The 115,343-nt window shown below is 70.7% G+C and carries 94 protein-coding genes, 1 pseudogene and 2 riboswitches (2 of these 97 only partly in view); of the genes and pseudogenes, 37 read left to right on the forward strand and 58 right to left on the reverse strand.

Annotated features, from left to right (window positions below; translation table 11 throughout):
* Positions 1–511, reverse strand: the 5' portion of a protein-coding gene (prmC, locus tag LRX76_RS07005; RefSeq protein WP_269450774.1) for a peptide chain release factor N(5)-glutamine methyltransferase. The gene continues 329 nt to the left of window position 1, outside the view; only the first 511 of its 840 coding nucleotides appear in the window; the start codon lies at positions 509–511; the stop codon falls past the left edge of the window.
* 203 nt (positions 512–714) lie between these two features.
* On the opposite strand from prmC, the gene ahpC reads away from it, so the two are divergent.
* The 6 genes from ahpC (at position 715) to LRX76_RS07035 (ending at position 6,703) form a co-directional block, all read left to right on the forward strand.
* Positions 715–1,275 (forward strand): alkyl hydroperoxide reductase subunit C, encoded by a 561-nt coding sequence (ahpC, locus tag LRX76_RS07010; RefSeq protein ID WP_231803484.1) that lies wholly within the window; start codon positions 715–717, stop codon positions 1,273–1,275.
* A 193-nt stretch (positions 1,276–1,468) separates the two neighbouring features.
* On the forward strand, positions 1,469–3,064 hold the full coding sequence (ahpF, locus tag LRX76_RS07015) for an alkyl hydroperoxide reductase subunit F (protein WP_231803486.1): 1,596 nt from the start codon (positions 1,469–1,471) through the stop codon (positions 3,062–3,064).
* A 245-nt stretch (positions 3,065–3,309) separates the two neighbouring features.
* Positions 3,310–4,260: a LysR substrate-binding domain-containing protein gene (locus tag LRX76_RS07020; protein ID WP_231803488.1), complete on the forward strand. Its 951-nt coding sequence runs from the start codon at positions 3,310–3,312 to the stop codon at positions 4,258–4,260.
* A gap of 143 nt (positions 4,261–4,403) precedes the next feature.
* A complete protein-coding gene (gene rnk / locus LRX76_RS07025; protein ID WP_231803490.1) occupies positions 4,404–4,850 on the forward strand; it encodes a nucleoside diphosphate kinase regulator in 447 nt (148 codons plus the stop codon).
* Positions 4,851–4,894: 44 nt separating this feature from the next.
* Positions 4,895–5,860 carry a transaldolase gene (locus LRX76_RS07030; RefSeq protein WP_231803492.1) on the forward strand — a complete coding sequence of 322 codons (966 nt, stop codon included), beginning with the start codon at positions 4,895–4,897 and terminating at the stop codon, positions 5,858–5,860.
* 264 nt (positions 5,861–6,124) lie between these two features.
* Entirely contained in the window at positions 6,125–6,703 is a 579-nt protein-coding gene (locus tag LRX76_RS07035; RefSeq protein ID WP_231803494.1) for a type 1 glutamine amidotransferase family protein, read from the forward strand.
* Positions 6,704–6,713: 10 nt separating this feature from the next.
* Here the strand turns inward: LRX76_RS07035 and LRX76_RS07040 are convergent, their stop codons facing one another.
* Entirely contained in the window at positions 6,714–7,772 is a 1,059-nt protein-coding gene (locus LRX76_RS07040; protein WP_231803496.1) for a L,D-transpeptidase, read from the reverse strand.
* A gap of 148 nt (positions 7,773–7,920) precedes the next feature.
* Here LRX76_RS07040 and LRX76_RS07045 point away from each other — a divergent pair, with 148 nt between their 5' ends.
* On the forward strand, positions 7,921–9,039 hold the full coding sequence (locus LRX76_RS07045; RefSeq protein WP_231803498.1) for an MBL fold metallo-hydrolase: 1,119 nt from the start codon (positions 7,921–7,923) through the stop codon (positions 9,037–9,039).
* 41 nt (positions 9,040–9,080) lie between these two features.
* Here LRX76_RS07045 and LRX76_RS07050 read toward each other — a convergent pair whose 3' ends face one another.
* The 3 genes from LRX76_RS07050 to LRX76_RS07060 all read right to left on the reverse strand — a co-directional run bounded on the left by LRX76_RS07050 (position 9,081) and on the right by LRX76_RS07060 (position 10,998).
* Complete coding sequence (locus tag LRX76_RS07050; RefSeq protein WP_231803500.1) at positions 9,081–9,842, reverse strand: murein L,D-transpeptidase catalytic domain family protein; 762 nt, start codon at positions 9,840–9,842, stop codon at positions 9,081–9,083.
* A 165-nt stretch (positions 9,843–10,007) separates the two neighbouring features.
* A complete protein-coding gene (gene msrA / locus LRX76_RS07055; RefSeq protein ID WP_231803502.1) occupies positions 10,008–10,721 on the reverse strand; it encodes a peptide-methionine (S)-S-oxide reductase MsrA in 714 nt (237 codons plus the stop codon).
* Positions 10,722–10,731: 10 nt separating this feature from the next.
* A complete protein-coding gene (locus LRX76_RS07060) occupies positions 10,732–10,998 on the reverse strand; it encodes a DUF2007 domain-containing protein (RefSeq protein ID WP_231803504.1) in 267 nt (88 codons plus the stop codon).
* 89 nt (positions 10,999–11,087) lie between these two features.
* Between LRX76_RS07060 and LRX76_RS07065 the strand changes: the two genes are divergently transcribed.
* From LRX76_RS07065 to rlmM, 4 genes are all read left to right on the forward strand, one after another.
* Complete coding sequence (locus LRX76_RS07065; RefSeq protein WP_231803506.1) at positions 11,088–12,860, forward strand: glutamine--tRNA ligase/YqeY domain fusion protein; 1,773 nt, start codon at positions 11,088–11,090, stop codon at positions 12,858–12,860.
* A gap of 440 nt (positions 12,861–13,300) precedes the next feature.
* Positions 13,301–14,236: a DMT family transporter gene (locus LRX76_RS07070; protein ID WP_231803508.1), complete on the forward strand. Its 936-nt coding sequence runs from the start codon at positions 13,301–13,303 to the stop codon at positions 14,234–14,236.
* A 156-nt stretch (positions 14,237–14,392) separates the two neighbouring features.
* Positions 14,393–14,953: a nucleoside deaminase gene (locus LRX76_RS07075; RefSeq protein ID WP_231803510.1), complete on the forward strand. Its 561-nt coding sequence runs from the start codon at positions 14,393–14,395 to the stop codon at positions 14,951–14,953.
* Entirely contained in the window at positions 14,925–16,010 is a 1,086-nt protein-coding gene (gene rlmM, locus LRX76_RS07080) for a 23S rRNA (cytidine(2498)-2'-O)-methyltransferase RlmM (protein WP_231803512.1), read from the forward strand. The genes LRX76_RS07075 and rlmM overlap by 29 nt, the downstream gene beginning before the upstream one ends.
* Before the next feature lie 26 nt (positions 16,011–16,036).
* Here the strand turns inward: rlmM and LRX76_RS07085 are convergent, their stop codons facing one another.
* Positions 16,037–17,026, reverse strand: a complete 990-nt coding sequence (locus LRX76_RS07085; RefSeq protein WP_231803514.1) for an NAD(P)-dependent oxidoreductase — start codon at positions 17,024–17,026, stop codon at positions 16,037–16,039.
* Positions 17,027–17,174: 148 nt separating this feature from the next.
* On the opposite strand from LRX76_RS07085, the gene LRX76_RS07090 reads away from it, so the two are divergent.
* The gene (locus LRX76_RS07090; RefSeq protein ID WP_231803516.1) at positions 17,175–17,897 is read left to right on the forward strand and encodes a hypothetical protein; all 723 of its coding nucleotides are present in this window, start codon (positions 17,175–17,177) and stop codon (positions 17,895–17,897) included.
* Positions 17,898–18,060: 163 nt separating this feature from the next.
* Positions 18,061–18,417, forward strand: coding sequence for an EF-hand domain-containing protein (locus LRX76_RS07095; RefSeq protein WP_231803921.1), 357 nt, complete (start codon positions 18,061–18,063; stop codon positions 18,415–18,417).
* 559 nt (positions 18,418–18,976) lie between these two features.
* Here LRX76_RS07095 and LRX76_RS07100 read toward each other — a convergent pair.
* Together LRX76_RS07100 and ubiH are read right to left on the reverse strand one after the other, a co-directional pair.
* Positions 18,977–20,155 carry a UbiH/UbiF family hydroxylase gene (locus LRX76_RS07100; protein ID WP_231803518.1) on the reverse strand — a complete coding sequence of 393 codons (1,179 nt, stop codon included), beginning with the start codon at positions 20,153–20,155 and terminating at the stop codon, positions 18,977–18,979.
* The gene (ubiH, locus tag LRX76_RS07105; RefSeq protein WP_231803520.1) at positions 20,152–21,381 is read right to left on the reverse strand and encodes a 2-octaprenyl-6-methoxyphenyl hydroxylase; all 1,230 of its coding nucleotides are present in this window, start codon (positions 21,379–21,381) and stop codon (positions 20,152–20,154) included. Before ubiH ends, LRX76_RS07100 begins: the two co-directional genes overlap by 4 nt.
* A gap of 258 nt (positions 21,382–21,639) precedes the next feature.
* Here ubiH and LRX76_RS07110 point away from each other — a divergent pair, with 258 nt between their 5' ends.
* From LRX76_RS07110 to LRX76_RS07150, 9 genes and pseudogenes are all read left to right on the forward strand, one after another.
* The gene (locus tag LRX76_RS07110; RefSeq protein WP_231803522.1) at positions 21,640–22,233 is read left to right on the forward strand and encodes a hypothetical protein; all 594 of its coding nucleotides are present in this window, start codon (positions 21,640–21,642) and stop codon (positions 22,231–22,233) included.
* 4 nt (positions 22,234–22,237) lie between these two features.
* Positions 22,238–22,798, forward strand: coding sequence for a cob(I)yrinic acid a,c-diamide adenosyltransferase (locus LRX76_RS07115; protein ID WP_231803524.1), 561 nt, complete (start codon positions 22,238–22,240; stop codon positions 22,796–22,798).
* 53 nt (positions 22,799–22,851) lie between these two features.
* Entirely contained in the window at positions 22,852–23,760 is a 909-nt protein-coding gene (locus LRX76_RS07120) for a histone deacetylase family protein (RefSeq protein WP_231803526.1), read from the forward strand.
* Between the two features lie 47 nt (positions 23,761–23,807).
* Entirely contained in the window at positions 23,808–26,261 is a 2,454-nt protein-coding gene (gene lptD, locus LRX76_RS07125) for an LPS-assembly protein LptD (protein WP_231803528.1), read from the forward strand.
* Positions 26,258–27,634 carry a peptidylprolyl isomerase gene (locus tag LRX76_RS07130; protein ID WP_231803530.1) on the forward strand — a complete coding sequence of 459 codons (1,377 nt, stop codon included), beginning with the start codon at positions 26,258–26,260 and terminating at the stop codon, positions 27,632–27,634. The genes lptD and LRX76_RS07130 overlap by 4 nt, the downstream gene beginning before the upstream one ends.
* Before the next feature lie 2 nt (positions 27,635–27,636).
* A complete protein-coding gene (gene pdxA / locus LRX76_RS07135) occupies positions 27,637–28,620 on the forward strand; it encodes a 4-hydroxythreonine-4-phosphate dehydrogenase PdxA (RefSeq protein WP_231803531.1) in 984 nt (327 codons plus the stop codon).
* 153 nt (positions 28,621–28,773) lie between these two features.
* The gene (gene rsmA / locus LRX76_RS07140; RefSeq protein ID WP_231803533.1) at positions 28,774–29,568 is read left to right on the forward strand and encodes a 16S rRNA (adenine(1518)-N(6)/adenine(1519)-N(6))-dimethyltransferase RsmA; all 795 of its coding nucleotides are present in this window, start codon (positions 28,774–28,776) and stop codon (positions 29,566–29,568) included.
* An 85-nt stretch (positions 29,569–29,653) separates the two neighbouring features.
* Complete coding sequence (apaG, locus tag LRX76_RS07145) at positions 29,654–30,037, forward strand: Co2+/Mg2+ efflux protein ApaG (RefSeq protein WP_231803535.1); 384 nt, start codon at positions 29,654–29,656, stop codon at positions 30,035–30,037.
* A gap of 13 nt (positions 30,038–30,050) precedes the next feature.
* Positions 30,051–30,878: pseudogene (locus tag LRX76_RS07150) on the forward strand (symmetrical bis(5'-nucleosyl)-tetraphosphatase); the annotation flags it as partial.
* A 495-nt stretch (positions 30,879–31,373) separates the two neighbouring features.
* On the opposite strand, the gene LRX76_RS07155 reads toward LRX76_RS07150, so the two are convergent.
* The 12 genes from LRX76_RS07155 to LRX76_RS07210 all read right to left on the reverse strand — a co-directional run bounded on the left by LRX76_RS07155 (position 31,374) and on the right by LRX76_RS07210 (position 42,081).
* Positions 31,374–31,886 (reverse strand): dihydrofolate reductase, encoded by a 513-nt coding sequence (locus LRX76_RS07155; RefSeq protein WP_231803923.1) that lies wholly within the window; start codon positions 31,884–31,886, stop codon positions 31,374–31,376.
* A 119-nt stretch (positions 31,887–32,005) separates the two neighbouring features.
* Positions 32,006–32,800 carry a thymidylate synthase gene (locus LRX76_RS07160; protein ID WP_231803539.1) on the reverse strand — a complete coding sequence of 265 codons (795 nt, stop codon included), beginning with the start codon at positions 32,798–32,800 and terminating at the stop codon, positions 32,006–32,008.
* 22 nt (positions 32,801–32,822) lie between these two features.
* The gene (gene lgt, locus LRX76_RS07165) at positions 32,823–33,698 is read right to left on the reverse strand and encodes a prolipoprotein diacylglyceryl transferase (RefSeq protein WP_231803541.1); all 876 of its coding nucleotides are present in this window, start codon (positions 33,696–33,698) and stop codon (positions 32,823–32,825) included.
* Positions 33,699–33,768: 70 nt separating this feature from the next.
* The gene (locus tag LRX76_RS07170; RefSeq protein ID WP_231803543.1) at positions 33,769–34,260 is read right to left on the reverse strand and encodes a TPM domain-containing protein; all 492 of its coding nucleotides are present in this window, start codon (positions 34,258–34,260) and stop codon (positions 33,769–33,771) included.
* The gene (locus tag LRX76_RS07175) at positions 34,260–35,165 is read right to left on the reverse strand and encodes a TPM domain-containing protein (RefSeq protein ID WP_231803545.1); all 906 of its coding nucleotides are present in this window, start codon (positions 35,163–35,165) and stop codon (positions 34,260–34,262) included. Before LRX76_RS07175 ends, LRX76_RS07170 begins: the two co-directional genes overlap by 1 nt.
* Positions 35,165–35,539, reverse strand: a complete 375-nt coding sequence (locus tag LRX76_RS07180) for a hypothetical protein (protein ID WP_231803547.1) — start codon at positions 35,537–35,539, stop codon at positions 35,165–35,167. Before LRX76_RS07180 ends, LRX76_RS07175 begins: the two co-directional genes overlap by 1 nt.
* A gap of 5 nt (positions 35,540–35,544) precedes the next feature.
* Positions 35,545–36,162 carry a LemA family protein gene (locus tag LRX76_RS07185; RefSeq protein ID WP_231803549.1) on the reverse strand — a complete coding sequence of 206 codons (618 nt, stop codon included), beginning with the start codon at positions 36,160–36,162 and terminating at the stop codon, positions 35,545–35,547.
* Between the two features lie 90 nt (positions 36,163–36,252).
* On the reverse strand, positions 36,253–37,002 hold the full coding sequence (locus LRX76_RS07190) for a TerC family protein (protein ID WP_231803551.1): 750 nt from the start codon (positions 37,000–37,002) through the stop codon (positions 36,253–36,255).
* A 41-nt stretch (positions 37,003–37,043) separates the two neighbouring features.
* Positions 37,044–37,424 (reverse strand): diacylglycerol kinase, encoded by a 381-nt coding sequence (locus LRX76_RS07195; RefSeq protein WP_231803553.1) that lies wholly within the window; start codon positions 37,422–37,424, stop codon positions 37,044–37,046.
* Between the two features lie 255 nt (positions 37,425–37,679).
* Positions 37,680–40,427: a TonB-dependent receptor gene (locus LRX76_RS07200; protein WP_231803555.1), complete on the reverse strand. Its 2,748-nt coding sequence runs from the start codon at positions 40,425–40,427 to the stop codon at positions 37,680–37,682.
* Positions 40,428–40,573: 146 nt separating this feature from the next.
* The gene (locus tag LRX76_RS07205; RefSeq protein WP_231803557.1) at positions 40,574–41,560 is read right to left on the reverse strand and encodes a FecR domain-containing protein; all 987 of its coding nucleotides are present in this window, start codon (positions 41,558–41,560) and stop codon (positions 40,574–40,576) included.
* Entirely contained in the window at positions 41,557–42,081 is a 525-nt protein-coding gene (locus LRX76_RS07210) for a sigma-70 family RNA polymerase sigma factor (protein ID WP_331716760.1), read from the reverse strand. Before LRX76_RS07210 ends, LRX76_RS07205 begins: the two co-directional genes overlap by 4 nt.
* Positions 42,082–42,509: 428 nt before the next feature.
* On the opposite strand from LRX76_RS07210, the gene LRX76_RS07215 reads away from it, so the two are divergent.
* Both LRX76_RS07215 and LRX76_RS07220 read left to right on the forward strand, forming a co-directional pair.
* On the forward strand, positions 42,510–45,419 hold the full coding sequence (locus tag LRX76_RS07215; protein ID WP_231803559.1) for an autotransporter domain-containing protein: 2,910 nt from the start codon (positions 42,510–42,512) through the stop codon (positions 45,417–45,419).
* A 281-nt stretch (positions 45,420–45,700) separates the two neighbouring features.
* The gene (locus tag LRX76_RS07220; protein WP_231803561.1) at positions 45,701–46,423 is read left to right on the forward strand and encodes an SGNH/GDSL hydrolase family protein; all 723 of its coding nucleotides are present in this window, start codon (positions 45,701–45,703) and stop codon (positions 46,421–46,423) included.
* 766 nt (positions 46,424–47,189) lie between these two features.
* Here LRX76_RS07220 and LRX76_RS07225 read toward each other — a convergent pair.
* From LRX76_RS07225 to LRX76_RS07250, 6 genes are all read right to left on the reverse strand, one after another.
* On the reverse strand, positions 47,190–48,431 hold the full coding sequence (locus tag LRX76_RS07225) for an ABC transporter permease (protein ID WP_231803563.1): 1,242 nt from the start codon (positions 48,429–48,431) through the stop codon (positions 47,190–47,192).
* A 73-nt stretch (positions 48,432–48,504) separates the two neighbouring features.
* Positions 48,505–49,251, reverse strand: a complete 747-nt coding sequence (locus LRX76_RS07230; protein WP_231803565.1) for an ABC transporter ATP-binding protein — start codon at positions 49,249–49,251, stop codon at positions 48,505–48,507.
* Positions 49,248–50,789: an efflux RND transporter periplasmic adaptor subunit gene (locus LRX76_RS07235; protein ID WP_231803567.1), complete on the reverse strand. Its 1,542-nt coding sequence runs from the start codon at positions 50,787–50,789 to the stop codon at positions 49,248–49,250. Before LRX76_RS07235 ends, LRX76_RS07230 begins: the two co-directional genes overlap by 4 nt.
* 581 nt (positions 50,790–51,370) lie before the next feature.
* Positions 51,371–52,639 carry a HAMP domain-containing sensor histidine kinase gene (locus LRX76_RS07240; protein ID WP_231803569.1) on the reverse strand — a complete coding sequence of 423 codons (1,269 nt, stop codon included), beginning with the start codon at positions 52,637–52,639 and terminating at the stop codon, positions 51,371–51,373.
* Positions 52,640–52,755: 116 nt separating this feature from the next.
* On the reverse strand, positions 52,756–53,469 hold the full coding sequence (locus LRX76_RS07245; RefSeq protein WP_231803571.1) for a response regulator transcription factor: 714 nt from the start codon (positions 53,467–53,469) through the stop codon (positions 52,756–52,758).
* A 132-nt stretch (positions 53,470–53,601) separates the two neighbouring features.
* On the reverse strand, positions 53,602–54,306 hold the full coding sequence (locus tag LRX76_RS07250) for an arylesterase (protein WP_231803573.1): 705 nt from the start codon (positions 54,304–54,306) through the stop codon (positions 53,602–53,604).
* A 70-nt stretch (positions 54,307–54,376) separates the two neighbouring features.
* Between LRX76_RS07250 and LRX76_RS07255 the strand changes: the two genes are divergently transcribed.
* The 3 genes from LRX76_RS07255 (at position 54,377) to LRX76_RS07265 (ending at position 57,925) form a co-directional block, all read left to right on the forward strand.
* Complete coding sequence (locus LRX76_RS07255; RefSeq protein ID WP_231803575.1) at positions 54,377–54,979, forward strand: ATP-binding cassette domain-containing protein; 603 nt, start codon at positions 54,377–54,379, stop codon at positions 54,977–54,979.
* Positions 54,976–57,459 (forward strand): FtsX-like permease family protein, encoded by a 2,484-nt coding sequence (locus LRX76_RS07260; protein WP_231803577.1) that lies wholly within the window; start codon positions 54,976–54,978, stop codon positions 57,457–57,459. The genes LRX76_RS07255 and LRX76_RS07260 overlap by 4 nt, the downstream gene beginning before the upstream one ends.
* Before the next feature lie 112 nt (positions 57,460–57,571).
* A complete protein-coding gene (locus LRX76_RS07265; RefSeq protein ID WP_231803579.1) occupies positions 57,572–57,925 on the forward strand; it encodes a DMT family protein in 354 nt (117 codons plus the stop codon).
* A gap of 363 nt (positions 57,926–58,288) precedes the next feature.
* On the opposite strand, the gene LRX76_RS07270 is transcribed toward LRX76_RS07265, so the two are convergent.
* From LRX76_RS07270 to LRX76_RS07280, 3 genes are all read right to left on the reverse strand, one after another.
* The gene (locus tag LRX76_RS07270; RefSeq protein ID WP_231803581.1) at positions 58,289–59,221 is read right to left on the reverse strand and encodes a DUF6607 family protein; all 933 of its coding nucleotides are present in this window, start codon (positions 59,219–59,221) and stop codon (positions 58,289–58,291) included.
* 297 nt (positions 59,222–59,518) lie between these two features.
* Positions 59,519–59,716: a hemin uptake protein HemP gene (locus tag LRX76_RS07275; RefSeq protein ID WP_231803583.1), complete on the reverse strand. Its 198-nt coding sequence runs from the start codon at positions 59,714–59,716 to the stop codon at positions 59,519–59,521.
* A 554-nt stretch (positions 59,717–60,270) separates the two neighbouring features.
* Positions 60,271–61,242, reverse strand: a complete 972-nt coding sequence (locus LRX76_RS07280) for an aldo/keto reductase (RefSeq protein ID WP_231803585.1) — start codon at positions 61,240–61,242, stop codon at positions 60,271–60,273.
* Positions 61,243–61,426: 184 nt separating this feature from the next.
* Between LRX76_RS07280 and LRX76_RS07285 the strand changes: the two genes are divergently transcribed.
* The 3 genes from LRX76_RS07285 to dusB all read left to right on the forward strand — a co-directional run bounded on the left by LRX76_RS07285 (position 61,427) and on the right by dusB (position 65,238).
* Positions 61,427–62,725, forward strand: coding sequence for a nucleoside transporter C-terminal domain-containing protein (locus LRX76_RS07285; protein WP_231803587.1), 1,299 nt, complete (start codon positions 61,427–61,429; stop codon positions 62,723–62,725).
* A gap of 394 nt (positions 62,726–63,119) precedes the next feature.
* On the forward strand, positions 63,120–64,082 hold the full coding sequence (locus LRX76_RS07290) for a ribokinase (RefSeq protein WP_231803589.1): 963 nt from the start codon (positions 63,120–63,122) through the stop codon (positions 64,080–64,082).
* A 157-nt stretch (positions 64,083–64,239) separates the two neighbouring features.
* Positions 64,240–65,238: a tRNA dihydrouridine synthase DusB gene (dusB, locus tag LRX76_RS07295; protein WP_231803591.1), complete on the forward strand. Its 999-nt coding sequence runs from the start codon at positions 64,240–64,242 to the stop codon at positions 65,236–65,238.
* Between the two features lie 233 nt (positions 65,239–65,471).
* On the opposite strand, the gene LRX76_RS07300 is transcribed toward dusB, so the two are convergent.
* The 16 genes from LRX76_RS07300 to LRX76_RS07375 all read right to left on the reverse strand — a co-directional run bounded on the left by LRX76_RS07300 (position 65,472) and on the right by LRX76_RS07375 (position 88,416).
* The gene (locus LRX76_RS07300; protein ID WP_231803593.1) at positions 65,472–68,258 is read right to left on the reverse strand and encodes a pitrilysin family protein; all 2,787 of its coding nucleotides are present in this window, start codon (positions 68,256–68,258) and stop codon (positions 65,472–65,474) included.
* Positions 68,259–68,343: 85 nt separating this feature from the next.
* Positions 68,344–70,965, reverse strand: coding sequence for a TonB-dependent receptor (locus LRX76_RS07305; RefSeq protein WP_231803595.1), 2,622 nt, complete (start codon positions 70,963–70,965; stop codon positions 68,344–68,346).
* Positions 70,966–71,505: 540 nt separating this feature from the next.
* Positions 71,506–72,507 (reverse strand): FecR family protein, encoded by a 1,002-nt coding sequence (locus LRX76_RS07310; protein WP_231803597.1) that lies wholly within the window; start codon positions 72,505–72,507, stop codon positions 71,506–71,508.
* 96 nt (positions 72,508–72,603) lie between these two features.
* The gene (locus LRX76_RS07315; protein ID WP_231803599.1) at positions 72,604–73,176 is read right to left on the reverse strand and encodes an RNA polymerase sigma factor; all 573 of its coding nucleotides are present in this window, start codon (positions 73,174–73,176) and stop codon (positions 72,604–72,606) included.
* Positions 73,176–73,976 (reverse strand): energy transducer TonB, encoded by an 801-nt coding sequence (locus LRX76_RS07320; protein WP_231803601.1) that lies wholly within the window; start codon positions 73,974–73,976, stop codon positions 73,176–73,178. The genes LRX76_RS07315 and LRX76_RS07320 overlap by 1 nt, the downstream gene beginning before the upstream one ends.
* Before the next feature lie 7 nt (positions 73,977–73,983).
* Entirely contained in the window at positions 73,984–74,406 is a 423-nt protein-coding gene (gene exbD, locus LRX76_RS07325) for a TonB system transport protein ExbD (RefSeq protein ID WP_231803603.1), read from the reverse strand.
* Entirely contained in the window at positions 74,396–75,130 is a 735-nt protein-coding gene (exbB, locus tag LRX76_RS07330) for a tonB-system energizer ExbB (RefSeq protein WP_331716761.1), read from the reverse strand. Before exbB ends, exbD begins: the two co-directional genes overlap by 11 nt.
* A 314-nt stretch (positions 75,131–75,444) precedes the next feature.
* The gene (locus tag LRX76_RS07335) at positions 75,445–76,530 is read right to left on the reverse strand and encodes a metal-dependent hydrolase (RefSeq protein ID WP_231803605.1); all 1,086 of its coding nucleotides are present in this window, start codon (positions 76,528–76,530) and stop codon (positions 75,445–75,447) included.
* A gap of 59 nt (positions 76,531–76,589) precedes the next feature.
* Positions 76,590–77,540, reverse strand: coding sequence for an endonuclease/exonuclease/phosphatase family protein (locus tag LRX76_RS07340; protein ID WP_231803607.1), 951 nt, complete (start codon positions 77,538–77,540; stop codon positions 76,590–76,592).
* A gap of 123 nt (positions 77,541–77,663) precedes the next feature.
* Positions 77,664–80,102, reverse strand: coding sequence for a TonB-dependent receptor (locus tag LRX76_RS07345; RefSeq protein ID WP_231803608.1), 2,439 nt, complete (start codon positions 80,100–80,102; stop codon positions 77,664–77,666).
* A 678-nt stretch (positions 80,103–80,780) separates the two neighbouring features.
* Entirely contained in the window at positions 80,781–81,911 is a 1,131-nt protein-coding gene (locus LRX76_RS07350; RefSeq protein ID WP_231803610.1) for an ABC transporter permease, read from the reverse strand.
* 13 nt (positions 81,912–81,924) lie between these two features.
* Entirely contained in the window at positions 81,925–83,100 is a 1,176-nt protein-coding gene (locus LRX76_RS07355; protein ID WP_231803612.1) for an ABC transporter permease, read from the reverse strand.
* Between the two features lie 209 nt (positions 83,101–83,309).
* A complete protein-coding gene (locus LRX76_RS07360) occupies positions 83,310–84,332 on the reverse strand; it encodes an efflux RND transporter periplasmic adaptor subunit (RefSeq protein ID WP_231803614.1) in 1,023 nt (340 codons plus the stop codon).
* Positions 84,325–85,665 carry a TolC family protein gene (locus tag LRX76_RS07365; protein WP_231803929.1) on the reverse strand — a complete coding sequence of 447 codons (1,341 nt, stop codon included), beginning with the start codon at positions 85,663–85,665 and terminating at the stop codon, positions 84,325–84,327. The genes LRX76_RS07360 and LRX76_RS07365 overlap by 8 nt, the downstream gene beginning before the upstream one ends.
* 214 nt (positions 85,666–85,879) lie before the next feature.
* Complete coding sequence (locus LRX76_RS07370; protein ID WP_231803616.1) at positions 85,880–86,680, reverse strand: UDP-2,3-diacylglucosamine diphosphatase; 801 nt, start codon at positions 86,678–86,680, stop codon at positions 85,880–85,882.
* Positions 86,677–88,416, reverse strand: coding sequence for a GNAT family N-acyltransferase (locus tag LRX76_RS07375; RefSeq protein WP_231803618.1), 1,740 nt, complete (start codon positions 88,414–88,416; stop codon positions 86,677–86,679). Before LRX76_RS07375 ends, LRX76_RS07370 begins: the two co-directional genes overlap by 4 nt.
* Positions 88,417–88,609: 193 nt before the next feature.
* Between LRX76_RS07375 and metK the strand changes: the two genes are divergently transcribed.
* The gene (gene metK, locus LRX76_RS07380) at positions 88,610–89,821 is read left to right on the forward strand and encodes a methionine adenosyltransferase (protein WP_231803620.1); all 1,212 of its coding nucleotides are present in this window, start codon (positions 88,610–88,612) and stop codon (positions 89,819–89,821) included.
* 377 nt (positions 89,822–90,198) lie between these two features.
* Here metK and LRX76_RS07385 read toward each other — a convergent pair whose 3' ends face one another.
* The 4 genes from LRX76_RS07385 to LRX76_RS07400 form a co-directional block, all read right to left on the reverse strand.
* On the reverse strand, positions 90,199–90,681 hold the full coding sequence (locus LRX76_RS07385) for a TA system VapC family ribonuclease toxin (RefSeq protein WP_231803622.1): 483 nt from the start codon (positions 90,679–90,681) through the stop codon (positions 90,199–90,201).
* A complete protein-coding gene (locus LRX76_RS07390) occupies positions 90,678–90,908 on the reverse strand; it encodes a hypothetical protein (RefSeq protein ID WP_231803624.1) in 231 nt (76 codons plus the stop codon). Before LRX76_RS07390 ends, LRX76_RS07385 begins: the two co-directional genes overlap by 4 nt.
* 247 nt (positions 90,909–91,155) lie before the next feature.
* Positions 91,156–92,379: a histidine-type phosphatase gene (locus LRX76_RS07395; RefSeq protein ID WP_231803626.1), complete on the reverse strand. Its 1,224-nt coding sequence runs from the start codon at positions 92,377–92,379 to the stop codon at positions 91,156–91,158.
* A 139-nt stretch (positions 92,380–92,518) separates the two neighbouring features.
* Entirely contained in the window at positions 92,519–95,290 is a 2,772-nt protein-coding gene (locus tag LRX76_RS07400; protein WP_231803628.1) for a TonB-dependent receptor, read from the reverse strand.
* Positions 95,291–95,836: 546 nt separating this feature from the next.
* On the opposite strand from LRX76_RS07400, the gene LRX76_RS07405 reads away from it, so the two are divergent.
* The 3 genes from LRX76_RS07405 (at position 95,837) to LRX76_RS07415 (ending at position 98,246) form a co-directional block, all read left to right on the forward strand.
* Positions 95,837–96,736 carry a 2-dehydropantoate 2-reductase gene (locus LRX76_RS07405; protein WP_231803630.1) on the forward strand — a complete coding sequence of 300 codons (900 nt, stop codon included), beginning with the start codon at positions 95,837–95,839 and terminating at the stop codon, positions 96,734–96,736.
* Between the two features lie 54 nt (positions 96,737–96,790).
* A complete protein-coding gene (locus LRX76_RS07410; RefSeq protein WP_231803632.1) occupies positions 96,791–97,300 on the forward strand; it encodes an acyl-CoA thioesterase in 510 nt (169 codons plus the stop codon).
* Positions 97,301–97,412: 112 nt separating this feature from the next.
* Complete coding sequence (locus tag LRX76_RS07415) at positions 97,413–98,246, forward strand: aldo/keto reductase (RefSeq protein WP_231803634.1); 834 nt, start codon at positions 97,413–97,415, stop codon at positions 98,244–98,246.
* An 873-nt stretch (positions 98,247–99,119) separates the two neighbouring features.
* Here LRX76_RS07415 and LRX76_RS07420 read toward each other — a convergent pair.
* The 5 genes from LRX76_RS07420 to LRX76_RS07440 form a co-directional block, all read right to left on the reverse strand.
* Positions 99,120–101,066 carry an alpha/beta fold hydrolase gene (locus LRX76_RS07420; protein ID WP_231803636.1) on the reverse strand — a complete coding sequence of 649 codons (1,947 nt, stop codon included), beginning with the start codon at positions 101,064–101,066 and terminating at the stop codon, positions 99,120–99,122.
* Positions 101,063–102,007: a DUF4105 domain-containing protein gene (locus LRX76_RS07425; RefSeq protein WP_231803931.1), complete on the reverse strand. Its 945-nt coding sequence runs from the start codon at positions 102,005–102,007 to the stop codon at positions 101,063–101,065. Before LRX76_RS07425 ends, LRX76_RS07420 begins: the two co-directional genes overlap by 4 nt.
* Positions 102,008–102,099: 92 nt before the next feature.
* A complete protein-coding gene (locus tag LRX76_RS07430; RefSeq protein ID WP_231803638.1) occupies positions 102,100–102,699 on the reverse strand; it encodes a TetR/AcrR family transcriptional regulator in 600 nt (199 codons plus the stop codon).
* 55 nt (positions 102,700–102,754) lie between these two features.
* Positions 102,755–105,469, reverse strand: a complete 2,715-nt coding sequence (ppc, locus tag LRX76_RS07435) for a phosphoenolpyruvate carboxylase (RefSeq protein ID WP_231803640.1) — start codon at positions 105,467–105,469, stop codon at positions 102,755–102,757.
* Positions 105,470–105,923: 454 nt separating this feature from the next.
* Positions 105,924–108,407 carry a prolyl oligopeptidase family serine peptidase gene (locus LRX76_RS07440; RefSeq protein WP_231803642.1) on the reverse strand — a complete coding sequence of 828 codons (2,484 nt, stop codon included), beginning with the start codon at positions 108,405–108,407 and terminating at the stop codon, positions 105,924–105,926.
* Between the two features lie 242 nt (positions 108,408–108,649).
* Positions 108,650–108,759: riboswitch (S-adenosyl-L-homocysteine riboswitch) on the forward strand.
* Positions 108,760–108,794: 35 nt separating this feature from the next.
* Here LRX76_RS07440 and ahcY point away from each other — a divergent pair.
* On the forward strand, positions 108,795–110,240 hold the full coding sequence (gene ahcY, locus LRX76_RS07445) for an adenosylhomocysteinase (RefSeq protein ID WP_231803644.1): 1,446 nt from the start codon (positions 108,795–108,797) through the stop codon (positions 110,238–110,240).
* Between the two features lie 259 nt (positions 110,241–110,499).
* On the opposite strand, the gene LRX76_RS07450 is transcribed toward ahcY, so the two are convergent.
* A complete protein-coding gene (locus LRX76_RS07450; protein ID WP_231803646.1) occupies positions 110,500–111,159 on the reverse strand; it encodes an epoxyqueuosine reductase QueH in 660 nt (219 codons plus the stop codon).
* Between the two features lie 27 nt (positions 111,160–111,186).
* Positions 111,187–112,362 (reverse strand): 5-methyltetrahydropteroyltriglutamate--homocysteine S-methyltransferase, encoded by a 1,176-nt coding sequence (locus LRX76_RS07455; RefSeq protein ID WP_231803648.1) that lies wholly within the window; start codon positions 112,360–112,362, stop codon positions 111,187–111,189.
* A 106-nt stretch (positions 112,363–112,468) separates the two neighbouring features.
* Positions 112,469–112,657: riboswitch (cobalamin riboswitch) on the reverse strand.
* A gap of 278 nt (positions 112,658–112,935) precedes the next feature.
* Between LRX76_RS07455 and LRX76_RS07460 the strand changes: the two genes are divergently transcribed.
* A complete protein-coding gene (locus LRX76_RS07460) occupies positions 112,936–113,613 on the forward strand; it encodes a DJ-1/PfpI family protein (RefSeq protein ID WP_231803650.1) in 678 nt (225 codons plus the stop codon).
* A 91-nt stretch (positions 113,614–113,704) separates the two neighbouring features.
* The gene (gene grxB, locus LRX76_RS07465; RefSeq protein ID WP_231803652.1) at positions 113,705–114,343 is read left to right on the forward strand and encodes a glutaredoxin 2; all 639 of its coding nucleotides are present in this window, start codon (positions 113,705–113,707) and stop codon (positions 114,341–114,343) included.
* Between the two features lie 210 nt (positions 114,344–114,553).
* On the opposite strand, the gene LRX76_RS07470 is transcribed toward grxB, so the two are convergent.
* Together LRX76_RS07470 and LRX76_RS07475 are read right to left on the reverse strand one after the other, a co-directional pair.
* Positions 114,554–115,033, reverse strand: coding sequence for a hypothetical protein (locus LRX76_RS07470; RefSeq protein ID WP_231803654.1), 480 nt, complete (start codon positions 115,031–115,033; stop codon positions 114,554–114,556).
* Positions 115,034–115,057: 24 nt separating this feature from the next.
* Positions 115,058–115,343, reverse strand: the 3' end of a protein-coding gene (locus LRX76_RS07475) for a hypothetical protein (protein WP_231803656.1). It continues 437 nt past the right edge of the window; the window shows 286 of its 723 coding nt (coding positions 438–723); the start codon falls outside the window, past its right edge; its stop codon occupies positions 115,058–115,060.

Genomic DNA, 115,343 nt, shown 5'->3' on the forward strand with positions numbered 1-115,343 from the left:
GCCAGCTGCCGTGGCGGAAGGCGACATTGCCGATCCGGTTCGAGGCGGCGTTGGCGCGCGCGAGCTCCAGCGCGGCGGCGCTGGAGTCGGTGGCCACCACCTCGGCCTGCGGCCGCTCGCTGGCGATGGCCAGGGCGATGGCGCCGCTGCCGGTGCCCAGGTCGGCCACGCGGCGGCCCGGCGCGGCGTCCAGCCGGGCCAGCGCCAGTTCCACCAGCAGTTCGGTCTCCGGGCGCGGGATCAGCGTCGCCGGCCCGACCTCCAGGTCCAGCGTCCAGAAGCCGCGGCGCCCGGTCAGGTAGGCCACCGGCTCGCCGGCCTGGCGGCGCTGCACCAGTTCGGCGAAGCGCGCGGCCACCGCGGCGTCCACCGGGTCGCGGCCGTGGGCGAACAGCCAGGCGCGGTCGCGGCCCAGGGCATGCAGCAGCAGCGGCTCGGCGTCGATGCGGCCGATACGCGCGGCCGCTTCGCGCAACAGTTGCTCGGGCAGCAGGAGGCAGGGCGTGGACAGGGACTTCACCGTTGCGCAACGTGGGCCGCGCATTATCCGGTGCGGACGGGCTGCCGCGCCGCACCAAAGAGCGCGGCTTGGATATCGATAGGCAAAGACTATCTATTCAATTCCATCAATCGATTTGAGATATCTATCGATGCCGTCTAGCATGGCCCCTCGTTCCATCCCCCCGCTCCCCCTTTGCCAACAGAGGAAATCCAATGTCTGTCATCAACACCGAAATCCTGCCGTTCGAAGCCGACGCCTACAAGAACGGCGAGTTCATCAAGGTTTCCGACGCCGACCTGAAGGGCAAGTGGTCCGTGGTGGCGTTCTACCCGGCCGACTTCACCTTCGTCTGCCCGACCGAGCTCGAAGACCTGGCCGAGAACTACGCCGAGTTCCAGAAGCTCGGCGTCGAGGTGTACTCGGTCTCGACCGACACCCACTTCTCGCACAAGGCCTGGCACGACAGCTCGGCCGCCATCGGCAAGATCAAGTACGCGATGATCGGCGATCCGACCCACCAGATCTCGAAGAACTTCGACGTGCTGCGCCCGGCCGGCCTGGCCGACCGCGGTACCTTCATCATCGATCCGGCCGGTGTGATCCAGTCGGTCGAGATCACCGCCGAGGGCATCGGCCGCGAGGCAGGCGACACCCTGCGCAAGGTCAAGGCCGCGCTGTACGTCGCCGCCCACCCGGGCGAGGTGTGCCCGGCCAAGTGGAAGGAAGGCGAGAAGACCCTCGCCCCGTCGCTGGATCTGGTCGGCAAGATCTAAGCCGTCCCTTCGCCCCCGCCCCGCCCTTGCGGCGGCGGCCGGGGGTGAACCGGAGCCGGCGCCGCGCGCCAGCCAGCATTCGCCCGCCCGCCTCGATTGCGCGCCGGCTGCGGTTCACCCCTGTCGACCCGGCATCCTGCCCGCAGGCAGCGACGCCACGCTCCCCCTTTGCCTCTCCCAAGGAGTCCGCACCATGTTGGATGCCAATCTTCAAACCCAGCTCAAGGCCTACCTCGAGAAGGTGACTCGCCCGATCCGGATCACCGCCTCGGTCGACGACGGCGCCAAGTCGCAGGAGATGCTGGAACTGCTGAACGAGCTGACCGCGCTGTCGGACAAGATCGGCCTGGAGACCCGCCGCGAGGACGGGGTGCGCGCGCCGTCGTTCGCCCTGAGCACGCCCGGGCAGGACATCCACCTGCGCTTTGCCGGCATCCCGATGGGCCACGAGTTCACCTCGCTGGTGCTGGCGCTGCTGCAGGTCGGCGGCCACCCGTCCAAGGCCGCGCCCGAGCTGCTGGAGCAGGTCAAGGGCCTGGACGGCGACTACGAGTTCGAGACCTACTTCTCGCTGTCGTGCCAGAACTGCCCGGACGTGGTGCAGGCGCTGAACCTGGCCGCGGTGTTGAACCCGCGCATCAGGCACACCGCCATCGACGGCGCGCTGTTCCAGGCCGAGGTCGATGAACGGCAGATCATGTCGGTGCCCACCGTCTACCTCAACGGCGAGCTGTTCGACCAGGGGCGCATGAACCTGGAGCAGATCGTCGCCCGCCTGGACACCAACTCGGCCGCGCGCGAAGCGGAGAAGATCGCCGCCAAGGCGCCGTTCGAGGTACTGGTGGTCGGCGGCGGCCCGGCCGGCTCGGCGGCGGCGGTGTACGCCGCGCGCAAGGGCATCCGCACCGGCGTGGCGGCCGAGCGCTTCGGCGGCCAGGTGCTCGACACCATGGCCATCGAGAACTTCATCTCGGTCGAGTACACAGAGGGCCCGAAGCTGGGCGCGGCGCTGGAGACCCACGTGCGCATGTACGACGTGGACATCATGAACCTGCAGCGCGCCGAGCATCTGGTGCCGGCCGGCGCCGACGGCCTGATCGAGGTGAAGCTGGCCAACGGTGCCTCGCTCAAGTCCAGGACGGTGATCCTGTCCACCGGCGCGCGCTGGCGGCAGATGAACGTGCCCGGCGAGGACCAGTACCGCAACAAGGGCGTGGCCTACTGCCCGCACTGCGACGGCCCGCTGTTCAAGGGCAAGCGCGTGGCGGTGATCGGCGGCGGCAACTCCGGCGTCGAGGCGGCCATCGATCTGGCCGGCATCGTCGCCCACGTCACCCTGTTCGAGTTCGACGGCAAGCTGCGCGCCGACGAGGTCCTGCAGCGCAAGCTCAAGAGCCTGCCCAACGTGCGCATCGTCACCAGCGCGCAGACCACCGAGGTGCTGGGCGACGGCAGCAAGGTCACCGGCCTGGTCTACAAGGACCGCGAGGGCGGCGACGTGCACCGCGTCGAGCTGGAAGGCATCTTCGTGCAGATCGGCCTGCTGCCGAACACCGAGTGGCTCAAGGGCGCGGTGGAACTGAGCCCGCGCGGCGAGATCGTCATCGACGACCGCGGCCAGACCAGCGTGCCGGGCGTGTTCGCCGCCGGCGATGCCACCACGGTGCCGTACAAGCAGATCGTGATCGCGCTGGGCGCGGGCGCCACCGCCGCGCTGAGTGCGTTCGACCACCTGATCCGCACCAGCGCCCCGGCACCGACCACCGGCGCGGTGGCCGAGGCGGCCTGAAGGCACGCGCAGACTCCCTTCTCCCGCTTGCGGGGGAAGGTGCCCGAAGGGCGGATGGGGGCTGTCTGGAGCATCGGGAAGCAACAGCAAGAGTCCCCCATCTGGCGCGCGCCACCTTCCCCCGCTTGCGGGGGAAGGGAAATCGACGGCGCCGTTTCCGCGGTGGCGTAAGCTGCCATCGACCGGGAAGCCGTCGTCCGTGCATCCGTTCCGCTAGACCGTGACCGTGACCGAGGCCGAGACCAATGAACCTGCGTGATCTCAAGTATCTGGTGGCCCTGGCCGACCACAAGCACTTCGGTCGCGCCGCAGCGGCGTGCTTCGTCAGCCAGCCCACGCTGTCCACCCAGATCAGAAAGCTGGAGGACGAACTGGGCGTGCCGCTGGTCGAGCGCGCCCCGCGCAAGGTGATGCTGACCCCGGCCGGCCGCGAGGCGGCGGCACGCGCGCGCGGCATCGTCGCCGAGGTCGAGCAGATGAAGGAGGCCGCGCGCCGCAGCCAGGACCCGGAAGCCGGCAGCGTGCGCCTGGGCATCTTCCCCACCCTGGGCCCGTACCTGCTGCCGCACGTGATCCCGCAGATCCGCCAGCGCTTCCCGCAACTGGAACTGCTGCTGGTGGAGGAGAAGAGCGACCTGCTGCTGACCCAGCTGCGCGAAGGCAGGCTCGACGCGGCGATCCTGGCGCTGCCGCTGCACGACGACCAGTTGCATACCGAGTTCCTGTTCGAGGAGCCGTTCGTGCTGGCGGTGCCGGAGGAACACCCGCTGGCCCGGCGCGGCGCGCTGGACCTGTCCGAACTGCACGACCTGCGCCTGCTGCTGCTCGAGGACGGCCACTGCCTGCGCGACCAGGCGCTGGACGTGTGCCACCTGGCCGGCACCAGCGAGAAGTCCGGCTTCCAGGCCACCAGCCTGGAGACGCTGCGGCAGATGGTCGCCGCCAACGTCGGCGTGACCCTGCTGCCGATGCTGGCTGTCAAGCCGCCGGTGGCGCCCTCGCCCAACCTGCGCCTGCTCGATTTCCGCGACCGCCCGCGCCCGAACCGCCGCATCGCCATGGCGTGGCGCCGCAGCTCGGCGATGGCCGCGTTCCTGGAGCGGCTGGCGCAGGTGTTCCGCGCGCTTCCGCCGGAACTGCTCAGCCTGGATGCCGCCGGCGAGGAAGGCCAATCGCGCAGGATCGCCGCCGCCTGATCGCGCGGGGTCGCATCCGCGCGCGATTGTCCGGACAATGGAAGCAGGGCGACGCCGTCGGCGCCGCCCTTTGCGCGTTCCCTCCGGGGCACGCTCCATGCCGGCATGCCCGATACGGGCATGCGCCATCCAGGAGGATTCCGATGACATCGCAACACCGCAGTGGCCTGCCGCCTTCGGCCGTCGCCCCGCCCCTGACCATTTCCAGCCGCGACCTCGCCCGCCTGGAAGCCCTGCTCGACTCCCCCGCGCTGAGCCGGCATCCGGCCGCGATCGCGCTGTCGGGCGAACTGGCGCGCGCCAACGTCCTGCCGCCCGAGCAGATCCCCGAAGGCGTGGTCACCATGCATTCGCGGGTGGACTGCGAGGACGAGCTCAACGGCGAACGGCACAGCCTCACCCTGGTCTATCCGCACGAGGCCGACGTCGAGCGCGGCCGCGTATCGGTGCTGGCGCCGGTCGGCAGCGCGCTGCTGGGCCTGAGCGTGGGCCAGTCGATCGACTGGCAGGCGCCGGGCGGACGCCCGCTGCGACTGCGCGTGAGCGCCATCCATTACCAGCCCGAGGCAGCGGGCGACCTGCACCGCTGAGCACGCTACCTTAGCGGCGAGGCCGAACACGAGTGACCAAGCACATGACAACCCCCGTTTCCAAGCTGGCGCAGCTGCGCGAACTGTCCGTGGTGGTGGCCGATACCGGCGACTACGAGGCCATCAAGCGCCTGCAGCCGGTCGACTGCACCACCAACCCCACGCTGGTGAAGAAGGCGCTGGACCTGCCGGTCTACGCCGGACTGATAGAGCGCGAGCTGGCCTGGGGCCGGCAGCAGGCCGGCGACTGCGGCGCGGTGGTGGACGAAGTGGCCGACCGCCTCACCGTCGGCGTGGGCGCCATGCTCGCCGGGCTGGTGCCCGGCCGCGTCTCCACCGAGGTCGACGCCGACCTGTCCCACGACACCGCCGCCACCGTGGCCAAGGCGCGCCGGTTCGTCGCCATGTACGCCGAACGCGGCGTGCCGCGCGACAAGGTGCTGATCAAGATCGCCGCCACCTGGGAAGGCATCCAGGCCGCGCGGCAGCTGCAGGCCGAGGGCATCGACTGCAACCTGACGCTGATCTTCAACCCGACCCAGGCGCTGGCCTGCGCCGAGGCCGGCGCGTTCCTGATCTCGCCGTTCGTCGGCCGCATCCTCGACTGGTACGTGGCCCGCGGGCAGACCCCGGCCAGCATCGACGAGGACCCCGGGGTGATCTTCGTGCGCGCGGTGTATGCCGGCTTCAAGCGCCGCGGCTTCGCCACCGTGGTGATGGGCGCCTCGTTCCGCTCCACCGCGCAGGTCGAGGCGCTGGCCGGCTGCGACCGCCTGACCATCTCGCCGGAACTGCTGGAAAAGCTCGACGCCGATTGCGGCCCGCTGCCGCGCAAGCTGGCGCCCGGCGAGGTGGACAAGCGGGAGGAGGCGCCGGTGGACGCGGCCCGCTTCGCCGCCGCCCTGGCCGCCGACCCGATGGCCAGCGAGAAGCTGGCCGGCGGCATCGCCACCTTCGCCCAGGACCTGCAGGCGCTGCGCGCGCTGATCGCCGAACGGCTGGCCGCGTAGCGGGGCGGTGCGCCGGCCGGGGCCGCAAGGCCCCGCGCGCGAAGGCTAGTCTCCGCCACACGTGCCCGGCTCGACCGGCAATCATGTGGCCCGGATAAGCGAAGAAGCGCAGCCGCGACGACCGCCGACCCGGCTGCGCTTCGCTTACCCGGGCTGCGCCACCGCCGATCCGTGGCGCAACGCGCCGGCAACGCCGTCTTCGCGCGGCCGCAGCATCGCCGCTGGCATGATCGCCTGCCCCTGGCAGTGGCACGGAGACGAGGCATGGCGAAGATCGCGACGGTGATGGTCGATGGCGTGGCGGACTGGGAGATCGGCGTGGTGCTGCCGGCCGCGCGCGAATGGTTCGGCGACGAGGTGGTCACCGCCAGCATCGACGGCCGCCCGCTGGACTCGATCGGCGGGCTGCGCATCGCCCCCCAGTTCGCCCTGTCCGACCTGGACCCGCTCGAGGCCGACCTGTGGATCCTGCCCGGAAGCGATCGCTGGCAGGCCGGCGAGATCCCCGGGCTGAGCGCGCTGCTGGACCAGCGCGTGCGGCAGGGCCGGGCGGTGGCCGCGATCTGCGGCGCCACGCTGGCGCTGGCCTATGCCGGCCTGCTCGACGAGCGTCCGCACACGAGCAACTCGCTGCAGTTCCTGCAGCAGCACCTGCCCGGCTACGCCGGCCAGGCGTGGTACCGGGACCTGCCGGTGGTGAGCGAAGCCGGGCTGGTGACGGCGCCGGGCACCAGCCCGGCGTCCTTCGCCTGCGCCTGCCTGCAGTGGCTGCATCCCGAGCGCGGGAGCGAGATCGAGCGGGTGCGCGCGCAGTTCGCCGCCGAGTTCGCCGGCAAGCGCTGAGCCCGGCGCCTCAGTGCGGCGCCTCCGGCGGGTCGGAGTCGATCACCTGGATCGGCTGGCCGGTGGTCTGCGGCAGCACCTGCGCGTCGGTAGCCACCATCACCGTGCCCGGCGCCAGCAGCGGCAGCACCTGCGCCTTGAACGCCTGCGGGATCACGATCTGCTCGGCCTCGTCCGCGCTGAGCACCTGCCCGGCATCGTCCTCGTGCCCGGGCACGCCGATGGCGATCCACGACGGCAGCGGCGCGTTGGCCGCGGCGGCGGCATCGGCCGGCGGCACGTAGCCGTCGGCGACGATGTAGGCACGGGTGCCGGTGCGCGGCTGCGACTCGTCGAGCTGGATGCGGGTACGGCCGATCTCGATGCCGTCGCGGTAGACGAACGCGATGCGGTCGCTGCGGCTGAGCACGATCGACAGCGGCCCGGCCTTGGGCGCGCGCTCGGGCTCCCAGCGCCACGGCCGGCCATCCTCCAGCAGCAGGTCCACGGTCTTGCCGGTGGCCGGATCGATCGGGCTGAGCGGCCCCGGATGCACCAGGTCCACCGGCGCCTTGCCGGCCTCGGACACCACCACGGTCATGCCCATGTTGGACGCCTCGAACAGCTTCTCGGCGAACGCGGTGGGCAGGTGGATGCAGCCGTGCGACTCCGGGTAGCCCGGCAGGCCGCCCGCGTGCAGCGCCACCCCGCCCCAGGTCAGGCGCTGCTGGTAGGGCATGGGCGCGTTGTTGTACTGGTTGGAGCGGTGGTCCTTGTCCTTCTGCAGGATGGTGAACACGCCGGTCGGGGTCTCGTAGCCCTTCTTGCCGCTGCTGATCGTGGACACCCCGACCAGGATGCCGTTGCGATAGACGTAGGCCCGCTGCTCGGTAAGGCTGACCACCACCGCCATCGGCCCCAGCGTCCTGCTGTCGCCGCCCCAGATCCACTGGCCCGGCTTGAGCTGTGCCGGCGGCGTGTCCACGCTGCTGGACTGGCGCGCGCCCCAGGTCGGTACCGCCAGTGCCGGGCAGGCGGTCAGGGCCAGGACGAAGGCGAGCAGCCAGCGCGCGGGAACGGGTCGGGACATGCGGAACTTCCGTCGCGGAGATGGCCGACAGTCTAGGGTGCCGGGCGCACAGATGCGTCATCGCCATGTCTTCATTGCCAGCGGCCATGACGCCGGTCCCGCCGCTGCGTCTACTTTCGCGGCTCGTCCCTGCTTGGCCGCCACGACCATGACCACAGCCCGTTTCAGTCGCCGCGTCTTCCTTGGAGGGGCCGGTGCCGGCCTGGCCTCGCTGCTGCTTCCCGCCGCCGTCCGCGGCCAGAACCCGCCGGCCGCGCTGGCGGTGCCGCAGGTGGACGCGCTGACGATCCGCGTGGTCACCGACGGCCTGTCCTACGCGCTGGCCGGCAGCGGCCGCGAAGGCGATGTCGAGGTCACCCGCCCCGGCCATTTCCTCTCCGAGGACGCGCCGCCGGACAAGGCGCTGATCGGCGAGTTCGGGCTGTCGCTGCACGCCGAGTCCACGCGCGGGACGGAGACGCGGCGCGTGCTGGTCGATTTCGGCCACACCCCCGAGGCGATCAACAACAACCTCGAACTGCTGGGGATCGACGTGTCGCGGATCGATGCCCTGGTGCTGAGCCACGGCCACTACGACCACTTCGGCGGACTGGCCGGCTTCCTCGAACGGCATCGCGCCAGCCTGAAACCGGGCACCCCGCTCTACCTGGGCGACGAGGAGGCGTTCTGCTCGCGCCGCTACGCCAGCAACGGCAAGAACTACGGCGTGATCGACCGTGCCTCGCTCGATGCCGCGCGGGTCAGGGTCGTCTCGTCCGACGCGGCGACGCTGGTCGCCGGCCATGCGCTCAACACCGGGCTGATCCCACAGGAAGGATTCGAGAAGGTGCTGTCGCCGACGAAGTTCCAGGCCGGCCTGGACGCGCACGGCAACGGCTGCCGGCCCGACCACCTGCCGGGCGCGCGCGGCGAGGCCGGGGACGTCCCCGACGATTTCCACCACGAGATCGCCACCGCCTACCACGTCCGCGGCAAGGGCCTGGTCGTGCTCACCTCGTGCGGCCATCGCGGCGTGATCAACTCGGTCAGGCGCGCCCGCGCCGTCTCCGGGGTGGACAAGGTGCATGCGGTCATCGGTGGCTTCCACCTGGCGCCCCACGGCGAGGCCTACGTCGCCGACACGCTGAACAGCCTGCTCGACCTCGGCGTGGACCACATCGTGCCGCTGCACTGCAGCGGGGAACCGTTCTACGAGCTTGCCCGGGCCACCGCCCCCGAGCGCCTGATCCGGGCCTACGTCGGCACCACGCTGGCGTTCTCGGCCTGACCTGCACTTGCCGGCACGGCGATCCCCGTGCCGGCGCAACCTCAGTGCGTGCTGGCCAGCTGGCTCGGCGCCTGCTGCAGCCGTGCCTGCGCGCAGCGCGCCAGCGCCGAGCGCGTCAGCCAGGCCTGCTCGGGATAGTAGGAAAACACGAACTGGCCGTCCTTGAGCTGGTCGATGACCGGCCGCGCCACCGCGGTGCGCAGCGCCGGGCAGCCCCAGCTGCGGCCGAGCCGGCCGATGCGGCGGCCGTTGTCGGCATTCACGTAGGCGGCGCCGTGCATGACGATGGCGCGGCTGAGCGCGGCGTCGTTGAAGCCCGGGTCCAGCCCTTCCATGCGCAGCGAATAGCCGTTGCGGCCCTGGTAGGTGTCGCGGGTGTAGAACAGGCCCAGGCTGGAGGCGTGGGTGCCCTCGTCGTTGGAGAAACGATGCGGCACGTCCTCGCCCGAGCCCTGCCCGTGCGCCACCCATTCCTCGTACAGCAGCCGGCCGGCGGCCAGGTCGAACACCCACAGCCGCGGCTTCAGCGACGAGCGGCTGTAGTCGATCACCGCCAGGCGGCGGGCGTCGGCACCGGTGCCGTGCGCCTGCGCGCATTGCATCGCCGACAGCCCCAGCGCCAGCACCTGCGGGTCGGCCGCCGGGGCCAGCCGCGCCAGGTCCTGTGCCGCCAGCGACCGCGGCGGCTGGGCCAGCGGCGGCGGCAGCACGGAGGCACCGTGGGGGCGCGCCTCCGGCGAGCGGGCGCCGGCCGGGGCGATGGCGGCCACCACGGCCAGGAGCGGGAACAGCAGGATCTTCATGGCAGGCTCTTCATGGCAGTCGGGCCGGACGGCGGGACACGGCCCCGTCCGCGTCGTCGCACCGGTTCAGGCGGGGAGCGGCGATGTGGACGAAGGGCCACGGGGCCCGTCTGCGCAGCGGCGGCGATCACGGTTCGACACGCGCCGCGCCAGGGCCATTCTGCATCAACTCCGCTGCGCCGGCACGCCGGCGCCGATCGGGCAGCTCACCCCGGTACCGCCCAGGCCGCAGTAGCCGCCGGGATTCTTGGCCAGGTACTGCTGGTGGTAGTCCTCGGCGTAGTAGAACGGCGGCGCCGGCTGGACGATCTCGGTGGTGATCTCGCCCAGGCCGGCGGCGTGCAGGCGCTGCTGGTAGGCATCGCGGCTGGCGATGGCGGCGGCGTACTGGGCCGGGTCGTGGCAATAGATCGCCGAGCGGTACTGCGTACCGCGGTCGTTGCCCTGGCGCATGCCCTGGGTGGGATCGTGGCTTTCCCAGAAGGTGCGCAGCACGGTGTCCAGCGACACCCGGGCCGGGTCGAACGCCACCCGCACCACCTCGGTGTGGCCGGTCAGGCCCGAGCAGACTTCCTCGTAGGTCGGGTTGGGGGTATGGCCGCCCTGATAGCCGACCGCGGTCACCACCACCCCCGGCAGCTGCCAGAAGCGGCGCTCGGCGCCCCAGAAGCAGCCCAGGCCGAGGTCGATGACCTCCAGGCCGGCGAAGCCCGCCGCGGGCGGCGATCCGGCATCGTCGCGCAGCGGATGGCCGTTGACGAAGTGCGCGTTGTGCAGCGGCAGCGGCTGGCTGCGGCCGGGCAGCGCGTCCTCGCGGGAGGGCATGCGCTGCTTGAACGCGCCGATGCCCAGTTTCAGTCCGGTTCCCATTCCCAGCATGGTGGAGCCCTCAGGCCGGCAGGAGGCCGGGGTCGGAGTCTTCGACCGAGATGGGGCCATCGCCCGGCCCGGCCAAGTCCAGCGCGCGCACCGCGGCCTCGGCGGCCGGCAGCGATTCATCCGCCACGCATACCCGCAGCACGCCGAACAGCGGCAGCTCGCCCATGCCGCCGAGCAGGGATTCGCCGAACACGAACGCGGGGATGCCGGCGTCCTCCAGCGCATGCTTGACCAGGTGGGCGTCGATCAGGTTCTCGGCTCGGTAGGCGACTTTCACGGGGCACGGCTCCAGCAACGGTCGTCCGCGAGCATACGACCGCCGGCCCGGCGCGATAAACTGCCGGTCCTTCTGCATTCAGTTCCGGCATGTCAACCACGCCTTCCGAGACCCCCGCCGCCGATCCGGCCCCCACCACCGCCAGCGCCGACACCCTGCCGGAGAAGCGCGACTTCATCCGCCAGATCGTCCGCGAGGACCTGGCCAGCGGCAAGCACCAGGGCATCCGCACCCGCTTCCCGCCAGAGCCCAACGGCTACCTGCACATCGGCCACGCCAAGGCGATCTGCCTGGACTTCGGCATCGCCGCCGAGTTCGGCGGGCGCTGCAACCTGCGCCTGGACGACACCAACCCGGCCAAGGAGGACCCCGAGTTCGTCGCCGCGATCCAGGACGACGTGCACTGGCTGGGCTTCGACTGGGCCGACCTGCGCCACGCCTCGGACTACTTCGGGGTGTACTACCTGGCCGCCGAGAAGCTGATCGCCGACGGCAAGGCCTTCGTCTGCGACCTGAGCGCCGAACAGGTGCGCGAGTACCGCGGCACCCTGACCGAGCCCGGCCGCGACTCGCCGTACCGCGGGCGCGGCGTCGAGGAGAACCTGGACCTGTTCCGGCGCATGCGCGCCGGCGAGTTCCCGGACGGGGCGCGCACGCTGCGGGCGAAGATCGACATGGCCAGCGGCAACATCAACCTGCGCGACCCGGCGCTGTACCGGATCAAGCACGTCGAGCACCAGAACACCGGCGACGCCTGGCCGATCTACCCGATGTACGACTTCGCCCATTCGCTGGGCGACGCCATCGAGGGCATCACCCATTCGCTGTGCACGCTGGAGTTCGAGGACCACCGCCCGCTGTACGACTGGTGCGTGGACAACGTCGACCTGGCCGCGCACCCGGAACTGCTGCAGCCGCTGCTGGACAAGGGCCTGCCGCGCGAGGCCGGCAAGCCGCGGCAGATCGAGTTCTCGCGGCTCAACATCAACTACACGGTGATGAGCAAGCGCAAGCTCACCGCGCTGGTCGAGGACGGGCTGGTCGACGGCTGGGACGACCCGCGCATGTACACGCTGCAGGGCCTGCGCCGGCGCGGCTACACCCCGGCGGCGCTGCGCCTGTTCGTGGACCGGGTGGGCATCAGCAAGCAGAACTCGGTGATCGACTTCTCGGTGCTGGAAGGCTGCCTGCGCGAGGACCTGGACGCGCACGCGCCGCGGCGGATGGCGGTGGTCGAGCCGCTCAAGCTGGTGCTCGCCAACCTGCCCGAGGGCCACGAGGAAAGCCTGACCTTCCCCAACCATCCCAAGGACGCCGCCTTCGGCGAGCGCCAGGTACCGTTCTCGCGCGAGCTGTGGATCGAGCGCGAGGACTTCGCCGAGGTCCCGCCCAAGGGCTGGAAGCGGCTGGTGCCGGGCGGCGAAGTGCGCCTGCGCGGGGCCGGCATCGCCCGCGTCGACGAGGTGGTGAAGGACGACGCCGGCCAGATCGTCGAGCTGCGCGGCTGGCTCGACCCGGAATCGCGCCCGGGCATGGAAGGCGCCAACCGCAAGGTCAAGGGCACCATCCACTGGGTCAGCGCCGCGCACGCGGTGGCGACGGAGATCCGCCTGTACGACCGCCTGTTCTCGGTGGAGAAGCCCGACGACGAGTCCGAGGGCAAGAGCTACCGCGACTACCTGAACCCGGAATCGCGCAAGGTGGTGCGCGGCTTCGTCGAGCCGGCCGCGGCGCTGGCGGTGCCGGAGCAGTCGTTCCAGTTCGAGCGCAGCGGCTATTTCGTCGCCGACCGCCGCGACCACACCCCGGAAACCCCGGTGTTCAACCGCAGCGTGACACTGCGCGATACCTGGGCAAGGTGATGTCCCGTGCGGTGCCTCCGGGGCCGAGGGTCGCGGGGCATCGCATGGCGACCGCCACTTCCGCGCAGTAGACAGCTCGACTTGCGCGGGGCCGGGACCACCGGCCTGCTGCCGGCTTTCCGTTTCGTCGCGTCGACGCCTTGCGCGCACCTGCCTGGCATCGGGTGCCCTTTCCCAGCGGATGGATTCCAAGGCGCGGGCTGGGAGGCGCAGTGGAGACAGGTGCGCTAGAAGGGACTACGGGCACCTGGCATCGATCGGGCCCGCGCAAGCCGGCGCGGGAATCTGCCCATTCCGATTGGCGATGAACAGGCCCGCCGGCGCGTGGACGGCGAAACGCTATCCTTCGGCACGACGATCTGCCTGCACGACAGCGCCGCCGAGGGCGGCGGTTCCGCCATCACCGGCAACCAGGAAGATCCGGCTCGAAAAGGACACCGATGCACGAGAGATGGCTGGCCGGGATCGGCGCCGGCATGGCCGCCGGCGCGTTGTGGGGACTGGTGTTCCTGGCACCGCAACTGCTGCGCGACTTCACCCCGCTGCAACTGTCGGCCTCGCGCTACCTGGCCTACGGGCTGGTGGCCGCGGCAGTGCTGGCACCGCGCTGGCGCCGCGCCACCGCATCGCTGGGACGTGCCGAATGGTGGGCGCTGGTACGGCTGAGCCTGCTCGGCAATCTCGTCTACTACGTGCTGGTCGGCGCGGCGGTGCACTGGGCCGGCGGGCCGGCCACCGCGCTGATCGTGGGCCTGGTGCCGGTGGTGGTGATGGCGGCCGGCTCGCGCGCGGCCGGCGCGATGCGGCTGTCGGCGCTGGCCGCGCCCTGCGCGCTGTGCCTGGCCGGCGTGGCGCTGATCGGCTGGCAGGCACTGTCGCGCGAGGGCAGCGGCGGCCAGGGCCTGGGGCTGCGCATCGCCGGCCTGCTGTGCGCGTTCGCGGCGTTGCTGTCGTGGTCGGCCTACTCGGTGGGCAATGCGCGCTGGCTGTCGCGGCGCGCTGACATCTCCGGGCGCGACTGGTCGCTGCTGACCGGCGTGGTCACCGGTGCGCTGGCGCTGCTGCTGGCGCCGGCCGCGTTCGGTGCCTCGGCGCCGCATGCGCCGGCCGACTGGGCGCGCTTCTGGGGCGTGGCGGCGCTGCTGGCGGTGTTCGCCTCGGTGATCGGCAACGCCTGCTGGAACCGGGCCAGCCGGCTGCTGCCGCTCACCCTGGCCGGGCAGATGATCGTGTTCGAGACCGTGTTCGCGCTGCTGTACGGCTTTGCCTGGGAACGTCGCTGGCCGACCTCGCTGGAGCTGGCGGCCATCGCCTGCCTGCTGGTCGGCGTGGTGTGGTGCGCCTCGGCGCACCTGCCGCGGCGGGCGAAGGCGTGAACCGCAGCCGGCGGGTCGTCGCGGCAGCCGGCGCATGGGCACGGGTGGCTTGCGCGCGATCGCCGGCTGTCGCAGCGTAGCGGGGCAATGCGCCGCAAGCGCCGCCGGCGCGGATACACTGCGCCGCCCCATGCGAACCCAGGAACCGATCCGCCGATGCTCAACGCCCAAGTCCACATCACCCTGCCCGTCTGGGTCCACGATGCCGTCGACCACGGCCGCGCCTATCCCGGCGATGCGGACAAGGTGGCACTGGCGATCGAACTGGCGCGCCTGAACGTGGAGCACGGCAGCGGCGGCCCGTTCGGCGCGGTGGTGTTCGGCCCGGACGACCGCATCATCGCCGCCGGGGTCAACCGCGTGGTGCCGCAGCACACCTCGCTGGCGCATGCCGAGAACATGGCCTACATGCTGGCCCAGCAGCGCGTGCAGGATTGCCGGCTCAACGCAGCGCGCGCGCCGGTGACGCTGGCGACCTCGGCGCAGCCATGCTGCCAGTGCTACGGCGCCACCATCTGGGCCGGCATCGACCGCCTGCTGATCGGCGCCCGCGCCGAGGACGTGATGGAGCTGACCGAGTTCGACGAAGGCCCGCTGCCGGCGGACTGGGTCGGCGAACTGAACAAGCGCGGCATCGAGGTGGTGCGCGACCTGCATCGCCAGGACGCCCGCGAGGTGCTGCGCCGCTATGGCGAGAGCGGCGGTGACCGTTATTGACGCCGGCAGCGCCGTGCTCGGCTACTGCCGCCAGGGCTTCGAGCCGGAACTGGCCGCCGAGCTCGGCGAGCGCGCCGCGGCCGCCGGCCTGCCCGGCTATGCGCGCACCCGGCGCAACGACGGCTACGTGCTGTTCCACTGCGAGGACGGCGCCGCGCTGGCGCAGCGGCTGCACTGGCGCGGGCTGATCTTCGCCCGGCAGAAGCTGCAGTTGCTGGCCGAACTGGAAGGCCTGGACCCGAAGGACCGCATCGCGCCGATGCTGGCCGCGCTGCAGGGCCGGCCGCGTTTCGGCGACCTGTGGGTGGAGCATCCGGACTCGGACGCCGGCAAGCCGCTGGCCGGGCTGGCGCGCAGCTTCGGCAACGCGCTGCGGCCGGCACTGCGCAAGGCCGGGCTGCTGAGCGACAAGCCGCAAGCGCGGCTGCCGCGCCTGCACGTGTGCTTCGTCGCCGGCGACCACGCATTGCTGGCGCAGGGCGATCCCGCCGACGGCGCGCCGTGGCCGCTGGGCATCCCGCGCCTGAAGCTGCTGGCCGACGCGCCGTCGCGCTCGGCGCTCAAGCTGGAGGAAGCGCTGCTGACGCTGCTCTCGCCGGAGGAGAAGGCGGCGCTGCTGCGGCCGGGCATGCGCGCGGCCGACCTGGGCGCCGCGCCCGGCGGCTGGACCTGGGTGCTGACCCGCGAGCACCTGCACGTCACCAGCGTGGACAACGGCCCGCTGCGCCAGCACGTGCTCGACACCGGCCTGGTCGAGCACCTGCGCGCCGACGGCTTCCACTGGCAGCCGCCGCAGCCGCTGGACTGGATGGTCTGCGACATGGTCGAGCAGCCGCGCCGGGTCGCCGCGCGCATGGCCACCTGGCTGCGCGAGGGCTGGTGCCGCAACGCCATCTTCAACCTCAAGCTGCCGATGAAGAAGCGCTGGGACGAGACCCGGCTGTGCCTGGACCTGTTCGCCGAGCAGGCGCAGCGCCCGCTGACCCTGCGCGCGCGCCAGCTCTACCACGACCGCGAGGAGATCACCGTCTTCGCCGGAAGCGCGCGCGCCGGCTGAGCCGGGCGCTCGCCCGGTCCGGCATCTCAGGCGGGGCGGCCGTCCGCCGGCTCGCCGAGCAGGTAGGCATACATGCTGGAGATGTCGCGTTCGGCATAGCCGGCCTCGGCGCCGGCCTGCCACAACGTGGCGATCTGCGCGATCACCGGCAGTTCCAGTTCGGCCGGGGCCGATTGCCGATACGCCTGCAGCGCCAGCCCGGCATCCTTGGCGCCCCACTTGAGCGCCATCTCGGTGGAGAAGTCCTGCGCCCCGATCTTGGCCAGCTTGGCCTTCACGTAGGGCGCGGCCAGCGGGCCGCCCTCCAGCGCCGCCCACACCTGGCCTGCGTCGAAGCCCAGCGCACGCGCCAGCACCGCGGTCTCGGCCACGCCCTGCATCACCGCCACCAGCCAGGCATTGACCACGAGTTTCATGCGCGTGCCGGCACCGGCACCGCCGAGCCAGACGGTGGCGCGGGAGATCGCCTCGAGCACCTGCGCCACCGCCGCGTCCGCCGCCTCTGCGCGGGCGCCGCGCACCGGCTGCGGCGCCGAACTGCCCAGCGTGTCGCTGGAGGCGAGGATGGTGACCGCGGCGTTCTCGGCCGGCCCCTTGGAGCCGGAGATCGGCGCATCGACGAAGAACACGTCCGGCCGCGCGGCCTGCAGCGCCCGCGCCAGCGCCTGGGTACCGTCGATGCCGATGGTGCCCATCTGCAGCAAGGCGCTGCCGGGGCGCAGCGCGGCGGCGACCGAGGCCGGTGCCGGCGCGTCGCCTGCCACTTCGCCGAGGATGACGCCACGGCTGACCTCGGCCGTGGTCAATACGCAGAGGACGACGTCGGCCGGTGCCGCCGCGCCCGCGGCATCGGCGTGCACCCGCGCGCCGGCGGCCTGCAGCGCACGCGCCGGCTCCGGCGAGCGGTTCCACACGTGCACCTCGAACCCGGCCTTGGCCAGGTTGCGGGCGAAGGCCGAGCCCATGATCCCCAGGCCCAGCACGGCCACCACGGGCCTGGGCGATTGCGTTGCCATGATGCGACTCCCTGTTGGTGAAGGGTGTCCGGTATACCACCGGCCACGCCCGTGCCGGACGGTGCATGCATCCCCGCCGCGCGGCGACGGCGGTCTCAGCCGGTGCAATCGCGGCAGGCGATACTGTCTGGACACGAAGGAGACCGCCATGAAGGAACTCGAACTCCACGACCCGGCCGGATTCGCCAACGAATTCCTGCGGCTGACCCTGTTGCAGGGCTTCCAGTCGCTGACCAAGCGCGACCTGGAACTGCTGATCTTCGTGCTGCTCGAACGCGACGGCGCGATCGCGCGCAGCGACTCCAACGCCGCGGTGGCGCTGATGCTGCGCGTCACCCCGGCCAAGGTAAAGGGCCTGCGCCGCGACGGCTACGCGCGCTGGCGCGCGCTGGTGCCCGAGGAGGCCGACGCGGCGCTGCAGCGGATCGTCGCCACGGTGCTGACCGAGGCCAACCTGCGCTCGGGCGCCAAGCACGTCAGCGAGCGCAGCCGCAAGGAGGGGTTCCTGGCGATCCGCATCGAGCACCCGGACGATGCGCAGCGCTTCGAGCAGGCGATCCTCGAGGTCGGCGCACTGCCCGTCTACGAGCGCAACCGCGAGGTGGTGGCGGTGCGCTTCGACACCCTGCTCAAGATCGCCGAGCGCTGGGGCTACCTGCAGCCGGAGCCGGAGAAGATCGCGCGCGAGCTGAACAAGCTGGCGCCCACCGCCGAGGAGGTCGCCGACCTGCTGAAGAAGGATCTCAAGCAGCTGCGCTGGGACGACGTGCGCCGCGCGCTCAACAGCCTCGGCGCCAAGGCCATTGCCAGCACCGCCGAGGGCGGCCTGAAGGGCCTGCTGAAGCTGGTGTTCCCGTTCATCCCGGGATGAACGGCCACTGCGCCGGGCAGGTCCCGGCGACCGCTGCCGGCCCTCGCCATCACGGCGCGGTGCCGCGCCCTACCCGGCCGGCGGCGCGTTTGCGTACGATGGCGCCGCCTTGCCAAGGAGACCTGCCGTGCGAATCCACGCCCTGATCCTGCCGATCGCGCTGATGGCGCTGCCCGCCGCCGCGCAGACCCGGCCCACGCCGACGCCCGCCACCAGCGCGCCGCTGCAGGAGGTGCCGGCCAACGTGCGCCAGCAGCCGCTGGCCAGCGCCCCGGTCACCCACCAGGCGCAGGTGCAGGTGCCGGCCGGGCAGGCCCCGGTCACCGTGCGCTCGATCCAGCCGGACAGCGTGATCGGCGACTACCGCATCGACTTCGATGCCCTCGACAGCGATGGCGACGGTTTCATCAGCCGCGCCGAGGCCCAGGCCAACCCGTCGCTGGCGGCGGAGTTCGACGCGCTCGATACGGCGCGCAGCGGTCGCCTGAGCCGCGAACAGCTGGCCGGCTGGCTGCGCTGAGGCCCCTGCAATCGTCGTCCCCGCGAAGGTGGGGACCCAGCGACTTTGGCGCGATCTGGACGAAAGGCATCAGTGTCCCCGCCTTCGCGGGGAACCCGATTCCCCATCAGTCGCATCCAACTCCTTCGAGGTTCCTGGACTTGGCAAGGAACCGTAGAAGCAAAAGCTTCCGTCCGCTAGCGCGGCCGGGTTCATTTCTTTTTGGAAAGCGCAAAAAGAAACGAACCAAAGAAAAACGCTTTCCCTGCAAGGTCAAGAGCCTACGGCTGATGGGCTATCGGGATTTTCCGACTCGCCATCCCTGGCTCGGTCGGAAAACGCCGCCCATCCATGGGCGGCGCCCTCCGGGTCTGGGGAGAGCTTGGCTGCTCACGCTTGGCTGCAACAGCAACAGCGCCGTCATGCGAACCTGGATGCTCTGCTGTTGCCCCCTCCCTTGCGAAACAGGCAGGGTTAGGGAGGGGCCGTTGCTGTCCGGATGCGATTGCTGGGGAATCAGGTCCGGGAATAGCCGTCGCTGCCCCCGGCTGCTGCGCTCACCCGGGCTATGCCGCCTGCGCTACAGGCCCGAGGCGCGCTTCCAGAACGCCGACAGCAGCGGCGGCAGCCGGCCGGCCACGCCGAGCAGCGGCCCGCGCAGCAGGGTCAGGTGCATCTCGTCGTTGGAGAACACCCGGTTGATCGCCTCGAAGCCGTAGGCGGCCACCGTGTTCTCGCTGCGGCGCGTGCGCGCCCAGCGCCGCAGCCGCTGCGGCGCGCTCCACTCCACCCGGCGCCCGGCGGCATCGCGTACCAGCGCGCGCAGCGCGGCCACGTCGCGCAGGCCCAGATTCACGCCCTGCCCGGCCAGTGGATGCACCACGTGCGCGGCATCGCCCAGCGCCAGCACGCGGCCGCTCAGGTAGTCGGCCACCAGTTGCCGCCGCAGCGGGAACGCCGCCCGCGCCGACACCGGCCGGATCGCTCCCAGGCGCGCGCCGAAGGCGGCGGTCAGTTCGCCCGCGAAGGCCTCGTCGTCCAGCGCCAGCATCCGCGCCGCCTCGTCCTCGGGCAGGGTCCAGACGATGGAGCTGCGGCCTTCGGCGAACGGCAGCAGCGCCAGCGGGCCGGTGGCCAGGAAGCGCTGCCAGGCGGTGTCCTGGTGCGGCCGTTCGGTCTGAACGAAGGCGACCAGCCCGCGCTGGCCGTAGTCGTGGCGCAGGACCGGCAGCCCGGCCAGCGTGCGCAGCGTCGATTCGGCACCGTCGGCGGCCACCGCGATGGCCGCCTCCACGCGGCTGCCATCGTCCAGGCGCAGGCGCACGCCGCGCTCGTCCTGCTCCAGCGCCTGCACCCGCGCCGGGCAGCGTAGCTGCACGCCCGCCGCCGGCAGCGCCGTCCACAGCCGTTCGGCCAGCAGGTCGTTCTCGACGATCCAGCCGAGCTGCTCGCGCCCGAGCGCATCGGCGGAGAACGCCAACTCGCCGCCGCCGGCCGCATCCCATACGCGCATGTGCCGGTAGGGCTGTGCGCGCCGCTCGCGCACGCCCGGCCACACCCCGAGCGCATCCAGCAGCGCGGCATTGTCCGGCGCGAACGCGTAGACCCGCAGGTCGGGCCGCGCGGCCGACCAGCGCGGTGGCTCGCGGCCTTCCACCAGCAGCACGTCCAGCCCGGCATCGGCCAGCGCCAGCGCGCAGGCCGCGCCGACCACGCCGCCGCCGGCCACCACCACGTCGTGCATCCCGCGCCGGCTCATGCGCCCTGGCTCCGGCAAAGACGCGGCACCTGGCCGCGGAATCCCATCGCCCCGCCCACCAGCATCGATTGCAGCGGCGCGGCCTGCGAGGCGGCCAGCAGGCCGAGGCTGCGCAGCGGCCGCAGCAGCGGCGCCGGGTTGCCGGTCAGTCGCGCCAAGCCGCCGGAGAAGCCCAGGGTCTGTTCGCGGTCGGGACCGCGCCGCGCCGCGTACTCGCGCAGCAGCGCGTCGGCGCCCGGATCGTCGCGGCCGCCGTCCTCGATCAGCTCGGCCAGCGTCAGCGCATCGCGCAGGCCAAGGTTGAAGCCCTGCGCGCCCAGCGGGTGGATGCTCTGCGCGGCGTTGCCGAGCAGCACCGCGCGCTCGCCGACCAGCGCCGCGGCCAGCACCTGCACGATCGGGTAGGCGCTGCGCTCGCCGCTGGCCAGCAGCCGTCCGGCACGCCAGCCGATGGCCCGCTGCAGGCGCTGCAGCCAGGCCGCCTCGTCCAGCGCCGCCACCGCCGCGGCATCGCCGCTGGCCACGCCGTGCACCACGCCGTAGTGGCGGTCGCCGCGCGGCAGCAGCGCGGTCGGGCCGTGGTCGCCGAAGCGCTCCCAGGCGGTACCGTCGGGCGCGCGCTCGCCGCGCAGGCGCGCCACGAACAGGGTCTGGCCGAAATCGTGCTCGTCGCTGCCGATCGCCAGCGCCGCGCGCACCGCGCTGCGGGCGCCGTCGGCCCCCACCAGCAGGCGCGCGGCGAGGACACGCTCGCCCTGCGCATCGGCGATGCGCAGCCGGCGCAGGCCGTCCTCGACGCCGTCCAGGCCGACGAAGCGCGCCGGCCGGTAGCGGACGATCCCCGGCAGCTCCGCCAGCCGCGCCTCCAGCGCCTGGCCGAAGTCGCTCGCCACCACCACCTGGCCGAACCACGCGCGGTCGTAGTCGGCCGCGTCCAGCAGCACCCGGCCGAAATCGCCGGCGCGGCTGACGTGGATGCGGCGGATCGGCCCTGCCGGCGCGCGCAGGTGCGCCATCACCCCCAGCGCGGCGAGCGCGTTGACGGTGGCGGCGGCGAAGCTGAGGTTGCGCTGGTCGAACACCGGCGGCAGCGCGCCGGCGGGGCTGGCCTCGACCAGTGCCACGCCCGTGCCGGCCCGCGCCAGGGCGATGGCCAGGCTGGCGCCGACCGGGCCGCCGCCGACGATCGCGACATCGTGTACTTGCAGGTCTTGCGGTGCGTTCATGCCGCCATGATACGGATGTCGCCGGCTTCCTCGCGCCACGCCGCGGGACCGGGGCGGGCGGTTCTCGCTGCGCGAGCGGCTGCTGGAACGGCCTGCAGGAGCGACTTCAGTCGCGATGGGGCCTTGCCGGCAAAGCCCCATCGCGACTGAAACCGCTCCTACGTCGTCCCCACGTCGCCCCCACGGGCCGCTGCCGCGCAGCCGGACGCGCACCGGCGGCTGGACTAGAATGGCCCGTCGCTTTCCCACGCCGCCCCCATGACCGCCACTGCGCAACGCGTCTTCGTCCTGTCCGTGCTGGCCCTGCTGATGATGGCCAGCCGCGCGCACCCGTTCGAGCACTTCACCCCGCCGGACGCGTCGTGGGCGGCATTCTTCATCGGCGGCTTCTACCTGCGCGGCTGGTCGCGCTGGGCGTTCCCGCTGCTGATGGCGCTGGCGGTGGCGATCGACGTGTACGCGATCCAGGCCCAGGGCCTGAGCTTCTGGCAGCACTACTGCGTCTCGCCGGCCTACTGGTGCCTGGTTCCCGCCTACCTCGTGCTGTGGCTCGGCGGCGCCTGGCTGCGGCGCGGCTACGTGCGCGCCGACCTGGGCGCGCTGGCGCGGCTGGCGGTGGCGTTGCTGGCGGCGGTCGCCGTGTGCCAGCTGATCGCCCAGGGCAGCTTCTACTGGATCAGCCGCAACGTGGCCGAGCCCACCCTGGCCGGCTGGTGGAAGAACTACAGCGACTGGCTGCTGCCGTACCTGGGCACCGCCGCGGCCTACGTCGGCATCGCCGCCGCCCTGCAGCTGGGCGCCGAGCGGATCGCGCCGCTGCTGCCGCACGGCGGGGACCGGACCGCGGGCTGAGGCCATGGGCCATCGTCTTTCCCGCATCTATACCCGCACCGGCGACGACGGCAGCACCGGCCTGGGCGATGGCAGCCGCATCGGCAAGGACGCGCCGCGGGTGGCCGCCTACGGCACCGTGGACGAGGCCAACTCGGCCATCGGCCTGCTGCTGGCGGCGCAGCTGCCGCAGGACGTGCGCGAGCTGCTGACCGCCGTCCAGCACCAGCTGTTCGACCTCGGCGGCGAGCTGTGCATTCCCGGCCATGCCGCCATCGCCGCGGCCGACATCCAGGCGCTGGAGCGCCAGCTCGACCGCTACAACGCGCCGCTGCCGCCGTTGAAGGACTTCATCCTGCCGGCCGGCGGCGAGGCCGCGGCGCGCTGCCACCTGGCCCGCACCGTCGTGCGCCGCGCCGAGCGCGAGACCGTGGCGCTGGCGCGCGTCGAGCCGGTCCGCACCGAGGCCATCGGCTACCTCAACCGGCTGTCCGACCTGCTGTTCGTGCTGGCGCGGGTACTGGCCCGGGCCGACGGCCACGGCGAGGTGCTGTGGCGGCGCGAGCGCCGCGACGCCCCGGGCTGATCTTCGACTTTCCGCTGACGGCAAAGGCGCGGCGGAGACGCTACAGTGCGCCGATGCTCGTCTTCACCCACCCCGACTGCCTCGGGCACGATCCCGGTCCGGACCATCCGGAATCGCCCGAGCGCCTGCGCGCGGTGACCGAGGCACTGCATGCCGCCTTCGACGACCTGCAATGGCGGCAAGCCCCGCTGGCCATGCTCGGCGAACTGGCGCGGGTGCACGAGCGCGAGCAGATCGACGCGGTGCTGGAGGCCAGGTTCGAGGGCCACCGCATGCTCGACGTGGACACGGTGATGTCGCCCGGCTCGGCCACCGCCGCCCTGCGCGCGGCCGGCGCCGGCGTGGCCGCGGTCGATGCGCTGATGCTGGGCGAGGACAGCACCGCCTTCTGCGCGGTGCGCCCGCCCGGCCACCACGCCACCGGCCAGGCCTCGATGGGCTTCTGCCTGTTCAACAACATCGCCGTGGCCGCCGCCTACGCCTGCGACAAGTACGGCCTGGAGCGGGTGGCGATCGTCGACTTCGACGTCCACCACGGCAACGGCACCCAGGCCATCTTCGAGCGCGAGCCGCGGGTGCAGTACTTCAGCAGCCACGAGTCCGGCCTGTACCCCTATTCCGGCGGCGTGCACGAGCGCGGCATCGGCAACATCCACAACGTCCTGCTGCCGCCGGGCAGCGGCGGCTTCCGCTTCCGCAACACCTGGGCCGACCAGATGCTGCCGGTGGTGGACGCCTTCAAGCCGCAGCTGCTGATGGTCTCGGCCGGCTTCGACGCCCACATGCGCGACCCCCAGGCCGACCTGATGCTGGACACCGAGGACTTCGGCTGGATCACCGCCGAGCTGCGCCTGATCGCCGAGCGCCATGCCGGCGGGCGGGTGCTTTCGATGCTCGAGGGCGGCTACGACCTGCAGGCGCTGCGCGAGTGCAGCGTCGCCCACGTCGACGCACTGCGCTGAACCCCGCCCGCACCCGGCTGCGCCTCTTCATTGCCCGTATGCGGCCAATGGGGCAAGCTAGCGGCCGTTTTCCGCTCAGCCTCCCTATCCGCGTGCGAAGAGTCCTCCGCCTGCTGCCGTTGCCGCTCGGCATCGCCATCTGTATGCCGGCCATGGCTGCCGACAAGCCCCTGAACTGGGGACTGTGCCCGGTGGGCGACACGCTTCCGGGCTTCGACGACGCTCCCGCCGCCGATCCCAAGGCCGCCGCCGAGCGCAACCAGCTGCCCACCGACATCGAGGGCGACCAGCTCTCCGGCACCACCGTGGTGCCGCAGTACCAGGGCAACGTCGCGCTCAAGCGCGGCGACCAGTTCCTGGGCACCGACGACCTCAGGTTCGACACCGACTCGGGCAACTACGTGGCGCAGGGCAACGTGCGCTACCAGGATTCCTCGATCCGCATCCTCGCCGACCGCGCCGAGGGCAACCAGGAAACCGACACCCACAAGATCACCAACATCCGCTACCAGCTGGTGGACCGCCGCGGCAACGGCGGCGCCGACTCGATCGACCTGCAGGGCGCGATCGGGCAGATGCACACCTCCACCTACACCACCTGCGACCCGTCGCAGCAGATCTGGAAGCTGCACGCCAACGAGATCGACGTCGACAACGACGAGGGCTTCGGCACCGCGCGCAACGCGGTGATCCGCATCGGCAAGGTGCCGGTGCTGTACGCGCCCTGGTTCAAGTTCCCGATCGACGACCGCCGCGTCACCGGCCTGCTGTACCCGCAGCTGAGCATCTCCGGGCGCAACGGCTTCGACTACACCCAGCCGATCTACCTGAACCTGGCGCCGAACTACGACGACACCCTGTACCCGCGCTACATGAGCAAGCGCGGCTTCATGCTCGGCAACGAGTTCCGCTACCTGTACGACGGCGGCCGCGGCGAACTGACCACCACCTACATGCCCAACGACAAGCTGCGCGACCGCGACCGCGGCAGCCTGGGCTACGACGGCTACCACAACATCGACTCGCACTGGCAGGCGCGCGCCAGCCTGCGCTGGGTCAGCGACACCCGCTACGTGGAGGACTTCTCCAGCCGCCTCAACGGCTTGTCCTCCTCGTCCAGCATCCAGAGCACGGTCGGCATCTACGGCACCGGCAGGAACTGGACCGCCGGGCTGATGGCCGACCGCTGGCAGCTCACCGACTACACCCTGGACAAGTCCTCGCTGGCCTACAACCGCCAGCCGCGGGCCTACTTCACCTGGGACCAGCCGTTCGGCCGCTGGTTCGAGGCCGGCGTCTACGCCGAGGCGGTGCGCTTCACCCACGACGACGCCTACCCGGTGTACCAGACCGAGGACGGCGACTGGGAACGCACCGGCGATGTGACCCGCTACTACGGCGGCTCGCGCCTGGACGTGAAGCCCTATGTCTCCATGCCGCTGTCCGGCGCGGCCTGGTTCCTGACGCCCACCCTGGCGTGGCGCTACACCGCCTACCAGCTGGACAAGGAGCTGGCCGACTCCCTCGGCGGCAACCGCACCCCCACCCGCAGCCTGCCCATCGCCAGCGTCGACGCCGGCCTGTTCTTCGACCGCGAGACCACCATCGGCGGCACGTCCTACCTGCACACGCTGGAGCCGCGGCTGTTCTACCTGTACACCCCGTACCGCGACCAGAGCGACCTGCCGCTGTTCGACACCCGCGCCTTCACCTTCAGCTGGGGCCAGCTGTTCCGCGACAGCCGCTACACCGGCGCCGACCGCCAGAACGATGCCAACCAGATGACGCTGGCGCTGACCTCGCGCCTGCTGCGCCAGGACGACGGCCGCGAGAAGCTCTCGGTCAGCCTCGGCCAGATCACCTATTTCGAAGACTCGCGGGTCAACCTCAGCAACAGCGACACCGGCAACGAGAGCGGCAACGACAACGACAACATCATCGGCCAGGGCAAGTCGGCCTGGGTCGTCGACGCCAACTACATGATCAACGACCGCTGGTCGCTGGGCACCAGCTACCAGTGGAACCCGCGCTATCGCCGGGAAGACCTGGCCAGCGTGCGCGCACGCTACCTGATGTCCAACGACGGCATCGTCAACCTGTCCTACCGCTACCGCCGCAACCCGTCCACCGGCGACGACCAGCTCGAGCAGGCCGACCTCTCGTTCCTGTACCCGATCAACCCCAGCTGGAGCGTGGTCGGCCGCTACTACTACTCGATCATGGACAGCAAGCCGCTGGAGGCCATCGCCGGCGTGCAGTGGGACAGCTGCTGCCTGGCGGTGCGCGCACTGGTGCGCCGCTACGTGCGCAACCGCCAGGGCGACCTGAACAATTCGTTCCAGCTGGAGTTCGTGCTCAAGGGCCTGGGCTCGGCCGGACAGGACACGGACCGCACTTTGCGCCGTGCTATTCTCGGCTACAACCGAGACGACCTCTATCTCGTCCCTCCGAGCAACACCTCGACCGATCCGGACGACTACGATCCGAACCTGATTCCATGACCAAAATCCTCCCCGTTCTTCTCGCCGCATTGATGGCGTTCACCGCCGTGGCCGCCGTTCCGGCCCACGCGCAGACCACCCAGCCGCTGGACCGTATCGCCGCCGTGGTGGATGAGGACGTGGTGCTGCAAAGCGAGCTCGACCGCGCCGTCCACAACGTCAAGGCCCAGTACGCCGGCCGCGAGAACCAGCTGCCGCCGGACAACGTGCTGCAACGCCAGGTGCTCGAGCGCCTGGTCCTGGTCAAGCTGCAGGTGGCGCGCGCCGAGGGCAGCGGCATCCGCGTCGGCGACGAGGAGCTCAACCGTGCCATCGCCGGCATCGCCCAGCAGAACAACACCACCGTTGACGGCCTGCGCCAGCAGCTGGCCCGCGACGGCATGTCGTTCGACGATTTCCGCAGCTCGGTGCGCGACGAGATCACCGTCCAGCGCCTGCGCCAGAGCTTCGCGCAGAGCCGCATCGTGGTCAGCGAGGGCGAGGTCGACGCCGCGCTGACGCAGCAGGCCACCTCCGGCGCCCAGTACCACCTGGCGCACATCCTGGTCGGCCTGCCCGAAGGCGCCACCGCCGAGCAGATCGCCACCGGCCAGCAGAAGGTCGAGGGCATCAAGAACCTGCTGGACAAGGGCGAGCTGGACTTCTCCGCCGCCGCGGTGCGCTACTCCGACAGCCCCAACGCGCTGGAAGGCGGCGACCTGGGCTGGCGCAGCCTGGACGAGATCCCCAACGCGTTCGCGCAGCTGATCAGCGGCATGCAGGCCGGCCAGGTGGTCGGCCCGCTGCGCGGCCCCAGCGGCTTCCAGCTGCTCAAGCTGGTCGAGGTCCGCGACGCCAGCGCCTCCGGCGAGACCCGCACGGTCACCGAGTACCACGCCCGCCACATCCTGGTGCGGATCGGCGACCAGCAGGACGATGCCGCCGCCAAGGCCAAGATCGACACCTTGCGCGCCCGCATCGCCGGCGGCGCCGACTTCCAGGAAGTGGCGCGCGAGTCCTCCGAGGACACCAACAGCCGCGGCCAGGGCGGCGACCTGGGCTGGTTCCCTGCAGACGCCTTCGGCCCGGACTTCGGCCGCCAGGTGGAAGGCATCGACGACGGCGCGGTGTCGCAGCCGTTCCGCACCGACGCCGGCTGGCACATCGTGCAGCGCGTGGGCACGCGCCAGACCGACGTCACCGACGAAAGCAAGCGCGCCCAGATCCGCGAGACCATCGGCCGCCGCAAGCTGGAAGAGGAATACAACCGCTTCCTGCAGGAACTGCGTGGCGAGGCCTATGTCAGCTTCCGCAGCGGCGACCGCGCAGATGGCGACGCCTCGGCGACCCCGGCGCCGGAGGCCGCGCCGGCGGATACCCAGCCGCAGAACTGAGCATGATCCCCTCGCTCGCGCTGGTACCGGGCGAGCCGGCGGGCATCGGGCCGGAGCTGTGCGTCCGGCTCGTCCAGCGTCCCGATCCATCGCGCCGGCTGGTCGCCTTCGGCGACCCGGCCACCCTGCAGGCCGCAGCGGCCGCGCTGTCGCTGCCACTGCGGCTGCTGCCGCCCGACCGCCCCGCCACCCGCGCAGGCGACCTGCCGGTGCATGAAGTGGCCAACGCCGCGCCGGTCGAATTCGGCCATCCCGACCCCGCCAACGCCCGCGCCGTGACCGGCGCGCTGCAGCTGGCGGCCGCAGCCTGCCGGCAGGGCCGGCTGCACGGACTGGTGACCGGGCCGGTACACAAGGCGGTGATCAACCAGGGCGGCATCGCCTATACCGGCACCACCGAACTGCTGGCGCGCGATGCCGGCTGCGAGGTGGTGATGATGCTCGCCAACGACATCGTCCGCGTCGCCCTGGTCACCACCCACCTGCCGCTGCGCGCGGTCGCCGACGCGATCACCGCGCAGGCGCTGGTGCGCTGCCTGCGCATCGTCGATGCCGCCATGCGCCGCGACTTCGGCATCGAACGGCCGCGGCTGGCGGTGCTGGGGCTGAACCCGCATGCCGGCGAGGACGGCCATCTCGGCCGCGAGGAACTGGACACGATCATCCCGGTGCTCGAGCGCCTGCGCGGCGAGGGCATGCAGCTGGTCGGGCCGCTGCCGGCCGACACCGCGTTCCTGCCGCGGAAGCTGGACGGCTTCGACGCGGTGGTGGCGATGTACCACGACCAGGGCCTGCCGGTGCTCAAGTACAGCGGCTTCGAGCAGGCGGTCAACATCACCCTGGGCCTGCCCTACCCGCGCGTGGCGGTGGACCACGGCACCGCGCTCGACCTGGCCGGGCGCGGCATCGCCGATCCGTCGAGCCTGTTCGCCGCCGCGGCACTGTGTACCCGGTTGGCGGCGGCGAGAGCCAACCCGCCTTCGTAGCAGCTCCCCGTGGGATCGCCCTGCAGGAACGCCGCAGGAGCGACTTCAGTCGCAATGGGGCTTTCCCGGGCAAGCCCCATCGCGACTGAAGTCGCTCCTACAACACGGCGCAAGCGCCAGGGGCAGCCCCCGCCGCTCCTGTAAAATGCGTCGATGAACCGCTCCTCCCCAGGCTTCTCCGCGCCGGCCAAGAAATCGCTCGGCCAGCACTTCCTTGCCGATCGCCACTACATCGACCGCATCGTGCGGGCGATCAATCCCAAGCCCGGCGACACGCTGGTGGAGATCGGTCCCGGCCAGGGCGCGATCACCCTGCCACTGCTGCGCGAGCACCCGGAACTGACCGTGATCGAGTTCGACCGCGACCTGGTCGGCCCGCTCGCCGCCGCGGCCGAACCGCTGGGCCGGCTCACCATCGTGCACCGCGACGTGCTGTCGGTGGACTTCACCGAACTGGCCGCCGGCCGCCGCATCCGCCTGGTCGGCAACCTGCCCTACAACATCTCCTCGCCGATCCTGTTCCACGCGCTGCAGCACGCCGGCGTCGTCGCCGACATGCACTTCATGCTGCAGAAGGAGGTGGTGGACCGCATGGCCGCCGCGCCCGGCAGCAAGGTCTACGGCCGCCTGAGCGTGATGCTGCAGGCCTGGTGCGAGGTCACGTCGCTGTTCGTGGTGCCGCCAGGCGCGTTCCGGCCGCCGCCGAAGGTCGACTCGGCGGTGGTGCGGCTGGTGCCGCGCGATCCGGCCGGCGTCGGCATCGACGACCCCAGGCGCTTTGCCGACGTGGTGCGCGCCGCCTTCGGCCAGCGCCGCAAGACCCTGCGCAACGCCCTGCACAATGTCTGCGATGCGCGCCAGTTCGAGCTTGCCGGGGTACGCCCGGACGCGCGCGCCGAACAGCTGGAGGTGGCCGAGTTCGTGCGCCTGGCCAATGCGCCAGGCTAGCCCGCGCGCGTCTTCGGCGGTACCGCGGCCAACGAATGCGCGCGGACATCTGTCCGCGGCCGCGCGCGCGCCCTAAACTGTCGCAATGGACGATGAGCCCCGCTACCGGATCGACGTGGAAGTCTCCCCACGCTTCCTGGAAGAACAATCCGAACCCGAGCAGGGCCGCTATGCCTTCGCCTACACCGTCGACATCCGCAACCACGGCGACGTCCCGGCGCGGCTGCTGTCGCGCCACTGGCGCATCGACCACGGCAACGGCCGCATCGAGCGGGTCGACGGCGAGGGCGTGGTCGGCGAGCAGCCGCGGCTGCGCCCGGGCGAGGCCTTCCGCTATTCCTCCGGCGTGCTGCTGGAGACCGACCATGGCAGCATGCAGGGCCACTACGACATGCAGGCCGACGACGGCACCGTATTCCCGGCGCCGGTGCCGCCGTTCGTGCTGACCCTCCCCCGGACGCTGCACTGATGGAGCGCAGGCCATGAGCGTGTGGGCCATCGGCGACCTGCAGGGCTGCTACGACATCACCCAGCGGCTGCTGGAGAAGATCAACTTCGACCCGGCGGCCGACCGGCTGTGGTTCTGCGGCGACCTGGTCAACCGCGGCGGGCAGTCGCTGGAGACGCTGCGGCTGGTGCGTTCGCTGGACGCCTGCAGCGAGGTGGTGCTGGGCAACCACGACCTGTCGCTGCTGGCCATCGGCGCGCGCTCGGAAGAGGAACAGCGCAAGGTCAACCCGGACCTGCTGCGCGTGGTGCTGGCCGAGGACCGCGACGAGCTGCTGGACTGGCTGCGCCTGCGCAAGCTGGTGCACGTGGACCGCGAGCTGGGCTGGATGATGGTGCATGCCGGGCTGGCGCCGAAGTGGACCACGCAGCTGGCCGAGAAGCATGCCCGCGAGATCGAGCACCTGCTGCACGGCAACGGCTACCGCAAGCTGATGCGCAACATGTACGGCGACAAGCCGGCATGGTCGCCGGCGCTGACCGGCTACGACCGCGCGCGCGCGATCATCAACTTCTTCACCCGCATGCGCTATTGCACCCCGCGCGGGCGCATCGGCATGGAGGACAAGGGCACGCCCGGCACCCAGGCGCAGGGCCTGTACCCGTGGTACGAGGTGCCCGGCCGGGTCGAGCGCGACCTGAAGATCGTGTTCGGCCACTGGTCATCGCTGGGGCTGACCATCACCCAGGGCGTGCATGGCATCGACACCGGCGCGGTGTGGGGCGGCAAGCTCACCGCGCTGCAGCTCGACAGCGAGGAACTGCGCGTGGTGCAGGTTCCCGGCCGCGAGGTGCAGGGCCCGCCGCAGCCGCCGCGGCCGCCCAGACGCCGCCGCTCCGGCAGGCCTCCGCAGCGCGGACCGGCAAGCCCGCCGCCCCCCGGCCCAGCCTCGAAATCGTAGGTCGGCCCCACGCGGCCGACCTGCGTGGTGGTCGGAGTTGCGGGGCGTATCGGGCCATTGCGAAGGCAGGAAGCAAAGGCCTCCGTCCGCTGCGCGGCCGGGTTCGTCCTTTTGCAAAGCGCCAGAAGAAACGGAACCGAGGAAAACCGCTTTCCCGGCAACGGCGAGAGCCTACGCCTGAAGGGTTACCGGGATTCTCCGACTCGCCATCTGTGGCCCGGTCGGAACATGCCTGATCACGGCAGGCCGCCCATCCAGGGGCGGCGCCCTCCAGGCCTGGCGAGACCTTCGCCACCCGCGACTGGCAACAAGCATGGCGCGGGCCTGGGCCCGCCCTTCAGGCCTGACGCGCTCGCGGATGCGGCCGCACGGAGCCTGGGGACGGCGCCCCACCCATTACGCGCGGCGCTGGTAATCGACGAACTCGAAGGCGAACGCGTGCCGCGCGTCGGCCGCATGCGGCTGCCGCTGCGTCACCTGCCACTGCGCAGGATCGAACGCGGGGAAATGCGCATCGGCTCCGTCCACCACGGTATCGACGTGGGTTAGGTGCAGCACGTCGGCCTGCGGCAGCGCCAGGGCATAGATCTCGCCGCCGCCGATCACGCACAGCTCCCGCGCAGCGGCCGCCGCGGCCAGCGCCCGCGCCTGCTCCAGGCTCGCCACCGCCTGCATGCCGTCGAACGGCACCCGCCCGGAACGGGTGAGCACCAGGTTGAGCCGCCCCGGCAGCGCCCGCCCCAGCGATTCGGCGGTCCGGCGCCCCATCAGCACCGGCTTGCCCAGGGTCAACGCCTTGAACCGCTTGAGGTCGTCGGGCAGGCGCCACGGCAGGTCGTTGCCACGGCCGATGGCGTTGCGGCGGTCGAGCGCGGCGATCAGGATGAGCCGGGATTCGGGATTGGGGATTGGGGATTCGCCAACGGCTTCCGTCGATGGTTCTCCGCCCTCGCCGCGCCGCTTTCCCGACCGCTTTTGGAAAGCCGCAGGCTGGCCATCCCAAATCCCCAATCCCGAATCCCCGCTCCTCACACCGCCACCGGCGCCTTGATGGCCGGGTACGGGTCGTAGCCTTCGATGGCGATGTCGTCGTATGCGAAGGCGAACAGGTCCTTCACCTCGGGGTTGAGCCGCAGCGTCGGCAGCGCGCGCGGGGTGCGCGCCAGCTGCTCGCGGGCCTGCTCGAAGTGGTTCGAGTACAGGTGCGCATCGCCCAGGGTGTGCACGAAGTCGCCCACGCCCAGCCCGGTGGCCTGCGCCACCATGTGGGTGAGCAGCGCGTAGCTGGCGATGTTGAACGGCACGCCGAGGAAGATGTCGCCGCTGCGCTGGTACAGCTGGCAGCTGAGCCTGCCGTCGACCACGTAGAACTGGAACAGCGAGTGGCACGGCATCAGCGCCATCTGCGGCAGCTCGGCCACGTTCCAGGCGCTGACCACCAGCCGGCGCGAGTCGGGATTGCGCTTGATCTCGTCGACCAGCCACTGCATCTGGTCGATCTGCCGGCCGTCCGGGCCGGTCCAGCGCCGCCATTGCTTGCCGTAGACCGGCCCGAGGTCGCCGTTGGCATCGGCCCACTCGTCCCAGATGCCGACCTTGTTGTCCTTCAGGTAGCCGATGTTGGTATCGCCGGCCAGGAACCACAGCAGCTCGTGGATGATCGAGCGCAGGTGCAGCTTCTTGGTGGTGACCAGCGGGAAGCCGTCGTTGAGGTCGAAGCGCATCTGCCAGCCGAACACGCTGCGCGTGCCGGTACCGGTGCGGTCGGACTTCTCGGCGCCGTGCTCGAGCACGTGGCGCAGCAGGTCGAGGTATTGCTTCATGGTTCGCCTCCGGCGAAGGGCTTCACCTGGCGGCCTCCACGGCAGGCTGCGGCTGCAGCACCGGCGCGCGCCGCGACAGCGCCAGCAGCGCCAGGCCGAGCACGATCAGCGGCGTGCTCAGGATCTGCCCGCGGGTGAGCCAGCCGAAGGCGACGTAGAGGCCGTTGTCGGGCACTCGCACGAATTCGACCAGGAAGCGGAACACCCCGTACAGCAGCGCGAACAGCCCGGACACCGCGTAGCGGTGGCGCGGCCTGAGCGAATAGACCCACAGCACCGCGAACAGCACCAGCCCTTCCAGCAGCGCTTCGTACAGCTGCGAGGGATGGCGGGCGAAGCGGTCGAGCAGGCCCTGCGCATACAGGGACTGCAGCTGCTCCGGCGGCAGATCGGCCAGTTCCGGCGCGTGCGGGAAGATGATGCCCCAGCCGGCATGGGTGAACTTGCCCCACAGCTCGCCGCCGATGTAGTTGCCCAGGCGGCCGAAGCCCAGCCCCAGCGGCACCAGCGGGGCGATGAAGTCCATTACGTCGAAGAAGTGCAGCCGGTGTTTGCGGGTCCACCAGGCCGCGGCGACCAGCACGCCGATCAGCCCGCCGTGGAAGCTCATGCCGCCCTCCCACACCTTGAACAGCACCAGCGGGTTCGCCACCAGCTCGCCGAAGGCATAGAACAGCATGTAGCCGATGCGCCCGCCCAGCACCACGCCGAGCATGGAATAGAACAGCAGGTCGGAGAAGCCGTCCATCGTCACCCCGGGCAGGCGGCCGGCGCCGATGCGCAGGCGCCCCAGCCACCAGGCCGAGAGGAAGGCCAGCAGGTACATCAGGCCGTACCAGTGCACCTGCACCGGACCGAGCGAGAAGGCGATGGGGTCGATCTGGTGGAGATGGATCATGTGCGAGGCGTCGGCCCGGGGGCGGGGCCGCTATTCTGACATCCCCGGCCCGCGATGACCTGAGCCGCCATCAACCGAGCAGCTGCGGACGGTTCGGCAACTCGTCCTGTTCGGGCGTATCCGGGCCCGGCGGGAAGTGCTCGGCCAGCAGTTCCGACACCGCCTCGATGCCGCCGATGGCGGCCTGCTCCGGATCGCCGGCGCGCATGCGCTCCTGCATGCGCCGGCAGACCTCGTGCCACTGCGCCGCGGTCACCTTCCCGTCCAGGCCGCGGTCGGCGACGATCTCGATGGCGTGGTCGGCGAGCAGCAGGTAGATCAGCACGCCGTTGTTGGCCCGCGTATCCCAGGTGCGCAGCACCGCGAAGGCATGCAGCGCGCGATCGCGCGGCGAGGTGCGCTGCCACAGCGCCGCCAGCGACAGCTCTTCCTCGATCGCGAACATCACCTCGCCGCCGTGGCGGCGCTCGCCCTCGACGATGGCCGCGGCGATGCGGTCCATGCGTGCCGGCGGGAACAGCTTGCGCGCCGAGGGCGCGAACACATGGCGTAACCAGCGCATCACCAGCTCCCCGAGGCGCCACCGCCTCCCGACATGCCACCGCCGCCGCCCCAGCCGCCGCCACCGCCGCCGAAGCCACCACCCCCGCCAAACCCGCCACCGCCCCAACCGCCACCACCCCAGCCACCATGGTTGGCGAAGCGGCCCGGCGACACCGAGACCAGGCCCAGCAGCAGGCCGAGCAGGCCGGCGCCGAGGCTGGCGAACAGCAGCGAGGTCATCACCAGCGCGGCGGCGCCGGCGGCGCCGGCGGTCAGCAGCGCCCGCAGCGGCCGCGGCACGCGGGCGAAAACGGTCCGCGCGAACATCGCCGCGACGAAGCCCGCGAACAGTGCAACCAACCAGCCGACCGGCGCCGGGGGGCTGTCGCCGGATCGATGCGCGCTGACCGGCTCGGGCAGGGGCTCGCCCTCGATCAGCCTGGCCAGCACGGCAGTGGCGTCGATCACGCCGCCGCCGTAGTCGCCGGCGCGGAACTTCGGCACCAGGTACTCGGAGATGATGCGGTTGGCGATGGCATCGGGAATGGCGCCCTCCAGGCCGTAGCCGGGCTGGATGCGCACGCGGCGGTCGTCCTTGGCCACCACCAGGATCACCGCATCGTCCACGCCCTTGCGGCCCAGCTTCCACCCATCGAACACCCGCTGGGTGTACTCCTCGATGGTCTCCGGTTCGGTGCTGGGCACGATCAGCACCTGCAGCTGGCTGCCCTTGCGCTGCTGCAGTTCCAGCGCCTGCTGCACCAGCTGCTGCTTCTGCGCCTGGTCCAGGGTGCCGGTGGTGTCGATCACCGGCGAATCGAGCGCCGGGATGGCGGCCAGCTGTTGCGCCCAGGCAACGCTAGCAGACGCCAGCAGACACAGACATGTCACGGCCAGCAGGAAACGCATCATCCGATGCCGCATTACCACCTCCCCGAGGCACCACCGCCTCCGCTGCGCCCGCCGCCGCCGAACCATCCCTTTGGCCGGTTGCGCGGACGGCTGTGCCGCCTCGAACGACGGGCGGATCCGCCAAGCCCTGCGGAGCCAGCCGCCAAAATCGAGATCACGAGGCGGCCGACGGGCCCGATCCAGCGCGACCAGGCCAGCACGGAGCCCACCAGCAATCCCGATAGCGCAGCCCACGGACCGACGAACACACCGCCCAAACCACCCAGGCCGCCACCGAGCAACATCCGCCATGGCCTGTACCTTGCATCCTCGACCAGCAACAGCGCGGCAAAGGCCATGAATAGGCCGATTCCCACACCGAACAGCAACTGCTGCAAGAGGGTCATGCCGGTCAATTGCCCGGCGCTGGCGCCTGCTGCGGCTGCGGGCTGCCGAAATCGACCGTCGGCGCGCGCGAGACCTCGGCCTCGTTGGCCACGCTGAAGTTCGGCTTCTCCTTGGCGCCGGTGATCTTGGCGGTGATCAACTGCGGGAACTGGCGGATGTAGGTGTTGTAGTCCTGTACCGCCTGGATGTAGCGGCCGCGCGCAACGGTGATGCGGTTCTCGGTGCCTTCCAGCTGTGCCTGCAGGTCGCGGAAGGACTGGTCGGCCTTGAGCTGGGGATAGTTCTCGCTGACCACCAGCAGCCGCTGCAGCGCACTGCCCAGCTCGCCCTGGGCCTGCTGGAACTGCTGCAGCGAGTTGGCGTCCTCGGCATTGACCTGGATCTGGCCGACCCGCGAACGCGCTTCGGTGACCTGCGTGAGCACCTGCTGCTCGTGCTGGGCGTAGCCCTTGACCGTGTTGACCAGGTTGGGGATCAGGTCGTAGCGGCGCTGGTACTGGTTGAGCACCTCAGACCAGCCGGCCTTGACCGCCTCGTCCTTCTGCTGGATGGCGTTGTAGCCACAGCCGGACAGCAACGCGACGAGGGCGGCGATGATCAGGGAACGGGACAGCAGGCGCATGGGACAGCTCCGGCGCAGGGGAAACGGGAGCGCAAGCATGCCACGACCGGTGTCAACGGGCGATGCCGATGGCCCTCGCCCACCCGATCCTCACCACTGGCCGGCGCCGGGCACGCCCTTGGCCGCGGCACGGCGGCGCATCAGCAGGTTCAGCACCTCGACCAGCACCGAGAAGCCCATCGCGGTGTAGATGTAGGCCTTGTCGACGTGGATGTCGAGACCGTCCAGCACCAGCACCACGCCGATCAGCAGGATGAAGGCCAGCGCCAGCATCTTGACCGTGGGGTTGCGGTCGATGAAGTTGCCCAGCGGATTGGCCGCCAGCAGCATCACCGCCACCGCCACCAGGATCGCGGCGACCATGACCGGGATGTGGTCGGCGATGCCGACCGCGGTGATCACCGAGTCCAGCGAGAACACGATGTCGATGACCGCGATCTGAGCGATCACCACGCCGAACACGCCCGAGGCCTTGCCGGTGGTGGGATCGGCATCATCGCCGCCGGTGATCAGCTCGCGGATCTCGCCGGCGCCCTTGATCAGCAGGAACACGCCGCCGACGATCAGCACCAGGTCGCGTACCGAGATGCCCATGCCGCCGACGTGGAACAGGTCGCGCTGCATGTGCGCCAGGTAGGCCAGCGACACCAGCAGCGCGATGCGGGTGCAGCAGGCCACGGCGATGCCGACCCGGCGCGCCAGCGGACGGCGATGCTCGGGCAGTTTGCTCACCGCGATCGAGATGAACACCAGGTTGTCCACGCCGAGCACGATCTCCAGCGCGGCCAGGGTGAACAGGGTCAGCCAGACATTGGGGTCGGCCAGGAATTCGAAGGACATCGGGTTGGATCCTTATTGCGTAAGCGAATTGGGGGCGGCGCTCAGAACAGCCGCGGGACCACGATCAGGCCCCAGCACAGGGCCGCGTTGAGCAGCAGCACGAACACGGCCGCCGAGCCCATGTCCTTGGCGCGCCCGGCCAGCTCGTTCCACTCTGCGCCGTAGCGCTCGATCAGCGCCTCGATCGCCGAGTTGAGCAGCTCCACGGCCAGCACCAGCAGCAGCGAGCCGACCAGCAGCACCTTCTCCACCGCTCCCTGGCCCAGCCACAGTCCCAGCGGCACCAGCAGCAGCGACAGGTAGCCCTCCAGGCGGAACGAGGATTCGTGATGCCAGGCGGCGCGCAGGCCCTGCCAGGACCACTGCGTGGCCATGAGCATGCGGCGCAGGCCACGGGGCCGGTGGCCGGTCTCGTCAGCCATGCCGGGTCGTTGGCACGGGCACCGGCACGGACAGGTCGGATCCGGCGGGAAGGTTCATGAGGGGGGAGTGCCGCAGATCGGGGTTATGCGGCGAATTTTGCCACAACGGGCCGATCGTCGCCGAAACGCGGGCATCCGTTGCACGGCAGGACTGCATCCCCCGACGCATGCGGCATGGCCGCTTCCCGAAGCATAGGGTCTCCCGCCACACCGCCTGCGCATGCCCGCCGCGGCGCACCGTCGCGGCGAAACCGGTCAGTGCGCGCGGCTGTCGAAGCGGTAGGTGGCGCTGAAGGTGAAGTAGCGGCCGAACGGATCGTCGCTGCCGATGCGGTAGCCGCCGTCGGTTTCCTGGTAGTCCACCGGCGCGCGGTCGGTGAGGTTGGCCACGTGCAGTGCCAGCACCCAGCGCTCGAAGCCGCGATAGGCCACGTCCAGCCCCGGCAGCAGGTATCCGGGCGTGCGGCAACGGCCTGCGGCGACCTTGTAGTCGGGACAGCTCTCGCCTGCGCGCCAGGCACGCAGGCGGCCGACGTGGCGCAGGTCCAGCGTGGTCGTCCAGTCGCCATAGCGCCACTGCGCCGAACCCAGGCCGCTGCCGCGAGGCTGCTCGAAGCCGGCGTGCTCGATCGCCGGCGCTCCCGGCCAGGCCTGCCGCCGCAGCGATTTCAGGTAGTACCCGGAGAGCCTGAACTCGAACCGTCCCCAGTCCGTGGCCGCGGAGCGCCAGTTGGCATCCAGGCTCCAGGCATCGAGTTCGGTGAGGCCGGCATTGGCCAGTCGGATATCCACCGCATAGATGCGCCCGTCGTGGTCGAGCCGCCATGCGTCGGGATACACCTGCAGGTTGGACAGCGCATCGGCGATGACGATCTCGTGCCGGCGCACGACGCGGTGGCGGTCCACTGCCAGCTGCAGGCCCGTCCCCGGGTCCCAGACGACGCCGAAGGTGTGGCTGCGCGAGGTCTCCGGCTTCAGCGCGGCGTTCTCGCTGGTCTGGACCTTGACCAGGCAGGTCTGCTCGCTGAACTGCCAGCGGCAGGCATCGGCCGCGGGAGGGTTCCAGGCGATGCCGTAGTCGTTCGTGTAGCCGGGAGGACGCCGCAGCTCGTACAGCGTCGGCGCCCGGTAGCCACCGCCATAGGTGCCGCGCAGGGTCAGATGCTCGCCCAGCAGCCATTGCAGGCCGAACTTGGGCGACAGCCGCGCCGCATAGCCGGCACTGCGGTCCAGGCGCCACGCCGCATCGGCGAGCAGGCGCCGGTGCAGCGGCAGGCTGAACTCGGCGTACAAGGACGCGGTATCGCGCGAGAGGTCGTGGCTGGAATAGCTGTCGGACAATGCCACCTGGCCTTCCCGCAGCAGGCTGCCGGGACGGCTGTACAGCGATTCGTTGCGCGCCTCCGCGCCCATCGCCAGCTGCAGGTCGCCGTGCGGCAGGGCCAGCAGCGGGCCATCGAGCCGCGCGGAGAACACGCGCTGGCGGGCCTGACCGCCGGTGGCGAGCATGGGCGAGATCTCGTTGCGAACGCCGGCCGGCAAGATGTCCTGGCCGGGGCGAAAGCGCCCCTGCGCGGTCGCCGCCACCAGCGCCGCGATGTCGACCGTGCCGGTGATGCGGTTGTCCACCTCGTTGCGGCTCCACGACATGTCCAGCGTCCAGTTCCAATCGTCCAGTGCGCCGGCCACGCCGAGCGAAAGATCGTCGCTGCGTGCATGGCTGCGGCTGCGCACCGGACCCAGCTCCAGGAAGGCGTAGTTGCCGTCGGGGAAGTGCTCGCCCGACGGTGCGTCGGGCAGCGCCAGGTATCCGTAGGTCGGGGCACTGAGCAGGCGCTGGCGCACATCGGTCAGACGCAGGCTGGCGTGCAGGTCGATGCCGCCGGCCAGCGGCCGCTGGTAGGCGGCATAGGCCGCAGTGCTCTCGGTCTGCGGCTGCAGGCTGCCGTAGCGCGCCGAATCGAGCATGCAGCGGCCATCGGGCTGCAACTGCGGTGCGCGGCAGTAGGGCCAGGCGGCGATGGCGCCATCGACGGACGCGCCCAGCGGCATGCGCAGGTCGAGCAGCCCGTCGCCGCTGCGGTCGTAGCTGCGCCAGCTGCGACGGTCGCCGGACAGGGCCTGCCGCTGCACGCGGTCGGCACTGAGCAGCACGTGCCCGGCGCCGGCCTGGAAGCCGGAAAGCACCGACAGCCGATGCTGCGCGGCGTCGCCGCGGCTGGAGATGCCGTGGCGCAGCGCCACCTCGCTGCCCTCGTAGTCGTGGCGCAGCACGATGTTGACCACGCCGGCCATGGCATCGGCGCCGTAGATCGCCGAGGCGCCGCCGCGCATGATCTCCACCCGTTCCACCAGGCTCAGCGGGATGCTGTTGAGATCGCTGAGCGCGCCCAGTTCCGAGGAAACCATGCCGTAGCTGGCGATGCGCCGGCCATCGACCAGGTAAAGCGTCGCCCGCGGGCCGAGCGAGGACAGGCTGACCGCGGCCGCCGCGCCGGTGGGCACGTAGGACATGCCGCTTTCGCTGGACACGTCGACCGGATGATGGCCGTTCATTCCCGGCTGCACGCGCAGCAGGTCGAACAGCGACGAGTAGCCGCTGGACTCGATCTGCTCGCGGCTGACGATCGTCAGCGGCGAGGAGCCCAGCAGGCCCAGCCGCGGGATGTGCGAGCCGGTGATGTACACCGCCGGCAGTTCGGTCATCGGGGGTTCGGCGGCGGCGACGGGCATGGTCCTGGACCTGGCCGGCCGTTCGGGCTCCTGCCGGCGCAGGATGTAGGTGTTGGCATTGACCTTCACCGCAGCGAGCCCGGTGCCCTGCAACAACTGCTGCAGGGCCTGGGCCGGTGCCAGCCTGGCACGCAGGGAATGGACGCGCCGGCCCGCCACCAGTTCCGGCGCATACATGATCTGCATGCCGGCCTGGCGCGCCCAACGCCTCAGCGCCGGGTCCAGCGCGCCGCCGCCGATATCGAACGGCACCGCTGCCGCTGTCGCCACCGGCGCCCCGGCTCGCGCCGGCGACGTCCAAGTCAGCGGCGCGACCGCCGCAAGGGCCGCGGCCGCCGCCAGCACCGCGCGATGACCGCAAGTGCGTTGCAGGCCGGCCTCAGCGCCGCCGCGGCGCGGCCTTGCAACACCCGCGATCATCGATCATGCAGACGGCGAAGCACGATCCTGTCCTGGCCGATGGCCGTGCCCTGCAGCGACCATCCTTGCCGCAGCGTCTCAAGCAACCCCTGCTGGTCGTCCACCGCGAACACGCCGCTGACGGTGATCCCGCGCAGCGAGGCGTCGCCCAGTTCCAGTTGCACCTTCGAATAGCGGTTCATTTCCGCCAGCAGCTGCTCCAGCGGGCGCTCCTTGAACACCAGTTGGCCGCGCGGCCAGCCCTGGGCGGCATCCACGTCCAGCGACTGCGGGACGCCGACAGCGCGCGTGTCGTAGTCCAGCCGCTGGCCCGGATGCAGCACGGTATCGCGCGCGCCGGGCTGCGGCTGCACTTCCAGCCCGCCCGCCAGCAGGCTCACCTGCACCCTGCCGTCGCGGTTGTCCACCTGGAACACGGTGCCGATGTCGCGGATGACGCCGCTGCCGGCCAGCACCCGGAACGGCCGCTCGGCATCGGCGGCGACATCGAACTGCACCCGTCCGCCAAGCACCTCGACCCGGCGCTCGTCGTTGCCCAGCGACACCCGGATCCGGCTGCCGGTGTCGAGCACCAGCCGGCTGCCGTCGTCGAGCAGCAGCGGCCGCACCTCGCCGACCGCCGCCGAGTACTGTACCGGCGCCGGACCGGCGGCACTCCACGGCGAGGTGCGCCAGGCCAGCGCCACCCCGAACACCGCCACCATCGCCGCCAGCGTCAGCGGCAGCCAGCGCTTCGGCCCGCGCACCGGCTGGCTGCGCAGCTGCCGTGCGGCGGCACGCGTCCACGGGTCGTCGGCCAGCGCCCCGGCCAGCGCATGCAGGCTTTCGGCATCCAGATAGGCTTCCACGTGCAGTGGCGATTGCGCCAGCCAGTCCTCGAAGGCCGCACGCTCCCCGGGCAGGCACTCGGGCGAGCGCAGCCGCGCCACCCACGACTGGGCCTGTGCGATGGCGGTGGCGCCAATGGATTCGGCCTGGTTCATGGCCCTTTCTCCTCCTTGAGACACGATCGCAGCGAGGCCAGCGCCTTGCCGATGTTCTTCTCCACCGCCTTGACCGTGATCCCGCAATGACGGGCGATCTGCGGATAGCTCATGTTCTCCACGCGATGCAGCAGGTAGACCTGCCGGCACCGCGGCGACAGCGACTGGATCCCCTGGCGCAGGCGCCGCAGCTGCTGCTCGGTCGCCAGCCGCTGCACCGGCCCGGGATCGGACGAGGGCAGTTCGTGGAACTCGGCATCGAGGCTGACATGCTGCCCCGCCCCGCGCGACTGGTTCCTGCGCAGCAGGTCGCTGAAGCCGTTCAGCGCGATGCGGTACAGCAGCACCCTCAGCGCCTCGGGCGGCTGCGTGCGATAGCGCAGCAGCTTGACCATGCTCTCCTGCACGATGTCCTGCGCATCCTCGGGCGAAGCCCCGCGCCGGCGCAGGAACGCCAGCAGCGGCTCGCGCTGTTCGGCAAGCAGGCGGACGAAACCGGGCTCGGCGGCGGAATCTGGCACCTCCACTTCGGGGGTGATGTCCGCGGGAATGTCTGACGGATGCTTCTGGGCCACGCGACTGCCGATCCAGCCCTTCGATACGGCTGTCAATACTAGCCCAGCGGACCGGGCCGCACCATCGCCGGCGTCGCGGGGCGTCGCCCGTCGCGGCAGCCGCCGGCTGGAGTGGAGGAGCAGGACCGTCATGCTCCTATGGAACGCATCCGGACCGCCCCACCCTACCTCCGCCAGCGATTCTTTCTTCCCCGGACAGGTAGGGGGATGCCGCTGCGTTGCGTTTGTATTCATGCCTGGGGAGTGGCGCGCGGGGACCAGGACGGTCCTGGAAGGGATTCCACCGCAGCCACCCCCAGCCCTTTCAGCCCGCGCCATGGACAGGCCGCCGTGCCTGGCCGTGGCGTCTTGCCAGTCCAGGAGTTCCATCCGGCATGTCATGCTCGTCCCGCCGCAAGGCGTCCGTTGTCCCTCCCCGCACCTCCCCTCATTCGCTCGCCGCCGGCATCGCGCTGGCGCTGTCGTCGCTGGTCTGCGCCGGCAACGCCCAGGCGCTGGACTTCCACGTCAGCGGCGACCAGATCATCGCCAGCGGCGACGTCGCCAGCGGCGACCTGGCGACCCTGGCCGACCTGTATGCCCGCGCGACCGCCGCCGGCAAGACCATCAGCACCGTGGTATTCCGCAACTCGCCCGGCGGCGTGGCGGTGGAAGGCACCGGCATGGCCCAGTTCATCCGCGCCAACGGCCTGGACACGGCCTTCCAGGGCGGCTGCTACTCGGCCTGCGCGATGGCCTTCACCGGCGGCGTGGAGCGCCACCTGACCGAGTTCGACCTGCCCTCCTACGGCCTGTACACCAAGACCGAACTGGGCTACCACGGCGCCTCGCTGGGCGGGGTGCCGGTCAGCACGCCGCAGCAGCAGCCCTACATCGACCTGATCGCCCGCCTGCTCGGCCCCGAGGGTGCCGTGGCGATGCCGCGCATCCGCCAGGCCCACGAGCAGCTGCAGGATTCGCAGGGCTTCCTGACCTACCACGACCCGGCCACCGGCGAACCCACCCGCTTCTGTCCCACCGGCGACTGGCAGCTGGGCGACTACAGCCTGTGCACGGTGTACGAGGACGTCACCATCCGCAGCGACACCATCGTCAACACCGAGGGCTACCTGGCGCTCGACGACACGCTGAACGTCACCTCGGCGGTGAGCGGCGACATCAACCCGAACTACGGGCTAAGCCGGCCGTCCATCGAGGACGCCTACGGCATCGTGCGCGTGCGCCAGGGCGGCAACTGGGCCCTGGACACGCTGTCGAGCAACTTCATGACCTGGGTCGACGGCGGCACTCTGACGCTGGTCGACGGCGGCGCGGTGCTCGGCGCCGAGCGCATCTTCGCCGACAACGGCGGCACCGTGGCCATGCGCGGCGGCCTGCTGGCCAGCCGCACCACGATCATGGAAGACGCCACGCTGGAAGGCTACGGCGCCACCGGCACCATCGCCAACGTGTTCGGCACCTTCGCGCCGAGCGACTTCCACGTGCTGCCGACGTTCTACAGCGACGCCTACGACAACGATGGCTCGCTGGGCCTGATCGAAGGCTCCACCGCGGTGTTCGACGTCACCGCGCAGACCACCACCCCGGCGGTGACGCTGTGGGAGATGCAGACCTGGACGCTCAACGACATCGGCTTCGCCTACCTGATCTTCCCGGAGACCAGCCGCGGGCAGATGCGCATCTACGACGGCAGCACGCTGGCGCTCAACGTGGCCACCGGCTTCTACCGCGGCGGCCAGGCGATCCCGCTGGTCGGCACCGCGGTGGACAGCAGCGTGATCGACGACCCCGGCCAGGGCCTGTGCACCGACTACAGCTTCGTCTACTGCTTCGGCTTCGGCGAGCTGGGCGACCCGGCCACGGTGCCGTTCATCGAAGGCAGGTTCCAGTACGTGGTCAGCGCCGCTGACGCCGGCACCCGCATCGACCTGAGCACGCTGGACGCCTCGCAGCAGGTGTTCCACCCCTTCCGGAACTCGCTGCTGTCGTTCAACGTGGTGCAGACCGACGATGCGATCACGCTGGTCGCCAACCCGGCGTTCGAGGACACCTCGATCTTCGCCGGCAGCCGCGCCGGCGCCGGCCTGGGCGAGGCCCTGCGCACCGCCTCCTACCAGGAAGGCACGCCGCTGGCGCCGCTGCTGGGCGCACTGCAGTTCGCCGATGCCGACGTGGCCCGGTCGCAGGCGGGCGCCCTGCGCGGCGACGGCCATGCCAGCCTGCGCAGCGCCGACCTGGCTCTGGCAGGCCAGTTCGGCGACGTGCTCGACCAGCACCGGCTGAGCGTGCGCGGCACCGGCGGCGACCGCGCCAATGCCGCCACCGCCCTGTCCCCGGCCAGCTTCGGCAACGGCCTCAACGCCAACGGCATCGCGGCCGCCCTGCCCGGCATCGTCCGCTACCTGGCCGACGGCCCGGCCGAGGACGCGGCCGGCAGCGCCGGCGACACCCGCTTCTGGGTGCGCGGCTTCGGCCGCACTGGCCACAGCGACCGCCAGGGCGACGTGGCGCGGATGAACTACAACGCCAGCGGCCTGATGCTGGGTGCCGACCGCCGCAGCGAGGCCGGCAACCTGCTGTTCGGCGCCGCGCTCGGCTTCGGCTCGATGTCGGCCAAGCAAGGCGGCTTCCATGCCGATGTCGATGCGATCGACGCCAGCGCGTACCTGGACTGGGACTATGGCCGCGGCTTCGTCGCCGCCAGCGCGCGCTACACCGACCTCGACCACGACACCCGCCGCCGCATCGACGGCATCGACGGGCTGGAGGCGCCCAACCGCGCCAGCTATGGCGGCGACGCCGTGTCGCTGGGCCTCGAGCACGCCCTGAGCTTCACCACCGCCGGCGGCGCCACCTGGCAGCCGCTGCTGCCGGTAGTCGACTACGTCAAGCTCTCCGGCGAGCACATCCGCGAGAAGGCCGGCGGCTCGGCGCCGCTGCAGGGCCGCCTGGACGCCTACGAGAGCCTGCGCGGCGGCGTCGGCATCCAGGTGTTCAAGAGCTACCGCACCGCCAACGGCGAGACCTGGACGCCGCATGCCAAGCTGCTGTGGCAGCACGAGTTCCGCGACCGCGAAGGCGTGTTCCGTCCGGCCTTCAGTGCCGATCCCTCGCTGGGCTTCCTGGCGGTCGGGCAGGATGCCGGCAGCAGCTTCGTCAAGTGGAACCTGGGCCTGACCAGCCATGCTTCCGAGCGGCTGTCGGTCCTGATCGACTACGTCGGCGAGCGCTCGGCACGACAGGTCCAGCACGGCATCGCCATGGGGCTGTCGTACCGGTTCTGAGGCACCCATTCCCGCAGCAAGACCTTCGGGCGGCTTCGGCCGCCCCTTTTTTTGGCTGTTCGCGATGTGCGGACACAGTTCGCCGGCGGAAGCCGCGGCCTGCTCACGTCGATGGTCGCCGCCACGATGGCCGGTGAGCCGGGCCTGCTGCGCGCCGGGGCGGCGGCGGCCCGTGCAGCGCTGCCGGACGTCGCATTCCGAGGCCGACCGGGCCGCTCCTTGGCGCCTTTTTACGCAGACGACGCACTGCCGCCTGCAATAGCGCCGCCGTTTGCGGCACCATGCGCGCTTTCATCGCAAGGAGATTCCAAGTGAACAAGTTCGTGCGTGCACTGGCACTGGCAGCCTGGCTGGCGGCCACCCCGGCGTGGGCCGCGTCCACGGCCGGCCCCCGTGTTCCCGAGCAGGTGTCCAGCGCCGGCTGGGCGCAGGACATGGACGCGTTCGCCGCGCGCGATGCCACGCATCCTCCGGCCAAGGGCGGCGTGCTGTTCGTCGGCAGCTCCTCGATCCGCTTCTGGGAATCGCTGGCCAGCGACTTCCCCGGCACCGACGTCATCAACCGCGGCTTCGGCGGCTCGCAGGTCCGCGACAGCACCTGGTACGCCGACCGCATCGTGGTGCCCTACGCCCCGCGAACCGTCGTCTTCTACGCCGGCGACAACGACCTGGAGGCCGGCCGCAGCCCGCAGCAGGTCCGCGACGACGTCGTCGCCTTCGTCCAGCGCGTGCGCCGCGACCTGCCGGAAACTCGCATCGTCTACCTGTCGATCAAGCCCAGCCCGGCGCGCGCCGGGCTGATGCCGGCGGTGGTCGAGTCCAACCGGCTGATCCGGCAGGCAATCGCTCCACTGGAGAACGTCGAGTTCGTCGACGTCTACACGCCGATGCTCGGCGCCGACGGCCAGCCGCGACCGGAACTGTTCGGCCCCGACCGGCTGCACATGACCCCGGCCGGCTACGCACTGTGGCGCGATCTGGTCGCGCCGTATCTGCAGCGGTAACTTCGATTCAACGCGGGCAACGCCGCATGTACGTCGTCGCTGCCGCTCTTGCCGCTCCACTCCCTCCCTTGCGCAAAGCGCAAGGGAGGGCTGGGTAGGGGTGCTCTTGCCGTTGCTCTTGCTTTTGACCTACCGGCTCCCTTCCGTAGCGGCGGAGCCAGTGGGTAAAACCCCGCAGGGGCGGCAGGGGCAGGATGCCCCTTCCGCGAATTCCCGCTGGCGGAGCGGACCTGGAGCGCGTAAGCGCGGAAGGCGCGTAGGCAGGGCGTGCTTTCTTTGGGCCACGTTTCTTTGCACGAGCAAAGAAAGGTGGCTCGCCCGTCAGGGCGAAAGCCTTTGACTTTGTCGTTGCCTCTACCTTTGTTGCTTGCCGCGAGAGACTAAAACAGCTATTGCGCCAGCAAGATCAAAAGTCTTTGCTCATGCAAAGAAAAGGTAACCAAAAGAAGTGCTTTTCCACAGCCGCAGGCTGGTCAAGCACGCCCTGCCTTCGCGCCCTCCGCGCTTACGCGCTCCGGGTTCGCGGATCCGGCAGGAATTTTCGGAAGGGGCATCCTGCCCCTGCCGAAAACGGCGCACATCCATGTGCGCCACCCCTGCGGGGTTTACCTGCCGGAACCGCGGCTACGGAAGGGAACTGGTAGGTCAAGAGCAAGAGCCAGAGCACCCCTCCCCAACCCTCCCCTGCGCTTTGCGCAAGGGAGGGAGCAGAGCAGCAACAGCAACAACAATGCCCCCTTTGCCTTCCGTGAAAGAGGCAGTCGGGCTACTGCTGCCGCAGCGCCTCGATCGGGTCGAGCTGGCTCGCCTTGCGTGCCGGGTAGTAGCCGAAGAACAGGCCGGTGGCCACCGAGAACCCCGCCGCCAGCGCCACCACCTTCCAGTTCAGCGCCACCGGCAGCGCGCCGAAGCGGCTCACCAGCAACGCCCCGACCACGCCGATGGCGATGCCGATGGCGCCGCCCACCAGCGAGATCAGCATCGCCTCGGCCAGGAACTGCCGGCGCACGTCCGACGGCCCCGCGCCCACCGCCATGCGCAGGCCGATCTCGCGGATGCGCTCGGTCACCGACACCAGCATGATGTTCATGATGCCGATGCCGCCGACGATCAGCGAGATCGTCGCCACCGCGCCCAGCAGCCACGACATCAGGCTGGTGGTCTCGTTGCGTGCGGCCACGATCTGGGAAATGTTGCGCACGCTGAAGTCGTCCTCGTCGCCGGGCTTGATCCGGTGGCGCTGGCGCAGCAGCGCCTCCACCTCGCCCTGCGCATAGCCCAGATCCTTGACGTCGGCCACGGTCAGGCTGATCTGCATCACCGCCCCCGGCGGCAGGCCCATCATGCCCATCAGCCTGCTGCGGCCGGTGGCCAGCGGCACCATCACCACGTCGTCCTGGTCCTGGCCGAAGCTGCCCGGCCCCTTGGGCCGGAGCGTGGCCGCCACCACGAACGGCACCCGCCCCAGGCGGATGGTCTGGCCGACGCCGCTGTCCTCGCCGAACAGCGTGCGCCGCACGGTGTCGCCGAGGATCACCTTCTTGGCGCTGCCGCTGTAGTCGGCCGCCTCGAACACCTGGCCCTCGGCGATCGTCCAGCTGTTGATGTCGAAGAAGTCCGGCTGCACGCCCTGCCAGCTGGTGGAGGCGTTGTTCTCGGCGAACACCGCCTGCACGCTGCCGCGCAGCACGCCGGCCACGTACTGCACCTCGGGGATCTCCTCGCGGATCGCCTCGACATCGCCTTCGTTGAGGGTGAAGAAGCTGGCCGCGCTCTGCCGCGCACCGCCGCCGCCCGGGCCGCGGCCGGAGCCGGGCGAGATGTCCAGCCGCTGCGAACCCAGGCCGGACATCTGCCTGTCGATCTGCGCCTGCGTGCCCTGCCCGACCGAGACCATCACGATCACCGCGGCGATGCCGATGATCACGCCCAGCGAGGTCAGCGCGCTGCGCATCCAGTTGCCGCGCAGCGAGAAGATCGCGGTGCGCAGGATGTCGGTGAGGTTCATGAGAGGCCGGGATTCGGGAATGGGGATTTGGGATTGGCAGGAGCGGGAAGAGCAGGGGCTGCCGGGACCGTGATCATGGCGCACGCACCTCCAATCCCGATTCCCCGCTCCCCGATCCCGGCTCCTCATGCAGCTGGCCGTCGCGCATGACGTAGGTGCGGTCGGCATGGGCGGCGACATCGGGATCGTGGGTGATCAGCACCACCGTGTGGCCGTCGTCGCGCAGGCGCTTGAACAGGGCCAGGATCTCCTCGCCGGTGCGGCTGTCGAGCGCGCCGGTGGGTTCGTCGGCGAGCAGGATCGGCGGCTCGTTGATCAGCGCGCGGGCGATCGCCACGCGCTGCTGCTGGCCGCCGGACAGCTCGCTCGGCCGGTGCCCGGCGCGCTCGCCCAGGCCCACCGCCTGCAGCGCCTGCAGTGCGCGCTGCTTGCGCTCGGCCACCGGCACCTGCGCGTAGCCCAGCGGCATCTCCACGTTCTCCAGCGCGCTCATCCGCGGCAGCAGGTTGAAGCCCTGGAACACGAAGCCGATCTTGTCCCGACGCAGCACAGCCAGTTCCTCGGCATCGAGCGTGGCCACGTCCACGCCGTCGCAAAGGTAGGTGCCGGCGGTGGGCTTGTCCAGGCAGCCGATCAGGTTCATCAGCGTCGACTTGCCCGAGCCCGACGGCCCCATGATGGCGACGAAGTCGCCGCGGGCGATGCGCAGGTCCACCGCCTGCAGTGCCACCACCTCGGCCTCGCTGCCGGGCGAGTAGATCTTCTCCAGCCCGTGGGTCTCGATCACCGGCACCGCGGCCGCTTGCTCGACGGCACTCATTGCGCGGCACGCTCGCCGGTGACCAGCGCGTCGCCCTCGGCGATGCCGCCGCCGGCGATCTCGGTGCTGGTGCCGTCGCTGGCGCCGATCCGCACCATCAGCGGCTGCGGCTTGCCGTCCACCAGCCGGTAGACGGTGGCGCGCTTGGCGTTGACCAGCGCGGCCAGCGCCGCGTCCCACTGGCGCTGCTGCGCCTCGTCCAGGGTGGCGCGGAAGTCGGCGAAGTCCTGGCGGAAGCGCTCGGCCATGCGCTGGCGCAGCTGCGCCTGCACGTCGGCCATGTTGTTGCCGCGGATCACCATCGCTCCGGGCGGCACCATGCCGCCGGCGGCGCCCTGCGGGGCGGCGGCGCGGCGCGTGGCCTGGCGTTCCTCCAGCGCCTTGACCGCGGCATCGAAGGCGGCCTGCTGCTGCGCGCTGGGCTTGAGCCCGGCCACCACCTGCGCCAGGTCGCCGGTGATGCCGCCGCCGGCACGCGCGCCGCCCGCCGGTGCCGGCGCGGCGGGCATGCCGGGCACGGCGGCGCCCGTGGCCTGGCCGGCCGGCTTGTAGCGCAGCGCGGCGTTGGCCACCTTGAGCACGTTGTCGCGCTTGCTCACCTCGATCTCGGCATTGACGGTCAGGCCCGGCAGCAGGGTGCCGTCGCTGTTGTCCACGCTGACGATGACCGGATAGGTGACGACATTGTTCGTGGTGGTCGCCGACAGCCGCACCTGCTCCACCTTGCCGCGGAACTGGCGGTCGGCGAAGGCGTCGGCGGTGAAGCTCACGCCCTGCCCCACCTCGATCTGGCCGATGTCCGACTCGTCCACCGCCAGCTCGATCTTCATCTTGGAAAGATCCTCGGCGATGGTGAACAGCTCCGGCGCGGAGAAGTTGGCCGCCACCGTCTGCCCCGGCTCGATGCTGCGGGTGAGCACCACCCCGTCCACCGGCGAGCGGATCACCGTGCGCTCCAGGTTGAGCTGGGTGGTCTGGGTGGAAGCGGTCTGCTGGACGATCTGCGCCTGCGCCGAGTTCACCGCCGCGCGCGCCTGGTCGAGCGTGGCGCGGGCAAGGTCGACATCGCTCTGCGCCACCAGCTTCTGCGTGCCGAGGTCGGCCTTGCGGCGCCAATCCAGCTCGGCATTGGCCAGCGTGGCCTGCGCCTGCGCCAGGGTGGCGCGGGCGGCGTTGATCTGTGCGTTACCCTGGCGGATCTGCGTCTCGTAGGTGCTGGGGTCGATGCGGGCGACGATCTGGTCCTTCTTGACCGGGTCGTTGTAGTCCACCAGCACCTCGGTCACCTGGCCGGAGATCTGGCTGCCGACGGTGACGGTGGAGATCGCGCTCAGGGTGCCGGTGGCCGAGATCGCCACGCGGATGTCGCCACGTTCCACCGCCACGGTGCGGTAGCCGCCGTCGGACTGCGCGTTGCGGACGTGCCACCAGTAGAACAGCCCGGCGAGCGCCACCGCGGCCAGGGCCAGCGACGGCCACAGCCAGCGGATACGACGTGGGGAAGGACGGGGGGAGGAAGCGCGGGCGGGCTGGGACATGAAGTCGGCTTGGCGGAGGGATACCTTCGCATCAACGCGCCGGCGGCGGTTGCGTTGACACGGTCTGGCGAAGCGTAAGCCGGAAGTGGAAACGGGAGCGCCCCCTCCCGCGAAGCCGCACTGCCGTCCGGAGGAATTTCCCCGTCCTGCCGGAGCTTGCGACAGCAGCGTTGCGGCATCGCCGGCAACAGCGGGACTCGGACCGTGGGCCGCCATCCGTGATCGTCGTCGCTGCGAACGCGGGGACCCGGCGACTTGCGCGGTGGAATCGATCAGCCACGCAGTCTGCCGGTAGCTCCGCCTTTCAAGGCGCAGGCACCGGGTCCCCTCCCGCGCGGGGACGACGAGTTCAATTCTTCCGGACGTGAGCCCCGCCGCTTCAGCCGACAACGGTCCGATCCTGAGCTTTCTCCGGACCATAGCGCCTGCACGGGGACGGCGAGTCGATACTTCCGGGCATGTGCTGTCCACTCCGGCTGAAAGCCGCTCCTATCCCGCGTTTTCTCCGGACGGCAGTGCGGGCGACCTCAGGCACGGGTCCTGCCGCCCCCCTGCCAGGCCCTGGCAAACGCGGACACGGATCAGGCGAAGTACACCGTGGCGGTGGTGCCCGCGCCCTGCACGCTGCGCAGCTCGATGCGCCAGCCGAAGCGCTCGCACAGGCGGCGCACGATCGAGAGCCCCAGTCCGGTTCCCTGCGGCCGGTTCGGATCGGCGCGATAGAAGGGATCGAACGCCTGTCGCAGCGCCGTGCTGGACATGCCGATGCCGGTGTCGCTCACGCTCACCTTCCCGGGTGCCACGACGATGCGGATGACGCCCTCGTCGGTGTAGTTGCAGGCATTGCGCAACAGGTTGCCGATCACCACGTGCAGTACCCGCGGCGGGGCGTCGAGCACCACCGGCGCGTCGATGTCGGCGTGCAGCCGCACCGGACGGTCGCCCAGCAGCTCGCGGGCGTTGTCGGCCTCGTACTGCACCACTTCGCCGACGTCGAACAGTTCGCTCTGCGGCGCCACCTCGGCCTCGCGCGCCAGGATCAGGAAGGCGTCGATGATCGCCTCCATGTCGCGCCCGGCGCGCTGGATGCGCTGCAGGCTGCGGGTCGTGCGCGGCGAAAGCTGGTTGTCGTCCAGGGCCATGTCGCTGGCCACCCGGATCACCGTCAGCGGCGTGCGCAGCTCATGGCTGGCATCGCGAGTGAAGTTGCGCTCGCGGGTCACGTGCTCGGTGACCCGCTGCGCCAGCGCATGCAGCGACGAAGCCAGCAGGCGGGTCTCGCCCTGCACGTCGGCAGGCAATCGTTCCGGCGCCAGTTCGTCGGCCTCGGGATGGCGCGGATCCCAGTGCGAGACCCGCCGCGCCAGCCAGGCCACCGGCGACACCAGCCGCTTGGACACGCGGTAGCCCAGCCAGCTGAGCATGGCGATCGCCAGCAGGATGAACACGATCGGCACCGCGCCGAACCACAGGAACAGCCGTTCGACCTGCGGCCGCAGGAACATCAGGTACAGCGTGCCCAGCGCCTGGCGGTCCACCAGCACCACGTTGCCGTCGCCGATCTGGTGGAAGCCGGGCGGCAGCTGGCGCAGCGAGGCAGGCAGGACCAGGCTCGAGTGCCCGGCCACCACGATGTAGCCGCGCACGTACACCGTGTTGGGCGGCGGCTGCGCCGGCGAGGCTTCGTAGAGCTGCCAGTAGTGCGCCGCTTCCTCCTGCAGCGCGGCGCGCACCAGGCTGTGGCGCACGATCATCCACACCAGGTAGGCGGCGACCAGCAGCGCCAGGCTCGCCAGGGCTGCCTGCACGATGAAGGCGATGCGTACTTTGCGCGGCAGGCCGTGCGGCATGGAGGTTCCCGTGATCGGAGGCCGCGATTATAGGAACGCGCACCGTTAGTTCCGCATCGACGCCGCGGCTGCGCTGTCGCGGCAGTGCGGCCACCGCAGGGGCGGCCGCGCCCGTGTCAGCCCATCGGCTGGGCGATGTCGGCGATGCGGTAGCCGGCGCTCTGCACGGTATGCAGCAGCGGGCGGTCGAACGGCTTGTCGATGATCTTGCGCAGGTTGTACAGGTGGCTGCGCAGGGTGTCCGAATCGGGCAGGCCGTTGCCCCAGATCTCGCGCTCGATCTCCTGGCGGCTGACCACGCGCGGCGATTCGCGCATCAGGATGGTCAGCAGGCGCAGGCCGATCGGCGAGAGCTGCAGCTCGGTGCCGGCACGGGTGGCGCGCATGCTCACCGGGTCCAGCACCAGGTCGGCCACCTTGAGCACCTCGGCACCCACCTGGCGCCGCTCGCGGCGGATCAGGGCGCGCAGGCGCGCCTCCAGCTCCTGGATCGCGAACGGCTTGGTCAGGTAGTCGTCGGCGCCGAAGCCCAGGCCGGTGAGCTTGTCGTCGAGCGTGTCGCGCGCTGTGAGCATCAGCACCGGGGTGGACTTGCGGGCGTCGTTGCGCAGGCGCCGGCAGACCTCGATGCCGTCCAGTCGCGGCAGCATCAGGTCCAGGATCACCACGTCGTAGCTGTTTTCCGCTGCCAGCCGGTAGCCGTCAAGGCCATCGCAGGCATAATCCACCTCGAAACCGCGCCCTTCCAGGTACTCCCCGATCATCTCGGAGATGTTGCGGTTGTCCTCCACGATCAGGACGAGTCCTGACGTTTCCTTGGTCTGACGCATGGAATTTCCTCTGACTTCAGCTTTGTGAAGCTTGCCGGATCGCCGGTCGAGGGGGCGTGAAGGTTTGGAATTGGGGATCCGTCAGTGCGGGAAGGCGCGCCTTTGCGAATCCCAAATCCCCAATCCCCGCCGTCAAAGCAACGGCTCAAGTACCGGCCAGACGTTGTCCAGCAGCTTCGGCTGCGCGGCGGCGGTGGGATGCAGGCCATCGGCCTGCATCAGCCCCGGCTGCAGCGCCACGCCCTCCAGCAGGAACGGCAGCAATGCGACGTCGTACTTCTTCGCCAGTTCCGCATAGCTGGCACGCAGGCGCTGGCGGTAGGCCGGCCCGTAGTTGGGCGGCACGTCGATGCCCAGCAGCAGCACCTTGGCGCCGGCGTCACGGCTGAGCTGGATCATCTTCTCCAGGTTGCCGTGCAGCTGCGCCGGGGTGAGCCCGCGCAAGGCGTCGTTGCCGCCCAGCTCGATCACCACCACCGAGGGTGTGTGCCGCGCCAGCAGCCCGGGCAGCCGGGTCAGCGCGCCGGAGGTGGTCTCGCCGCTGATGCTGGCGTTGACTACCGCCGGCGGTGCCTTCATCTGCTGCTTGAGGCGCTGGCCGAGCAGGTTGACCCAGCCGTCCTGGACAGGGATGTTGTGGGCGGCGCTGAGGCTGTCGCCCACCACCAGCACCGGCCCCTTCGCGGCCGGCGCGGCCGGACCTTTGGCACAGGCGACGGCCGGCAGCAGCACCCAGCATGCCAGCAACACCCACCATCCCGCGGCGAACCGCCTTCCCTTTCCACGCATCCGGAGTCTCCTCATCGACAGTCTGGCCCCCCACACCAGCGTCGCCATCCAGGCAAGCGGCGTCAGCAAATCCGTCAGCGGACCGGAGGGTAAGGTCCACATTCTCGACAACGTCGACTTGATCGTCGGTGAAGGCGACAGCATCGCCATCGTCGGCGCCTCCGGCTCGGGCAAGACCACCCTGCTCGGCCTGCTGGCCGGGCTGGACCTGCCCAGCAGCGGCAGCGTGACCCTGGCCGGCACCGATCTCAACGCCCTCGACGAGGAAGCACGCGCGGCGTTGCGCGCGCAGGCGGTCGGTTTCGTGTTCCAGAGCTTCCACCTGCTGCCGGCGCTGACCGCCGAGGAGAACGTCGCACTGCCGCTGGAACTGGCCGGGCGCGAAGACCCGGCTCGGGTGCGCGAGGTGCTGCAGGCAGTGGGCCTGGCGCCGCGGGCGCGGCACTACCCGCGCCAGCTCTCCGGCGGCGAGCAGCAGCGCGTGGCGATCGCGCGCGCGTTCGTGGCGCGGCCGCGCATCCTGTTCGCCGACGAACCCACCGGCGCGCTCGACCAGAACACCGGCGACCAGGTCAGCGACCTGCTGTTCGCGCTCAACGCCCAGGCCGGCACCACGCTGGTGCTGGTGACCCACGACATGCGCCTGGCGCGGCGCTGCCGGCATGTCTACCGCATCGACCATGGCCGTTTGCGCCACGATCCGCTGGACGACGCGCCATGAACATCCTGCGCCATGCCGCGCGCTCGCTGCGGCGCGAGTTCCTCGCCGGCGACCTGATGACCGTGTTCGCCGCGCTGGTGCTGGGCGTGGCGGTGATGACCGCGGTCGGCACGCTGGTGGACCGGGTGCGGCTGGCGCTGACCTCCAGCGCCGCCGAGGTGCTGGGCGGCGACCTGGGCGTGAGCGGTCGCCAGGACATCCCGCAGGCGTTCGCCGACGAGGCGCAACGGCGCGGCCTGCGCAGCACGCGCATGGTCAGCTTCCCCAGCGTGCTGTTCCACGGCGAGGCCAGCCAGATGGCCAACATCAAGGCGGTCGGCGACGGCTATCCGCTGCGCGGGCAGCTGCTGGTGGCCGACGACCTCGCCGCGGCCGCCAGCCAGCCGGCCGGCGCGCCGCCGCGCGGCCAGGCCTATGCCGATCCGCGCCTGCTCGATGCGCTGGGCCTGAAGCCGGGCGAGGACCTGGAGTTCGGCGCCGGCACGCTCACGGTGACGCGCGTGCTGCGCGCCGAGCCCGACGCCTCCGACGGCCTGCTGCAGATGTCGCCGCCGCTGCTGGTCAACCGCGCCGACGTCGACGCCGCCGGCCTGCTCGGGCCGGGCAGCCGCGCTTCCTACCGGCTGATGTTCGCCGGCGATGCCACCGCCATCGAGGACCTGCGGCAATGGCTGCAGCCGCGCAGCGGCGAGTACCGGCTGGTGACGCTGGACAACGCCCAGCGCGGCGTGCGCGGCGCGTTCGACCGCGCCGGCCGCTTCCTGGCGCTGACCGCGCTGCTGGCGGTGCTGCTGGCCGGCGTGGCCACCGCGCTGGCCGCCAACCGCTTCGCGCTGCGGCGCATCGACAGCGTGGCGGTGCTGCGCTGCCTGGGCGCGCGCCAGCGCGACATCCTCGGCACCCTGGCGCTGCAGCTGGTGCTGCTGGCGATTCCCGCCTGCGCGCTGGGCGTGGCCCTGGGCATGCTGGCCCAGCTCGGGCTGGTGCAGGCGCTGGGCAGCCTGATCCCCGACCGCCTGCCGCTGCCGCAGGCCACCCCGGCCCTGGCCGGGGCCGGCATCGGCCTGTTGCTGCTGCTCGGCTTCGGCCTGCCGCCGCTGCTGCGGCTGCGCAACGTGCCGCCGATGCGGGTGCTCAACCGCAGCTTCGCCACGCTGCCGCCGACCTCGCTGCTGGTGTACCTGGCGGCGCTGGCGGCGACCGTGGCGCTGGCGGTGTACGCCGCCGGCGATGCGCTGCTGGCGACCTGGGTGCTGGGCGGGCTGGCGGCACTGGCGGTGGTGGCCGGCGCCCTCGGCGGCGTGCTGCTGATGCTGGTGCGCGCGGTCCAGCACCGCCTGCGCGGTCCGTGGAAGCTGGGCCTGGCCTCGCTGACCCGGCGCCGCGCACTGAGCGTGGTGCAGCTGGTGGGGCTGTCGCTGTCGCTGTGCGCGCTGTTGCTGCTGGCCGTGGTCGGCCCGGGGCTGCTCGGGCAGTGGCGCGAGCGCCTGCCCACCGATACGCCGAACTACTTCCTGATGAACATCCAGCCCGAGCAGGCCGATGCGGTGCTGGACACGCTGCGCGGGCTCGACGTGCCGGCGCCGGCGGTGGAACCGTTCGGCACCGGCCGGCTGGTGGCGATCAACGGCCACCCGCCGCAGCGCATCGACCAGGATCCGGACGACGACGGCGCCGGCGCCAACCGCCCGGTCAACTTCTCCTGGCGGCACGATTTCCCCGCTGCCAACGAGCTCACCGCCGGCCGCTTCTGGGCGGCGGACAGTACCGCCGCCGAAGCCTCGGTGGAGGACGGCTGGGCGCAGCGCTACGGGCTCAAGCTGGGCGACCGCATCACCCTGGCGCTGGGCGAGCAGGAACACAGCTTCACCGTCACCTCGCTACGCAAGGCCGACTGGGACTCGTTCCGGGTCAACTTCTTCCTGCTGCTCAATGCCGGCGCGGTCGGCGATGCGCCATACAACCTGATCTCCAGCTTCCACCTGCCGTCGTCGCAGGCGACCGAACTGGCCGCGCTGGTGCGGCAGTACCCGAACATCTCGCTGCTGGACATCGACGCGATCCTGCAGCGGGTGCGCGAGGTGATCGACCGGGTCGGCCAGGCGGTGCAGCTGGTGATGGGCTTCAGCCTGCTGGCCGGGGTGCTGGTGCTGCTGGCGGCGCTGCAGGCCACCGCCGGCGAGCGTCGCTACGACAGCGCGGTACTGCGTACGCTCGGCGCCCGCAGCGGACAGCTGCGCGGCGCGGTACTGGTGGAGTTCGGCGCGCTCGGGCTGCTGGCCTCGTTGCTGGCGGTCGCGGCGGCGGCGGCGATCGCCATGGTGGTGTCGCGGCAGGCATTCGAACTGGCGATGGCGCCGCCATGGCCGGCGCTGCTGCTGGGCGGCGCGGCCGGCGTGGCGCTGAGCGTGCTCGCCGGCTGGTGGGGCACGCGCCGCATCCTCAAGGTGGCGCCGGCGCTGGCACTGCGCGAGAACTGATCCGGCGCGACCACCAGCCAAGCCGCGGCCCGCCGGGAAACGGAGGGCCGCACCTCACTGCCGATCGCGCACCGGCCACGGCTGCGCACCTTACCTCGACTGCAAACCGCCCATGCCCGGCATCTCCTTTACGTCCTACCTCTATCCGGTGCTGCTGCTGATCGCCAGCAACATCTTCATGACCTTCGCCTGGTACGGGCACCTCAAGTACCGCAGCGCGCCGCTGCTGGCGGTGATCCTGGCCAGCTGGGGCATCGCCTTCTTCGAGTACTGCCTGCAGGTGCCCGGAAACCGCCTGGGCAGCGCGGTGTACTCGGCGCCGCAGCTCAAGGGCATCCAGGAAGTGATCACGCTGCTGGTGTTCGCCGGATTCTCGGCGCTGTACCTGGGCCAGCCGCTGAAATGGAACCACTGGGCGGCGTTCGCGCTGATCCTGGTGGCGGCGCTGCTGATGTTCAAGGAGTAGCGCTGCGGCCAGAGGCCGTGCGGATCCTGTTGCCCGGGCGAGGAGCTGCAGGCTTCCGTCCGCTGGCGCGGCCGGGTTCGTTTCCTTTTGGAAAGCGCAAAAAGAAACGAACCAGAGAAAAACGCTTTTCCTGCAACGTCAAGGGCCTACGGCTGACGGGTCATCGGGATTTTCCCACTCGCCATCGCTGGCTCGGGCGGAACATGCCCGATCACGGCAGGCCCCCATCCATGGGCGGCGCCCTCCGGATCCGGGAAGGTCTTCATCGCTCACGCCTGGCGGACAACAGCAAACCCGCCCCGCTGTTGCCCGCGCGCTTGCGAAGCGGAGAGGATTGGGCAGCGGTGCCGTTGCGGCCCTGGTTCAGCGCGGCGGCGCCGGCTCCACCCACTGCGCGAACACCGCATCGATCCGCGTGTCCGCGACCGGCTTGCCGGACTGGATCTCCTCGGCCTGGGTGAACAGCGGGACGATCATCGCCATGCCGTCGAGTTTGGTCTTCAGGTGCACGCCCGGCGGCCGCTCCAGGTACCCGGCCCAGCGCGCGCGTACCTTGGCCCAGTAGCCGGCGGTCGCTTTCCAGTAGCCGTAGGCCGGCTCGAAGTCGACGCTGGTGGTCTTGATGTAGTCGTTGAAGCCGAACTCGCGGGCGATGCTCTCCTGGCTGCCGTCGGGCTTGCGCAGCACCTTGGTGTTGAACTGCTCGTGGGTCCAGCCGTTGGGCGTGAGCGTGTGGCGATTGATCACCGCCAGCGCGTTGTAGTCGCTGCGACGGGTGTACTCGCGGCGCGGCAGCGGCCGCCAGCTCAGGTCGCTGGTCCAGCTCGGGTGGCCTTCGGCATAGTCCCAGCGGCCGGTGCCGCAGTAGCGTGGGGCATCGCTGACCTCGAACACGCACTGGGTCCACGCCCCCCTGGTCTGCGCGGCGGGGATCTCGCGCACATGCCAGGTCTGCTCGGCGTCGAACTCGAAACGCCGTGGCGCCTCGTAGGTCCAGTCCTGCCGCCAGTGCTTGGTGACGTGGCCGCTCCTGGGGTCGACCAGCAGGTGCTGCAGCACGATCCTCGCCGGCGTGTCCTCGACCACGACCACCACCTCGCTGCCGCCGCTGCGCATGGCCGGGGCGCGTTCGTAGCCGGGCTTGAGCAGAACCGTCTCGTCGAAGGCGAAATCGACGTCGTACTCGCCCTGCATGGCGAGGATGGACTGGCGGTCGCGCTGCGGGCCGGCCTGCTGCGCCTGAGCCGCGCCCGACGACGCCAGGACGAGGGAAACGATGGCTACCTGGAATCTCATGGTCGCTCTCTTGGTGGTGGGGGTCTTCGGTGCTGCGGGAAGGGGAACATCGCCGGAGCCGCCCGCCGAACGGTATCGGCGGCGTGCCGGCCGGCGGCGCGGACGCCGGGCGAACCGCGCCACGCCGCATGGGAAACGACAGGGCGAGACGGGCCCCGATCCCTGCGGACAAACAAAACCCCCGGCACCGGCGCGACTGGTCGTCGCGGCCGGGATACCGAGGGGGAGAGAGTAGGAGCAGGCAGGCCTGGCCTCGCGCGCCGTGCGCGGGTCAGGGGATGGCGCGTTGCCGCGCGCTCACTTGGTCAGGATGAGCTTGTCGTTGCTGGTGTGGCGCAGGCGGTAGACGCGGTCGCCGTGCTGGATCAGCACCTCGCGGCGGCCCTTGAGCAGCGCCTCGCTGTCGAGCACCTCCTCGGCCGGCACCACCCGCGGCGCGGGACGGTTGCGCAGGGTCAGGACTTCGGGGCGAAGCAGAACGGGTTGTGCGGACATCGTCGGGTCTCCATGCGTCTCGTTGGCAACAGATGATAATGATTCTCAGTGCATTGGCAACATCGATTCCCGTCTTTTTCGGTACGGTATACATGCAAATTTCAGATCGATTCTCTTGAATCGATTTTCCTGAGAAATCGATGGCCTGCCCGCAAGCCGGGGATCGGGCCTGCAGTCAGGCGCCGGTGTCGTAGCGCGGCTGATCGTTGTCCGCCGCCTTGCGGGGACCAGGTTCGAGAACTCGTGACCGCTGGACACTGTGTCTCCACTTGAAGGCACTGGGTACCCGCCTTCGCACTGCTGCCCGGAAAACAGCGATCGTCGTTCCCGCCCATGGATGTTGCCGCAAGTGCCCGGACGCCCTTGGAGGAGCAGCCGTGACCGGCCGTTCGGCTGCGATGAAGCGCTTGGCCCGTGAAGCACCGCGCGCAGGTGCGGGCAGCAGAGTCCGGCACCGACGGCCTTGTCCCCAGGTCTCACCCGCCCCCGGCATCGGCGGCAGCGCCGAGCCCCTCGCCCGCCGGAGCGAAAGGCCCGGCCTGCGCGTCTCCGGCTCAGGCCACCGACTGCTCGACCCGCTGCCACGTCTGGTCGTCGTGCCGTGCCAGCACCTGGAGCGCGCCGAGGTTCTGCAGCAGCTGGGCGACGCAGCTGGCGCCGAGGATCACGCTGGACACGTTGCGGTTGCGCAGGCACCAGGCGATCGCCAGCGGCGCCGGGGCCTCGCCCAGTTCGGCCGCCAGCGCGGTGAATCGGCGCGCGCGCTCGACGCGGCGGTCCTCGGCGGTGCCGATCACCCCCTCGCGCAGCCAGGCATTGTCGGCCTGCGACAGTCGGCTGCCGGCCTCGATGCCGTCGTTGTACTTGCCGGTGAGCAGGCCCGAGGCCAGCGGCGACCAGATCGTCGTGCCCAGCCCGGGGTCGGCATACAGCGGCGCGTACTCGCGCTCAACCCGGTCGCGATGCAGCAGGTTGTACTGCGGCTGCTCCATCGATGGGCCGTACAGGCCTCCGTCGCGGGCGACCGCCAGCGCCTGGCCGATCTGCGCGGCCGACCACTCGGAGGTGCCCCAGTACAGGACCTTGCCCTGGCGCACCAGCGCATCCATCGCCAGCACGGTCTCGGCGACGGGGGTGTCCGGGTCCGGCCGATGGCAGTAGTACAGGTCCAGGTAGTCCACCCGCAGCCGCTTCAACGCGGCATGGCAGGCGTCGGTGACGTGCTTGCGCGAAAGCCCGCGCTGGGTCGGCCGCGGCGATTCGACGGCGCCGAAGAACACCTTGCTGGACACGCAATAGCCGTCGCGCGGCAGGCGCAGGTCGGCGATGACGTCGCCCATCACCTGCTCGGCTCGCCCCTTGGCGTAGACCTCGGCGTTGTCGAAGAAGTTGACGCCGTGGTCCCAGGCCGCCGCCACCAGGTTGCGCGCCTCGTCGCGGTCGACCTGGTCGCCGAAGGTGATCCAGGCCCCGAACGACAGCGCCGAGAGCTGCAGGCCGGTGGATCCGAGTCGTCGATACTGCATGGTCGCTCCCTGGCTGGCGGGCGGGCCATGCCCGCGGAGGCGGCATTGTAGCCAGCCCGCGGCCGCCGCCGGCGCGACGCAATTGCTTGAATGCCCTGGGAATCGCCGGCCGCGGCGGCGATCCTTGTTGCCGGGCGTTGCCCCCTGCTCTAGGCTTCCTTTCTTTGTCCGCAGAGAAATCCCGATGGTCGAAGGTTTGGGGAGAGTCGGCTTCGGCCTGTTCGGGCTGGCAGTGCTGATCGCAATCACCTGGCTGTTCTCCAACAACCGGCGCGCGGTGGACTGGCGGCTGGTCGGTACCGGCATCGCGCTGCAGATCGCCTTTGCCGCGCTGGTGCTGCTGGTGCCCGGCGGCCGCGACGTGTTCGACTGGCTCGGCCGGGGCTTCGTCAAGATCCTGAGCTTCGTCAACGAGGGCTCGGGCTTCATCTTCGGCAGCCTGATGGACACCTCCCGGTTCGGCTTCATCTTCGCCTTCCAGGTGCTGCCGACCATCATCTTCTTCTCGGCACTGATGGGCGTGCTGTACCACCTGAACGTGATGCAGGCGGTGGTGCGGGTGATGGCCTGGGCGATCACCAAGGTGATGCGAGTGTCCGGCGCGGAGACCACCAGCGTCTGCGCCAGCGTGTTCATCGGCCAGACCGAGGCGCCGCTGACGGTGCGCCCGTACATCCCCAAGATGACCCAGTCCGAGCTGCTGACGATGATGATCGGCGGCATGGCGCACATCGCCGGCGGCGTGCTGGCGGCCTACGTGGGCATGCTCGGCGGCGGCGATCCGGAGCAGCAGGCGTTCTACGCCAAGCACCTGCTGGCGGCGAGCATCATGGCCGCGCCGGCGACGCTGGTGGTGGCCAAGCTGCTGGTGCCGGAGACCGGCACCCCGCTGACCCGCGGCACGGTCAAGATGGAAGTGGAGAAGAACACCAGCAACGTCATCGACGCGGCCGCCGCCGGCGCCGGCGACGGCCTGCGGCTGGCGCTGAACATCGGCGCGATGCTGCTGGCGTTCATTGCCCTGATCGCGCTGCTCAACGCGCCGCTGACCTGGCTGGGCGACGTCACCGGGATCGCCGCCGCGATCGGCCGGCCGACCGACCTGTCCACCATCTTCGGCTACGTGCTGGCGCCGGTGGCCTGGGTGATCGGCACGCCGTGGGCCGATGCCACCACGGTGGGCTCGCTGATCGGGCAGAAGGTGGTGATCAACGAGTTCGTCGCCTACAGCGAGCTGGCCCGGATCGTCAACGGCGAGGTCCCGGGCGCGGTGCTCAGCGACGAGGGCCGGCTGATCGCCACCTACGCGCTGTGCGGCTTCGCCAACTTCAGCTCCATCGCCATCCAGATCGGCGGCATCGGCGGGCTGGCGCCGGAGCGCCGCCACGACCTGGCCAAGTTCGGCCTGCGCGCGGTGCTGGGCGGCTCGATCGCCACCTTCATGACCGCCACCATCGCCGGCGTGCTCACCCACTTCGGATAGGAGCGTGGGCGACGGGAACGTGCGGGGCGGGGAACTCGCTGCGAGTCGGTTCTGCGACGATTCGCCGGCCCGCGGCCGCGCTGCAGGCCAGGAAGCGGCGCAAGCGCTGGCCGCATCGGCGGGCTTCGCAGTCCGGGCGGCCTTCGCCGGCCACGCTCCTGCCAACGTGGGCGATGGAGATGCCCGCGGCGGAGCGCTTGCTTCGCCACGATCGGGCGGGTCGGCGTTCGCGGCGCGAGGCCCGGTTCGTGACGATTGGCCTGCCGGTAGCTACTCTACGGGTCGAGAAGCGGCGCGGGCATCGACCGCGCGGCGGCCCCGGACAGCTTCCGGCGCCCGCTTTCCCAGGCCGCCGACGGGCCGCCATCCGCAATACCAAGAGAAGTAGAAGCCTATGAGTTCTGTCGTCGTCCTCGGTTCGTTCAATGTCGATCACGTGTGGCGCTGCGAGGCGCTGCCGGTGCCGGGAGCGACCATCGCCGGCCGCTATGCCACCGGTCCCGGCGGCAAGGGCTTCAACCAGGCCATCGCCGCGGTGCGCGCCGGTGCGCAGACCACGTTCCTGTGCGCGCTGGGCGAGGATGCCGGCGGCGCGATGGCGCTGGAGCTGGCCGCGCAGGACGGGCTGACGCTGGTGGCCGAGGCCAGCACCGAGCCCACCGGCACCGGCGGCATCTACGTCGATGCCCACGGCCGCAACACCATCGTCATCGGCGCCGGCGCCAACGCCACGCTCAGCCCGGCCTTCGTCGAGGCCGAACGTGCACGCATCGCCTCGGCGCGGGTGCTGCTGGCGCAGCTGGAATCGCCGCCGGCCACGGTCGAGGCCGGGCTTGCGCTGGCGCGCCAGGCCGGCGTGACCACCGTGCTCAATGCCGCCCCGGCCAACGCCCCCACCAGCATCGGCCTGCTCAAGCTGGCCGACGTGCTCACCCCCAACGAGACCGAGTTCGCCGCGCTGCTGGCGCGCCACGTCGGCGAGCGGGTGGAACCGGACAACGTCGCCGCGCTGGACGGCAACAGCCTGCACGCGCTGTGCCGCAAGCTGCTGCCGGGCGGCACCGTGGTGGTGACGCTGGGCTCGGTCGGCGCCTTCATCTCGCACGCCGAGGAACTGCAGCGCGGCGACATCCAGCCGCACTACCGCATCGCCGCCGAGACGGTGCAGGCGATCGACACCACCGGTGCCGGCGACGCCTTCAACGGCGCCCTGGTCGCCTCGATGGCGCGCGCGCCGGACCTGCCGTTCGCCACCCACGTGCGCTTCGCCAACCTGTTCGCGGCGCTGTCCACCGAGCGCGTAGGCGCGGCGCTGGCGATGCCGGTGCTGGCCGAGGTGGAAGTGCGGGTGGGGTGAGGGCCGGGATTGGGGATTCGGGATTGGGGATTCGAAGCAGGTTCGGCGCCCAAGCCCGTGGATGCCGCCTGCAGCCCGTTCCGCGAGAAGATACGCCGGCAGACCGCCTGACCGCTTTTTCGAATCCCCAATCCCGAATCCCCAATCACGCCCCCCCATGCTCATCGGCCCCTACGACATCGCCCCGAACGTGCTCCTGGCCCCGATGGCCGGGGTCACCGACAAGCCGTTCCGGCAGCTGTGCAAGCGCCTGGGCGCGGGGCTGGCGGCCTCGGAGATGACCATCTCCGACCCGCGCTTCTGGAACACGCGCAAGTCGCTGCACCGCATGGACCATGCCGGCGAGCCGGCGCCGATCAGCGTGCAGATCGCCGGTACCGAGCCGCGCCAGCTGGCCGAGGCGGCACGCTACAACGTCGACCACGGCGCGCAGATCATCGACATCAACATGGGCTGCCCGGCCAAGAAGGTGTGCAATGCCTGGGCCGGCTCGGCGCTGATGCGCGACGAGGCGCTGGTGGCGCGGATCCTGGAGGCGGTGGTGGCCGCGGTGGAGGTGCCGGTGACGCTGAAGATCCGCACCGGCTGGGACTGCGACCACCGCAACGGCCCGGCCATCGCCCGCATCGCCCAGCAGGCGGGCATCGCCGCGCTGGCGGTGCACGGGCGCACCCGCGACCAGCACTACACCGGCCTGGCCGAGTACGACACCATCGCCGCGATCAAGGCGGTGCTGTCGATCCCGGTGATCGCCAACGGCGACATCGACTCGCCGCGCAAGGCCGCCGCGGTGCTGCGCCACACCGGCTGCGACGCGGTGATGGTCGGCCGCGCCGCGCAGGGCAACCCGTGGATCTTCGGCCGGATCGCGCACTACCTGGCCACCGGCGAGGAGCTGCCGCCGCCGTCGCTGGAATTCGTGCGCGACACCCTGCTCGGCCACCTGCACGAGCTGCACGCCTTCTACGGGCAGCCGCAGGGCGTGCGCATCGCCCGCAAGCACCTGGGCTGGTACGCCAAGGACCACCCGGAGAGTGCCGCGTTCCGCGCCGTGGTCAACCGTGCCGAGACGGCGGAGGCGCAGATCGCGCTGACCGGCGACTACTTCGATGCGCTGATCGCCGGGGTGCCGCCCTCGCTGGCCGACGCGGCCTGAAGTCGGCCGCGGCGGGTGCCGCGAGCCTGCACGAGGAGCCGAGCTTGCTCGGCTGAAGCGTTCCCGGTACGGCCCCAGCCGAGCAAGCTCGGCCCTACACTTTGGACGTCGTCCTTCGCCGAGATTCCATATCGGGATCGCGGCGAGGATGCTTCATCGGGATGCGGGACAAACCTTGTCCCGGTCGCCCTCGCCGCCGCCGTGTAGGCGGACGGCGAAGGCGAAGCCATCCGCTAGCGACCGGCGGCCACCGACTTCGCCGCCGCGGCCTTGCGCTCGACGCCGGCGAAGTCGCCGGCCACGAAGGTGCTCACCGCGTCGGGCTTGATGCGGCGCCGGATCGCGGCGTTGACCTGCTCCAGGGTCAGGTTGCGGATCGCGTTCTCGAAGTCGATCGACCACTGCAGGGTGCGGTCGAAGTACAGGTCCATGCGCATCATGCCGGCCAGGCCGCGATCGCTGGAACGCGAATCCTCGTACATGGTCAGCAGGCTGGCCTTGGTGTCCTCCAGTTCCTGCTCGGTGACGCCGTCGCGGACGAAGCGCTGCAGCTCCTCGCGCATCGCCGTCTCCACCTTCGGCATGTTCTCCGGCGCCGAGGTCGCCTGCATGTAGAAGACGCTGTTGTCGTCCTGGTTGTCGACGATGACGCCGCTGCCGACGTAGTAGCTCAGCCCTTCCTGGCCGCGGACGCGGGTGCCCAGTCGCGACGACATCGCGCCGCTGCCGAAGATGCGGCTGGCGACCAGCAGCGCCGGATGGTCCGGATCGGATGCGTTGAGCGGGAAGTTGCCGCGGGTGACCACCACCGCGTTGGCCTTGTCCGGCGTCTCGAACGTCTGCCGCACGACCTGGTCGGGCTGGAAGAACGGGCGCGACGTGCGCTTGAACGGGTAAGGCGACTTCCAGCCGGTGAACAGCGTCTGCAGCTCCCGCTCGATCTGCGCAGGGTCGAAGTCGCCGACCACCGCCGCCTCGGCGTCGGCGGTGCCGTAGAACCTGCGGTGGAACGCACGCACGTCCTCCAGCTTCACCGCCTTGACCCCGGCCAGGATCTGCTCGCGGCTGCGGAACGCCTCCGGATGCCCCGGCGGCCACGGGTCGAAGTGCTTGCGCATGGCCTCGTCGGCGACCTGCCCGGGCGAGCGGTCCTCCTTCTCCAGCCCGGCGATCCGCTGCGAACGCAGCAGCTCGAACTCGGCCTCGGGGAACGTGGGGGTACGCAGCACCTCGGCGGCCAGGCGCAGCGCGGGGATGAAGTTCTCGCGCTTGGCGGTCAGCGTGATCGAGGCGAAGCGGCCGCCGCCGGTCACCGATATCCGCGCGCCCAGTTCGTCGAAGCGCTTGGCGATCTGCTCGCGGCTCATGGTCCTGCTGCCGCGCATCAGCATCATGCCGGTGAAGCTGGCGGCATCGTCCAGTCCCTGGGTGGACGCGTCGTCGCCGAAGTGCGACATGAACACCATCGACACCAGTTCGCCGCGGGTCTGCTTGCGCAGCAGCGCGACCTTGAGGCCGTCGCCCAGCGTCCGGTACTCGGTGCGCGCCTTGATGCTCTCCAGGCTCGCGTCGAAGCGCTCGCCGGATGCCTCCGGCGGACGGCCGCTGTAGCCTTCGAGCAGGCTGGCGACGGTGGGGGCCGGGGCGATCTCGACGCTGTCCGGCTTCGGCGTCGGGATGAAGCGCGCCAGCGTGCGGTTGCTCGGTTTCAGGTAGGTCCGCGCGACGCGGTTGACGTCCTCGGCGCTGACCTGCTCCATGCGGTCGCGGCGCAGGAACCACAGCCGCCAGTCGCCGGCGGCGATGTACTCCGACAGCAGGTGGCCGACGCCGTTGACGTTGTTGTTGGCGCGCAGGTAGCGGTTGCCTAGGCGCCGCTTGGCATCGGCGACCTCCTCGTCGGTGAACGGATGCCGGTCCAGGCCCTCGACCAGTTCCAGCAGCGCCTTTTCCACCTGGGCAGGATCGCCGCCCGGCGGTGTCGATGCGTAGAACGTCGCCAGCCCCGGGTCGCGGAAGGCGTCGGCGCCGTTGTCGATGCTGGGGGACAGCTTGGTCTCTACCAGCGCCTTGTACAGGCGCCCGCTCGGCTCGCTGCCCATGATGCTGTCGAGCACCTCGAAGGCGGGCGAGTCGGGATGGGTGAAGGCCGGGGCGTGGTAGGCCAGCCCGACCAGAGGCGTCTCGCCGACGCGGCGGATGTTGATCTCGCGCTCGCCGTCCTGGGCCGGCTCGACGGTGTAGCGCGGCGGCAGCGTCCGCGCCGGGCGCGGGACCGCGCCGAAGCTGTCGTGGACCACCTGCAGCACCCGCTGCGGGTCGAAGCGGCCGGCCACGATCACGGTCGCGGTATCCGGCTGGTACCAGGTGCGGTAGAACGCCTGCAGCCGCTCGATCGGCACGTTCTCCACGTCCGAGCGGTTGCCGATCACGTTGTCGCCGTAGGCGTGCCACAGGTAGGCCTGCGCGCGCAGGCGCTGGCTCAGCACCCGGGCGGGGCTGTTCTCGCCGATCTCCATCTCGTTGCGGACCACGGTCATCTCGCTGTCCAGGTCCTTCCTGGCGACGAAGGAGTTGACCATGCGGTCGGCCTCGGCGCGCAGCAGCCAGTCCAGCGTCTGCTCGTTGGCCGGGAACGAGCCGTAGTAGTTGGTGCGGTCCTGGCCGGTGGTGCCGTTGAAGACGATGCCGCGCTTCTTGAACTCCGCGGCGATGTTCGGGACCGTCGGCGTGCCCTTGAACAGCAGGTGCTCGAGCAGGTGCGCCATGCCGGTCTCGCCGTAGTTCTCGTGCGCGGCGCCGACCGAGTAGGTCACGTTGACGGTGGTGGTGGGCGTGCCCTGGTCGGGGAACAGCAGCACCCGCAGGCCGTTGTCCAGGCGGTACTCGCTGATGCCTTCCACGCTGGGACCGGCGCTGATGCCCGGCGGCAGGACGGCGCCGGGTTGCGCGGCAGCGAGCGCGCCTTGGCTTGCCGGCAAGGCCAGGCAGAGGGCGAGCAGGATGGAACGAGGTCGCATTGTCTACTCCGTAACGGGGAGGGATGCCGCGGCGGCCAGGCCCGGACCGGCAATGGCGATCCGGGCGCAGCCGCCAGGCGGGGAATCAGAACTGTCCGCGCAGGCTCAGGGTGTAGCTGCGTGGCTCGCCGTAGTAGTTGCCGGAATAGGTGTTGGCGACGGTCTGCCAGTAGCTGCGGTCGAGCAGGTTGTTGACGTTCAGCGCGACCTGCCAGCGATGGTCGATACGCCAGGCGGCGCGGGCCGAAACCACGGCATAGCTGCCCTGGGAGAACTCGTAGCCGGCGTAGCCGCCGCTGCACACGCCGCTGATCTGGTTGAAGGCCAGGCACGCGGTGCCGGTGTAGTAGCCGCGGCTCTGTGCGTTGACGCCGCCACCCAGGCTCAAACGGCTCAACCACGCGCCGCCCTGGAACTGGTAGGAACTCCACAACTTGAACAGGTGCTTGGGCAGGCGGCTCTGCAGCGGCAAGCCCTGCGAATAGGACAGGGTGCCGTTCTCCTCGTTCTCGTTGAGGGTGTAGCTGGCCGAGATCTGCCAGCCCGGCAGGATTTCTCCGCTCACTTCGGCGTCGATGCCGCGACTGATGCGTTGTATGTCGGTATCTGTGGTGTAGCAGCAGTAGTGGTTGCTGTCGACCTGGTAGTAGTCGTCCGGGTTCGAGTAGCTGCCGTCGAGGTAGGCCCAGTTTTTCTGTTCGATGCGGTAGAGCGCCAGGCTGGCGTTGATCTGGCCGCCACGCCCGGCCCACTTGACGCCTGCCTCGAAATTGCTGCCGGTGATCGGGTCGACCATGCGGCCGTCCCGGCCGAAGTAGTTGGACTGTTCGAGGTAGACGTCGCTGTAGCTGGCGTATGCCGACCACGCATCATTGAAGTCGTAGACGATCGATACGGTCGGCGGCCAACTGAAGTCATAGGTATCCCAGCCGGCGGGATAGGAACCGGTCAACTCGCCCTTGCCCACGGTTTCGCCGGTAGCCGCGATGCAGGCGTCATAGCTGCACAATGTCTGGCGCAGGTTCTTGGTCTTGTAGGTGCTGTAGCGCAAGCCCAGGTTCACGTGCAGCGGCTCCCACAGCGTCAACCGCAGGTTGGCGTAGGCATTGGTCTGGCGGCGCAGGTACTCGGGATAAGTCTGGTAGGGCACCGCAGCATCGCCCAGGGCATAGGCCGGATCGGATGGGTCGAAATCGAAGATGTCGACCGGGGGATAGCTGGTCGAGGGCGAGCTGTAGTAGGTGTGCCCGCCGCCATCTGCGAGCGCGTAGTTGCCACCGATCGTCAGCAACTGCCTGTGCCCGAACAGTTCGAAGCTGCCGTTCAAGGTCAGGTCCGCGGTGGTCTGTTTGCTCGCCTGTTCTTCCTTGGACTGGTACAGGTACGGTCCGGCCAGTGTCACCGGGTTGACCGCGCCGCTGACGGTGCTCACGGTCAGATCCCGCTCCTGGTCGGTGCGGGTGGCGTTGAGTTTCACACTCCAGGCCTCGTTGAAGCTGTGCTCCACCCAGCCGAAGACCTCGGTAATATCGAAGTCGTAGCGGTTCCAGGGAAACGCCAGGCTGGTGCTGCGGGACACGTCCAGCGCGGCGCCGGTGATGTAGCGCGGCAGGCCACTGGTGAACGGTACCGCGTCCTGCCAGGTGCGGCTGGCGCCGACGCCAACGACGGTCGATGGCGTCAGGTCGTATTCGAGGACCCCGTAGGCGATCTCCTTCTCGCTTGAGGCAACGTCGTAAAAGAAGTCCTGGTCCTGCCAGACCAGCACGCCACGTCCGCGCAGACGGCCATCGAAACCCAGGGGACCGGTGGCGTCTAACGTCGTGCGGTAGTTGTTCCAGCTGCCGACCTGTGCCTCGAAGATCACCTGGTAGTGGTCCAGCGGACGCTTGCGGGTCAGGTTGATCACCCCGCCGGGGTTGCCGTAAGCGTTGTACTGGCCATCGGCGCCGCGCAGGATCTCGACGTGGTCGTACAGGGCGGTATCGAACTGCGGCACCAAGCCCCAGTTGCTGTTCTGGATATCCAGCGGCGCGCCGCCGTCGAGCTGCAGGCGCTGGATGCGGAAGCCGCGCGAGTAGAACTCGGACTCGAGCGCGCCCCTGCTGCCGGTGATAGTGCTGATGCCCGTGGAAGCACTCATCAGCGCGGCGAAGTCGGTGAGGTTCTGGTCCTCGATCTGTTGCCGCGTGACCACGCTGACCGACTGCGGCGTGTCCTTGATCGACAGCGGCATCTTGCTGGCGACGCCCAGCGCGCCACTGGTGTAGCTGCCCGTGCCCTCGGTGGCGGTCACGTCGGAACTGCCGTTGACGCCATTGACCGCCGCGCCGCCGGCGGCCCCCTCGATGCGCAGCGGCCCCAGCACGCGCGCATCGCCCACGTCCGGCGCCGCCTCGATCACCACCGTGCGCGGGCCGGCGAAGCGGAACGTCAGGCCACTGCCGGCCAGCAGCCCGGCCAGTCCGCTCTGCGCCGAATGGCGGCCATGCACGCCGCCGGTGCTCTTGCCGTCGGTCAGCCTGCTGTCGACGTTGAACTGCAGCCCGGACTGCTGGCCGAAGCGCAGCAGCGCCGAACTCAGCGGACCGGCGGGAATGTCGAACTCGTGCGTCTCCCCCTGTCCCTGCCCCGGTTGCCCCTGTTGTGCGCTCGCCGCCGGCACGACGGCAACAGCCAACGCGCCGGCGGCAACGGCCGCCGCCATGGCCCTGGAGCAATGCCGCAATCCATCCCCCAGAATGGAAGCCAGCGAAGCATGCAATCTCGTGTAGCGCATCCGTATCCCCTGGTTGTCGTATTCGTCAGTGGCGCCTGGCCCGGCGGGCCGTCCCCGAATCGAGACCGCAGCGGTCCGGCAAGCGCCCCCCCGATGCTGTCTTCTTCCTGTAATGCCCAGGGGAGCCGAATCTGACAAAGCCCGGTTCATTCAATTGCGGAATATCGAACGGTGAGGAAATGCGGGAGTTCCCTGCCCCCCGGCATGGAGTGGATGCGAATAGGTGATGCCCCTGCATAGCCAGTTCCCTTCTCCCGCTTGCGGGGCTCACGGCCCCCTTTGGGGGGAAGGTGGCGCACAGCGCCGGATGGGTGGCTTTCGCTGTGGCCTTTCCCATGCTCCAGGCAGCCCCCATCCGCCCTTCGGGCACCTTCCCCCGCAAGCGGAAGAAGGAGGAACTGCTGCTCATTCCCGAATCCGTTGCTTGCGCAACGGGCCGCCCCCGTACGCGCGGCGGCCGCCTGTGCCTCAGCCCGAGGAGGAAGCCGAGTCAGTCGGGTGCGCTGCGGTGCGCTGCACCTCCGGCGATTGCCGGATCCACACGAACGGGCCGATGCGCCTGACCTGGACCGGCAGCGATTGCCCCAGCGTGTCGTACCACTCGTCGATGCGCGCCAGGTCGACGATGGAGCTGACCCGCAGCCGCTCGGAATCCGGGTAGCTGACGATGACGATGCGGCGGTCGTAGCGCTTGAGCTCGCCGAGCACTTCGGCCACCGGCCGGTTCTCGAACATCAGCCGCCCGGTGTGCCAGGCCAGCGCCCGTTCCGCATCGGCCTGCTGCACCGGCTTGGCGCGGTCGCCTTCGTGCACCCGTACCGCCTGGTCGGGAGTGACGACCACCGCCGGCGTGCCGCCGCCGGAGACCTGCACCCTGCCCCGCTGCACCGTGACCACGACGTCGCCGCCGTCGCGGCGGACGCCGAACGCGGTGCCCAGCACCCGGATCTGCCCGGCGCCGGCATCGACGGTGAACGGGAGCCCCGCCGCATGCGCCACGTCGAAGTAGGCCTCGCCGCGCACCAGCCGGACGTGGCGCTGCCGCGCGTCCACCTGGACGTCCGCGGCGCTGGCGGTGTTGAGCCACATCGTGCTGCCGTCGGCCAGGGCGACGATGCGCTGCTGGCCGGTGGCGGTGGTCTGGTCGTGGCGCCAATCCAGCAGCCATTGCATCCACAGGCCGCAGGCCATCACCAGTGCCGCGGCCATGGCCAGCCAGCGGCCGCGCCGGCGCAGGCCGCCGTCGCCGCCGCGCCGCGCGGGCAGGCTGGCCATCGTCGGTGCGTACTGCGCCTCCAGCGGTTCGCCGATCAGCAGCCACAGCTGCCGCGCCTGGTTCAGCGCCTTCTCGTTGCGCGGGTCGGAATCGCGCCAGCGCTCGAACCGCGCGAGCATGTCGGCATCGGCTTCGCCGGTGGCGAGCCGGGACACCCACAGCAATGCCTGGTCCTTCGGGCTGTCAGGATCCATGCCCGGTTCGCTGTCCATCCATTTTTCATCGCTGTTGTTCATATCGTCCCTAACGCCCGGCGATGCCCGGAATGACAATGCCGGCCGTGCATCCGTTCATCTCTCGCCCAGCTTCTTTTCGCAGTGCTTCAACGCCAGCAGCACGTACTTGTTGACCAGGCTCAGCGACACGCCGAGACGGCGCGCCACGTCCTCGCGCGGCAGCCCCTCGATGCGGGTCAGGTAGAGCACGTCGCGGCACTTGGCCGGCAGTTCCGCCAGGGCGTCGTGGATGATGTCCAGCCGGTCCTGCGCGTGGGCGTGCTCCTCCGGATCGGCGACGTGGCCCTCGAACAGGGTCAGCGCCCCGGCCAGCAGCTGCACGTGCCGGCTCTCGGTGCGCTGGTGGTACAGCGCGGCGTGCACGGCCATGCGCATCAGGTAGCGATGCGCGTCCTCCTCGCCCGGCAGCAGGTCGGAGATCCTGTCCAGCCGCAGGTAGATGTCCTGCGCCAGGTCCTGCGCGGTGTCGCGGTCGTGGATGCGGCGCTCGATGGCGCGCTCCAGGTTCGGCCGGATCTCCAGGAAGATGCGGGTCAGTTCCTCGCTGCTCAGCCCGGCCGCGCGGCGCCGGTCGAGCGCGTCGTCCGCCGGTGCCGGCGGCGGGGCCTGCGTGCGCCCCCACTTCATCAGCGTCCCCTCCGCGCCAGGTTTCGGCGCAGGAAGAACTCCACCGGCACCACCATGTCGATGAGGGTGCCGCCCATCTCGTCCGGCGGCGGCGGCAACGGCGAGGCGCGCTGGATCAGCGCATTGACCTCCTCGTCGAGCGCGGCGTAGCCGCGGCTGCGGGCGATGTGCCAGTGCAACACCTTGCCGCTGCGGTCCATGGTGAAGCGCAGGTAGATCACGTCCTCCTGGCGGCGCATCTGCGCCCCGCCCGGGTAGCGCTTGTGCCGCTCCAGGTGGGTCAGCAGGGTGTTCTCCCAGGTCTGGATCGCACTCGCGCCCTGGTCGCTGGGCGAACCCTCGACCGGCGCCTGCAGCGCGTCCTGGGTCTGCGCCATGCTGGACGGCGCCGCGCTGGTGCGATCGGCCGCGACCTGCTGTTCGGACTCGGGCTCGTCCTCCGGCCTGGCCGCCAGCGCATCCGGCGGCGGTGCGGCCCTCGCCTCGGGCGGCGGATCGAACTGGCGTTGCCGCGGCTGCGGCTTGGGCTGGACCCGCTGCTCGACCTGCTCCGGCCCCGGCGGCGTCTCGCTGGCGCGCGGCTCCGGTGCCGAGGGCAGGTCGGCCAGCTCCACGCTCATCGCCGCCAGCGGCGGAGCGGCCGCGGACTCGGCCGGCCTGGCCCCGAAGTCCACCAGCATCGCCGCCGCGGCCCCGGCGTGCAGCAGCACGGCGGCGGCGATGCTGCCGACCCAGCGCACCGACTCGGCCCGCCGGGAGCGCTCCACGGTGCCCGCTACGCGAGGTGTGTGTTCCGCCATGGCCGCGCTATGCCTCCTGCTGGTTCAGGGCGACCAGCGCCACCTTCAGGTAGCCGGCCTGGCGCAGTTCGTCCATCAGCCCGACCAGGTCGCCGTAGGGCACGGTCTTGTCGGCGCGCAGGAAGATCCGCGATTCGCGATCGCCGCCGAGCAGGCCGTCCAGCCTGCCGGCCAGCGCCGCGCGATCCACCTCCTCTTCGCCGACGAACACCCGCAGGTCAGCCTGCAGGCTGACCACCACCGGCTCGCGCGGCTCGGGCTGCGCCTGCGCGCTGGAAACGGGCAGGTCCAGCGGCACGTTCACCGTGGCCAGCGGCGCGGCCACCATGAAGATGATCAGCAGCACCAGCATCACGTCGATGAAGGGGGTAACGTTGATCTCGTGCAGGCCTTCCTCGGCGTCGTCGCCGGACTCGAGCTTAAACGCCATGCAGCCCTCCCGCCTTGCGCGGCGGCACCACGGCCTCGGACTCCAGCTCGCGGCTGAGCAGACACATCACCTGCGCAGCGGCATCGTTCATGCGCACCCGGTAGCCGGCGATCGCCCGCGTCACCAGGTTGTAGACCAGCACCGCGGGAATGGCCGCGACCAGGCCGAACGCGGTGGCCAGCAGCGCCTCGGCGATGCCCGGCGCCACCACCGCCAGGTTGGTGGTCTGTGCCTGGGCGATGCCGATGAAGCTGTTCATGATGCCCCAGACGGTGCCGAACAGGCCGATGAACGGGGCCGCGGCGCCGATGCTGCCCAGCACGCTGACGCCGCGCGAGAGCCTGCGCTGCTGCCCGGCCTCCACCCGCTGGATCAGCGCCGCGGCGCGTTCCTTGATGCCATCGGCGAGCGGGTACCACGCCGCGGACGGATAGCGCTCCAGTTCCTGCAGCGCCACGCCCACCATCGCCGCGGCCGCCGGGTCGGGCAGCCTGGCCGCGGTCCCCAGCGCGGGCGCCGCGGCCAGTGCCTCCAGCGCAGCGGCGATCGAACGGCGCTGGGCCAGGATTTCCCACGTCTTGTAGATCCAGATGCTCAGGGTCGTCACCGAGGCCAGCACCAGGATCGCCATCACCCCCTTCACCACCCAGTCGGCGCGCTGGAACATCGCGCCGACGGTGAGGTCCTGCGGCATCGTGGCGATGTCCTGCGCCGTCGCCGGCACTGCCAGAAATCCAAGGACCACCCACAGGCAAACTGAAAGACCACGCTTCAAAGCATCTCTCCTGGCTGACGTCGGCGATGACCGGCCCGGCGGGACGGCCACGGATGCGGACACGATTGCCGCTAACTGGAGTAATGCCTGGGCGACAGGGAATTGACAATCGGAATGCAGCTTCCGCCCGCGGCGAAATCGTTGCGGATGAAACCCACTGTCCGGGAAGGCCGCCGACGATCGTCGCCGCCGCCGGTCGCGCAGCGGCGCCAAGCTGGACGGCTCCCCTCGCGCCAGCGGTCGTCGCCCCCCCGTGCAGGGAACTACGGCGAGGTCCGCTGCGCGCCGGAGGCATCCATGCCGATGATGGCGGCATCGTCCGCCGGCTGCCGCCAGATCCGCCACCACATGCGTGCCAGCGCGTCGCCGAGCTGCCCGCGCGCGACCGGTGCGCGATAGGCCGCCTCGACCTGCCGCGGCGGCAGTTCCTCCCAGCCCGCGCCGCGCTGCCGGGCGACGACGAAGTTGAAGTTGTACTGCGGCTCCAGGCCCATGCGCAGGTCGCTGAGCACCAGCTCGCCGTCCACCACCTGCGCGCGCATGAAGCCGCGGTTGAACCACGCCAGCCGCCGCACCGCCGGCAGCTCGCGCACCTGCGCCAGCGCCTGCACGTTCGAGGCATGGCCGTGGAAACGCATCGGCCCGCGGTCGGCCACCAGCGAACGCTCGCCGATCACGTAGCCGCCCGGCGTCATCGCCACCACCCGCCACAACAGCGTGTTGAACGGCATCGGCACCGAGAAGCGCGGCGCGTCGGCCAGCCCCATCGCCGCCAGCGAACGCGCCGCCTCGCGCTCGACCAGCTGCTTGGCCAGCAGCGACCAGCCCAGGTAGGCGCTGCCGAGCGCCAGCCCGGCCACCAGCGCGCGCTGCGCCAGCGGCCGCGCCCGCGCGAACCAGGCCACCACGCAGGCCAGCAGCAGCCACAGCGTGTAGGCCGGATCGATGATGAACATGCTCGACCACATCGCCGGATGCGGATGGAACGGCCACCACAGCTGGGTGCCGTAGACGGTGAACGCATCGAGCAGCGGATGGGTGACCAGCGCCAGCTCGATCGCCCAGAACCAGCGCCGCGGCGACTGCACCACGCGCCCGCGGCCGTAGCGCAGGAACAGCCACCAGACCAGCCAGCCCAGCAGCGGCAGCACCAGCAGCGAGTGGCTGAAGCTGCGATGCACGGTCATCAGCGTCACCGGATCGCGGGTGAACGGCAGCATCAGCAACCCGTCGAGGTCGGGCAGCGTCCCCAGCGCGGCGCCGGCCAGCAGCGCGGCGCGGCGGTGGCCGGCGGGAGCGATGGCGGCGGCGACGGCGCCGCCGAGGACGATCTGGGTGAGGGAATCCATCGGCCGATGGTAAACCGGTCCGGCGCCGCGCCCTACCGCGGCGACCGGCGGTCATCAGGTCACCCGGCCGGAGACAGGTCCACCGAGATCGCGCAGTGGTCGGACAGGTGCGCCGGCTGTCCGGTCTTCTCGTAGGTGTATTCGACGAACGAACCGTCGCGATAGCCCCGCGCGCCCTTCGCGCTCAGCACGATGTGGTCGATGTAGGCATCGAAGTCCGAGCATGCCGGCCGGCGCGCGCCCGGGATGTCCTTCAGCGGCACGCCGGCCCGGGTGCTGTGCCTGAGTTCCCACCACAGCTTGTCGTCCCGCTTGGCCAGGCGGCGGTTCCAGTCGCCGAGGATCACGTAGGGCACGGAAGGGTCGGCCTCGCGCGCCGATACCCAGTGCTGCAGTACGTCGGCCTGCCTGAACACCGTGCTGCAGACCGGCGTGGGATCGTTGCTGTCGAAGCAGCCGCTCTTGAGGTGCACCGCCAGCAGCCGCAGCGGATTGCCGGCACGGTCGCGGACGGTGATGTCCACGCCCCAGCGCAGGTCGGGATCGCCCAGCGCCAGTGCCGCGAGGTCGGGATTGCGTTGCACGTCCAGGTCCTTGCGCACGGCGAAGCCCACGCCCTGGTTGCGGATCTTCAGGCCCGGCTCGCCGCGGCAGTCGCCGCCGCGGCCGCTGGCCGGGCGCTGTTCGAACACGATCCGGTACCTGTCCGGCGCGAACACGCGCGCGGCGGCGGCGGCCGATTCCACCTCCTCGATGGCGAACACGTCGGCGTTCACCCTGGAGACGTAGTCGCGCATCCGCGCATAGTCGGCCTCGCTGCGCGGCCGGCAGCCGACGCCGTCGGACTCGGCCAGGTGCTCCATGTTCCAGGTGGCGACGCGCAGGACCGCCGCCGCCGCGGGCGAGCCCGGCCTGGCCGGCGGGGTCGAGCAGGAGGGCAGCACCAGGACCAGCAGCGACAGCGCGGCGGCGCCCAGGCATGGGGAGATACGACGCGACAGCGAGATCATGCGCGATTCCGGAAATCTGGCCGGCCGCGGCCGGCGCAAGGCGTCGGCGGCCGGCGGGGAAAGGAACGGGCCCGGGACATGCGTCCCGGGCCCGGGGTGCAGCGAACTATGCTCTGCGCAGGCTCAGAACGAGCCGCCGAAGCTCACCATGATCGTGCGCGGGGCCAGCACGCCGTACTCCGGCTGGTCGTAGTACCAGTCGTAGCTCTCGGCCGCGGCCTGGTTCTCGTAGTAGCCCTTCTCCGACACCCACGGCGCGTTGCTGACGTAGGTGTAGGCCTTGCGGTCGAACAGGTTGGAGATGTTGAGCTTGAGCACCGGCTTCTTCACCGCACCGATGTCCGGCAGGTTGACGCCGGCGTTCAGGCCCACCACGGTGTAGCCGCCGACCTTCTCGGTGTTCATGTAGTCGCCGTAGCGCGAACCGGAGTACTTGGCCTTCAGCGACGCCCAGAACTCGCCGTTGCTCCAGCTCAGGCGCGCGGAGGCGATGTCCTTGGGCGTATCGGCCAGCTGCTTGCCCTTGATCGGATAGGCGCCGTCGTCGCCGGTGTCCACGATGCTGCTGCGCACCTGCGCCTCGGTGCGGGTGTAGGACAGGTAGGCCTTCCAGTGCTGGTCGAACGCATAGCTGGCCTCCCAGTTGGCGCCGCGCATGCGCACCTTCGGTATCCACACATAGGTGGTCAGCGCCAGGTCGTTGTCGTAGCTGGACATCTGCTTGTTCTTGTAGTCGCTCTGGTAGACCATCGCGGCCATCCCGAAGCGGTCCCCGTAGAAGCGCCAGCCCAGGTCGTGGGTGATCGCCGTCTCCGGCTGGCTGGTGGTGTTGCCGGTGACGGTGTTGAGGGTGATCGAGTTGGTCGACGGCACCCGGAAGGTCTTGCCCACGCCGTAGAAGAACTGGTTGCGGTCGTCGGGCATGAACTTGATGCCCAGCGCCGGCAGGAACTCGCTGTAGTCGTTGTCGAACAGCGTCTCCGTCTCCAGGTAGCGGCCCAGGCCGGTGTAGTAGCTGCTGGCGTAGTCGGCGCCCGGCCACTGGTAGTTGTGGCCCTTGCGGGTGGCCTTCAGGTAGGCCACGCCGAGGTTGAACTGCCACCTGTCGCTGGGCGTCCAGTTGTCCTGCAGGAAGTACTTCTGCACCGTGGTCACCGTGTAGGTGCGGTAGCCCTGCTGCGGGGTGCCGTCGGGGTAGTAGATCAGGCAGCCGTCGCTGTCGGCCCACACGTCGCAGGCCTCGCCGGTGCTCTGGTCCACCAGCGAGTAGTCCTGCGTCTGGCTCTTGCGCGAGCGCTCGAACCAGGCGCCGTAGGACAGGGTGTGGTCCAGGCCGACGTTCTGGATGAACTTGGCGACCACGCCCGGGCGCAGGGTCTTGCTGTGCGAGAACTGGTAGCCGGTGAAAGCCGCGCTGCCGTTGCTGATCACGCCGTCGCCATTGAGGTCCTGGTTGGCGTAGTCGAACTGGTTGACCGCGGTGTTGGCGGTCTCGCGGAAGTAGTTGCTGCCGCTGGAGCCGCCGCCGTCGCCCCACCACAGGTAGGGCACCACCGACAGGCGCAGGTCGTCGGAGAAGGCGAACTCGCCGTCCAGGCTCACCATCAGGCTGCGGAACGGGTTGCGGCGCAGCTTGTAGTAGTAGGCATTGTTGCTGGCGCCGGCACTCTGGCTGCCGTACCAATCGGTGTTGTAGTCGTACTCGTAGTCCGCCTGGATGTCTTGCTTGGTGCCGTTGGCGTAGCTGTAGTTGCTCTGGCGGTTGTACTGGAACGACAGGCTGATCGAGTTGGCATCGTCGATCTGCCAGATCGACTTGCCGTCGATCTTGGTGACGTCCATGTCGCCGGCGCCCTTCCACTTGTCCTTGGTGTTCTTGGAGATCGAGATCCAGGAGCGCACCGGGCCGAGGTCGCCGGTGTTCATCCGCACGAAGCTGCGCTTGTAGTCGTAGTTGCCGAAGCTCTGCACGAAATCCACGCCGAAGTCGTGGGTCGGGTCGATGCTGGACCAGGCGATCTGGCCGCCGGCGGCGCCCATCTCCGGCTGGTCGACGTTGGGCGTGCCCTGCATCACGGTGATGTCGTTGTAGTTCTCGGCATCGCCGTACTCGGTCGCGTACACCGAGTAGCTGCCGGTATCGGTGATCGGTGCGCCGTTGACGGTGATGCCGATGCTGGAGGAATCGAAGCCGCGCAGGCTGTAGTTGCCGTTGGCGAGCCCGGACGGGTCGTCGGTGGAGGCGTCCACGCCCGGGATGGAATCGATCAGCTGGGTGAAGTTGCTGCCGCCGGCCTCCTCGGCGATGGCCTCGCGGGTGACCGTGGAGATCGCCTTGGGCGCGGTCTGGATCAGCATGCTGCCGCCGCCGAGCACCGGGCTCTGGGCGGTGACGTCGATCTTGTCCAGTTCCTGGATGCGGCGGGTGTCGTAGGCCGAGGTGGTGTTGGAGGTACTGGAGGCGGTGACGCGGCTGCCGCCGGTGGCGGTCGTGTCCTCGGCGGCGGTGGTGCTCTGCGCATGGGCGGGAGCGGCGAGGATGCTGGCAAGCGCAACGCTCAACAGGGACATCCTGGCGAGAGGCTGGGGCTTCATCTGGAACCTTTGGTGACGGACGGGAACTGGCGAACGGACATGGCCTGCGGATGGCAGCGCGCCCCGGAGCGCGTTCGGATCCGGGCACGTCCTGCAGGTCGCTTAACGCTAGTTCATCCTCGTCTCGCCGATTTGCCCGGCGCTTCGCATTCGTTGCCACGGCCGACACGCCGCGCGAAAAAAATCCCAGCCTTCTGCCATCGGAATGACACATTTCGCGGCCCGGCCCGCCCGCCGGTGCCAGGGCGCCGACGCGCACTCGACCGGACCGGTGGCCGCCGCCCCGGGCAGGCACCGTCGGGCAGCCGCAGCTCGACCACGGCGGCTGCGGCAGGCCGGGACGATCGGGAATCATCTGGCGATCGGCCGACGCGCACGATCGCGGAACGGCGCATTGACCTTCGAGGTGGAGCAGGGCAAGGCGACGGTGCGCTCCGGCAGCATGCCGCGCAGCTGAGCCCGCCCTCGGCGGCGTTGCCGGGACCATTGGCGGCACCGTTGCAGGAGCGACGTAGGAGCGACTTCAGTCGCGATGAGGCTTTACCGGCAGAGCCTCATCGCGACTGAAATCGCTCCTACAGGGGTAGCTCCAGCATAGGGGCGCCCTGGCCACCACGGCGGAGTCCGCCGCTCAGCCCCGCGCGCTCACCAGTGCGCGCCCTGCCGGATCGCCGGCATCGCGCGGTAGCGCCACAGCGCCAGCGCGCCGTAGAGCACGGTCAGCAGCGCCAGCGCGCCCAGCTCGCGCGAGACCTCGGCCAGGCCGGCATCCATCTGGTTGAGCCGCACCATCAGGTTCATGCCCGAGGTGGTCGGCAGCAGCCGCGCCAGCTCCACCAGCAGCGGCGGCCATGCGTGCGCCGGCCACGACAGCCCGGACAGGAAGAACATCGGGATCGAGGTGGCGATGACGTACTGGAACGCACGCTCGCGGGTGGCGAAGAAACTGCCGACGAACAGCCCGAACGCCACCGTGGCGGCGATGAACAACGCCCCGCCCAGCAGCTGCCCGGGCAGGTTGCCGCCGCGCGGGTAGTCCTGCACCCAGGAGGTGAAGCCGGCGTAGTACAGCAGCCCGCACAGGCCGACCACGCCGAAGCCCAGGGCCATGCCGGCGAGCGTGGGCAGGTCGAAGTGCAGGCGCCGGCCCAGCGCCTTGCGCCGCGTGCCCAGCAGCACGCCGATGCCCATCAGCAGGGTCTGGTGCACGATCAGCTCGGCCACGCCCGGGACGATGGCGCTGCCGTAGCCCTCGCGGGTGTTGAACAGCGGCCGCTGCACCAGTGCGATCGGCGCGGCCTGCGGCGCGCCCATGAACGCGGCCTGGCGCACCGCCGACTCGCGCGCGAACGCGGTCAGCGCATCGGCGACGCCGCCCAGCACCCAACTCGCGCGTCCCAGGTAGGCGCCGTTGCCCAGCAGCACCAGCTGCCCGGCGCCGCCGCGCAGGATGTCGCGCTCCAGGTTCGCCGGGATCAGCACGATGCCCTCGGCATGGCCGGCCTCCAGTTCGGCGCGCGCCTGCGCCAGCGTCCGCGGCTGCCCGGCGATGCGCACCGCGCGCAACGCATCGATGCGCCGCAGCAGTTCGCGGCTGCTGGCGCTGTGGTCCTCGTCGACCACCAGCACCGGCAGGTTGCCGGCCACCTGGTGGCGATAGGCGGCCGGATAGAAGAACGAGTACAGCACCACCGCGCCGACCATCACGATCATCGCGTAGCGGTCGCCGGCGACCGCACGCAGGGTCTGCGCGAAGGCGGCCCCTATCTTCTTCATGGCGTCACCGTCTTCATCGCGCCGGCGCCGCAGCGGCCGCGACCGCCGGCGCGCGCGCGGCGGCGATCAGCCGCCAGCCGCCGATGCCGCCGGCGACCACGATCATCAGCGCCAGCGTGCCCAGCGGCCACAGCGACACCGTCCATGCCGAGCCGATGAACTGCTGCTGGGTCTGCAGCTTGATGTAGGCGGTCAGCGGCAGCAGCAGGTTCCACACGCGGGTGAACAGCGGCGCGTCGATCACCGGGAAGGTGGCGCCGGAGAACGCCAGCGCGGTGCCGATGCTCAGGCCCACCGCCGACAGCGCCGTGCCCATGTCGCGGGTGACGCCGACGAACAGCAGCGCCACCGCGGCGCTGGCCAGGTACAGCAGCGGCTGGCCCAGCATCAGCAGCGCCAGGCTGCCGGCCACGCCGTCGCCGCGCAGGTAGGCCAGGTACAGCACGCCCAGCGCGCCGTACAGCGAGAACAGCACGATGTATGGCGCCAGCTTGCCGGCGATCGCCGCCCACGGGCGCTGTCCCAGCCAGCCGGCCAGCGTGCCGTCGCGCAGCTCGCGGCCGAACGCGGACCCGGCCGCCAGTGCCAGTGCCAGCGACAGCAGCGCCGGCAGGATCAGCGGCAGCAGGAACAGCTCGTAGCTGCGCGCCGGGTTGTAGAGGATGTCCGACTGCACCGTCACCGGTGCCGCGCGCAGCTTGCCCGGGCCGACCTGCTGGCCGATGCGCTCGGCCAGCAGGCGTGCGTTGAAGGCCGACACCGCATCGGCGATGTCGCGCGCAGCCGACTGCCCGGTGGTCAGGTAGCTGGCGTTGTAGTACGAGAACACCGTGCCCTCGCCGCCGCGCAGCGCCAGCCGGGTGGCATCGCGCGGCACCAGCACCACCGCGAACACCTGCAGCGAGCGCAGCTGCGACTGCGCCTGCGCCAGCGACGCCGGCTGGCTGACGATGGCCACGCCGGCACTGGCGTCGATCGTCCGCGCCAGCAGGCGGCTGTCGGCGCTGTTGTCCAGGTCCACCAGCGCGATCGGCACCTGCCGCATCACCGAGCCGGAGAACAGCCAGGCCATCGCCAGCATCATCAGCCACGGCAGCACGGTCACCAGCCCCAGGTCGCCGAGGTCGCCGCGCAGGTGGCGCAGCTCGCGCCGCAGCGAGGCGCAGAAGCCATCGGGCGGGGTTTTCATGACGCACCTCCATGTGCGTCACCCTGCGGGCGGCTCCGCCGTGAAAAACGGCTGTCCTGCCGTTTTTTCATGACGCACCTCCGTGTGCGCCACCCTGCAGGCCGCTTCGCCGGGGGAAACGGCTGTGCTGCCTTTTTTTCATGACACACCACCACGTGCGTCGCCCTGCGGGCCGCCTCGCCGTGGGAAACGGCTGTGCTGCCATTCTTTCAACCCTGCGGCCATGCGAACAGCACGCTCATGCCCGGGCGGAAGCCTTCCAGCCGGCGCACCGGCCGCAGCCGCACCTCGAAGCTGCGCACGTCGTAGCCGGACGACTGCCGGGTGCTGCGCCAGGTGGCGTAGTCGCCGGCAGGGTTGATGAAGTACACCTCGAACTCGGCCTCGCGCTCGGCCAGCGCCGGCACGCTGCCGCGCAGGCGGCTGCCGACCTTCAGGCCGTCGACCTGGTCCTCGCGCAGGTTGACCGACACCCACATGCGGTCGATGTCCACCAGGGTGAACACCGGATAGCCGGCCGGCACCAGCTCGCCGACGTCGGCCATGCGCTTGTTGATCTCGCCGGCCAGCGGCGCCCGGCCCAGGGTTTCCTCGCGCGCGGCATCGACCTCGGCCACCGCGCCCTCGGCCTGGCGCACCTGCGCCTGCGCCGCGTCCTTGTCCTGCGCGCGGGCGCCGGCCAGCGCCTGGTCGTACTGCGCGCGCGCCGCGCGCGCCAGTTCGGTGGAACTGCGCGACTGCGCCAGCGCCTCGTCGCGCTTCTGCCGGGTGACCACGCCCTCGTTGAACAGGTTGTCCACGCGCCGGTAGGTGCTCTGCGCCAGCTCGGCGCCGGCCACGGCACGTTTCCAGTTGGCCTCGGCGGCGCGGATGTCCTCGCTGCGCGCGCCTTCCTCGGCCTTGGCGGCCACCGCCCTGGCCGCATCCAGCGCTGCGTGCGCCTGGCGTTCCTTGGCCGCGACCTCGGGGCTGTCCAGCTCGAACAGCGCCTGCCCGGCCTGCACCCGGTCGCCCTCGTGCACCAGCAGCCGGGACACCCGCGCGGTCACCTTGGCGGCGACGTTGACGTTGTCGGCATCGGCCATGCCCTGTACCTGCCCGGCCGGGGTGCGGAAGCCCAGCCACAGGCCCAGCGCCACCAGCACGATCGCCGCCAGCAGCAGCGCGATGCGCTTGCCGCGCCCGGACCGGCGCGCGTCCCTTTGCTCTCGCGCAAGCAGCGAGTCACTCATATGCCAGCACCTTGTCCGCGCGCAGGCGGAATTCGTCGAATCGGTCCATCTGTCCACTCATCTCCAGCAGTTGCGCCAGCGCCACGTCGTACTGGTAGGCCGCCTGCGCGCGCTCGATGCGCGCCCCGCCCAGCGCCAGCCGCGCGTCGATCACGTCCAGCGAGGTCGCCTGGCCCTCGCGGAAGGACAGTTCCTGCAGCCGCAGGTTCTCCTCGGCCTGGGCGATGGAACTGTCGAGCAGGCCGAACTGCCGGCGCGCGGTGTCCAGTTCGTTCCACGCACGGCGCACGCCCAGCGCCACCTGGTTCTCGGCCTCGCCGATGCCGGCCTGCGCCTGGTCCAGCTGCGCGCGCGCGGCGCTGAGCTGCAGCGGCCGCATGCTCGGCGACAGGAAGGTGTAGCGCAGGCCGATGCCGAAGGCCCAGTCGGGATCGGCGATCAGCTCGTCGCGGCGGCGGAAGTCGTACTGGCCGAACAGGTAGACCTGCGGCTTGAACTTGGCCTGCTGCACGCGCACGCCCTGCTCGGCCTGCGCCGCCATTGCGCGCAGCTTCTCGATCTGCGGATGCCGGCCCAGTGCCGCCTGCTCGAACTCGGCCTGGCTGCCGACCGGCGCGGTGGCGACGAACAGCGGGGTCAGCGCCTGCACCTCGCCACCGCTGCGCAGCAGCGTGGACAGCGCCGACTGCAGCGTGGACAGGTCGTTGAGCGCCTTCTGGTAGTCGCGCTCGGCCTTGTCGCGCGCCACCGTGGCCTGCAGCCGCTGGGCGCGGGTGGCGAAGCCCTCGCGCTCCAGCTTGCCGGCATCGTCCAGGTGCCGCTGCAGGCCGTCGCGCACCTCGCGCCGCACCTGCAGCGCCTGCTCGGCCAGCTGCTGGCCGAAATAGGCCTGCACCAGCTGCACCGCCAGCGATTGCCGCTGCGACTCGCGCTCGGCGCTGGCCTGGCGGGTGGCGGCCTCGGCCGCGCCCTGGGCGGCGGGGATCAGCCCGCCGGTGTACAGCGGCAGGGTCGCGGTCACCACCGGTCGCGTGCGCCAGTCGCGCTCGATGAACTCCAGCGGCGACTCGATGCCGAACGCCTCGGCCACCGGTGCCAGCGAGCCCAGCGGGATGGTCAGCGTCTTCTGGAACTGCAGCCGCCGCACTTCGCCGGTGATCTCCGGCAGGCGCAGGTAGCGGGTGGCGTCCTGCAGGTCCTGCTTGTTGCGCACCCCGGCGTCGGCCGCGGCCAGCGCGTCGGACACCTGCTGCAGGCGCTCGCTGGCCTGCGCGTAGGTCAGCGCGGGAAGCTGCTGCGCCGGCGCCTGGCCGGTCGCCAGCAGCAGCGACAGCGCCGTTGCGGCGGCCCGCCGCTTCCACGACCGGCCCGCGGACCGCACCAGCACCCCATGTCTCGACCGCACGATGTTCCCTCGGGAAAACTCCATCCAATGCCGCCAGCATAGCGGCATGCGGACAAGGATGTCCTCACCCGCCACGGCGTGCGGCACTCGGCGCCCGGCGGCCTCGCGGCGGCCGCCCGCCCGCGGTCACGCGCCGTCGACGTCAGGCCGCGTTGCGCAGCGGTGCCCTGACCGGCAGCTGCGCCAGGGTGCGGCCGTCGTGCGACAGCAGCGACAGGCTGCCGTCGGCGGCCTCGGCCAGCGCGGTCAGGCTTTCCACCCAGTCGCCGTCGTTGGCGTACACCAGCCCGTCGTGCTCGAACAGGCCGGCACGGTGGATGTGGCCGCAGACGATGCCGTCCAGGCCGCGCCGGCGCACGTCGGCCAGGCCGGCCTGCTCGAAGCGGGCGATGTAGCGCTCGGCCGCGCCGCTGCGCCGCTTCAGGAACTCGGCCAGCGACCAGTAGCGCAGGCCCATGCGCCGGCGCAGCCGGTTGACCAGGCGGTTGCCGCCGAGGATGCGGCCGTACAGCCAGTCGCCGCAGCGCTCCTGCAACCCGCCGAACTGGGTCAGCGCGTCGTAGTCGTCGCCGTGCGTGACCAGCAGCCGGCGGCCGTCGGCGGTGGCGTGGATGGCGCGCCGGCGCACCTGCATCGCCGGCACCGCCAGGCCGCAGAAACGGCGGATGGCGCGGTCGTGGTTGCCCGGCACGTAGACCAGCGCGGTGCCGGCGCGGGCCTTGTCGTGCAGTGCCTCGACCACCCGCTGGTGCGCCGCGTCCCAGGTGGCGCGGTGCTGCGACAGCCACCACAGGTCGACCATGTCGCCGACCAGGTACAGGGTGTCGCAGCGCTGCCGGGCGAGGAAGTCGGCGAACTCGGCGGCATGGCAGTACGGCGCGCCCAGGTGCAGGTCGGAGACGAACAGGCTGCGTCGGTGCGGATGGAGCGTGGCGATACTCATGCCGGCACCTCCCGGGTGCTGGTGATGGAAGCTTCGCGCGCTGCGGCGGCGCCGAGATAGCGCTCGCGCTTCTTCGGCTTGAGCCGCTGCAGGTCGACCTCGATCAGGCCGTCCACGGTGTCGCTGAAATCCGGGTCCACGCCGAAGGCGAGGAAGCGCGCCCCGCCCGGCTCGCACAGTTCGGTGTACTGCTTGTAGAGCATCGGCACCGCGGCACCGAGCGCATCGAGGTTGTCCTTGAGCACGCGCATCGCGGTGGCGGCGTCGAGTTCGCCGAACAGCGCCTCGGGCACCTGCGGTGCGAACGGACGCCGTGCGGCGACGCCGTCGCTGCCGCCGGCGTGGTAGCGGCGGTAGTAGGCGACGATCTGCTCGCGCGCGGCCGGCGGCAGCGCGGCGCTGATCGACACCGCGCCGACCAGGTAGCGGATCTGCGGATGCCGGCGCAGGTAGGCGCCGATGCCCTGCCACAGGTAGTCGATGCTGCGGCTGCCCCAGTAGTCCGGCACCACGAAGCTGCGGCCCAGCTCCAGCGCCTGCGCCAATCGCGGCACCATCGCATCGTCGTAGTCGAACAGGCTGGCGCTGTAGAGGCCGGCCAGCCCGCGCCGCGCCAGCAGCCCGGCGCAGCGCGCGACCCGGTAGGCGCCGACGATGCGGCCGGCGGCGCCGTCCCACAGCACGATGTGCTCGTACCAGGCGTCGTAGCGGTCGAGGTCGCGCGACAGCCCGCTGCCCTCGCCGACCTCGCGGAAGGTCAGCTCGCGCAGCCGGCCGATCTCCAGCAGCAGCGGCGCGTCCTCGGCCAGCGTGCCGTAGCGCACCTGCTTGCCGTCGAGGGTGTGGCCGAGCAGTTCCAGCGTGGCGACGTCCTCGGCCAGCCGCTGCGGCGGCAGCGGCGCCGCCAGCGGCTCGGCGCGGCAGCCGCCGGCGAGCTTGCCCAGCGCGTACAGCTCGCGGCGCAGCGCATGCAGTTCGCGCTGGTCGTCGCTGCCGTCCGCGGGCAGCCGGCGTGGCTGGCCGATATGCAGCTTCACCCGCTGCGGGCGCTGCCGCGCCAGCGTCTCGTGCGCCAGCAGCACGGTGCCGGCCGGCCGGAACAGTGCCGAGGCGCCGTAGAACAGTGCCGAGTTGCGCGCCTGCACGCATACCGGCAGCAGCGGCGCGCCGGTGCGGCGGGCGAAGTGCAGGAAGCCGCGGCGCCAGCGCCCGTCCCGCACGCCGCGCCAGCCCAGCCGCGAGACCTCCCCGGCCGGGAACACGATCACGCAGCGCTCCTGCCGCAGCGCCTGCTCCACCGCCATCACGCTGGCGCGCGAGGGCTGGCCGCCGAGGATGCGCACCGGCAGCAGCAGCTCGCGCAGCGGCTCGATCACCTGCAGCCAGTCGTTGGCGACGATGCACACGTCGCCGCGCACGCGCCCGACCGCCTCCAGCAGCGCCAGCGCGTCGCGCGCCCCGGAAGGATGGTTGGCCAGCACCAGCACCCGGCCCTGGCGCGGGATGCGCTGCAGGTCGGCCGCGGCCACCTCGCAGGAGGTCTGCAGGAAATCCAGCGCGGCGCGCACGAACTCCAGCCCGCGCAGCCCCGGCACGCCGGCCAGGAAGCGCTCGGCCCGGCCCAGCCCCGACCAGCGCCCGAAACCGCGCAGCAGCGGCCTGACCAGCTTCGCCCTGCGCCCGCTGAACAACCCCGGATACTGCTGCTGCAGGGTCTGCTCGAGCAGTGTCGCCATGCACGGACTCTCCGTTCCCGTTGCGCGAATGCTGCGCAGCGGCGGCGACGGCCATGTGGCAGCGGCAAGGCAGTTGCGTGACGGGCCGCGGGCTTAACTCCGGGCAACCCCGCGGCGGGCACAATGCACGGTCACCCCGGCGCGTGTATCATGCGCGCCCATCTTTTCATCCGAATCAAGGGATATAAGCCGAATGTCCAGCTACCTGTTCACTTCCGAATCGGTCTCCGAAGGCCATCCGGACAAGATCGCCGACCAGATCTCCGATGCAGTGCTGGACGCCATCCTGGCCCAGGACGCGCGCGCGCGCGTGGCCTGCGAGACGATGGTCAAGACCGGCGTGGCGATCGTCGCCGGCGAGATCACCACCTCGGCGTGGATCGACCTGGAGGCGCTGACCCGCAAGGTGATCCTGGACATCGGCTACAACAGCTCCGACGTCGGCTTCGACGGCGCCACCTGCGGCGTGCTGAACCTGATCGGCAAGCAGTCCCCGCACATCGCCCAGGGCGTGGACCGCAAGAAGCCCGAGGAAATGGGCGCCGGCGACCAGGGCCTGATGTTCGGCTACGCCACCAACGAGACCGACAGCTACATGCCGGCGGCGATCCACCTCTCGCACCGCCTGGTCGAGCAGCAGGCCAAGGTGCGCAAGAAGAAGCACTCGCCGCTGCCGTGGCTGCGCCCGGACGCCAAGAGCCAGGTCACCCTGCGCTACGAGAATGGCGAGGTCGGCGCGATCGACGCGGTGGTGCTGTCCACCCAGCACGCGCCGGGGATCAAGCAGAAGGACCTGATCGAGGCGGTGCGCGAGGAGATCATCAAGCCGGTGCTGCCGTCCAAGTGGCTGCACAAGGGCACCAAGTTCCACATCAACCCGACCGGCAAGTTCGAGATCGGCGGGCCGGTGGGCGACTGCGGCCTGACCGGGCGCAAGATCATCGTCGACACCTACGGCGGCTGGGCCCGCCACGGCGGCGGCGCGTTCTCCGGCAAGGATCCGTCCAAGGTCGACCGCTCGGCCGCCTACGCCGCGCGCTACGTCGCCAAGAACGTGGTCGCCGCCGGCCTGGCCGACCGCTGCGAGGTGCAGGTGTCCTACGCCATCGGCGTGGCCGAGCCGACCTCGATCTCGGTGACCACCTTCGGCACCGGCAAGATCGGCGACGACAAGATCGAGAAGCTGATCCGCAAGCACTTCGACCTGCGCCCGTACGGCATCATCAAGATGCTCGACCTGGTCCACCCGATGTACCAGCAGACCGCCGCCTACGGCCACTTCGGCCGCAAGCCCAAGGCGTTCAGCTACACCGACGGCAGCGGCACCGAGGTCAACGCCACCGCGTTCTCGTGGGAGAAGACCGACCGCGCCGAGGCGCTGCGCGCCGACGCCAAGCTGAAGTAGGGCAGCGCGCTGCATTGCAGTTGCGAACGGGCCGCGCGAGCGGCCCGTTTGCGTTGGTGCCGGTGCACGGGGATGGCAGCGCTCGCGGAGCGACCCGCAGCAGCGACTGTAGGAGCGACTTCAGTCGCGATGGGCTTTACCGGTAAAAGCCCCATCGCGACTGAAGTCGCTCCTACAGTCGCTCCTACAAAATCAATCGCGCGGGCAGGTCGCGCTGCAGAGTCACTAGGTGGGCCTCGGCCCACCCCGGCGGAGTCCGCCGCGAGCGCCGAGGCGACGACGCCACGGACCGACAACACGCCAGCAACGTCGAGGCCGGGCCGCATGCGGCCGGCGGCTACGGGCGCCGTGCGACAGGCCAGGGCCGCTACCCCGCCTCAATCGATCTGCTGCAGCGCCTCGCGACCGCCCGCCACCGCGTCGGTGACCAGGCGCCGGTCGAACGTGGCCAGCCTGCCGCCGTGCCGGACCGCCAGCGCCAGCAGCCAGGTGTCGGTGACCTGGGCGGGCGACAGCAGCCGCCCGCGCTCGACCAGCGGCGAATCGAGCAGGCTGAGTTCGCCGGGCCAGTAGCGGTGCGCCGGCTGCGCGCAGAACTCGGCCAGCACCTCGGCCGCCTCGGCCACCGAGGCGACGCGATTGGGATAGGAACGGTGGGCCATGATCCGCAGCGCGCCGTTCTGGGTCACCGCGCACGAGGCCCAGGCCCGCGCGCCATGCGCGGCAAACCAGGCGTGCGCCCGCGGGTGATGGCTGTGCAGCGGGTCGAGCAGGGCCAGCAGCACATTGACGTCGAGCAGGTAGACGGGCTCGCCGGGCGGCCAGCGCAGCGCTGGCTCGGCCAGTCGCGCCGGACTCACGGCGCTTCGTCGCGCAGGCGGTTGACCAGTTCCAGCGTGGCCGAGCCGGCGCCGGGGCGTGCAGGCAGCAGGCGGATGCCGTTGCGGTATTGCGGCGGTTGCGCCACCGGCGCCAGCCCCTTGCGCGCCAGGTCCGAGATCACTTCGCCCAGGCTGCGCCCCTCGGCCTCGGCCAGGGCACGCGCCGCCGCGAGGATGTCGTCGTCGATTGCCAGGGTCGTGCGCATCGCAGGGCTTCCCGCGGGTCCGTATCGGCACCGAGCATCACGCATCACGCATCTTCGGTCAAGGCCAGGGCTGCTGCGGCCGTCTGCTGCGGTGCGGTACGACCGATGCCGCATTCCCTCGCAGCCGCCGTGCCGCTGGGCCGGGAATCGGACTTCCCGGGAAGGCGCCCGGCGGCGCTGGTTTCCCAAGGACCCGCCAACGCAACGAGGCGGAACCGCCCGCAGGGCGGGCGGATGGGCGGCGACCTCAATCCCGGCGCCACTGCGGGCAGTCGGCATCGGCAGGCGCGTCCTTGCCGCAGGATGGCCGCGCCGACGCACGCAGTCCGCGCACGAACGCATCCAGCGGGCAGCCGTCCGGCGTCGCCGCGTCGGTGCAGATCGACGGCGACAGCGCCTGGCGCAGCGGCGGATGCTCCAGGTCCAGCGGTTGCAGCGTACGCAGCTGCTGCAGCGACTGCGCCAGGTACTCCACCCGCACGCTGCGTTCGCCGCTGGCCGGGTCGCGCCACAGCCCCACCATCAGCGCCCCGCCCGGCGGCGGGTCGTCGGCGCCGTAGCCGGGCAGGTGGAAATGCACGCCCAGCAGGCTGCTCAACGCGGCGATGTGGTTGTCGCTGCCGACGAACAGCGAGACCCGCGGGCTGCCCGCATCGCCCAGACGCCGCAGCAGTTCCCCGGCCAGCGGTCCGCCGGAACGCACGGCCATGTAGCGCGGCCGGGCGTAGATGTCGAACAGCAGCGCGTGCAGGCGCGAGACCTGTTCCAGCCGCTCGGACGTGGCGCGGCCCCAGCCGACCTGGTCCAGCGGCATGCCCTGCGCGTACTGCAGCAGCAACACCTCGCCGGTGCCGGAGGTCAGGTCCACCGGCCCCTTCAGCGCGAACCCGCGGCCGTCCTCCCCGGGCACCAGCGACGACGGCATCGCGGCGAAGTCGCACGGCGTGCGGGTGCAGCCGAGGATCTCGCGCATCGCCTCCAGTTCCGGCCGGTGCGCGGCGACCAGCGCCGCCGGGCCGCCGTTCTCGCGCAGGATAGAGGCCACCGCGGCGCGCGCGTCGAAGTCCACCGCGCCGGCCTCGACCGGCCGGAACAGCGGGTCGTGGGTGCCTTCCGGGCGATGCTCGGCGACCAGTCCGCAGCCCGGCGCCAGCGCCTGGGCCAGGATCAGGCCGCTGTCGATGGTGCGCTGGTCGGTGTTGGCGCGCACCGCCACGCTGCCCGGTGCCGGGCAGCCCTGCACCGGCAGCACGCCCTGCCCGCTCAGCCACCTGCGCAGCCAGTCGCCGCTCAGCCGCACCGCCTCGCGTCCGTGCGCGGTCAGCTGGCTGGGCGGGGTGTCCCACTGCGGCCACGGCGCGTCGGCATAGGCCGCGGCGGCGACCTCGCCCGGCAGCGGCGCGCGCACGCCGTGGCGCACCACCAGCACCACCTGCTCCAGTCGCGGCGCGGCGGCGGCTGGCGACGGCACGCCAGCCGCCAGCATGGGTACCAGGCACAGCGCCGGCAGGCGGCGGAGCCCTGCGCGGCACGACCGCCGCGCCATGGCCCGCACCATCGTCATGGCGCCGCCGCGTGCAGGCTGCGGCGCGCGTATCGTCGAGCCGGCATCAGAACGCATAGCGCACCGTCAGCAGGCTGGTCATGCCGGAATCGACGATGTCCTGCAGCGCCGTGCTGTTGTGGCCCACGTGCGCGCGGTAGCTCTCGCGCTTGGTCAGGTTGGCGATCGAAAGGTCGGCGCGCCAGCTCTCGCCCAGGGCATAGCCGACGTGCAGGTCGATGCGCGAGGACGGCTTGACCCACAGGTTGTCCCAGCTCGCGCCCTGGCGCAGGTAGTCGTACACCGCGACGTACTCGCCGGAGTGGTGCCAGCTGAGGTTCACCGACAGCGGCCCCTTCTCGTAGAACAGCTCGGCGTTGGCCAGCAGGTCCGGCGCGTTCTGGATGCGCTCGCGGCGGAAGCCGTCCATGCCCAGGTCCACGCGGGTCTTCTGGCGGGTGGCGTTGATGCCAATGCCCAGGCCGTCCAGCGGTTCGGGCAGGTCCTGGAACTTCTGCCGCAGCGCCAGCTCCAGGCCGTAGACCTCGCCGTCCCCGCCGTTCTGCGGGCGCCGGTAGATGGTCTCGCCCTCGCCGCTCTCGCCCTGGTTCACCGCGTTGGAGCCGCTCTCGTAGATGTAGTCGCTCAGGTGCTTGTAGTACGCCGCCAGCATCGCATGGCCGCCGCGGTCGTTGCGCCACTCGCCGGACAGGTCGAGGTTGAGCGACTTGATCGGGTCCAGGTCCGGGTTGCCCTCGGTGATGGTGATCCGGCCGGTGTCGGCCGAGATGCTGGTCGAGGAGCCGCCGCCGAGCTGGACGAAGGCCGGGCGGGTGTAGCTGGTCCACAGGCCGGCGCGGTAGACGCTGTCGCCGTCGCCGGGGCGCCAGTTCAGGAACACGCTGGGCAGCGGCACGCGGTAGCGGCTGTGGTTGTTCTCGAAGTGGCCGATGGGCTGGTCGTCCGTGGCCCAGTAGGTGTTGCGGATGCGGGTGTACTCGTAGCGCAGGCCGGGGATGATCTCCAGGTCGCCGTAGCGCAGCGTCGCCATCGCGTAGGCCGCCGACACCGCCTCGGTGCCGCGCATGGTGTTGCAGTTCCAGTTGTTGACGTACTCGCTGCCGCAGGTATCGAAGCTGCTCTCGGTGAGCCGCTCGTTGATCAGCGCCTTGAGCGCGTCGTTGCTCAGGTGCACGGTGTCCCAGTCGTACTTGCCCGGGAAGGCGGCGTCGTAGTGGCCGTCGATCAGGCCGATGTCCTGCAGCAGCGCGTAACCGCCGTAGTAGCCGGTGGTCCAGTTGCGGCCGGTGAACCTGCGCGAGCTGACCACGTGCTTGATGCCGAACTGCAGTTCCTGCAGCGCGCCGTCGTCGAACACCCGACGCAGGTCGAGCTTGAGGCCGCCCTTTTTCTGCCCGCTGTACTGCCTGGTGAGCTGGCCGGCGCGGCGTACGTACATGCCGCCGATGTCGTCGATCGCGGCGGCCATCTCCGGCGTCAGCAGCGGCACCGGGTAGCCATCGGAGTCCTGGCCGAGCAACTGGCCGGCGCCGTAGGCGAACTTGCCGCCGCGGTCGCTGTACTGGTCGGTGCGCGCCGAGATCTCGATGTGGTCCGGGCGGTCGTTGTTGCCGAAGCCGTAGAACACGTTGGGCGAGATCGTCCAGTTGCCCAGTTCCTTGTCGGCGCCGAACTGGATCGTGGCCAGGTCGGCCATCTCCGGGTTGGTCTCGTACCAGTAGCGCGCCGCGTAGGCACCGATCTTCGGCTGGTAGACGCCGTCAACGCCGGTCGGCTCATAGCTGACGTTCTGCGGGATCAGCTGCGAGTAGCCGGTGTTCTGCTCGGTGAAGGCGCGCGAGAAGGTGCCGCGCGCGTACACCAGCAGGGTCGGATCGACCCGCCAGTCGAACGAGACGTTGCCGCCGAAGCGGCGGGTCCGGCCCTCGGAATAACCTGCGTACATGCCGGTGCCCAGCAGCGACTGCTGCGGGTCGTAGCCGGCGGCGAGGTTGCCCTCGGCATCGGTGCGGGCGAACTCCCAGGTGCCGTCGCTGCCGGCGGCGGTGGCGCCGGCGTACTGGCTGTTCACGTAGTCGCGGGTGTCGTAGTAGCCGCTCACGTAGAGCCCGAACTGGTTGTCGCTGCCGAAGCGGCCGTGCCACTCGCCGGCCACGCCGCCGCCCAGGCCGCTGTCGCCGTAGTCGCGCGCGCGGCTCTCCATGCGGCCGCTGAGGCTGACGCTGCCGCCGCTATGCGCGCCGAAGTCGAACGCGGTGGGGGTGCGGTAGTCGATGGTGCCGCCGATCGCGTCGCCGTCCATCGCCGCGGTCGAGGTCTTGTTGAGCACGATGGTCTGCAGCCCCGACGGCGGCAGCAGCCGCAGCTGCACGCTGCGGCTGTAGGGCATGCCCTGGGCGACGTTGACGCCGTTGACCAGGTTGACGTTGTACTCGGCGTTGAGACCGCGCACCGAGGCGAACATGCCCTCGCCGCGCGCGGCGCCGTCGATGCCGCCGAAGTACGACTGCCCGGTGTTGATGACGTTGACGCCGGGCATCAGCCCCAGCGCCTCGGCGATGTTGTGCACCGCCGTGTACTTGAGGTCCTCGGCCGAGAGCACGTTGGCGGTGTTGCTGGCGGCCATCTGCATGTCGGCGGCGCTGTAGCGGGTGGCGGCGACGGTGACCTTGTCCAGGGTGACGGCCTGCTGGTCGGCCGCGGCCGGGGCGTCGTCGCCCTGCTGCGCCAGTGCCGGCGCGGTGGCCAGCGCGACCAGTGCGAGGACGATGCCGTGGACCAGCCGGTCCCGGCGCATGGTGGTGCGATTGGAGCGCATTGTCTGTTCCCGAAAGACGATGTCGTGGCGCACGGCCGGGCACGCCGGCCCGCTCCCGCGAGATCGCGCAAGAAAAAATGAAAGAAGGAAGTCGATTCGATTGGTCGTTGTGCACATGGCCGGCGTCGACTCCGTCCATGTGCGGCAGATTGTGGGCCCGGTCACTTTTCACGCCGGTGACAACGGCGGGCTTTCCGCATGATTGTGCGGAATATCCCGCAACCGACGCTGGAATCCGCACAATCCGGGCCTGCCGCACCCGGTTTTCCCGCTATCCTTCGCCGCCCCCCCCGCGCGGACACGGGTGCGGGCCCCGCCATGGGACCTATAGGGCGATGTAGGAGCGACTTCAGTCGCGATGGGGATTTACCGGTACAGCCCCATCGCGACTGAAGTCGCTCCTACATCGTTCCTACATCCCCCTACATCCGTCCTGCATCATTCCTCCATGCTTCTACGGCAGAGCGATCGACGGCGCGGGCATCCATGGACGGATCGCCGCCAGGCCCTAACATGGCCGCACATGCCCTGCAGGAGACGAGCGCAATGAGGATCGCGGTGATGGGAGCCGGCGCGGTGGGCGGCTACTTCGGTGCGCGCCTGCACCAGGCCGGCCACGAGGTGGTGCTGATCGGCCGCGCGCCGATGGTGGCGGCGGTGCGCGCGGACGGCCTGCGCCTGCAGGCGGCGGACTTCGACGGCCGGCTGCCGCTGCAGGCCAGCAGCGATCCGGCGGCGGTGCGCGGGGCGGAACTGGTGCTGTTCTGCGTCAAGTCCGGCGACACCGAGGCCGCCGGGGCGGCGATCGCCCCGCACCTGGCCGCCGGCGCCGCCGTGCTGAGCCTGCAGAACGGCGTGGACAACGCGCCGCGGCTGTCGCGCGTGCTCGGCCGCGAGGCAATCCCGGCCGTGGTCTACGTCGCCGCCGCCACGCAGGGGCCGGCGCACGTCGTCCACCACGGCCGCGGCGAGCTGGTGATCGGTCCTTCCGCGGCAAGCGACGCCATCGCCGCGGCGCTGTCGGCCGGCAACGTGCCCACGCAGGTGTCCGATCGCGTGACCGAGGCGCTGTGGACCAAGCTGGTGATCAACTGCGTCTACAACGCGCTGTCGGCGCTGAGCCAGCTGCCCTACGGCGAGCTGGTGCGCGGCGAGGGCATCGTGGCGACGATGCGCGAGGTGGTGGACGAATGCCGGGCGGTGGCTTCCGCGCAGGGCGTGGCACTGCCGCAGACGCTGTGGGACGACGTGCTGTCGATCTCGCGCAGCATGGCCGGCCAGCGCTCTTCCACCGCGCAGGACGTGGCACGCGGCAAGCCCAGCGAGATCGACTACATCAACGGCCACGTCGTGCGCGAGGGCGAGCGGCTGGGCATCGCCGTGCCCGCCAACCGGGTGCTGCACGCGCTGGTCAGGCTGCACGACCGCGCCGCCGCCGGCCCCTGAACCGTCGGATCGCCGGGCAGGTAATCTTGCCGTCCCTCCCCCGGCGATCCGACGATGCCCGACTTCCAGTCCCACCAGTTGACCATGACCGTGCTGATGACGCCGGAGATGGCCAACTTCTCCGGCAAGGTGCACGGCGGCGCCGTGCTCAAGCTGCTGGACCAGGTCGCCTACGCCTGCGCCAGCCGCTATGCCGGCCGCTACGTGGTCACCTTGTCGGTGGACCAGGTGGTGTTCCGCGAGCCGATCAACGTCGGCGAGCTGGTCACCTTCCTGGCCTCGGTGAACTACACCGGCACCTCGTCGATGGAGGTGGGCATCAAGGTGGTCGCCGAGGACATCCGCAAGCAGAGCGTGCGCCACGCCAACAGCTGCTTCTTCACCATGGTGGCGGTGGACGACGACGACCGCCCCACGCCGGTACCGCCGCTGCTGCCGCAGACCGCGGACCAGAAGCGCCGCCACGCGGCCGCGCAGATCCGCCGCACGCTGCGCCAGGAGATGGAACGGCACCAACTCGCGCTGCTGGCCTCCACCCCGGCCGGCGTGGCCGACGAGACCTGAGCGCACGCACCCCGGCGGACGCGCCGGGGAATGCTGAGTTCCGGCGGGCCCGTGGCCAGGCCCGCGGGGCTGGCCTACAGTGTTCGCTCCCCTTTCCCGAGTGACCGACCCCATGTCCAACGTTCCCTTCCTCACTCTCTCCGACGGCCATCGCATTCCCCAGTTCGGCCTGGGCGTGTGGCAGACGCCGGCCGGGCAGACCGCGCAGGTGGTCGCCGCCGCACTGGAGCTGGGCTACCGCCACATCGACACCGCCGCCATCTACGGCAACGAAGAAGGCGTCGGCCAGGCCATCGCCACCTCCGGCATCGCCCGCGACGAGCTGTTCGTCACCACCAAGCTGTGGAACGCCGACCAGGGCTACGACAGCGCGCTGAAGGCGCTGGACACCAGCCTGGCCAAGCTGGGGCTGGACTACGTGGACCTGTACCTGATTCACTGGCCGTGCCCGGCCCAGGACCGTTTCGTCGACAGCTGGAAGGCGCTGGTGCAGGCGCGCAAGGACGGCAAGGCGCGCTCGATCGGCGTGTCCAACTTCCGCGCGCAGGACATCGACCGCATCGTCGAGGCCACCGGGGTCGCCCCGGCGGTCGACCAGATCGAGCTGCATCCGCTGCTGCAGCAGGACGAACTGCGCGCCTACGCCGCCGCGCACGGCATCGTCGTCGAGTCGTGGAGCCCGCTGGCGCAGGGCGGCGAGCTGCTGCACGACCCGGCGCTGCAGGCCATCGCCGCGCGCCACGGCAAGAGCGTGGCGCAGGTGATCCTGCGCTGGCACATCCAGCTCGGCCTGGTGGTGTTCCCCAAGTCGGTGACGCCCGCACGCATCGCCGAGAACATCGACATCTTCGACTTCGCGCTGTCCGACCAGGACATGGCCGCCATCGCCGCGCTGGATGCCGGCAAGCGCCTGGGCCCGGACCCGGCCGCGTTCGAGATGGTCTGAGGCGGAAACGGCCATGACCCGGTAGGCGCAGCCTATCCGGGACAAGGATAGTGCGAGGCAGCCCCCTTCTCCCGCTTGCGGGGCTGGGCACCCTCGGGGTGGAAGGTGCCCGAAGGGCGGATGGGGGTTGCCGGGAGCATTGGGAAAGCCACCGCAGAAGCGCCCTCATCCGGCGCTGCGCGCCACCTTCTCCCGTGAACGGGAGAAGGAAGCTTCGCAGCGATTCCAGATGACCGACCGCTGTTCCCTTCTCCCGCTTGCGGGGCTGGGCACCCTCGGGGTGGAAGGTGCCCGAAGGGCGGATGGGGGTTGCCTGGAGCATGGGAGAGCCACCGCAGAAGCGCCCTCATCCGGCGCTGCGCGCCACCTTCTCCCGTGAACGGGAGAAGGGAAGCTTCGCGGCGATTCCAGATGACCGACCGCTGTTCCCTTCTCCCGCTTGCGGGGCTGGGCACCCTCGGGGTGGAAGGTGCCCGGAGGGCGGATGGGGGCTGCCTGGAGCATGGGAAAGCCGCCGCAGAAGCCCCCTCATCCGGAGAAGCGCCCTCATCCGGCGCTGCGCGCCACCTTCTCCCGTGAACGGGAGAAGGAAGCTTCGCGGCGATTCCAGATGAGCGCTGTTCCCTTCTCCCGCTTGCGGGGGAAGGTGCCCGAAGGGCGGATGGGGGGCTGCCGGGAGCATTGGGAAAGCCGCCGCAGAAGCCCCCTCATCCGGCGCTGCGCGCCACCTTCTCCCGTGAACGGGAGAAGGGAGCTTCGCGGCGATTCCGGATGGCCGACCGCTGTTCCCTTCTCCCGCTTGCGGGAGAAGGGAGCCTCCCCTTCGAAATCCGGCAGCAGGGACCGCCCCTCGCAAGACGGTCGCGCAACCGCTCAACGCCCCGCGTTGGCGGCCATCTCCTCGTGCAGGATGCGGCGGATCTCCAGGATCGCCTGCGGGGTCTCCTGCACGCTGTGCCAGGAGGTGACCACCTTCTCCGACTCGGCGCCGGGCAGGTGCGCGCTGGCATAGGGCACCAACCCGTCGTCGGACTCGGCCAGCGGCACCTTCGGATCGCGGCGGGCGATGATGCTGTTGTAGCGCACGCCCGGCGAGATCGGCAGGTCGGCGGCGGCGCGGATGAACGGGTCGCTGTCGCGCAGGTTGTCGATGCTGTTGGGCGGCAGCAGCTTGCGCGGACGCCCCTTGTCGTCGTCGCCGGCCAGGTCCTGCAGCACGTCGCCGAAGCGTTCCAGCAGCGTCACCGGCAGCCGCACCAGGCGCCCGACCAGGCGTCCCAGGCGGCCGCCGGCGGCGCTGGTGCCGCGGTGCGGGGCGGCGATGAAGATCGCCCGGTCCACTTCCGGCAGCGGCTGGAAGTGCAGCAGCGGCTGCAGCCGCTCGCGCACGCGGCGGCCGCGTTCGCCGCTGAGCTTGCGGTCGGCCATCAGGCTGTCCCACAAGCGGTCCCCGGAGGAAGACACCAGCAGCCTCGCCAGCACCCCGCCCATGCTGTGGCCGATCAGCACCATGTCGCGCGAGGCCGGCGCCTGCCCCGACGGATCGAAGCGCTGCAGCGCCTGGGTCAGCAGCGAGCGGATCTGCGCCTGGTTCCATGCCATCGGCATGTTGGTCGGGTAGTAGACCTGCCAGATCTGGTAGTGGCCGCGCAGCTGCTCGTCGCCGGCGATCTCGTTGGCGACGTTGACCCACGCCTCCGGGCTGCTGGCGAGCCCGTGCAGCATCAGGATGATGCGGCGGTCGGGGTCGAACGGCTGCATCAGGTACAGGTGCGGGCGGTCGATGCCGTTGTCGCGGCCGAGCATCGAGCGCAGCGACTGCGCGGCGAAGCCCGAGCGAGCCAGCCACAGGCCGTAGGCGGCGGTGAAGTTGCCGGCCAGCGGCACGCGCTGGCCGTGCAGGACGACCTCGTCGCTGCGGTACGGGTCGTAGGGCAGCAACTGCACCTTGCGGGTGGCCAGCACCTGCGCCTGGTCCTGGCCCTCGAAGCGCAGCAGCAGGGTGGCCGGGGCGAAGGGCACCTCGCTGAAGTCCGGCGTCTGCCGGCGCTTGCCCTCGGCCACCGGCAGGCGCGCCAGGCCGGCCGGGTCGCCGACCGTCTCGGCCGAGACCTCGGCCACCAGCTCGGCGCCGAAGCCGTCGCGGCGATAGGTGCTGCGCAGGCCGTCGAAGCGCAGCGACGAGGCCGGGATCAGCGCCTCGGGCTGGCCGGCGTCGCCCGGCAGGCGGAAGCCGGACAGGTCCACGGACAGCCGCCACGGTCCCACCGCGAACGCGCCCTCGGCGTCGTCGGGCGCCTGCCGCCAGCGCGTGTAGAGGCTTTCCACCACCTGCTGCACGGCGTAGTTGTAGTAGTCCCTGACCTGGGTCTGGCGGTTCTCGAAGGCGCGCTCGCCCGGCGTGCGCTCGGTGAAGAACAGGTAGGCGTAGGCGTGCTGCGCGGCCTCCAGCCAGGCATCCATGGCGGCATCGCCCAGCGCCACGCCGGGCTTGCTCTTGCCACCCAGCGCCAGCGCCGCGCCGGTCCACAGCTCGGCCTGGGCGGCCAGCCGCCGTTCCGGATCGAGCCCGGCGATGTCGTCGAGCTGCGCGGAGCAGGCCGCGACATCGGCCTGGCACGGCTTGGGCTCGATGCCGGCGACCTTGAGGGTCTCCGCCCCGGCCTCGCTGAGCTTGCCGGTGCTGAGCACGTCGCCGCGGGTCTGGGCGATGTAGTCGCCGGGGCCGCGCGACTGCACCGTGACCATCGCGCAGCCGGACAGCGCCAGCAGCAGCACCGCCGCCAGCGCCACGCGCACACGGGCGCGCACCGCGGTCATGGCCGCACCCGCGGGTCGTCGCCGGGCACGCCGACGCGGATGCGCCGGGAGAAGTCCACCGCCGCGTCGGCCGCGCGCGCATGCGCGGTGATGTGGCCGCGCGCCTTGAGCGTGGCGAAGTCGTAGCCCGGCGTCAGCCCGCCATGGTCGTAGGCGTACTCGGCCGCGTAGCCGGACAGCAGCAGGCGCCAGTCCAGCGGCAGGCCCGGATCGATCAGCCGCGCCAGTTCGTAGACGATGGTGGTGCAGTTGCTGGTCAGGGTGTTGTAGAAGCGCGGGGCGCGCTGCAGCTGGCGCGCCTTGTCCAGGTAGCCCAGGAACATCTGCCGCAGTCCCGCGGGCGGGATGTTCAACCGGTACAGGTACATGTCCTCGCCGCGCGCGTTGGTGCGCACGCGCAGGATGTCGCGCTCGTCGGCGGCGATCACCACTTCCTCGAACTTGTGGAAGAAGCCGCCCAGCGCGGAGAACTTCTCGTCGCGTTCCTTGCGGATCTCCAGCGAGAACACCACCCGCTGGCCGTCGGCGAAGCCGAACGACACCAGCGTGTGGGCGATGGCCGGGCCCATCCAGTACGACATCGCCAGGTCGGCCGACTGCAGCTGCGACAGGTCGTAGCTGCGCGTTTCCCAGTTCACCTCGTAGTCGCTGTCGCTGCGCCAGTCGAAGTCGCGCACGTTGTGCAGGACCACGTGGTCGCCGTCGACCTCCGGGCGCAGCAGCCGCGCCACGTCGTCGGCCCAGTCGCGGTCCTGCTGCGGCTGCATGCACAGGAACCCGGCCAGCAGCCCGGCGAAGCCCAGCCCGAAGATCGCCGCCACCACCCGGTTGCGCCCGCCCTCGCGCAGGCTCCACCAGGCCGCGGCGCCCATCCCCAGCCACACCAGCAGCATCGCCGTGCGTACCAGCGCGTTGCTGTCGAGCAGGTAGAACAGCGCCATCGCGGCCCACAGCGTCGCGGCCGCCACCGCGCAGCGCAGCAGCCGGCGGCCGCGGCGGCGCCAGGGCGAGGATCCAGGCGATACCGGGGGACTCATGCAGTGGCGGCCTGCACCGTCTGCGGGCGGCGCCCGCCGGCGCGGCCCGGCGCCTCCAGCGCCTGCGCCACCAGGCGTGCCGAATCGGCCGCCAGCGACCTGCGCTCCTGCTCGTCGCCGCCGCGCAGGCATACGGCCAGCATGTCGACGACGATGGCGATGTCGCGCTCGCCCACGTCGGCGCGGCACAGCCCGGCCGCGATCGCCTGACGCAGCAGCGGCATCAGCGAATCCATGATGCGCTGGTGCGCCTGCTCCACCAGCGGGTCGGCGCGCCCCACCGAGCGCCAGTAGTCGGCCAGCGGCGCACACACGGCGGTGTGCTCGGCCAGGTCCCGGATCAGCACGAACAGGCCGTCGGGGCGAGCGGCGCTGTCGCGCGCACACTGCTCCAGCGCCTGCAGCGCACGGTCCAGCAGCGCCGCCAGCAGCGCACGGCGATCGGGGAAGTTGCGGTACAGCGTGGCGCGGCCGAGCCCGGCGCGCTCCACCACCAGTTCCAGCGGGGCATGCACGCCGTGTTCGCAGAACACCTCGTCTGCGGCGTCGAGGATCTGGCGGCGGCGTTGCAGGACATCGGGGCGGGGGGCGTTCATGCCGGCATTATCGGACAAATCTGTCCGGATTGGGCGCCGTGCCCGCCGCGAGGCCTCATCCGGTGTTCTGCAGCCCCTGCGACACGCCGTTGACGCAGGCCACCAGCGCGCGCAGCAGCTCGTCGTCGCCGCTGCCGCCCTCGCGCCAGCGCCGCAGCAGGTCCACCTGCAGCACGCTCATCGGGTCGATGTAGGGGTTGCGCAGGCGGATCGACAGTGCCAGCCGCGGGTCGTGCTGCAGCAGCGAGCGCTGCCCGGTGAGCGCCTCGATCCAGTCCCCGGTCAGCGCCAGCTCCGCGGCGATCTGCGGGAAGAAGTGCGCGTGCAGCGGCCCGGACAGGCGCGAGAACAGCTCGGCGATGGCCAGGTCACCCTTGGACAGCACCATCGCCGCGTCGTCCAGGAAGGTGCGGAAGAACGGCCAGTCGTGCGCCATCTCGCGCAGGATGTCCTCGTGGCCGGCGTCCACCGCCGCCCGCAGGCCGCTGCCGACGCCGTACCAGCCCGGGATCACCGCCCTCGCCTGGCTCCAGGCGAACACCCACGGGATCGCGCGCAGGTTGGACAGCGCGGCATCCTCGCCGAGCCGGCGCGACGGCCGCGAGCCCAGGGTCATGCGCTCGATCACGTCGATCGGCGTGGCCTGGCGGAAGTAGGCCATGAAGCCGGGCTGGCCGACGAAGCCGCGGTAGGCCTGCGAGCTGGCCTGCGCCACGAGTTCCATCACCGGCTTCCAGATTTCCTCGCGCGGCTCGGGCGGGCGCGGGCGGATGCTCGAACGCAGCACCGCGCCCAGCGACTGCTCCAGCGAGCGCAGCGCCAGCGCGCGGATGCCGTACTTGCGGTGGATCACCTCGCCCTGCTCGGTCACCCGCAGGCGGCCGTCGACGCTGCCGCGCGGCGCCGCCTCCAGCGCGCGGGTGGTCTTGCCGCCGCCGCGCACGATCGAGCCGCCGCGACCGTGGAAGAAGGTCAGGGCGATGCCGAGCGCGTGCGCGGCCTCGACCAGTTCCACCTGCGCGCGCTGCAGGCCCCAGCGCGAGGCGGCGATGCCGCCGTCCTTGCCGCTGTCCGAATAGCCCAGCATCACCATCTGCACGTTGCCGCGCGCGGCCAGGTGGGCGCGGTAGACCGGGTCGGCCAGCAGGTCGCGCAGCACCTCGGTGCCGTGGCCCAGGTCCTCGATGGTCTCGAACAGCGGCGCGATGTCCAGCGGCACCACGCCGTGCGCGTCCACCAGCCCGCCGCGGCGGGCCAGCGCCAGCACCGCGAGCACGTCGGCGCGGTCGTGCGCCATGGAGATGATGTAGCTGCCCAGCGCATCGGCGCCGTGGCGCCGGCGCGCGTCGGCCAGCGCCGCGAACACCGCGTCCAGCCGCGCGTTGCCCTCGTCGCCGGCGCCCGGCAGCGCCTGCTCGCCGCCGGCGCAGGGCTGCAGCCGCGCGGCGCGGGCCGCGGTGTCGAGCCGGTCCCAGTCGTCCACTCCCAGCGCGGCGGCCACCGCGCGCGCATGCACGCCGGACTCCTGGCGCACGTCCAGCCGCGCCAGGTGGAAGCCGAAGGTACGCACGCGCCAGGCCAGGCGGCGGATCGCGAACAGCCCGGCGTGCACGCCGCGGTTGGCCTCCAGGCTGCGCATGACCAGCGCGATGTCGGCCTCCAGCTCCGCCGGTCCGGGATAGCCGCCGGGTGCGTCCGCGGCGGTGGCGCGCAGGCGCGCGCGCATCAGGTCGTTGAGCAGCCGGTAGGGCATGTCGGCATGGCGCGGGCGCGAGCCTGCCGCCGCCTCCGGCAGCAGCGCGCGGTAGTGCTCGATCCGCGCCAGCACCTGCCCGCTCACATCCACCAGCGAGGTGGACTGGCTCAGCAGGCCGGCCAGCTGCTCCAGTTCCTTCAGGTACAGCTCGATGATCGCCGCGCGCTGCGCGTCCAGCGTGGCGCGGATGGTGGCGGCATCGACATTGGGGTTGCCGTCCATGTCCCCGCCCACCCAGGTGCCGAAGCGCAGCAGCCGCGGCAACGGCGGGCACCGGCCATGGGTCTGCTTCAGCGCGTGCTCCAGGCTCTCGTACAGCGCCGGCACGATGCGGTACAGCACCCGCGTCAGGTAGAAACCCACATGCTCGCGCTCGTCGGCCACGGTGGGGCGCACCGGCGAGGAATCGGCGGTCTGCCAGGCGGCGGTCAGCGCCATGCGGAAGCGCGCCAGGTCGACCTCGCGCTCGTGCGGGGTGCGCTGGCCGTCCAGGTCGTCGACCAGCGCGGCCACCATCAGCTGCTCCTTCTCCAGCAGCGCGCGGCGCACCGCCTCGGTCGGGTGCGCGGTGAACACCGGCTCGATGTCGATGCGCGGCAGCCAGCCGGCCAGCTCGTCCGCGTCCACGCCCTGGGCGTGCAGCTTCTGCAGCGCGTCGTGCAGGCCGTCCGGCTGCGGGGTGTCGATGCCGCTGCGCTGGTAGTCGCGGCGGCGGCGGATGCGGTGCACCCGCTCGGCGATGTTGACCACCTGGAAGTAGGCGCTGAACGCGCGCACCAGCGCCTCGGCCTGGCGCGGCGCGCGACCGTCGAGCAGCCCGCTCAGCGCCTGCGGCGGGGCCTGGCTCTCGCGCCGGGCGATGGCGGCGGTGCGGATGCGCTCGATCTCGCCGAGGAACTCCTGCGACACCTGCTCGGCCAGCATGTCGCCCACCAGCGCGCCCAGGCGGCGCACGTCGTCGCGCAGGGGAAGGTCGGGGGTGGCGAACTCCAGGCTGCTGCGGGACTCGTTCATCGGCGGCACACGGGTGGGATTGCCCCCAGCCTAACCGAAGCCGGCCGGCACTCCCGCCACGCTTGCAGGCGCAACTTTCGCGGTGCGGGTCGGGCCGACGTGCGGGCCGACGCGATTTCATGGAGCACCGGGGCCGTGGCTCAGTCCCACCGCGGTTGCTGTGCCCGGGCGGGCATCTTGGGGGCGGGATTACGGGGCGGCCGCGAGGACGAGGCCGACTTCAGTCGCGATGGGGCCTTGCCGACATTGCCTTCAACGTCGTTGTCTTTCTCGATTCCCTTGATGACCCACCCGGCCCCCTCGTAGAGCCGAGCTCGCTCGGCTGGAGCTTTCCCGGTACCGCCCCAGCCGAACAAGCTCGGCGCTACGAAGGCGCGCGGCTCGCAAGGTTTCCTGTCCAAAGAGGCATCATCGGCGGATCAGGAAAAACCAACGACGTTGAATGGCTTTGGCCTCAGCGCCCGGACCCGCTGTCCGGCTTCGCGTCCTTCACGTAGCGCTGCAGCCACTGGTCCTGCTCGTAGAGCATGTGCAGCACCGACTCGCGGGCGCGGTAGCCATGCGACTCGTTGGGCAGCATCACCAGCCGCGCGGTGCCGCCAAGGCCCTTGATCGCCGCGTACAGGCGCTCGCTCTGGATCGGGAAGGTGCCGGAGTTGTTGTCGTCGGCGCCGTGGATCAGCAGCAGCGGCGCCTTGATGTCGTTGGCGTAGTTGAACGGCGACATCGCCTGGTAGACGTCCTGCGCCTGCCAGTAGTTGCGCTCCTCGGCCTGGAAGCCGAACGGCGTCAGCGAGCGGTTGTAGGCGCCGCTGCGGGCGATGCCGGCGGCGAACAGGCGGGTATGCGCGAGCAGGTTGGCGGTCATGAAGGCGCCGTAGGAATGCCCGCCCACGGCGATGCGGTGGCGGTCGGCCACGCCGCGCCGCACCACCTCGTCCACCGCCGCCTGGGCATCGGCGACCAGTTGCGGGATGTAGCTGTCGTTGGGCTCGGCATCGCCCTCGCCGACGATCGGGAACGAGGGATCGTCGAGCACCGCGTAGCCGCGCGCCAGGAACGCCTGCGGCCCCCAGTAGCCGATGGCGTTGAAGCGGTACGGCGAGTCGGTGACCTGGCTGGCCGCCTCGGCGGACTTGAACTCGGCCGGATAGGCCCACATCAGCAGCGGCAGCGGGCCGTCGCGGCCGGCGTCGTAGCCGGGCGGCAGCAGCAGCGTGGCGGTCAGGTCCACGCCGTCGGCGCGCTTGTAGCGGATCTGCTCCTTGCGCGCGCCCTTGAGCTGCGGCGTCGGGTGCGGGAACCGGGTCAGCGCCAGCGGCGACTGCGGCGCGGCGCTGTCCAGGCGATAGAAGTTGCGCGGCTCGTTCGGCGATTCGCGGGTGATCAGCAGTTGCGTGCCGGCATCGTCGAGCAGCGCCTGCGGCACCGCGTAGTACGGCGCCTGCGAATGGAACAGCCGGGTGCTGCGGCCGCTGGACAGGTCCAGCCGGTCCAGGAACGGCCGGTCGCCCTCCGGCGAGGCACCCGCGCCCAGCAGGAAGATGGCGTTGCCGTCGGCGGTGAACTTCAGGCGCCGGTTGCCGGCGGCATCGGCCTCGGTCACCGGCGTGCCGGGATCGGCATAGCGGTCCTCGTAGGAGCGCTCGGACAGCAGCTGCGGCGCGCGATCCGGATGGTCGGGCGCGATCCGCCATTGCCGCAGCTGGCGCGTCTTGCGCCAGGATTCGTCCACCAGCGCCAGGTCGCCGCGGCCCCAGGTGACGCCGGCGTAGCGGCTGGCCAGCGTCGCCAGCGTGGTCGGCGGCGCATCGAACGGCGCGGCCTGCATCAGCACGGCATCGCGGATACGCGCCTCGCGCGCGGGATCGCCGCCGTCCCGGGCCTCGGCCCACACCAGCGTGGCCGGGGCGTCGGCGCGCCACTCGATGCGGCGCACGCCAGGGGCCACCGCATCGTTGCCGGTCGGCAGGCCGTCGACCAGTGGCAGCCGCGCGACCTCGTGCACCAGCCGGCCATCCAGCCCCAGCACCTCGATCCGCCGCGGGAAGCGCATCAGCGGCACCAAGTAGGAGAACGGGCGCTCGACCCGCTGCGCCAACAGCAGCCTGCCGTCCGGCGACGGCGCCAGCCCCAGGTACAGGCCGGGGGCGCCGATGTCGCGGCGGCGGCCGTCCACGCCCAGCAGTGCCGGCTGCGCGCGCAGGTAGTGCTCGAACAGGCGTGCGTCGGCCTCGTTCTTCAGCAGGTCCTGGTAGGTGCGGATCGAGCGCACCCCGGCGCCGGCCTCGGTCTGCTGCGTCGCCGGACCGGCGGGAATGCCGTCGCCGGCCGGCGGCTCGCCCTGCCCGGCCGGCTGCAGCTGCACCAGCAGCTGGCGGCTGTCGGGCATCCACGCATAGCCCCTGCCGACCACGGTGTTCAGGCCCTGCGCCAGCCGCCGCGCCTGCCGCGAGGCGATGTCCACCAGCCACAGCTCGTTGCCGCCGCTGCGCGCATCGACCTGGTTGAACGCCAGGTAGCGCTGGTCCGGCGACCAGGCCAGCGAGGCCACCGACAGCGGCTGCGGCAGCCCTTCGATCTGCAGCTCGCGGCCGTCGCCCACCTGCAGCAGCCACAGGCGGTTGCCGAAGGCGAAGCGGCTGGCCGAATGCGTGCGCGGGTGGATGCGCACGCCCGCCAGCCTGAGCTCGGGCTGCGCCACCTCGGCGATGCCCGGCAGCGCCGGCACCTGCAGCAGCGCCGCCAGGTCGCGCCGCGGCCCCAGCGACAGCTGCGGCGCACGCGGCGCATCGACGATGGCCTGCAGCTCCGGCGGCGGCAGCTGGTAGTGGTCCTGCGGCTGCTGCGCGCCCGCGTGCGTGGCCGCCAGCGACAGGCCGACCACGGCGATGAGGTGCAGCGCACGGCGGCGCGCCTGCGTAAGTGGATGGAACATCGTCGGTTTCCGCGTTAGGCCAGCAGGCGACCATAGCAGCGCACGGCGCCACGGCGACGTGCCGTTGGTTGGGGCGGCCCCTGCCGGCGAGAGATCATCTCAGCGAGCGCCGGTTCCCTTCTCCCGCGTGCGGGGGAAGGAAACGGCCATGCCTCGGGACGAAACGACAGGGGCGGGCAGGACACCGTTGGAATCCGCACGATTCATGCCCCCGGCCGGCCCAGCCGATATAATCGCCGGCCTGTGCCGAGGGGCGCTGCGACCAGGGCGCGAGTGATCGCCGATGTGCGGATCACCGCCGCCGACCTGGCCAGGCTCGTCACAGGCCACACGTCAACGGCGCCCGGCAACGCGAGCACATCCCTCGCCATTGACCGGAGTACCACCATGAACGCCGTAGCCAAGAACACCGCCCCCGCCACCGACTACAAGGTCGCCGACATCGGCCTGGCCGACTGGGGCCGCAAGGAGCTGGACATCGCCGAGCACGAGATGCCGGGCCTGATGTCGATCCGCCGCAAGTACGCCGCCGAGCTGCCGCTCCAGGGCGTGCGCGTGACCGGCTCGCTGCACATGACCATCCAGACCGCGGTGCTGATCGAGACCCTCAAGGACATCGGCGCCGACGTGCGCTGGGCCTCGTGCAACATCTTCTCCACCCAGGACCAGGCCGCCGCCGCCATCGCCGCCACTGGCACCCCGGTGTTCGCCTGGAAGGGCGAGACGCTGGAGGAATACTGGGACTGCACCCTGGACGCGCTGACCTTCACCGCGGCCGACGGCACCCTGCTCGGCCCGCAGCTGGTGGTCGACGACGGCGGCGACGTCACCTTGCTGATCCACAAGGGCTACGAGCTGGAGAACGGCTCGAAGTGGGTGGACGAGCCGGCCGCCTCGCACGAGGAGCAGGTGATCAAGAACCTGCTCAAGCGCGTGGCCAGCGAGCGCCCCGGCTACTGGAGCCGCGTGGTCGCCGACTGGAAGGGCGTGTCCGAGGAGACCACCACCGGCGTGCACCGCCTCTACCAGATCGCCGAGCAGGGCAAGCTGCTGGTGCCGGCGATCAACGTCAACGACTCGGTCACCAAGAGCAAGTTCGACAATCTCTACGGCTGCCGCGAGTCGCTGGCCGACGGCCTCAAGCGCGCGATGGACGTGATGCTGGCCGGCAAGGTCGCGGTGGTCTGCGGCTACGGCGACGTCGGCAAGGGCTGCGCCGCCAGCCTGCGCGCCTACGGCGCCCGCGTGATCGTCACCGAGATCGACCCGATCTGCGCGCTGCAGGCGGCGATGGAAGGCTACGAGGTCGCCACCGTCGAGGACTCGCTGGGCCAGGCCGACATCTACGTCACCACCACCGGCAACAAGGACATCATCCGCATCGAGCACCTGACCGCGATGAAGGACCAGGCCATCGTCTGCAACATCGGCCACTTCGACAACGAGATCCAGGTCGACGCGCTCAACGCCCTGGCCGGTGTGCAGAAGATCAACATCAAGCCGCAGGTGGACAAGTACGTGCTGGCGAACGGCAACGCGCTGTTCCTGCTGGCCGAGGGCCGGCTGGTCAACCTGGGCTGCGCCACCGGCCACCCCAGCTTCGTGATGTCCAACAGCTTCGCCAACCAGACCCTGGCGCAGATCGACCTGTGGCAGAACAAGGACGTCTACGAGAACGTGGTCTACCGCCTGCCCAAGAAGCTGGACGAGGAAGTCGCGCGCCTGCACCTGGAGAAGATCGGGGTGAAGCTGACCACCCTGAGCCAGGCCCAGGCCGACTACATCGGCGTGCCGGTGGACGGCCCGTTCAAGCCGGAGCACTACCGCTACTGAGCCGCCGGCGGCTCGTTGCCGGACCAAGGACGGGCGCCGCGAGGCGCCCGTTTTCTTCTGGATTGCCGCGGATCCGGCGCGCAATGGCCGCCCACAAATCCCCTTCCCCCGTAGGAGCGACTTCAGTCGCGATGGGCTTTACCGGTAGAGCCCCATCGCGACTTAAGTCGCTCCTACCGGGTGCGCCTGCGGATGGACCACCTTCGAACCACTCGTGCGCCAGCGATCGGCACGCGCAACCGCGATCGCGGACCGGCCATCAGGATTCCGCGTCCCCGTCCCCATAGAACTTCACCCCCAGGCGGATCCGCTCGCGGCCCTGCGCGCGCCGGTGCCGGTTGCTGTCGCGCAGCGAGTACACGCAGCCGCAGTACTCCTGCTGGTAGAAGTTCTCCCGCTTGCTGATCTCGATCATGCGCTGGCTGCCGCCGCCCTTGCGCCAGTTGTGGTCCCAGTAGACCAGGCCCTCGTAGGGCGCGGCGGCGCGATGCCCGCAATCGTTGATCTGCGCCATGTTCTTCCAGCGCGAGATCCCCAGCGAACTGGTCATCACCGTGAAGCCGTGCTCGTGGGCATGCAGCGCGGTGCGCTCGAAGCGCATGTCGAAGCACATGGTGCAGCGGATGCCGCGCTCGGGCTCGTCCTCCATGCCCCTGGCGCGGGCGAACCAGTTGTCGGTGTCGTAGTCGGCATCGACGAACGGGACCCTGTGCTTCTCGGCGAAGCGGATGTTCTCCTGCTTGCGCAGCTCGTACTCCTTCAACGGATGGATGTTCGGGTTGTAGAAGAAGATCGTGTAGTCGATGCCCGACGCCACGAACGCCTCCATCAGCTCGCCCGAGCAGGGAGCGCAACACGAATGCAGCAGCAGGCGGCTGCCGCCGTCCGGCAGGGCCAGTTTCTCGCGTGTTGCGCTCATGCCCGCATCTCCGTCGCTATCGCCGGCTCAACCCCAGACTTCCCGCGCGACCTCGCCGATCAGGCGGATCTTCGCCCACTGCTGCTCCTCGGTGAGGGCGTTGCCTTCCTCGGTCGAGGCGAAGCCGCACTGGGTGCTCAGGCACAGCCGCTCCAGCGGCAGGTAGCGGCTCGCCTCGCGGATGCGGGCGACGACGGCCTCCCGGTCCTCCAGCTCGCCGACCTTGGACGACACCAGCCCCAGCACGACCTTCTTGTCGCCGGAGACCTGCGCCAGCGGCGAGAAATCGCCGGCACGGTCGGTATCGAATTCCAGGTAGTACGCCGAGACGTTCTCCCTGGCGAACAGGAACGGCGCGATCGGGTCGTAGCCGCCCTGCGCCGCCCAGGTGGAGCGGTAGTTGCCGCGGCACACGTGGGTGGTGATCGCCAGGTCGGCCGGCGCACCGGCCAGGGCGCGGTTGTTCACCTCCAGCAACTCGTTGGCGAGGGCCTCGACACTGTCGCTGATGACCGTGGCCGGGCCGTGCTCGCAGCAGCTGCCGTCGCTGTTGGCGGCGGCGATGCCGGCGTTGCTGTAGCGCGGGTCCACCATCATCCCCCAGGTGCAGTCGTCGAACTGCAGGCTGCGGCAACCGAGGGCGTACAGCTCGGCGATGAAGGTGCGGTAGGCCGCGGCGATGTCCTCGATCAGCGCCTCGCGCGAGGGATAGATCGCCTCGGTCGCCGCCAGGTTCTCCGGACGGTGCAGTTCCTTGAAGAACTGCGCCGGCGCCGGCACCGTCAGGCGCGGCAGCACGCTGGCGTCGGCCAGCCCCTGGATGAACTGGAAGTGCGCGAGGAACGGATGGTCGGCGCCGCCCAGCTTGCCGGTCAGGCGTGCCGTCTCCGGGCGCGTTTCCATGTCGGCGAAGCGGTAGCCGTGTTCCAGCTGCGCCTTCTCCACGCCCTGCAGGCCCCACATGAAGTCCAGGTGCCACCAGCTGCGGCGGAACTCGCCATCGGTGATGGCCTGCAGCCCGGCCGCCTTCTGCCTGGCGACCAGGTCGGTGATGGCGCGGTCCTCCACCGCCTCCAGCGCGGCGGCATCGATCTCGCCGGCGGCGAAGCGGCGACGCGCGGCATGCAGGTAGTCGGGGCGCAGGTAGCTGCCGACGACGTCGGCGCGGAAGGGAGGGACGAGGCGGGTTGCGGGGGCGGTCATGGCGGGTCCTGGGTTGTCTGGACGGAAGTCGGACCGGCACGGCACAGCCGCGGTTGCGGCGGAGGCCACAACCTTGGACATGCACCCGGCCCGAACACCCCGTCGGAAGGTCGATGAACATCCAGGCAGGTCTCCTGGCTCGCAGGTCGACGCCACTGCGCCCTCTTCCCAGGGATCGACCCCAGTGAGCATTGGCGGGTGGCTCGCTGCTTACAGTTGCGGGGGCAGCACCGGCATCGACCGGTTTCCCTCTTAGCTGCGGCGGCACAAGCGAACCGCCGCAGAACCTTGATGTTGCGTGCTAGTGTAGTGCGTGCGGCCAGGGCGCGCACCGTGTCTGCCGCCGGCTGTCCGGTACGAGGTGCCGGCAGTCATGAGCCCCGTCCTTCCCCGGATCGCCCGCCCGCGCCGGAGCGGCGACCGGCGTTTCCGCGACTGCGATGCGCCATCGTGGCGATGCCCCGCTCCCGTCGATCGCTTCTGCATCACTGTCGGCCGAGAACCGACGGTGGTAGTGGGTACCCATCGCTGGCGCGGCGTGCCGATGCCGCCGGACTTCCACGCAGACCCTTCATGCACGTCAACTTCCTGCTGTTTCCCGACTTGACCCAGCTCGACCTGACCGGGCCCTACGAGGTGCTCGCCCGTGCTCCCGGCTTCACGATCGACCTCGTATCGCCTTCCATGGAACCGGTGCGCTCGGACCGCGGGCTGACGCTGCTGCCGACCGCCACCTTCGCCACCGCCGCGCCCTGCGAGCTGCTCGTGGTACCCGGCGGGCCGGGGACGGACCAGGCCCTGCTGGATCGGCGATGGCTGGATTTCACCGCGTGCCAGGCCGCCGGTGCCGGGTTCGTCCTCGGCATCTGCACCGGCTCCCTGCTGCTCGGCGCGGCGGGACTGCTGCGCGGCAGGCGCGCCGCCTGTCACTGGCAGGCGCGTGAGTTCCTGGCCTCGTTCGCTGCGACACCGGACGAGTCGCGCATGTGCATCGACGGCAACATCTTGACCTCGGGAGGGGTGACGTCCGGCATCGACCTGGCGCTGAAGGCGGTCGCGCTGGTGTGCGACGAGGATGCGGCACGCCAGATCCAGCTGCAGATCGAATACGACCCGCAACCGCCGTTTCCCGGCGGGACGCCGCGCACGTCGCCGGACCGCATCGTGCAGCGCTGCCTGGACGCCGGGCGCGAACGCCACGCCGCCCGCGCCCGCGCCGTCGCGCAGGCATCGGCTGCCCTCGACGCCTGAACGCCCCGGTCCGCGCCCACCCGCGGATGCGTTGGGCATGCCATCGCAACCGGGGCATGATGGCGGACCCGTCCGCGATCCCGATGCCTCGATGAAGCTCTACATCTACCAGCACTGCCCGTTCTGCTGCCGCACGCTGATGATCCGCGGCCTGAAGCAACTGGACCTCCCGGTCGAGGTCATCATGGAAGGCGATGCCGAAACGCCCACGCGGCTGGTCGGCAAGAAGGCGGTGCCGATCCTGCGCAAGCGCGACGGCAGCCACATGACCGAGAGCATGGACATCGTCCACTACCTGGACGAGGCGTTCCCGCCCAGGGCGATCACCGCCGCGCCGGTGCCGGCGATCGACGACTGGGCCTCGCGGGCATTCAAGCCGGCGATCACCCTGGCGGTGCCGCGCTTCACCCGCGGCCGCTTCGCCGAACTGGCCACGCCGCAGGCACGCGCGGCCTACACCGAGCGCGAGACCCGCGCCTTCGGCGACCTGCAGGCGCTGCTGGACAGCACCGGCGAACAGGTGGCGGCGCTGCAGCCGCTGCTGGACGAGCTGGAAGGCATCGTCCCGGCGCCCGGCGGCGCGATCGGCGACAGCGACTTCCTGCTGTTCCCGATCCTGCGCTCGCTGAGCATCGTCGCGGCGGTGCGGCTCGGCCCGAAGGCGCGTGCGTGGTACGAGGCGATGCTGCAGCGGACCGGGATGGCCGACTTCAGCGACCAGGCGAGCTGATCCGGGCGCACGCATCGCCCGCAGGCCCTGGCGATGTCCGCCACGCCATGGAGGCGGCAGTGGCGGGCAACCGCGCACAACCCGGGCAAGCGAAGCGCACCCGGTGCATGCCATCCCGGCTGCGGCCGATGGCCTTGCCCGGGCCTTACCCGGACCAGGCCATCGGCAGGCATCCGGACGCGGCCCGGGCCTGCCGCAATGCTTCCCCGCTCAGCCGGCCGAGCCGTAGCGGTCGCACAGCGCCAGGTACTCGTCGGCGCCGATCGCCATGGCGCCGGCCCGCAGCATCAGCAGCGGCATGTCCGACCGGTTCGTGTGTATGCGGATCAGGCGTCCGGTGGTGATGCCCACGTACTGCTGGACGATGAACCTGTTCTCGGTGATGGCCTCCCACGGCACCAGCCTGCCGTCGTCCAGGCGCAGGCCCTGCTGCGTGAACACCAGCACCGGACGCTGCAGGCGCCCGAGCTGGCGGATGCAGTTCACCGCCAGCAAGACCGCTATCACCACCAGGGCGCCGCAGAACAGCATGCCCATGGTCTTGTGGCGCACGCTCCACGTCAGCGCGGCGAAGATGCAGGCCGCCAGCGACCAGATCACCACGCCGGTCAGCAGGCGACTGCGCGAATAGAACACCGGATGATCGCTCAGCGCCTGCTGCTGTTCGCCGGGGGAACGGTAGATATCCATCGATGACTCCTTGTGAATGCGGGATCAGGCACCCAGGCGCTGCTGCAGTACCGCCAGCAGCACCGGCTCGTTGCGGATGCGCGAGCGGTCAAGCTTGTAGTGCCTGCCCGCCGCGGTGATGACCAGGGTTTCGTCGGTATCGACGCCCTCGTGTTCGGTCTGGGTGCGGATGCGCTCGATCTGGTCCCAGGCCAGCTGCGTGCGCTTGATCCACAGCCCGCTGCCGGACACGCGCAGCGGACCGAAGTCCAGCACTTCCCCGGCATCCAGGCGCCGCCGGGCGTCTTGCAGCAGCTGCGCGCGTACCGCC

Origin of the sequence: Stenotrophomonas sp. MMGLT7, assembly GCF_021168555.1 — a bacterium.
Classification (GTDB): Bacteria; Pseudomonadota; Gammaproteobacteria; order Xanthomonadales; family Xanthomonadaceae; genus MMGLT7.

Coding starts and splice junctions, on each gene's coding strand:
- dusB (WP_231803591.1), top strand. CDS start 64,240: ATGCTCATCGGCCCCTACGACATCGCCCCGAACGTGCTCCTGGCCCCG.
- LRX76_RS07095 (WP_231803921.1), top strand. CDS start 18,061: ATGGCGCTGCCCGCCGCCGCGCAGACCCGGCCCACGCCGACGCCCGCC.
- LRX76_RS07175 (WP_231803545.1), bottom strand. CDS start 35,165: ATGCGGCATCGGATGATGCGTTTCCTGCTGGCCGTGACATGTCTGTGT.
- LRX76_RS07340 (WP_231803607.1), bottom strand. CDS start 77,540: ATGATCTCGCTGTCGCGTCGTATCTCCCCATGCCTGGGCGCCGCCGCG.
- LRX76_RS07450 (WP_231803646.1), bottom strand. CDS start 111,159: ATGAGCGCAACACGCGAGAAACTGGCCCTGCCGGACGGCGGCAGCCGC.
- LRX76_RS07020 (WP_231803488.1), top strand. CDS start 3,310: ATGAACCTGCGTGATCTCAAGTATCTGGTGGCCCTGGCCGACCACAAG.
- rnk (WP_231803490.1), top strand. CDS start 4,404: ATGACATCGCAACACCGCAGTGGCCTGCCGCCTTCGGCCGTCGCCCCG.
- LRX76_RS07035 (WP_231803494.1), top strand. CDS start 6,125: ATGGCGAAGATCGCGACGGTGATGGTCGATGGCGTGGCGGACTGGGAG.
- pdxA (WP_231803531.1), top strand. CDS start 27,637: ATGATCCCCTCGCTCGCGCTGGTACCGGGCGAGCCGGCGGGCATCGGG.
- ahcY (WP_231803644.1), top strand. CDS start 108,795: ATGAACGCCGTAGCCAAGAACACCGCCCCCGCCACCGACTACAAGGTC.
- LRX76_RS07245 (WP_231803571.1), bottom strand. CDS start 53,469: ATGCGTCAGACCAAGGAAACGTCAGGACTCGTCCTGATCGTGGAGGAC.
- LRX76_RS07440 (WP_231803642.1), bottom strand. CDS start 108,407: ATGTTCCATCCACTTACGCAGGCGCGCCGCCGTGCGCTGCACCTCATC.
- LRX76_RS07085 (WP_231803514.1), bottom strand. CDS start 17,026: ATGGCAACGCAATCGCCCAGGCCCGTGGTGGCCGTGCTGGGCCTGGGG.
- LRX76_RS07040 (WP_231803496.1), bottom strand. CDS start 7,772: ATGTCCCGACCCGTTCCCGCGCGCTGGCTGCTCGCCTTCGTCCTGGCC.
- LRX76_RS07260 (WP_231803577.1), top strand. CDS start 54,976: ATGAACATCCTGCGCCATGCCGCGCGCTCGCTGCGGCGCGAGTTCCTC.
- lptD (WP_231803528.1), top strand. CDS start 23,808: ATGGGGCAAGCTAGCGGCCGTTTTCCGCTCAGCCTCCCTATCCGCGTG.
- LRX76_RS07225 (WP_231803563.1), bottom strand. CDS start 48,431: ATGAACCTCACCGACATCCTGCGCACCGCGATCTTCTCGCTGCGCGGC.
- LRX76_RS07110 (WP_231803522.1), top strand. CDS start 21,640: ATGACCGCCACTGCGCAACGCGTCTTCGTCCTGTCCGTGCTGGCCCTG.
- LRX76_RS07235 (WP_231803567.1), bottom strand. CDS start 50,789: ATGTCCCAGCCCGCCCGCGCTTCCTCCCCCCGTCCTTCCCCACGTCGT.
- LRX76_RS07355 (WP_231803612.1), bottom strand. CDS start 83,100: ATGAAAACCCCGCCCGATGGCTTCTGCGCCTCGCTGCGGCGCGAGCTG.
- LRX76_RS07315 (WP_231803599.1), bottom strand. CDS start 73,176: ATGAAGTGGGGGCGCACGCAGGCCCCGCCGCCGGCACCGGCGGACGAC.
- exbD (WP_231803603.1), bottom strand. CDS start 74,406: ATGGCGTTTAAGCTCGAGTCCGGCGACGACGCCGAGGAAGGCCTGCAC.
- LRX76_RS07415 (WP_231803634.1), top strand. CDS start 97,413: ATGTCCAACGTTCCCTTCCTCACTCTCTCCGACGGCCATCGCATTCCC.
- LRX76_RS07375 (WP_231803618.1), bottom strand. CDS start 88,416: ATGGCGACACTGCTCGAGCAGACCCTGCAGCAGCAGTATCCGGGGTTG.
- ahpC (WP_231803484.1), top strand. CDS start 715: ATGTCTGTCATCAACACCGAAATCCTGCCGTTCGAAGCCGACGCCTAC.
- LRX76_RS07360 (WP_231803614.1), bottom strand. CDS start 84,332: ATGAGTGACTCGCTGCTTGCGCGAGAGCAAAGGGACGCGCGCCGGTCC.
- LRX76_RS07215 (WP_231803559.1), top strand. CDS start 42,510: ATGTCATGCTCGTCCCGCCGCAAGGCGTCCGTTGTCCCTCCCCGCACC.
- LRX76_RS07230 (WP_231803565.1), bottom strand. CDS start 49,251: ATGAGTGCCGTCGAGCAAGCGGCCGCGGTGCCGGTGATCGAGACCCAC.
- LRX76_RS07065 (WP_231803506.1), top strand. CDS start 11,088: ATGTCAACCACGCCTTCCGAGACCCCCGCCGCCGATCCGGCCCCCACC.
- LRX76_RS07400 (WP_231803628.1), bottom strand. CDS start 95,290: ATGCGCTCCAATCGCACCACCATGCGCCGGGACCGGCTGGTCCACGGC.
- LRX76_RS07430 (WP_231803638.1), bottom strand. CDS start 102,699: ATGAACGCCCCCCGCCCCGATGTCCTGCAACGCCGCCGCCAGATCCTC.
- LRX76_RS07220 (WP_231803561.1), top strand. CDS start 45,701: ATGCGCGCTTTCATCGCAAGGAGATTCCAAGTGAACAAGTTCGTGCGT.
- ubiH (WP_231803520.1), bottom strand. CDS start 21,381: ATGAACGCACCGCAAGACCTGCAAGTACACGATGTCGCGATCGTCGGC.
- msrA (WP_231803502.1), bottom strand. CDS start 10,721: ATGCTGGGAATGGGAACCGGACTGAAACTGGGCATCGGCGCGTTCAAG.
- LRX76_RS07350 (WP_231803610.1), bottom strand. CDS start 81,911: ATGAAGAAGATAGGGGCCGCCTTCGCGCAGACCCTGCGTGCGGTCGCC.
- LRX76_RS07305 (WP_231803595.1), bottom strand. CDS start 70,965: ATGGCGGCGGCCGTTGCCGCCGGCGCGTTGGCTGTTGCCGTCGTGCCG.
- grxB (WP_231803652.1), top strand. CDS start 113,705: ATGAAGCTCTACATCTACCAGCACTGCCCGTTCTGCTGCCGCACGCTG.
- ppc (WP_231803640.1), bottom strand. CDS start 105,469: ATGAACGAGTCCCGCAGCAGCCTGGAGTTCGCCACCCCCGACCTTCCC.
- LRX76_RS07290 (WP_231803589.1), top strand. CDS start 63,120: ATGAGTTCTGTCGTCGTCCTCGGTTCGTTCAATGTCGATCACGTGTGG.
- LRX76_RS07420 (WP_231803636.1), bottom strand. CDS start 101,066: ATGACCGCGGTGCGCGCCCGTGTGCGCGTGGCGCTGGCGGCGGTGCTG.
- LRX76_RS07390 (WP_231803624.1), bottom strand. CDS start 90,908: ATGCGCACGACCCTGGCAATCGACGACGACATCCTCGCGGCGGCGCGT.
- rsmA (WP_231803533.1), top strand. CDS start 28,774: ATGAACCGCTCCTCCCCAGGCTTCTCCGCGCCGGCCAAGAAATCGCTC.
- LRX76_RS07300 (WP_231803593.1), bottom strand. CDS start 68,258: ATGCGACCTCGTTCCATCCTGCTCGCCCTCTGCCTGGCCTTGCCGGCA.
- LRX76_RS07050 (WP_231803500.1), bottom strand. CDS start 9,842: ATGAAGATCCTGCTGTTCCCGCTCCTGGCCGTGGTGGCCGCCATCGCC.
- LRX76_RS07310 (WP_231803597.1), bottom strand. CDS start 72,507: ATGGATCCTGACAGCCCGAAGGACCAGGCATTGCTGTGGGTGTCCCGG.
- LRX76_RS07180 (WP_231803547.1), bottom strand. CDS start 35,539: ATGACCCTCTTGCAGCAGTTGCTGTTCGGTGTGGGAATCGGCCTATTC.
- LRX76_RS07115 (WP_231803524.1), top strand. CDS start 22,238: ATGGGCCATCGTCTTTCCCGCATCTATACCCGCACCGGCGACGACGGC.
- LRX76_RS07370 (WP_231803616.1), bottom strand. CDS start 86,680: ATGAGTATCGCCACGCTCCATCCGCACCGACGCAGCCTGTTCGTCTCC.
- metK (WP_231803620.1), top strand. CDS start 88,610: ATGTCCAGCTACCTGTTCACTTCCGAATCGGTCTCCGAAGGCCATCCG.
- LRX76_RS07455 (WP_231803648.1), bottom strand. CDS start 112,362: ATGACCGCCCCCGCAACCCGCCTCGTCCCTCCCTTCCGCGCCGACGTC.
- LRX76_RS07195 (WP_231803553.1), bottom strand. CDS start 37,424: ATGGCTGACGAGACCGGCCACCGGCCCCGTGGCCTGCGCCGCATGCTC.
- ahpF (WP_231803486.1), top strand. CDS start 1,469: ATGTTGGATGCCAATCTTCAAACCCAGCTCAAGGCCTACCTCGAGAAG.
- LRX76_RS07460 (WP_231803650.1), top strand. CDS start 112,936: ATGCACGTCAACTTCCTGCTGTTTCCCGACTTGACCCAGCTCGACCTG.
- LRX76_RS07190 (WP_231803551.1), bottom strand. CDS start 37,002: ATGTCCTTCGAATTCCTGGCCGACCCCAATGTCTGGCTGACCCTGTTC.
- LRX76_RS07240 (WP_231803569.1), bottom strand. CDS start 52,639: ATGCCGCACGGCCTGCCGCGCAAAGTACGCATCGCCTTCATCGTGCAG.
- LRX76_RS07320 (WP_231803601.1), bottom strand. CDS start 73,976: ATGGCGGAACACACACCTCGCGTAGCGGGCACCGTGGAGCGCTCCCGG.
- LRX76_RS07335 (WP_231803605.1), bottom strand. CDS start 76,530: ATGGATTCCCTCACCCAGATCGTCCTCGGCGGCGCCGTCGCCGCCGCC.
- LRX76_RS07185 (WP_231803549.1), bottom strand. CDS start 36,162: ATGCGCCTGCTGTCCCGTTCCCTGATCATCGCCGCCCTCGTCGCGTTG.
- LRX76_RS07160 (WP_231803539.1), bottom strand. CDS start 32,800: ATGAAGCAATACCTCGACCTGCTGCGCCACGTGCTCGAGCACGGCGCC.
- LRX76_RS07425 (WP_231803931.1), bottom strand. CDS start 102,007: ATGGCGCTGTTCTACCTGCTCGACAGCAACGCGCTGGTACGCACGGCG.
- LRX76_RS07170 (WP_231803543.1), bottom strand. CDS start 34,260: ATGCGCTGGTTACGCCATGTGTTCGCGCCCTCGGCGCGCAAGCTGTTC.
- LRX76_RS07030 (WP_231803492.1), top strand. CDS start 4,895: ATGACAACCCCCGTTTCCAAGCTGGCGCAGCTGCGCGAACTGTCCGTG.
- LRX76_RS07045 (WP_231803498.1), top strand. CDS start 7,921: ATGACCACAGCCCGTTTCAGTCGCCGCGTCTTCCTTGGAGGGGCCGGT.
- apaG (WP_231803535.1), top strand. CDS start 29,654: ATGGACGATGAGCCCCGCTACCGGATCGACGTGGAAGTCTCCCCACGC.
- LRX76_RS07470 (WP_231803654.1), bottom strand. CDS start 115,033: ATGGATATCTACCGTTCCCCCGGCGAACAGCAGCAGGCGCTGAGCGAT.
- LRX76_RS07410 (WP_231803632.1), top strand. CDS start 96,791: ATGCCCGACTTCCAGTCCCACCAGTTGACCATGACCGTGCTGATGACG.
- LRX76_RS07075 (WP_231803510.1), top strand. CDS start 14,393: ATGCTCAACGCCCAAGTCCACATCACCCTGCCCGTCTGGGTCCACGAT.
- LRX76_RS07205 (WP_231803557.1), bottom strand. CDS start 41,560: ATGAACCAGGCCGAATCCATTGGCGCCACCGCCATCGCACAGGCCCAG.
- LRX76_RS07090 (WP_231803516.1), top strand. CDS start 17,175: ATGAAGGAACTCGAACTCCACGACCCGGCCGGATTCGCCAACGAATTC.
- LRX76_RS07405 (WP_231803630.1), top strand. CDS start 95,837: ATGAGGATCGCGGTGATGGGAGCCGGCGCGGTGGGCGGCTACTTCGGT.
- LRX76_RS07270 (WP_231803581.1), bottom strand. CDS start 59,221: ATGAGATTCCAGGTAGCCATCGTTTCCCTCGTCCTGGCGTCGTCGGGC.
- LRX76_RS07070 (WP_231803508.1), top strand. CDS start 13,301: ATGCACGAGAGATGGCTGGCCGGGATCGGCGCCGGCATGGCCGCCGGC.
- LRX76_RS07100 (WP_231803518.1), bottom strand. CDS start 20,155: ATGAGCCGGCGCGGGATGCACGACGTGGTGGTGGCCGGCGGCGGCGTG.
- LRX76_RS07280 (WP_231803585.1), bottom strand. CDS start 61,242: ATGCAGTATCGACGACTCGGATCCACCGGCCTGCAGCTCTCGGCGCTG.
- LRX76_RS07275 (WP_231803583.1), bottom strand. CDS start 59,716: ATGTCCGCACAACCCGTTCTGCTTCGCCCCGAAGTCCTGACCCTGCGC.
- LRX76_RS07265 (WP_231803579.1), top strand. CDS start 57,572: ATGCCCGGCATCTCCTTTACGTCCTACCTCTATCCGGTGCTGCTGCTG.
- LRX76_RS07130 (WP_231803530.1), top strand. CDS start 26,258: ATGACCAAAATCCTCCCCGTTCTTCTCGCCGCATTGATGGCGTTCACC.
- lgt (WP_231803541.1), bottom strand. CDS start 33,698: ATGATCCATCTCCACCAGATCGACCCCATCGCCTTCTCGCTCGGTCCG.
- LRX76_RS07250 (WP_231803573.1), bottom strand. CDS start 54,306: ATGGCGACGCTGGTGTGGGGGGCCAGACTGTCGATGAGGAGACTCCGG.
- LRX76_RS07120 (WP_231803526.1), top strand. CDS start 22,852: ATGCTCGTCTTCACCCACCCCGACTGCCTCGGGCACGATCCCGGTCCG.
- rlmM (WP_231803512.1), top strand. CDS start 14,925: ATGGCGAGAGCGGCGGTGACCGTTATTGACGCCGGCAGCGCCGTGCTC.
- LRX76_RS07285 (WP_231803587.1), top strand. CDS start 61,427: ATGGTCGAAGGTTTGGGGAGAGTCGGCTTCGGCCTGTTCGGGCTGGCA.